Annotated in this window: 96 protein-coding genes, 4 tRNA genes, 1 pseudogene and 1 riboswitch (2 of these 102 only partly in view); of the genes and pseudogenes, 60 read left to right on the forward strand and 41 right to left on the reverse strand. The window is 70.0% G+C overall.

What is annotated here, in order from left to right:
* The 4 genes in view from KME78_RS15470 to KME78_RS15485 are tightly spaced (at most 34 nt apart) and all read left to right on the forward strand, a layout consistent with a single transcriptional unit that may run on beyond the window.
* Positions 1-577 carry the final stretch of a trans-sulfuration enzyme family protein gene (locus tag KME78_RS15470; protein WP_219529585.1) on the forward strand. It extends 587 nt beyond the left edge of the window, so only the last 577 of its 1,164 coding nucleotides appear in the window; the start codon falls outside the window, past its left edge; it ends in the stop codon at positions 575-577.
* A gap of 34 nt (positions 578-611) precedes the next feature.
* Positions 612-1,865, forward strand: a complete 1,254-nt coding sequence (locus KME78_RS15475) for an ABC transporter substrate-binding protein (protein ID WP_219529586.1) — start codon at positions 612-614, stop codon at positions 1,863-1,865.
* Positions 1,862-2,764, forward strand: a complete 903-nt coding sequence (locus tag KME78_RS15480; RefSeq protein WP_219529587.1) for a carbohydrate ABC transporter permease — start codon at positions 1,862-1,864, stop codon at positions 2,762-2,764. The genes KME78_RS15475 and KME78_RS15480 overlap by 4 nt, the downstream gene beginning before the upstream one ends.
* Positions 2,761-3,576: a carbohydrate ABC transporter permease gene (locus tag KME78_RS15485; protein ID WP_219529588.1), complete on the forward strand. Its 816-nt coding sequence runs from the start codon at positions 2,761-2,763 to the stop codon at positions 3,574-3,576. The genes KME78_RS15480 and KME78_RS15485 overlap by 4 nt, the downstream gene beginning before the upstream one ends.
* Here KME78_RS15485 and KME78_RS67165 read toward each other — a convergent pair whose 3' ends face one another.
* On the reverse strand, positions 3,577-4,674 hold the full coding sequence (locus KME78_RS67165; protein ID WP_219529589.1) for a helix-turn-helix transcriptional regulator: 1,098 nt from the start codon (positions 4,672-4,674) through the stop codon (positions 3,577-3,579).
* Positions 4,675-4,943: 269 nt separating this feature from the next.
* Between KME78_RS67165 and KME78_RS15495 the strand changes: the two genes are divergently transcribed.
* On the forward strand, positions 4,944-5,273 hold the full coding sequence (locus tag KME78_RS15495) for a DUF485 domain-containing protein (protein ID WP_219529590.1): 330 nt from the start codon (positions 4,944-4,946) through the stop codon (positions 5,271-5,273).
* On the forward strand, positions 5,270-6,880 hold the full coding sequence (locus tag KME78_RS15500) for a monocarboxylic acid transporter (protein WP_219529591.1): 1,611 nt from the start codon (positions 5,270-5,272) through the stop codon (positions 6,878-6,880). Before KME78_RS15495 ends, KME78_RS15500 begins: the two co-directional genes overlap by 4 nt.
* A gap of 24 nt (positions 6,881-6,904) precedes the next feature.
* Here the strand turns inward: KME78_RS15500 and KME78_RS15505 are convergent, their stop codons facing one another.
* The gene (locus tag KME78_RS15505; protein WP_219529592.1) at positions 6,905-8,404 is read right to left on the reverse strand and encodes an APC family permease; all 1,500 of its coding nucleotides are present in this window, start codon (positions 8,402-8,404) and stop codon (positions 6,905-6,907) included.
* A 105-nt stretch (positions 8,405-8,509) separates the two neighbouring features.
* Positions 8,510-9,439: an aldo/keto reductase gene (locus tag KME78_RS15510; protein WP_219529593.1), complete on the reverse strand. Its 930-nt coding sequence runs from the start codon at positions 9,437-9,439 to the stop codon at positions 8,510-8,512.
* Between the two features lie 37 nt (positions 9,440-9,476).
* On the opposite strand from KME78_RS15510, the gene KME78_RS15515 reads away from it, so the two are divergent.
* A complete protein-coding gene (locus tag KME78_RS15515; protein ID WP_219529594.1) occupies positions 9,477-10,421 on the forward strand; it encodes an alpha/beta hydrolase in 945 nt (314 codons plus the stop codon).
* A gap of 70 nt (positions 10,422-10,491) precedes the next feature.
* The gene (locus KME78_RS15520) at positions 10,492-11,037 is read left to right on the forward strand and encodes a TetR/AcrR family transcriptional regulator (RefSeq protein ID WP_219529595.1); all 546 of its coding nucleotides are present in this window, start codon (positions 10,492-10,494) and stop codon (positions 11,035-11,037) included.
* On the opposite strand, the gene KME78_RS15525 is transcribed toward KME78_RS15520, so the two are convergent.
* Both KME78_RS15525 and KME78_RS15530 read right to left on the reverse strand, forming a co-directional pair.
* Positions 10,975-12,552 (reverse strand): WS/DGAT/MGAT family O-acyltransferase, encoded by a 1,578-nt coding sequence (locus KME78_RS15525; protein WP_219529596.1) that lies wholly within the window; start codon positions 12,550-12,552, stop codon positions 10,975-10,977. The genes KME78_RS15520 and KME78_RS15525 overlap by 63 nt on opposite strands.
* Positions 12,553-12,694: 142 nt before the next feature.
* Entirely contained in the window at positions 12,695-13,741 is a 1,047-nt protein-coding gene (locus KME78_RS15530) for a sulfite oxidase (RefSeq protein WP_219529597.1), read from the reverse strand.
* A gap of 797 nt (positions 13,742-14,538) precedes the next feature.
* Here KME78_RS15530 and KME78_RS15535 point away from each other — a divergent pair.
* The gene (locus KME78_RS15535) at positions 14,539-15,156 is read left to right on the forward strand and encodes a hypothetical protein (RefSeq protein WP_219529598.1); all 618 of its coding nucleotides are present in this window, start codon (positions 14,539-14,541) and stop codon (positions 15,154-15,156) included.
* Between the two features lie 207 nt (positions 15,157-15,363).
* Here KME78_RS15535 and KME78_RS15540 read toward each other — a convergent pair whose 3' ends face one another.
* Positions 15,364-16,116, reverse strand: a complete 753-nt coding sequence (locus KME78_RS15540; RefSeq protein WP_219529599.1) for a hypothetical protein — start codon at positions 16,114-16,116, stop codon at positions 15,364-15,366.
* 342 nt (positions 16,117-16,458) lie between these two features.
* Between KME78_RS15540 and KME78_RS15545 the strand changes: the two genes are divergently transcribed.
* Positions 16,459-17,052 (forward strand): dihydrofolate reductase family protein, encoded by a 594-nt coding sequence (locus KME78_RS15545; protein WP_219529600.1) that lies wholly within the window; start codon positions 16,459-16,461, stop codon positions 17,050-17,052.
* A gap of 55 nt (positions 17,053-17,107) precedes the next feature.
* On the opposite strand, the gene polX is transcribed toward KME78_RS15545, so the two are convergent.
* Positions 17,108-18,790, reverse strand: coding sequence for a DNA polymerase/3'-5' exonuclease PolX (polX, locus tag KME78_RS15550; RefSeq protein WP_219529601.1), 1,683 nt, complete (start codon positions 18,788-18,790; stop codon positions 17,108-17,110).
* Positions 18,791-19,082: 292 nt separating this feature from the next.
* Complete coding sequence (locus KME78_RS15555; RefSeq protein ID WP_219529602.1) at positions 19,083-20,051, reverse strand: aldo/keto reductase; 969 nt, start codon at positions 20,049-20,051, stop codon at positions 19,083-19,085.
* 218 nt (positions 20,052-20,269) lie between these two features.
* Between KME78_RS15555 and KME78_RS15560 the strand changes: the two genes are divergently transcribed.
* The 6 genes from KME78_RS15560 (at position 20,270) to KME78_RS15585 (ending at position 30,013) form a co-directional block, all read left to right on the forward strand.
* Entirely contained in the window at positions 20,270-21,376 is a 1,107-nt protein-coding gene (locus KME78_RS15560; protein ID WP_219529603.1) for a sensor histidine kinase, read from the forward strand.
* Between the two features lie 76 nt (positions 21,377-21,452).
* Positions 21,453-24,011, forward strand: a complete 2,559-nt coding sequence (gene lanKC, locus KME78_RS15565) for a class III lanthionine synthetase LanKC (protein WP_219529604.1) — start codon at positions 21,453-21,455, stop codon at positions 24,009-24,011.
* A gap of 3 nt (positions 24,012-24,014) precedes the next feature.
* Positions 24,015-24,146 (forward strand): SapB/AmfS family lanthipeptide, encoded by a 132-nt coding sequence (locus KME78_RS15570; protein ID WP_214639519.1) that lies wholly within the window; start codon positions 24,015-24,017, stop codon positions 24,144-24,146.
* Between the two features lie 73 nt (positions 24,147-24,219).
* Positions 24,220-26,121: an ATP-binding cassette domain-containing protein gene (locus KME78_RS15575; protein WP_308126967.1), complete on the forward strand. Its 1,902-nt coding sequence runs from the start codon at positions 24,220-24,222 to the stop codon at positions 26,119-26,121.
* Positions 26,118-28,016, forward strand: coding sequence for an ATP-binding cassette domain-containing protein (locus tag KME78_RS15580; protein WP_219529605.1), 1,899 nt, complete (start codon positions 26,118-26,120; stop codon positions 28,014-28,016). The genes KME78_RS15575 and KME78_RS15580 overlap by 4 nt, the downstream gene beginning before the upstream one ends.
* Complete coding sequence (locus KME78_RS15585; protein WP_219529606.1) at positions 28,013-30,013, forward strand: prolyl oligopeptidase family serine peptidase; 2,001 nt, start codon at positions 28,013-28,015, stop codon at positions 30,011-30,013. The genes KME78_RS15580 and KME78_RS15585 overlap by 4 nt, the downstream gene beginning before the upstream one ends.
* Positions 30,014-30,061: 48 nt before the next feature.
* On the opposite strand, the gene KME78_RS15590 is transcribed toward KME78_RS15585, so the two are convergent.
* The 3 genes from KME78_RS15590 to KME78_RS15600 form a co-directional block, all read right to left on the reverse strand.
* The gene (locus KME78_RS15590) at positions 30,062-30,667 is read right to left on the reverse strand and encodes a response regulator transcription factor (protein WP_219529607.1); all 606 of its coding nucleotides are present in this window, start codon (positions 30,665-30,667) and stop codon (positions 30,062-30,064) included.
* A 103-nt stretch (positions 30,668-30,770) separates the two neighbouring features.
* Entirely contained in the window at positions 30,771-31,808 is a 1,038-nt protein-coding gene (locus KME78_RS15595; RefSeq protein ID WP_219529608.1) for a zinc-dependent alcohol dehydrogenase family protein, read from the reverse strand.
* 1 nt (position 31,809) lies between these two features.
* Complete coding sequence (locus KME78_RS15600) at positions 31,810-32,640, reverse strand: helix-turn-helix transcriptional regulator (protein WP_219529609.1); 831 nt, start codon at positions 32,638-32,640, stop codon at positions 31,810-31,812.
* Between the two features lie 112 nt (positions 32,641-32,752).
* Here KME78_RS15600 and KME78_RS15605 point away from each other — a divergent pair, with 112 nt between their 5' ends.
* The 3 genes from KME78_RS15605 to KME78_RS15615 all read left to right on the forward strand — a co-directional run bounded on the left by KME78_RS15605 (position 32,753) and on the right by KME78_RS15615 (position 35,995).
* The gene (locus KME78_RS15605; RefSeq protein WP_219529610.1) at positions 32,753-33,463 is read left to right on the forward strand and encodes an SDR family oxidoreductase; all 711 of its coding nucleotides are present in this window, start codon (positions 32,753-32,755) and stop codon (positions 33,461-33,463) included.
* Positions 33,464-33,498: 35 nt separating this feature from the next.
* On the forward strand, positions 33,499-34,896 hold the full coding sequence (locus tag KME78_RS15610) for a glutamate-cysteine ligase family protein (RefSeq protein WP_246651147.1): 1,398 nt from the start codon (positions 33,499-33,501) through the stop codon (positions 34,894-34,896).
* Between the two features lie 64 nt (positions 34,897-34,960).
* Positions 34,961-35,995 carry a hypothetical protein gene (locus KME78_RS15615; RefSeq protein WP_219529611.1) on the forward strand — a complete coding sequence of 345 codons (1,035 nt, stop codon included), beginning with the start codon at positions 34,961-34,963 and terminating at the stop codon, positions 35,993-35,995.
* A gap of 19 nt (positions 35,996-36,014) precedes the next feature.
* On the opposite strand, the gene KME78_RS15620 is transcribed toward KME78_RS15615, so the two are convergent.
* Entirely contained in the window at positions 36,015-36,731 is a 717-nt protein-coding gene (locus tag KME78_RS15620; RefSeq protein WP_219529612.1) for a PaaX family transcriptional regulator C-terminal domain-containing protein, read from the reverse strand.
* A gap of 30 nt (positions 36,732-36,761) precedes the next feature.
* Here KME78_RS15620 and KME78_RS15625 point away from each other — a divergent pair, with 30 nt between their 5' ends.
* On the forward strand, positions 36,762-38,414 hold the full coding sequence (locus tag KME78_RS15625) for an acyl-CoA dehydrogenase family protein (RefSeq protein WP_219529613.1): 1,653 nt from the start codon (positions 36,762-36,764) through the stop codon (positions 38,412-38,414).
* 55 nt (positions 38,415-38,469) lie between these two features.
* Positions 38,470-39,210, forward strand: a complete 741-nt coding sequence (locus KME78_RS15630) for a crotonase/enoyl-CoA hydratase family protein (RefSeq protein WP_219529614.1) — start codon at positions 38,470-38,472, stop codon at positions 39,208-39,210.
* A gap of 15 nt (positions 39,211-39,225) precedes the next feature.
* Here the strand turns inward: KME78_RS15630 and KME78_RS15635 are convergent, their stop codons facing one another.
* Complete coding sequence (locus KME78_RS15635) at positions 39,226-40,497, reverse strand: FAD-binding oxidoreductase (protein WP_219529615.1); 1,272 nt, start codon at positions 40,495-40,497, stop codon at positions 39,226-39,228.
* A 54-nt stretch (positions 40,498-40,551) separates the two neighbouring features.
* Here KME78_RS15635 and KME78_RS15640 point away from each other — a divergent pair, with 54 nt between their 5' ends.
* Together KME78_RS15640 and ligD are read left to right on the forward strand one after the other, a co-directional pair.
* Positions 40,552-43,833, forward strand: coding sequence for an ATP-binding protein (locus KME78_RS15640; RefSeq protein WP_219529616.1), 3,282 nt, complete (start codon positions 40,552-40,554; stop codon positions 43,831-43,833).
* Between the two features lie 31 nt (positions 43,834-43,864).
* A complete protein-coding gene (gene ligD, locus KME78_RS15645; RefSeq protein ID WP_219529617.1) occupies positions 43,865-45,022 on the forward strand; it encodes a non-homologous end-joining DNA ligase in 1,158 nt (385 codons plus the stop codon).
* A gap of 4 nt (positions 45,023-45,026) precedes the next feature.
* Here ligD and KME78_RS15650 read toward each other — a convergent pair whose 3' ends face one another.
* From KME78_RS15650 to KME78_RS15665, 4 genes are all read right to left on the reverse strand, one after another.
* Positions 45,027-45,923, reverse strand: a complete 897-nt coding sequence (locus tag KME78_RS15650; RefSeq protein ID WP_219529618.1) for an SDR family oxidoreductase — start codon at positions 45,921-45,923, stop codon at positions 45,027-45,029.
* Between the two features lie 92 nt (positions 45,924-46,015).
* On the reverse strand, positions 46,016-46,885 hold the full coding sequence (locus KME78_RS15655; RefSeq protein ID WP_219529619.1) for a DUF6807 domain-containing protein: 870 nt from the start codon (positions 46,883-46,885) through the stop codon (positions 46,016-46,018).
* Positions 46,882-47,964 (reverse strand): Gfo/Idh/MocA family protein, encoded by a 1,083-nt coding sequence (locus KME78_RS15660; RefSeq protein ID WP_219529620.1) that lies wholly within the window; start codon positions 47,962-47,964, stop codon positions 46,882-46,884. The genes KME78_RS15655 and KME78_RS15660 overlap by 4 nt, the downstream gene beginning before the upstream one ends.
* A gap of 66 nt (positions 47,965-48,030) precedes the next feature.
* Positions 48,031-48,786 (reverse strand): IclR family transcriptional regulator, encoded by a 756-nt coding sequence (locus tag KME78_RS15665; protein WP_219529621.1) that lies wholly within the window; start codon positions 48,784-48,786, stop codon positions 48,031-48,033.
* Between the two features lie 79 nt (positions 48,787-48,865).
* Between KME78_RS15665 and KME78_RS15670 the strand changes: the two genes are divergently transcribed.
* From KME78_RS15670 to KME78_RS15705, 8 genes are all read left to right on the forward strand, one after another.
* Positions 48,866-50,020, forward strand: coding sequence for a 4-hydroxybenzoate 3-monooxygenase (locus KME78_RS15670; RefSeq protein WP_219529622.1), 1,155 nt, complete (start codon positions 48,866-48,868; stop codon positions 50,018-50,020).
* 19 nt (positions 50,021-50,039) lie between these two features.
* Entirely contained in the window at positions 50,040-50,708 is a 669-nt protein-coding gene (gene pcaH / locus KME78_RS15675) for a protocatechuate 3,4-dioxygenase subunit beta (RefSeq protein ID WP_219529623.1), read from the forward strand.
* Positions 50,705-51,196 (forward strand): dioxygenase family protein, encoded by a 492-nt coding sequence (locus KME78_RS15680; protein ID WP_219529624.1) that lies wholly within the window; start codon positions 50,705-50,707, stop codon positions 51,194-51,196. Before pcaH ends, KME78_RS15680 begins: the two co-directional genes overlap by 4 nt.
* Positions 51,186-52,589, forward strand: coding sequence for a lyase family protein (locus KME78_RS15685; protein ID WP_246651149.1), 1,404 nt, complete (start codon positions 51,186-51,188; stop codon positions 52,587-52,589). Before KME78_RS15680 ends, KME78_RS15685 begins: the two co-directional genes overlap by 11 nt.
* Positions 52,586-53,767 (forward strand): bifunctional 3-oxoadipate enol-lactonase/4-carboxymuconolactone decarboxylase PcaDC, encoded by a 1,182-nt coding sequence (gene pcaDC / locus KME78_RS15690; RefSeq protein WP_219529626.1) that lies wholly within the window; start codon positions 52,586-52,588, stop codon positions 53,765-53,767. Before KME78_RS15685 ends, pcaDC begins: the two co-directional genes overlap by 4 nt.
* Positions 53,768-53,843: 76 nt before the next feature.
* Positions 53,844-54,092 (forward strand): DUF6229 family protein, encoded by a 249-nt coding sequence (locus KME78_RS15695; protein ID WP_219529627.1) that lies wholly within the window; start codon positions 53,844-53,846, stop codon positions 54,090-54,092.
* Between the two features lie 6 nt (positions 54,093-54,098).
* Positions 54,099-56,996 (forward strand): type 2 lanthipeptide synthetase LanM family protein, encoded by a 2,898-nt coding sequence (locus tag KME78_RS15700; protein ID WP_219529628.1) that lies wholly within the window; start codon positions 54,099-54,101, stop codon positions 56,994-56,996.
* Positions 56,993-58,906 carry an ABC transporter ATP-binding protein gene (locus tag KME78_RS15705; RefSeq protein WP_219529629.1) on the forward strand — a complete coding sequence of 638 codons (1,914 nt, stop codon included), beginning with the start codon at positions 56,993-56,995 and terminating at the stop codon, positions 58,904-58,906. Before KME78_RS15700 ends, KME78_RS15705 begins: the two co-directional genes overlap by 4 nt.
* On the opposite strand, the gene KME78_RS15710 is transcribed toward KME78_RS15705, so the two are convergent.
* The 3 genes from KME78_RS15710 to KME78_RS15720 all read right to left on the reverse strand — a co-directional run bounded on the left by KME78_RS15710 (position 58,866) and on the right by KME78_RS15720 (position 62,226).
* Positions 58,866-60,827: an ATP-binding protein gene (locus KME78_RS15710; protein WP_219529630.1), complete on the reverse strand. Its 1,962-nt coding sequence runs from the start codon at positions 60,825-60,827 to the stop codon at positions 58,866-58,868. The two genes, KME78_RS15705 and KME78_RS15710, sit on opposite strands and share 41 nt — an antisense overlap.
* Positions 60,828-60,891: 64 nt before the next feature.
* Positions 60,892-61,911: a Glu/Leu/Phe/Val dehydrogenase family protein gene (locus KME78_RS15715; protein ID WP_219529631.1), complete on the reverse strand. Its 1,020-nt coding sequence runs from the start codon at positions 61,909-61,911 to the stop codon at positions 60,892-60,894.
* Between the two features lie 66 nt (positions 61,912-61,977).
* Positions 61,978-62,226 (reverse strand): SCO4226 family nickel-binding protein, encoded by a 249-nt coding sequence (locus tag KME78_RS15720; RefSeq protein ID WP_219529632.1) that lies wholly within the window; start codon positions 62,224-62,226, stop codon positions 61,978-61,980.
* A gap of 201 nt (positions 62,227-62,427) precedes the next feature.
* On the opposite strand from KME78_RS15720, the gene KME78_RS15725 reads away from it, so the two are divergent.
* Complete coding sequence (locus KME78_RS15725; protein WP_219529633.1) at positions 62,428-63,231, forward strand: SAM-dependent methyltransferase; 804 nt, start codon at positions 62,428-62,430, stop codon at positions 63,229-63,231.
* Between the two features lie 4 nt (positions 63,232-63,235).
* Here KME78_RS15725 and KME78_RS15730 read toward each other — a convergent pair whose 3' ends face one another.
* Complete coding sequence (locus KME78_RS15730; protein WP_219529634.1) at positions 63,236-64,678, reverse strand: MFS transporter; 1,443 nt, start codon at positions 64,676-64,678, stop codon at positions 63,236-63,238.
* A 112-nt stretch (positions 64,679-64,790) separates the two neighbouring features.
* On the opposite strand from KME78_RS15730, the gene KME78_RS15735 reads away from it, so the two are divergent.
* The 7 genes from KME78_RS15735 to KME78_RS15765 all read left to right on the forward strand — a co-directional run bounded on the left by KME78_RS15735 (position 64,791) and on the right by KME78_RS15765 (position 69,694).
* On the forward strand, positions 64,791-65,252 hold the full coding sequence (locus tag KME78_RS15735) for a MarR family winged helix-turn-helix transcriptional regulator (RefSeq protein WP_219529635.1): 462 nt from the start codon (positions 64,791-64,793) through the stop codon (positions 65,250-65,252).
* A gap of 213 nt (positions 65,253-65,465) precedes the next feature.
* Positions 65,466-65,669: a cold-shock protein gene (locus tag KME78_RS15740; protein WP_086663560.1), complete on the forward strand. Its 204-nt coding sequence runs from the start codon at positions 65,466-65,468 to the stop codon at positions 65,667-65,669.
* Positions 65,670-65,829: 160 nt separating this feature from the next.
* Positions 65,830-66,660, forward strand: coding sequence for an ACT domain-containing protein (locus tag KME78_RS15745; protein WP_219529636.1), 831 nt, complete (start codon positions 65,830-65,832; stop codon positions 66,658-66,660).
* Between the two features lie 92 nt (positions 66,661-66,752).
* Entirely contained in the window at positions 66,753-67,412 is a 660-nt protein-coding gene (locus KME78_RS15750) for a hypothetical protein (RefSeq protein WP_308126968.1), read from the forward strand.
* 5 nt (positions 67,413-67,417) lie between these two features.
* Entirely contained in the window at positions 67,418-68,458 is a 1,041-nt protein-coding gene (locus KME78_RS15755; protein ID WP_246651150.1) for a COG1470 family protein, read from the forward strand.
* Positions 68,459-68,667: 209 nt separating this feature from the next.
* Positions 68,668-69,459 carry a hypothetical protein gene (locus KME78_RS15760; RefSeq protein ID WP_219529637.1) on the forward strand — a complete coding sequence of 264 codons (792 nt, stop codon included), beginning with the start codon at positions 68,668-68,670 and terminating at the stop codon, positions 69,457-69,459.
* A 70-nt stretch (positions 69,460-69,529) separates the two neighbouring features.
* Positions 69,530-69,694, forward strand: a complete 165-nt coding sequence (locus tag KME78_RS15765) for a hypothetical protein (RefSeq protein ID WP_219529638.1) — start codon at positions 69,530-69,532, stop codon at positions 69,692-69,694.
* Positions 69,695-69,851: 157 nt separating this feature from the next.
* On the opposite strand, the gene KME78_RS15770 is transcribed toward KME78_RS15765, so the two are convergent.
* The 7 genes from KME78_RS15770 to KME78_RS15800 form a co-directional block, all read right to left on the reverse strand.
* Complete coding sequence (locus tag KME78_RS15770; RefSeq protein ID WP_219529639.1) at positions 69,852-71,258, reverse strand: DHA2 family efflux MFS transporter permease subunit; 1,407 nt, start codon at positions 71,256-71,258, stop codon at positions 69,852-69,854.
* Position 71,259: 1 nt separating this feature from the next.
* Positions 71,260-72,885 (reverse strand): AMP-binding protein, encoded by a 1,626-nt coding sequence (locus KME78_RS15775; protein ID WP_219529640.1) that lies wholly within the window; start codon positions 72,883-72,885, stop codon positions 71,260-71,262.
* A gap of 83 nt (positions 72,886-72,968) precedes the next feature.
* Entirely contained in the window at positions 72,969-73,844 is an 876-nt protein-coding gene (locus KME78_RS15780) for a family 3 encapsulin nanocompartment shell protein (RefSeq protein ID WP_219529641.1), read from the reverse strand.
* A gap of 12 nt (positions 73,845-73,856) precedes the next feature.
* On the reverse strand, positions 73,857-74,567 hold the full coding sequence (locus tag KME78_RS15785; protein ID WP_219529642.1) for a sulfotransferase-like domain-containing protein: 711 nt from the start codon (positions 74,565-74,567) through the stop codon (positions 73,857-73,859).
* Positions 74,564-75,547 carry an aldo/keto reductase gene (locus tag KME78_RS15790; protein ID WP_219529643.1) on the reverse strand — a complete coding sequence of 328 codons (984 nt, stop codon included), beginning with the start codon at positions 75,545-75,547 and terminating at the stop codon, positions 74,564-74,566. The genes KME78_RS15785 and KME78_RS15790 overlap by 4 nt, the downstream gene beginning before the upstream one ends.
* Positions 75,548-75,571: 24 nt before the next feature.
* Positions 75,572-78,625: a non-ribosomal peptide synthetase gene (locus KME78_RS15795; RefSeq protein ID WP_219529644.1), complete on the reverse strand. Its 3,054-nt coding sequence runs from the start codon at positions 78,623-78,625 to the stop codon at positions 75,572-75,574.
* 82 nt (positions 78,626-78,707) lie between these two features.
* Positions 78,708-79,850 (reverse strand): NAD(P)/FAD-dependent oxidoreductase, encoded by a 1,143-nt coding sequence (locus KME78_RS15800; RefSeq protein WP_219529645.1) that lies wholly within the window; start codon positions 79,848-79,850, stop codon positions 78,708-78,710.
* A gap of 783 nt (positions 79,851-80,633) precedes the next feature.
* On the opposite strand from KME78_RS15800, the gene KME78_RS15805 reads away from it, so the two are divergent.
* On the forward strand, positions 80,634-81,017 hold the full coding sequence (locus KME78_RS15805; RefSeq protein ID WP_219529646.1) for an ATP-binding protein: 384 nt from the start codon (positions 80,634-80,636) through the stop codon (positions 81,015-81,017).
* Positions 81,018-81,249: 232 nt separating this feature from the next.
* Here KME78_RS15805 and KME78_RS15810 read toward each other — a convergent pair whose 3' ends face one another.
* Positions 81,250-83,313: an ATP-binding protein gene (locus tag KME78_RS15810; RefSeq protein WP_219529647.1), complete on the reverse strand. Its 2,064-nt coding sequence runs from the start codon at positions 83,311-83,313 to the stop codon at positions 81,250-81,252.
* A gap of 225 nt (positions 83,314-83,538) precedes the next feature.
* On the opposite strand from KME78_RS15810, the gene KME78_RS15815 reads away from it, so the two are divergent.
* Entirely contained in the window at positions 83,539-85,902 is a 2,364-nt protein-coding gene (locus tag KME78_RS15815) for an ATP-binding protein (RefSeq protein WP_219529648.1), read from the forward strand.
* 113 nt (positions 85,903-86,015) lie between these two features.
* Entirely contained in the window at positions 86,016-86,831 is an 816-nt protein-coding gene (locus tag KME78_RS15820; RefSeq protein ID WP_219529649.1) for an SAM-dependent methyltransferase, read from the forward strand.
* Position 86,832: 1 nt separating this feature from the next.
* On the opposite strand, the gene KME78_RS15825 is transcribed toward KME78_RS15820, so the two are convergent.
* Positions 86,833-88,005, reverse strand: a complete 1,173-nt coding sequence (locus tag KME78_RS15825) for a cytochrome P450 (protein ID WP_219529650.1) — start codon at positions 88,003-88,005, stop codon at positions 86,833-86,835.
* Between the two features lie 146 nt (positions 88,006-88,151).
* Here KME78_RS15825 and KME78_RS15830 point away from each other — a divergent pair, with 146 nt between their 5' ends.
* Together KME78_RS15830 and KME78_RS15835 are read left to right on the forward strand one after the other, a co-directional pair.
* Positions 88,152-88,628 (forward strand): RICIN domain-containing protein, encoded by a 477-nt coding sequence (locus tag KME78_RS15830; protein ID WP_219529651.1) that lies wholly within the window; start codon positions 88,152-88,154, stop codon positions 88,626-88,628.
* Between the two features lie 102 nt (positions 88,629-88,730).
* Positions 88,731-90,131, forward strand: coding sequence for an amino acid permease (locus KME78_RS15835; RefSeq protein WP_219529652.1), 1,401 nt, complete (start codon positions 88,731-88,733; stop codon positions 90,129-90,131).
* A gap of 42 nt (positions 90,132-90,173) precedes the next feature.
* Here KME78_RS15835 and KME78_RS15840 read toward each other — a convergent pair.
* The 6 genes from KME78_RS15840 to KME78_RS15870 form a co-directional block, all read right to left on the reverse strand.
* Positions 90,174-90,248 (reverse strand) — tRNA-Val (locus tag KME78_RS15840).
* 21 nt (positions 90,249-90,269) lie between these two features.
* Positions 90,270-90,341: transfer RNA gene (locus tag KME78_RS15845), tRNA-Gly, on the reverse strand.
* Positions 90,342-90,395: 54 nt separating this feature from the next.
* Positions 90,396-90,466, reverse strand: a tRNA-Cys gene (locus tag KME78_RS15850).
* A 16-nt stretch (positions 90,467-90,482) separates the two neighbouring features.
* Positions 90,483-90,554: transfer RNA gene (locus KME78_RS15855), tRNA-Gly, on the reverse strand.
* A gap of 85 nt (positions 90,555-90,639) precedes the next feature.
* Positions 90,640-92,988 carry an N-acetylmuramoyl-L-alanine amidase gene (locus tag KME78_RS64305; RefSeq protein ID WP_246651152.1) on the reverse strand — a complete coding sequence of 783 codons (2,349 nt, stop codon included), beginning with the start codon at positions 92,986-92,988 and terminating at the stop codon, positions 90,640-90,642.
* Between the two features lie 63 nt (positions 92,989-93,051).
* On the reverse strand, positions 93,052-93,666 hold the full coding sequence (locus KME78_RS15870) for a TetR/AcrR family transcriptional regulator (RefSeq protein WP_219529653.1): 615 nt from the start codon (positions 93,664-93,666) through the stop codon (positions 93,052-93,054).
* 57 nt (positions 93,667-93,723) lie between these two features.
* On the opposite strand from KME78_RS15870, the gene KME78_RS15875 reads away from it, so the two are divergent.
* The 9 genes from KME78_RS15875 to KME78_RS15915 all read left to right on the forward strand — a co-directional run bounded on the left by KME78_RS15875 (position 93,724) and on the right by KME78_RS15915 (position 104,038).
* Positions 93,724-94,530: an ABC transporter ATP-binding protein gene (locus tag KME78_RS15875; RefSeq protein ID WP_219529654.1), complete on the forward strand. Its 807-nt coding sequence runs from the start codon at positions 93,724-93,726 to the stop codon at positions 94,528-94,530.
* Positions 94,520-95,260, forward strand: a complete 741-nt coding sequence (locus tag KME78_RS15880) for an ABC transporter permease (RefSeq protein ID WP_219529655.1) — start codon at positions 94,520-94,522, stop codon at positions 95,258-95,260. Before KME78_RS15875 ends, KME78_RS15880 begins: the two co-directional genes overlap by 11 nt.
* A 68-nt stretch (positions 95,261-95,328) precedes the next feature.
* On the forward strand, positions 95,329-95,604 hold the full coding sequence (locus KME78_RS15885; RefSeq protein WP_443687373.1) for a hypothetical protein: 276 nt from the start codon (positions 95,329-95,331) through the stop codon (positions 95,602-95,604).
* A gap of 73 nt (positions 95,605-95,677) precedes the next feature.
* Positions 95,678-97,498 carry a glutamine--fructose-6-phosphate transaminase (isomerizing) gene (gene glmS / locus KME78_RS15890; RefSeq protein ID WP_219529657.1) on the forward strand — a complete coding sequence of 607 codons (1,821 nt, stop codon included), beginning with the start codon at positions 95,678-95,680 and terminating at the stop codon, positions 97,496-97,498.
* 73 nt (positions 97,499-97,571) lie between these two features.
* On the forward strand, positions 97,572-98,339 hold the full coding sequence (locus KME78_RS15895; protein WP_308126969.1) for an SAM-dependent methyltransferase: 768 nt from the start codon (positions 97,572-97,574) through the stop codon (positions 98,337-98,339).
* A 117-nt stretch (positions 98,340-98,456) separates the two neighbouring features.
* Positions 98,457-99,422 (forward strand): Bug family tripartite tricarboxylate transporter substrate binding protein, encoded by a 966-nt coding sequence (locus KME78_RS15900; RefSeq protein WP_219529659.1) that lies wholly within the window; start codon positions 98,457-98,459, stop codon positions 99,420-99,422.
* Between the two features lie 4 nt (positions 99,423-99,426).
* A riboswitch (cobalamin riboswitch) is annotated at positions 99,427-99,625 on the forward strand.
* Positions 99,626-99,751: 126 nt separating this feature from the next.
* Positions 99,752-101,920: a ribonucleoside-diphosphate reductase subunit alpha gene (locus KME78_RS15905; RefSeq protein WP_219529660.1), complete on the forward strand. Its 2,169-nt coding sequence runs from the start codon at positions 99,752-99,754 to the stop codon at positions 101,918-101,920.
* A gap of 24 nt (positions 101,921-101,944) precedes the next feature.
* Positions 101,945-102,940: a ribonucleotide-diphosphate reductase subunit beta gene (locus tag KME78_RS15910; protein WP_219529661.1), complete on the forward strand. Its 996-nt coding sequence runs from the start codon at positions 101,945-101,947 to the stop codon at positions 102,938-102,940.
* Positions 102,941-102,952: 12 nt separating this feature from the next.
* Positions 102,953-104,038, forward strand: coding sequence for a mechanosensitive ion channel family protein (locus tag KME78_RS15915; RefSeq protein WP_219529662.1), 1,086 nt, complete (start codon positions 102,953-102,955; stop codon positions 104,036-104,038).
* Between the two features lie 3 nt (positions 104,039-104,041).
* Here KME78_RS15915 and KME78_RS15920 read toward each other — a convergent pair whose 3' ends face one another.
* Positions 104,042-104,917, reverse strand: a complete 876-nt coding sequence (locus KME78_RS15920) for a DMT family transporter (protein WP_308126970.1) — start codon at positions 104,915-104,917, stop codon at positions 104,042-104,044.
* Between the two features lie 83 nt (positions 104,918-105,000).
* Here KME78_RS15920 and KME78_RS15925 point away from each other — a divergent pair, with 83 nt between their 5' ends.
* The gene (locus KME78_RS15925) at positions 105,001-105,549 is read left to right on the forward strand and encodes a CGNR zinc finger domain-containing protein (RefSeq protein WP_219529663.1); all 549 of its coding nucleotides are present in this window, start codon (positions 105,001-105,003) and stop codon (positions 105,547-105,549) included.
* 11 nt (positions 105,550-105,560) lie between these two features.
* Here the strand turns inward: KME78_RS15925 and KME78_RS15930 are convergent, their stop codons facing one another.
* Positions 105,561-106,373, reverse strand: a complete 813-nt coding sequence (locus tag KME78_RS15930; protein ID WP_219529664.1) for a cytochrome c biogenesis CcdA family protein — start codon at positions 106,371-106,373, stop codon at positions 105,561-105,563.
* Complete coding sequence (locus KME78_RS15935) at positions 106,370-107,113, reverse strand: DsbA family protein (protein WP_219529665.1); 744 nt, start codon at positions 107,111-107,113, stop codon at positions 106,370-106,372. Before KME78_RS15935 ends, KME78_RS15930 begins: the two co-directional genes overlap by 4 nt.
* 524 nt (positions 107,114-107,637) lie before the next feature.
* Between KME78_RS15935 and KME78_RS15940 the strand changes: the two genes are divergently transcribed.
* The 3 genes and pseudogenes from KME78_RS15940 to KME78_RS67945 form a co-directional block, all read left to right on the forward strand.
* The gene (locus tag KME78_RS15940) at positions 107,638-108,798 is read left to right on the forward strand and encodes an RNA-guided endonuclease InsQ/TnpB family protein (RefSeq protein ID WP_308126971.1); all 1,161 of its coding nucleotides are present in this window, start codon (positions 107,638-107,640) and stop codon (positions 108,796-108,798) included.
* Between the two features lie 326 nt (positions 108,799-109,124).
* Positions 109,125-109,679 (forward strand): SUKH-4 family immunity protein, encoded by a 555-nt coding sequence (locus KME78_RS15945; RefSeq protein WP_219529666.1) that lies wholly within the window; start codon positions 109,125-109,127, stop codon positions 109,677-109,679.
* A 222-nt stretch (positions 109,680-109,901) separates the two neighbouring features.
* Positions 109,902-109,985, forward strand: a pseudogene (locus tag KME78_RS67945) (transposase); the annotation flags it as partial.
* A 14-nt stretch (positions 109,986-109,999) separates the two neighbouring features.
* On the opposite strand, the gene KME78_RS64310 reads toward KME78_RS67945, so the two are convergent.
* On the reverse strand, positions 110,000-110,374 hold the full coding sequence (locus tag KME78_RS64310) for a hypothetical protein (RefSeq protein ID WP_246651153.1): 375 nt from the start codon (positions 110,372-110,374) through the stop codon (positions 110,000-110,002).
* Positions 110,375-110,604: 230 nt separating this feature from the next.
* On the opposite strand from KME78_RS64310, the gene KME78_RS15955 reads away from it, so the two are divergent.
* Both KME78_RS15955 and KME78_RS15960 read left to right on the forward strand, forming a co-directional pair.
* Positions 110,605-111,924, forward strand: a complete 1,320-nt coding sequence (locus KME78_RS15955) for an aspartyl protease family protein (RefSeq protein ID WP_219529668.1) — start codon at positions 110,605-110,607, stop codon at positions 111,922-111,924.
* 241 nt (positions 111,925-112,165) lie between these two features.
* The gene (locus KME78_RS15960) at positions 112,166-113,350 is read left to right on the forward strand and encodes a serine hydrolase domain-containing protein (protein WP_219529669.1); all 1,185 of its coding nucleotides are present in this window, start codon (positions 112,166-112,168) and stop codon (positions 113,348-113,350) included.
* Between the two features lie 331 nt (positions 113,351-113,681).
* On the opposite strand, the gene KME78_RS67170 is transcribed toward KME78_RS15960, so the two are convergent.
* Complete coding sequence (locus KME78_RS67170; protein WP_308126972.1) at positions 113,682-114,584, reverse strand: rhomboid family intramembrane serine protease; 903 nt, start codon at positions 114,582-114,584, stop codon at positions 113,682-113,684.
* A 520-nt stretch (positions 114,585-115,104) separates the two neighbouring features.
* On the opposite strand from KME78_RS67170, the gene KME78_RS15970 reads away from it, so the two are divergent.
* Positions 115,105-115,343, forward strand: partial view of an SDR family NAD(P)-dependent oxidoreductase gene (locus KME78_RS15970; RefSeq protein ID WP_219529671.1) — the 5' portion only. The gene runs 472 nt beyond the window's last position; 239 of the gene's 711 nt are visible here — the first part of the coding sequence; it begins with the start codon at positions 115,105-115,107; its stop codon lies beyond the right edge, outside the window.

A 115,343-nucleotide genomic window follows, 5' to 3' on the forward strand; every position in this document is an offset into this window, starting at 1 on the left:
GCACTCGCTGTCGAAGTACATCGGCGGCCACAGCGATCTGGTCGGCGGCGTGGTGGTCGGGCCGTCGCGGCTCATCAGGCCGCTGGCGCTGACCGAGTACCAGCTCTACGGGGCGGCCATGTCGCCGCACGACGCGGCCAAGGTGATCAAGGGGCTGCGTACGCTGCCGGTGCGGATGGCGGCGCACCAGGAGCGGGGGCTGGCGGTGGCCGGGTTCCTGGCCGAGCATCCGGCGGTGCGGACGGTCAACTATCCGGGGCTGCCCTCGCATCCCGGCCATGCCCAGGCACTGCGCCAGATGTCCGGCTTCTCCAGCCTGTTCAGCCTGGAACTGGACACGGACTCCCGGCCGGCGGTCGCAGCCTTTATCGATTTGTTGCGATATTTCAGGATCGGGGTGTCTTGGGGAGGATTTGAGAGTCTGGTCAACGCACCGGCGCTCTCGACCGAGGAGAGCGTACGAGCGACCATGGGCATCCCGGTCGGGCTGGTCCGCCTGTCGGTCGGGCTGGAGCCCGCCGACACGTTGATCAAGGACCTCGGTCTAGCGCTGGAGGGTGTCGGTCCCCTAGCTTGATTGACAGCGCTGTCTTACCTCTCTGGAGGCTCAGATGAGAACCCCCCTACTTGCGGCCGTCACCGCCGCGACACTGATGCTCGCGGGCTGCGGCTCCGGGTCGTCCTCCGGAGAGGTACGGCTGCGCATGATCGAAAGCCTGACCAGTCCCGAGCGGACGAAGCTGATCAAGACCTTGATCGCGGACTTCGAGAAGGCGAACCCGAAGATCAAGGTCGAGCTGATCTCGCCCCCACTCGACAGCGCCGACCAGAAGATCACCCAGATCCTGCAGACGAAGAAGGGTCTGGACGTGCTGGAGGTCCGTGACCACACGGCCAAGTCCTTCTCCAACAACGGCTGGCTGGCCGAGCTGCCGACCACGGACTGGGCGGGCTGGTCGGACCTGACCGAGCTGGCCCAGAAGAAGGCGGTCGAGGTCGGCGGCAAGCCGTACCTCATCCCGTACGGCTTCTACGAGCGCACGCTGTTCTACCGGACCGACTGGGGCATGGCCCAGCCGCCCACGACCTGGCAGGAGCTCTACGAGGCCGGCAAGAAGATGACCTCGGGCGACAGGTTCGGCTACTCCTTCCGGGGTGGCAAGGGCGGCGCCGACTACGTGGTCCAGATGATCAGCGCCTACAACGGCGAGGCCCTGAACCCCGAGAAGTCCTTCTTCCTCAAGGACAAGCGGACGATCTTCTCGACCCCCGAGGCCGTCCAGGCCGCGGACCTGTTCGTGAAGATCTTCAAGGAGGCCTCGCCGCCCGACTCGGTGTCGTGGGGTTACCCGGAGATGGTCCAGGGCTTCACCTCGGGCGTCACCGGCATGCTCATCCAGGACCCCGAGGTGATCAAGACCGTCGAGGAGAGCTCGGTCAAGGCCTGGTCCACGGCCCCGATCCCCAAGGGCCCGACGGGGTACGCCTTCCAGCCCGTCGGCTACGCGGGCTGGGGCGTGACCTCCTTCAGCGAGCACCCCAAGGAAGCGGTCAAGCTCGTGCAGTTCCTGTCGGAGGCCAAGCAGAGCATCGCCTTCGCCAAGGGCAACTCGCTCATCCCTATCTCCAAGCAGGCCCAGAGCGACCCGCAGTTCTCCCAGGGCGCCTGGAAGGCCTACATCCAGGCGCAGCAGGACCCCAAGCAGGTGATCACGATCCGGCCGGTCGACTACCCGGGCTGGAGCCAGTTCCAGGTCGACTCCGACCGTGACGTGCAGGCGCTGCTCACCGGCAAGAAGACCACGGCCGAGGTGCTCAAGTCGTGGGACGCGTTCTGGACGGACCAGGCGAAGAAGGTCTCGTGAGCGTGGGATCGGCCAGGCCCGCGTTCTCCGCCCGCAAGGCCAGGTTCATCGCGCTGTGCCTGCTGCCCGGTGTGGTCTTCGTGGTGCTCTTCACGTACTACCCGGTGATCCGCGGCGGAGTGATCGCCTTCCAGCGCTACAACCTGTTCGACCTGACCTCGACGCCGTTCGTCGGCCTGGAGAACTTCCGGGCCGTGCTGGCCGAGGACCGGTTCTGGACGGCGCTCCGCAACACCGGCACGTGGGTGGTCGTGTCGCTGTTCTTCCAATTCGTCCTCGGCTTCGGGTTAGCGCTGTTGCTGCGGCGGCACTTCCGCGGCCGGGGGCTCTACCAGGCCTGGGTGTTCTTCCCCTGGGCGATGTCCGGGTTCCTCATCGGGCTGCTGTGGCGGTGGATGTTCAACGGGCAGTTCGGGGTGATCAACGACCTGCTGCTCAGGACCGGGATCATCGAGCACCGCATCGGCTTCCTCGCGACGCCCGGCTGGGCGATGACCTCGGTGATCGTCGCCAACGTCTGGTACGGCGTGACGTTCTTCGCCATCATGATCATGGCGGCCCTGCAGTCGGTGCCCCGTGAGCTCTACGAGGCGGCGGACGTGGACGGCGCGTCACGGCTGCGGCAGTTCTGGCACGTGACGCTGCCGCACATCCGGCCGACGCTGGCGCTGATCGTGCTGCTGCGGATCATCTGGATCCTGAACTTCCCCGACCTGATCTACTCCATGACCGGCGGCGGGCCCGCGGGCAGCACCGACATCATCACCACGTTCCTCATCCAGCAGGTGATCGGCGGCGACTACGGCCGAGGGGGCGCGGTCGGCATGCTCATCCTCGGCCTGCTGCTCGCCTTCACCGTCTTCTACCTGAACGCCACCCGATTCGAGAAGGCCCGATGAGACGCCTGGCCAAAGCGATCGTGCTCGCCGTCTGGCTGCTGATCACGCTCTTCCCCCTCTACTGGATCGTCATCACCTCGCTCAAGCCCAAGGCCGAGATCTTCTCGCTGCCGATCAAGTACTGGCCGGGCAACGTGACGTTCGAGCACTACGCGGACCTGTTCTCCTTCGCCGACTTCGGCGTCTATCTGCTCAACAGCCTGCTCGTCTCGCTGGTGGCCGCCGGGGCGGTGACCATGATCGGCGTGCTCGGCGGCTACACGCTGGCCCGCTTCAGCTTTCCCGGGCGCGGAGCGCTCATGCTGGCGTTCCTGGTCACCCAGATGCTCCCGCTGTTCATCGCGCTCGGCCCGCTCTATCTGCTGATGTCCGACCTCGACCTGCTCAACCGGCTCGCCGGCCTCATGCTCGTGTACGTCGCCATGCTGGTGCCGTTCGCCACGATCATCATGCGCGGCTTCTACGAGCGCATCCCCGTGGCGCTCGAGGAAGCCGCGCAGGTCGACGGCGCCTCCCGGCTGGTCGCCATGGTCCGGGTGGTGATCCCGGTCATGCTGCCGGGCATCGCCGCGACGTTCATCTTCGCCTTCGTGCAGTGCTGGAACGAGCTGTTCCTGGCGATCACGTTCATCGACAGCGAGGACGCCAAGACGATCCCGGTCGCCATGAACTCCTTCATCACCCAGTACGACATCGACTGGGGCTCGATGGCCGCCGCCACCGTGGTCTCGGTGCTGCCGACGCTCGCCCTGTTCGCCGCGATCCGCCGCTACATCGTCGAAGGGCTCACCGCGGGCGCCGTCAAGGGGTGACTAGCCGGTGAGCGCGGCCATGAGCTCGTCGCGGCCGCTCGCGCCGGTCTTGCGGAAGACCGCCTTCAGGTGGTCGTTGACCGTGTGCACCGACAGGTCCAGCCGGCGGGCGATCTGCTTGGGGGCCGCGCCGTCGTGCAGGAGCTCGACGACACTGCGTTCGCGGGGCGTGATGCCGTACCAGTCGCAGAAGGTCGGCAGCAGCAGCGGGCCGGTGGCCGCCTGGATGATGATGGCCACGTCGCCGCTGCCGTCGGGGTCGAGGGGCTGGCCCTCGATCGCCGTCCAGCGGCCGAAGCTGGCCGGGGGCGCGCAGATCAGCGGCCGCCAGGAGCGCGGGTCGCGGGCGTACGTCCGCGTGTCGAGAGACAGCCCGATCGACGACATGTCGGCCAGCCAGTCGGGCAGGGAGGACCGGCCGGGGCTCCAAATCTGCGTCAACCAGGCGCGGGCCTGCGGGGTGACCGCGCGGACGGTGTGGTCGGGGCCCACCACGATCAGCCCCGCGGGCAGCGAAGGGAACGACGGCGTCAGCGGCGCGCAGGTCACGTAGCGGCGCAGCGCGGCCAGCAGCGCCGGGCCGAGCCGTAGCGCCCGGTCCGCGTCCTCGGGGCCGAACGGCCGCCCGCCCTCCGAGCGGATCAGCCCGAGCAGGCCCCACACGCCGTGGGAGTCGCGCAGCAGCAGCCGGAGCTCGCAGCCCGCCCCGTGCGCCAGCAGCACCTCCCGGATCAGCCGGTCGCCGTGCAGGTCGCAGGGCCCGTCGCCGTGCTGCTTGCAGGGGCTGCCGCCGCGTCCCGTGCCGACCAGGCCCACCGGCACCGGCAGCCGGGCGAGCGCGGCCGGGCGGCACGGATCGCCGTCGAGGTAGCGGTGCATCGCGAGCGCGCTGATGAGCGCCGGATCGTAGCGGTGCCAGAAGCTGAAGGACCCGAGTCCCAGCCCGGTCGCCGGGCTGGTGCCGACCAGCCGCAGCGCGTCGTGGCTCACCCACTTGGAGATGGCGCGCGAGATCGCCTCGCCCAGTTCGTTGGGGTTTGCTCCCTGCCCCATCGCTGCGTAGAGCTCGCGGGCCAGCCGATCCTGCGATGGAATCACGCGGATCAGATCAGCATGCTGGAAGGTCTCACGACAATCGCCGCTCAGGGTAGTCATTTGAGCACGTAGAGTAAGGTCAGAATCTCCCGGTTCAGCGCGGGCCGTAACTCTCCCGAACCGTTCATCGCGTGGAAAGGACCTTTCATCGCATCCCCGCCCCAACTAGGCGCTGAGCTGCGGCGGCTCGTCGAACCACATGTTCCTGGGCCTCCTCCCAGGGTAGGTTGCGCTCCTATCTTGTGCGTGATCCGCATCACAGTGGAGGGCTCGTGACGACTAAAGAACATGACGCATCCGTCTATGAAGAAATCCAAGCAAGCGCTGAGTTCCAGGACCTGAAGCGGCGCTTCCGGCGGTGGACGTTCCCGATGACCGCGGCCTTCCTGGTGTGGTACCTGCTCTATGTGGTGCTGTCCGGGTGGGCGCGTGACTTCATGGGGATCAAGCTGTTCGGCAACATCAACGTGGCGCTGGTCTTCGGCCTGCTCCAGTTCGTGTCGACGTTCGCGATCGCGTGGGCCTACTCCAGGCACGCGGAGAAGAAGCTCGACCCGATCGCCGACAAGCTCCGCCACGAGGTCGAGGAGAAGGTCAAGTGAAGTCCGAGACCCTGGCCACCATCCTGTTCCTGTCCTTCGTCGCGCTGACGCTGGTCATCACGTTCTGGGCCAGCAGGCAGACCAAGACGGCCGCCGACTACTACGCGGGCGGCCGGTCGTTCAGCGGCGTGCAGAACGGCCTGGCGATCGGCGGCGACTACATGTCGGCCGCGTCCTTCCTCGGCATCGCCGGCATCATCGCCCTGTCCGGCTACGACGGGTTCCTCTACTCCATCGGCTTCCTGGTGGCGTGGCTGGTCGCGCTGCTGCTGGTCGCCGAGCTGATGCGTAACTCCGGCAAGTTCACCATGGCCGACGTGCTGGCCTTCCGGATGAGCCCGCGCCCGGTCAGGACCGCCGCGGGCGTGTCCACGATCACGGTCAGCATCTTCTACCTGCTGGCGCAGATGGTGGGCGCGGGCGCCCTGGTGGGCCTGCTGCTCGGCATCACCAGCCCCTCGGGCAAGGCGTGGACGATCGTCGGGGTGGGCGCCCTGATGATCGTGTACGTGGTGTTCGGCGGCATGAAGGGCACCACCTGGGTGCAGATCGTCAAGGCCGTGCTGCTCATGACCGGCGCCGCCCTGATCACGATCCTGGTTCTGGCGCACTACGGCTTCAACCTGTCGTCCCTGCTGGGCGACGCGGCGACGCAGAGCGGCAAGAACGGCAGCTTCCTCATCCCCGGCCTCAAGTACGGCACGGCGGCGCAGGGCCTGGCCGGCAAGATCGACCTGATCAGCCTCGGCCTCGCCCTGGTCCTGGGCACGGCGGGCCTGCCGCACATCCTGATCCGCTTCTACACGGTCCCGACCGCCAAGGACGCCCGCAAGTCGGTGCTCTGGGGCATCGGCATCATCGGTGTGTTCTACCTGCTCACCCTGGTCCTCGGCTTCGGCGCGGCGGCCCTGGTCGGCAGCAAGGCGATCGCCGCCTCGGACAAGGCGGGCAACACGGCCGCACCGCTGCTGGCCAAGGCCGTCGGCGAGACGTTCCTCGGCTCGGCGGGCGGCACGATCCTGCTGGCGCTGATCGGCGCGGTGGCCTTCGCCACGATCCTGGCCGTGGTGGCCGGGCTCACGCTGGCCTCCTCCTCCAGCTTCGCGCACGACCTGTACGCGCACGTCTTCCGGCGCGGCAACGCCACCGAGCGCGAAGAGGTGCTGGTGGCCCGGATCTCGGCGTTCGTCATCGGCGCGGTCGCGATCGGCCTCGGCATCCTGGCCCAGGGGCAGAACGTCGCGTTCCTGGTGGCGCTGGCGTTCGCGGTGGCCGCCTCGGGCAACCTGCCGGCGATCCTCTACAGCCTGTTCTGGAAGAGGTTCAACACCGCGGGAGCGGTCAGCGCCATCTATGGTGGCCTGGTCTCCGCGCTCGTGCTGGTCATCTTCTCGCCGGTGGTGTCCGGGTCGGAGACGGCCCTGATCAAGGATGCCGCCTTCAACTGGTTCCCGCTGAGCAACCCGGGCATCATCTCGATCCCGCTGGGCTTCCTGTTCGGTTACCTCGGCACGATCATGAGCAAGGAGTACAACGCGGCCAAGTACGCCGAGATCGAGGTCCGCTCCCTCACCGGTGTCGGCGCCGAGCAGGCGACCAAGCACTGACACGCGCAGGTCGAAGGGTCCGGCTCAGGCCGGGCCCTTTTGCCTGCCACCCGCGCCGAGCAGGTACAACAGGGCGCCCACCAGGAGCGAGGCCAGGGCGATGCCGCCCACCAGCCAGAACCACGTGCCGTAGGCGATCCGCGCCCCGAACAGGACGAAGGAGCCGGCGTCGTTGGAAATCAGCGGCGTCCACGAGCCCGACAGCGTGGCGACCACCCCCACGAGCGAGGCCAGGGCGCCGACGATCGAGGCCACCCAGAAGACCGCGGGCGAGGCCAGCCGCCGCGCCTCGAACTGGGTCCGGTAGCGGCGCACGATGATGAGCACGTCGATGAAGAGCACCACGATCGACAGGCACCAGATGACGGTGACCGCCGCCTGCAGCACGTTGTAGACCTCGGTCTGCGCCTCGGCGGGCGCCGCCGCCGCGAAGGGCACCACGACGAACGCCACCACGGTGAACAGCGCGGCCAGCACCGTCTGGATCCACACCGCCACGTCCGGCACCTTCTGCGCGTTGACGTGCGAGACGGCCTCGGGCAGCCGCCGGTCGAGTCCCGAGACGAAGATCAGGCGGGCGAAGGAGTAGTTGTAGACGACGGTGATGATGAAGAACACCGCCGCCAGCAGCAGCGCCACCAGCTTGCCCGCCCAGTCGCCCAGCCCGATGCCGACCGCGGCGGCCACCGCGGTGATCTGCGCGGACTTGTCCGCCGGGACCGAGACCATCACCCCCCAGGTGGCGGCGAGGTAGGCGACCATCACGGCGAGCGAGCCCCACAGCAGGTAGCGGGTGACCGCGCGGTCCTGCCGGATCTCCACCCCCATGTTCAGCGGCACCTCGACGCCGAGCAGGGCCAGCACCGCCAGGCCGAAGAAGCTCCAGTTGGCGAAGTTGATCCCGTGCTCGGCCGAGGGGCTCCAGGCCGCGAAGTCCCACGGGTTCGTCGCCGCCGCGTTCCCCTTCAGCAGGTGGGCGACTCCGGCTAGAAAGATCAGCAGGATGGCCAGGCCGTACGCGAGGAAGACGACGTTGACCACGTTCTGCGTCAGCCGGAACCGCAGCACGGCCAGCACGGCGGCCAGCACCAGGATCGCCACGATCAGCCCGCCCTGGGCCTGCACCGACAGGCCGCCCACGGCGGGGAACACGAAGCCGAGGAACGAGATCGTCAGCGTGCCCGTGGCCACCATCACCAGCACACCCGGCCACCACGCGCAGAACCCGGCGAAGAACCCCCAGAACGGTCCGAAAGCCTTGCTGGTCCACAGGTAGATCGAGCCTTCGCCGGGGAACATGGCGCCGAGCTGCCCGGTCACGATCGCGCACGGGATGAGGAACAGCGCGAACGCGATGATCCACCAGCCGAACGCGGCCGGACCGGCGCTCTGGATCACCGCGGCGTTCGTGATGAACAGCACGATCGCCACGAAGATGGCGACCATGTCGAACGTGGTGAGCACCTTCGGCAGGATCCCGCCCGCCACCCGCTCGGACAGCAGGTCGTCGCCGGACGTCGTCATGAGCGCCCCCTCAGCAGCGTCTACCTGCCAAGATCCGCCGCGCCCCGATCGGCGTCAAGCAGCCACGTGGGCTCCGCGCGGAGTGTTTCCTTCGCGCTTGGAGTGTCAGGGGCGAGAGGCTTCGTCCAGGAGGTGCAGTTCGTCGGCGGTCAGGGTGAGGGCGGCCGCCGTGAGGAGCGGCTGGAGCTGCTTGACGTCACGGGCGCTGGCGATCGGCGCGGTGATCGTGGGCTGGGCGGCGAGCCAGGCCAGCGCCACCGCCGCCGGTTCGACGCCCCGCTCGGCGGCCACCTTGGTGAGGGCGTCGATCGCCCGCGGCCCGTGCTCCGTCTCCAGGTAGGAGGCCGCCTGTCCCGCCCGCGGGCTGTCGATCGTGGTCCCTGGCGTGTACTTGCCGGTCAGGAAGCCGCGGGCCAGCGAGAAGTACGGTGTGCTGGACAGCCCTTCCCTGACCACCACGTCCCGCAGCTCACCCTCATAACCGCGCTCGACCAGGTTGTACGGCTGCTGGAGCGCGACGTACCTGGGCAGGCCCCCGTCGCCGGCCACCCGCAACGCCTCCGCCAGCCGGTCGGAGGCGTAGTTGGACGCGCCGATGTGGCGGATCTTGCCCTCCTCGATCAGCGCCCCGAACGTGGCCAGCGTGTCCGCGAGCGGGGTGTCGCGGTCGTCGACGTGCGCCCAGTAGAGGTCGATCCGGTCGGTACGCAGCCGGCGCAGAGAGTTCTCGACGGCGGTGCGGATGGTCGCGGGCGCCAGGCCCTCCAGACCCTTCAGCATGCCGACCTTGGTGGCCAGCACGATCGAGTCGCGGCTGCCGCGCTCCGCCAGCCAGTCACCGATGATCATCTCGGAGGTGGACTCGCCCGTGGCCCAGTAGGGATAGACGTCGGCCGTGTCGATGAAGTTGCCACCGCCCTCGACGTACGCGTCGAGCACCGCGAAGGACGCCGCCTTGTCGGCGGTCCAGCCGAAGACGTTGGTGCCCAGACATATCGGGAACACGGTCAGATCCGTGGTGGCGATCGATCTCATCTTCGCTATTATCCGCGCACCGGAAAAGGAGACTGCGGTGGCATCCCGATTACGCGGCTGCCTGATCGGCATGGTCGTCGCCGGCGGCCTTTTCGCCTTGGCCACGACGGCCGTGCTCCTGCTCCATCGTGAGGACGAGCCCGCCACCCAGCCGCTTTCGGCCGAGGTGGTCGCGGAGAAGCGGCTCGACGAGCGCAGGATGGAGCTGACGATCAGGTCGCGGGCGCTGGCCGGCACCACGAAGGTCCGCCTGCTGCTCCCCGCGGACTGGGAGTCGCGCCGTGACTGGCCGGTGCTCTGGCTGCTGCACGGCGGCCTCGACGACTACGCCTCGTGGACCGCCAAGACCGACGTCGACGCGCTCACCCGGGACTCTGGGCTGATGGTGGTGATGCCCGACGGCGGCAGGTGCGGCAGCTACTCCGACTGGTGGAACGGAGGCGACGGTGGCCCGCCGCGCTGGGAGACGTACCACCTCAAAGAGCTGCTGCCGCTGCTCGAATCCCGCTACCGCGCCGGGCGGGAGCGGGCCGTCGCGGGCTATTCGATGGGCGGTCAGGGCGCGATGCTGTACGCCGCCAAGGGCTACTTCAAGGCCGCGGCCTCCTTCAGCGGAGCCGTGCACATCCTCGAACCCGGCGTGCCGCAGGCCGTGATGGCGGGCACCACGATCGGCTGCTTCGGCACCGACTGGAAGCGCGTCTGGGGGGATCCGGCCGAGCAGCGCGCCGTGTGGCGCGCCCACAACCCCTACGACCAGGCCGGGAAGCTCAAGGGGGTCGACCTCTACGTGGCCGCGGGTGCCGGCGACCTGGTCGAGGACCTCGCCAACCGGGCCGCGCGAGCGTTCGCGGGGCGGCTTGAGAGACTGGGGATTCCCGTACGCACGCACTTCTACCGAGGTGGGCACGACCACGCCTCCTGGCAGCGGGAGCTGCATCGGGCCTACCCCATGCTCACCCGGGCCATCGGCGCTCCATGAGGCCCGCGCGTACGAGGCTCTCGCCTTCACGGCATTACCGGGGGGTTATAGGTGCCGCTAGGGTGCGGCTGTGGAGGTCGGCGACGCGCGGACGCGCATCCTGGACGCGGCGGAGGAACTCTTCGCCGGTGGCGGCTACGAAGCCACGCCGACCGCGCTCATCGCCAGGCTGGCCGCGGTGCCCAAAGGGCTCATCTTCCACTACTTCCCACGCAAGATCGACGTCCTGGTCGCGCTGATCGACGAGCGCACCCTGGTCGAAGAGGGGCACGAGGTCGACGCCGTGCCCGGCGACCCGGCGGGCACGCTGTCGCGGCTGGCCCGCAGGCTGCCGCTGCATGCCTCACCGGCGATGCGGCGCATCCTGTTCCGTGAGGCCGACACGCACGGCTCGGTCAAGGAGCGGCTCGGCCGCCTCAACGGCGAGTTGATCAGACGGGCCAGGTTCGCGCTCGAGTTGGCGCTGCCGGGCGCGCGGGGCGGGGCGGCCCGGCTGGAGGTGGCGGCGGCCACGTTCGCGGCCGTACTGCTCTACCAGGAGAACCTCTGCCAGCTAACCGGCCACCAGATCGACCCCGACGCGGTCGCGGAACTCATCGCCCACTCGCTCATCTGACAGCTCGTCGAGGGCCGACTTCAGGTGGGAGAGCAGCCCCCAGACGTCGTCCATCCGCTCAGGGCAGGCCACCACGCCGAAGTCGAGCATGCCGTCGTAGGAGAAGCAGGTGATGTTCACGCCGCCGCTCAGGTCGGTCAGCACCGACAGCGGATAGTACGACAGGATCCGTCCCCCGCACAGATACAGCGGGAACTGCGGCCCGGGCACGTTGCTGATGATCAGGTTGATCGGCGGGAACGTCACCGACGCCAGCCGGAAGATCGCCGGGGTCGCCAGGCTGGTGATGGGCGCGGGCAGCAGCGAGCAGAGCTCGTTCAGCCAGGCGGGCGGCGCCAGCGCGAAGCGCCGCTTGGCCGCGCTCATCGTGGCGCCGACGGTCCGCAGCCGTCGCACCGGATCGGCGATGTGCGTGGGCATCGGGGTGACCATGGCGGAGATCTGGTTGCCCACCACCTCCCCGGCGCCTGCCGTACGGACCGCGACGGGGACCGCGACGATCAGCGGCTCGTCGGGCAGCGCGTCACGCTCCTCCAGCCACGACCGCAGCGCCGACGTGCACAGCGCCATGACGATGTCGTTGACGCTCATCCCGTTGGCCTTGGCCACGTTCTTGACGTCCTTGAGCGAGACCGAACCGAACGACAGATGCCGGCGTCCGCTGATCGGCCCGTTGAACGGCGTGCGCGGGGCGGCGAGATCGGGGAGTTCGGGGCGGCGTTTTCCGTCGCGGGCGACGAACCTGGCCGCCTTGGCGATCAGCCGCGAGCCGGGGATGGTGGCGGCCAGGGGGATCGCGTCGAGGTCGCCGGCTGCCTTGACGGCTGAGCGGAGGGCGCGGATGGGGTGGGTCGCGGTCTGGACGGCGGCGCCTGACAGCATGCTTATCAGGGTGGGGGTCTGGTCTTCCGTGGTTTGGCGAGTCGCGTCCGGTGCCTTGTCCACGACCTTGCCTGTCAGGTCCGTTCGGTCCTTTCGCCCTCGCTCCTTCTTGATTGGCGTCTGACCCGGCTTGCAGGTGAGCGGGAGTGCGTGGCGGGCGTTGGGGGAGAGGTCAAGCAGTGTGGCGAGCGTTTCCGCGCCTGAGACGCCGTCGATGGCCGCGTGATGCACCTTGGTGTAGACACCGACCAGACCGTCGGCCAACCCGTTGATCAGGTGCATCTCCCACAGCGGATGAGCCCGGTCGAGCCGGCGGGCGTGGATGGCGGCCACCGCCTCGGCCAACTGCCGCTCACCGCCGGGCGCGGGCAGCGTCATCTCGAACAGGTGGTTGCCGATCTCGAAATCGGGGTCGGGCACCCAGTAAGGCCGGTCGAGCCCGAGCGGCACCTCCGCCAGTCGCAGGCTGAGCGCGGGCGACAGGTGCAGCCGCTCCAGCAGCAGGGCCGCGAGGTTGTCGCGGGTCACGTGGCCGTCGGCCGGATCAAGAATCGCCAGGCCCGCCACGTGAGCTGCGGTGGTCGCGGACTCGACATTGAGGAACTGGGCGTCGAGGGCGGTGAGCTGGCGCATCTGCTCTCCCTTTCTCGGAATGTGGCTACCATCACACGCGAGGATTGCCGCGACGTTTCCGCGAGAGTCTTTCAGATGAATTCGGGTAGGCCGTACGACCCTTTAGTCAATGCCCAGCTCACACCGGATCGGTGACAATTCTCTATCCGTGGACAACGGAAATAGGGTGTCGTACGACGGCCCCGAAGTGATATCCGAACGGGTGGTGCGGCGTGGTCAAAGGCTGCGTCACGCCCGTCTCGTCGGTCGCCCGAGCCATCAGCTCGTACGCCCCCGCCGGCTTGGGCGCCCATTCGATGTGCCATGGCAACCAGGCGCTGACCAGGTGCCGGCCGTGGTGTTCGGCCTGATGCCAGCTCCGCCCGCCGTCGATGCTGACCTCGACCCGGACGATCCGCCCCTGTCCCGACCACGACCTGCCGTGCAGGATGTACGGCCGGCCAGCCATGAGCCGCGCATTCCACGCGAGCTCGAAAGCGCTCTTCACCGGCTGGGTCGTCACGTCGCGGTAAAACACGGTGTTCCACGGCGAAGTGAGCTCGCGGGTCGCCACTTCGATGTCACCCAGCCATTTGATGGACGCTATTCCCACCCATCCCGGCACCACCAGGCGTACCGGAAATCCATGATCGGGCGGGAGCGGCTGGCCGTTCATCTCGTAGGCGACCAGCACGTCGTCCATGGCCTTGCCGACCGGGAGCGGCCTGCGTACATGCCCGTGGTCCTCGAACGGCGCGTCGAGGCCGCTCGGCAGCAGATCCACGGCATCCCGCCGCAGGCCCGCGTGCTGGAGCAGGTACCTGAGCGGCACCCCGCGCCACCGCGCCACCCCGATCCCGCCCAGCCCCCACTGCGTGCCCGGGGCCGGATTGTGCTGCTGCGTCCCGTACAGCCGACGCCCGTTTCCGGCGCACTCGATCGCGGCGTCGATGGTCCGTGACGGCATGGCCCGAAGCTGGTCGTAGGTGTACTCGCCAGGACATCGCAGCCCGGGACCGTGGAGCCGGAGCCGCCAGGTCGTGGGGTCGATGTTGGGGGTGTACGTATGGTTCCGCACGAAAAATCGGTCTATTGGGGTGTGGTATCCCTGCCCGGCCATGGCTTCCCACCGCATCTCGGCGCTGCCGTCGTGGACCCTGAACAGGTGGGCGGGCAACGGTTTGACGATCGTCGCGAGAGCTTGCTCCATGGGGCGTCACCTCCATAGTCCGTATTTCCTACTGGGAAACCATTTAATCGCGACTCGGGGGTTCTCTCCAGCTGGTCCGCATGAGAACATGCCCGCGATTTGAGCGGGCGGCACATGGCGACGAGGCCATGAAGGCATGCCAGCGAGGCCTCCTGAGGCGACCGGCAGCCGGTTGGCGACGGGGCTACAGGGGCATGCTGGCGAGGCCGCAGGAGGTGACCGGCTGACTGGCGACTCCTGAACGGCGACTTCTGAGCGGTCGATGGGAGCGGCTTCTGAGCGGTGGGGATGGCGGCCCATGGTGGCGGGCCATGGACGCATGCCAGTGCAAGTGGTGACCGGCAGCTGGCTGGCGAGGGGCTATGGAGGCGTGCTGGTGAGGCCGTGAGAGGTGACCGTTCGGTGGGCGGCTCCTGGACGGTGGGGATGGCGGCCCATGGTGGCGGGGCCATGGACGCATGCGAGTGAGGCCGCAAGTGGGCCGCTGGCTGGCGAGGGGCTATGGAGGCGTGCTGGCGAGGCCGTGAGCGGCGACTCTTCGGTGGGAGCGGCTTCTGGGGGGTTGGGGGTGGCGGTACATGGTGGCGGGGTTATGGAGGTGTGCTGGTGGGGCCGTGAGAGGTGGCCGTTCGGTGGGCGGGTTCCTGAACGGTCGGTTGGAGGGGACGGCGGATGGTGTTTGGTCGCCATGGTCAAGGAGCGACAGCAAGTTTTGGACATGGCATGGGGCCCTGACATCTCGACCTTCACGGGCCGGCTCCTAGCGTGGTTGTGAGGTACACAGCGAGGGGGCCGCGATGTTCATCCAGATCATTCAGGGACAGATCACGGACATCGGCGAGATGCGGACGTCGTTGGACCGATGGCATGCCGAGCTCGCGCCGGGAGCGGACGGCTGGCTCGGCACGACCGCCGGCGTGACGGACGACGGCATGTTCGTGAACACGGCGCGATTCGAGTCACGGGAGGTGGCACGGCGCAACAGCGAGCGGCCCGAGCAGGGTCAGTGGTGGGCCGAGACCGCCAAGCTCTTCAGCGGTGAGGTGGCCTTCCATGACTGCAACGAGGTGTTCACGTACCTGAAGGGCGGGTCAGATGCGGCGGGGTTCGTCCAGGTGATGCAGGGACGGATCCGGGACCCGCAGCGGATGCGCGAGGTCATCGCCCAGGGCGAGCGGAGCCTGGCCGAGTTCCGGCCTGACCTCATCGGTGGGTTCGCCGCTCTCCACGGGGACGGCGGATATACCGAGGTCGCGTACTTCACCTCCGAGCAGGCGGCCAGAGAGGGCGAGGGCAAGCCGCTCCCGGCCGAGACGCGGGAGCTCTTCGAGGAGTGGAAGGGACTGTTCGAGGGCGAGCCCACCTACTTCGACCTGCGCGATCCGTGGCTGTACTCGCCTCCTCGGACCGCCTGAGGTTTCCGCAGAGCAGGACTTACGGAGGCTGACTGGGCTTCTTGCGCGGGTCACGTTCGTTCGGTGTGAAGAGCGTGGTTGATGGCGTGCTCGCGTAGGTCGCGTTCGCTGCGACCCTCTTATAGAGGATCACCCTGCTCCACGTCCGCCGTTCGGGGGCGAGCCGAGGGGCGAGACCGAGCTGCGGGTGGATGAGCGGGTGGGTGGTCAGTTGGGGACGAGTGAGTCGAAGGGCTTGCCGGCGTTGAGGTGCTGGATGAGGGAATCCAGGCCTTGCCGGTCCCCGTTGGCCCGGAGCCAGCGGTCTACTTGGCAGGCGGCCTTGGCATACGTGTTCGGCTCCTTGCTGGCTGTGCTCAGCCACTCGTCCAAGGTGACCGGTAGTGGCGCGGTCGGTGGGACCAGGCAGCGGTCGGCGGTCGTTCGTGGGGCGAGGTAGCGGGGGTCTTCGGAGACGACTACGGCGAGGCCCTCGTCGAACCACTGCGGGACCTCTGCCCCAGAGGTCAGGCGGGTGTGGAGTTCGACGTGGGACATCTCGTGGGAAGCGATGACCGTGTCGAGGCCGCGGGGTGACAGCATCACCGAGCGGTCCAGGACGGCGATGCCGCGCTCCTGGTGGCCGCCGATGTGCTGGTAGCACTCCTCGGTGGTGCAGATGAGCAGGCTGGGTGAGCTCTTTCTGCCGCCGTAGAAGGTGTCGACTCTCTTCACGGCGGCGTCGACCGTCTGGCTGACTTGTGATCGTTGCTGGGGTGACAGGTCGTGCTCGATGTAGACGCCTGGGCGGAGCTCTGTCAGGCCGTAGCAGCCGGGGCAGGTCGTGGCGGCCACGGACGGGTAGGCCACCGCCACGCCGGCGACGGCGGTGACGAGCAGGACAGCCAGCGCTGCGAGAGTCCGGGTCCAGATCTTGCGGGCTCGCGGCAGGGCTCTCGATCGTTTGGGCGCTGGTGGCATGATCGCCGTCCCTTCGTGGGGTGGTGGTGGGGACTACTTTCTCGTGTTCCGCTGGGGGCCACATCAACCTGTGGGTGGTCATCCTCGGGGATGACCCGCGGGCGGGTCGGGCCGTGGTGGCATGTCGTTCGTGGCGATCGCCTTCGGGGACCGCCTTCGTGGGGATCGCCCTCGTAGGGCGGCTTCGGGGGAGCGGTTTCGTGGGGATCGCTTTCGGGAGACCGGCTTCGTCGGGAACGTCTTCGTGGGGTGGCCGGATGGGCCGTCGTGTGATGGGTTTTGAGGCGCCGGGCCGTCTCTTCATGGAGACAGAACGCGACCACGAGTGGTTGGAGGGGCTACATGGGAAAGGTCATCTTCTCGATTTCGATGTCGCTTGACGGTTTCATCGCCGCCCCGAACGACGAGCCTGGGCGGGGGCTCGGGGAGGGTGGGGAGGTTCTGCACGAATGGGTGCATGGTGGCGAGTGGGGCAGTTTCGCGGCGAAGGGGATCGACGCGGAGGTCCTGGGCGAGCTGGTCGGTGAGGTGGGGGCGATCATCGTGGGGCGGAGGATGTTCGACATTTCGGGGGCCTGGGGTGGTCATTCGCCGGGTGGGTTGCCCTGTTTCGTGATGACTCATCGGCCGCCGGAGGAGTGGGTCAGGGAGGGCTCGCCGTTCACGTTCGTCACCGACGGTGTTGAGAGCGCGTTGGCGCGGGCTCGGGCGGTGGCGGGGGATCGGGGCGTCGCGATCGGTGGCGGGGCCGATGTGGGACGGCAGTTTCTCCGCGCCGGGCTCGTCGACGACCTGCAGATCCATCTGGCGCCCGTGCTGCTGGGGGCGGGGATCAGGTTGTTCGAGATCGGGAGTGAGCAGGTCCGGTTGCGCCGGACCCGGGTGCTGGAGTCTCCGTTCGCCACGCACCTGAGGTTTGAGGTGGCGAAGGACTGACGGGCAGAATCCCGGGGATTCTGCCCGTTCGAAGTCCGCGAAGCGATGACCGCGTCTACCGGCCGAGGAAGGCCAGCAGGCGCTCCAACGGCCAGGTGTTGATGACGTCCTCCGTGGTCAGCCACGCGCGCTGGGCGATCCCGATGCCGAACCGCTGGTTCGTCAGGTGGGGAATGGCATGGGAGTCGCTGTCGATCGAGAACTTCACCCCATGGTGCTTCGCCAGCCGCACCAGGTCGGCGGGCAGGTCGGATCTGTCCGGGAACGAGTCGATCTCCATGGCCGTGCCGGTGCGGCCGGCCGCGCGGAAGACGGCTTCCCAGTCGGCGTCCACCTGCGGGCGTTTGCCGATCTTGCGGGTGGTCGGATGGCCGATGATGTCGACGTAGGGGTTTTCGCAGGCGGCGATGAAGCGGCGGGTCATCTCGTCCCGGGACATGCTGAAGTGCGAATGGACCGAGGCCACGCACACGTCGAACTCGCGCAGGACCTCGCCGGGCCAGTCGACGGAGCCGTCGGGGGCGATGTTGAGCTCGGTGCCGTGCAGGAGTCGCATGTCGGGATATTTCTGTTGCAGGTCCGCCACCTGCCGCCGCTGCTCCAGCGCCTTGTCCAGGGTCATCCGCTGCATCGCCAGGTCAGGGGCGTGGTCGGTGACCGCGTAGTAGACGTAGCCGCGGGCGTGGCCGGCCGCCACCATGTCCTCCAGCGAGGCGATGCCGTCCGTCAGGTTGGTGTGCGTGTGCAGGTCGCCCTTGAGATCGGCGAGTTGGACGAGGGCCGGCAGCTCGCCGCGGAGCGCCGCCTTCACCTCGCCGCCGTCCTCGCGCATGGGCGGAGGTACGAACTGCATGCCGAGCGCGGCGTAGATGTCCTCCTCCGACTCCGAGGCGATCACCCTTTCACCCTCGAACAGCCCGTATTCCGAGAGCTTCCACCCCTTCTTCACCGCCATCTCCCGGATGGCGACGTTGTGCTCCTTGGAGCCGGTGAAGTATTGCATCGCCGCGCCCCACGACTCGGCGGGCACCACGCGCAGGTCCACCTGGAGGCCGGACGTGGTGCGTATCGACGTCTTCTTGTCGCCCGCCGCGATGACCTCCGCGACATAGGGCTGGGCGCGGAACTCCGTCATGATGGACTCGGGTGCCACGGCCAGGATGTCGATGTCGCCGATCGTGTCCTTCATCCGCCGCAGCGACCCGGCGTAGGCGATGCGCTCGGCCTTCAGCGACGTCATCACCTGCTCGGCCAGCGACATGGCGACGCCGATGTGCACCCTGCGGCCCGACTGTTCGAGCTGCTCGATGCCCTTGAGCAGGTTGGCGAGGGTCTTCGGGCCGAGCCCCTTGACGCCGTCGAGCCGCCCGGAGGTGATCGCCTCGCCGAGTGCCACGGGGGAGTCGATGCCGTAGTCCTCGAACAGCATGATCGCCGTCTTCGGCCCCAGGGTCGGCACGCGGGTCAGCCGCCGCACCCCTTCGGGCACCCGGCCGCGCAGGTCGTCGAGCTGGCGGAAGCTCCCGCGCTGCAGGAACTCCTCCATTTTCTTGGCGATCGCCTCGCCCACGCCCGGCACGCCGCGTACGTCGGCCACCGAGATGTCCTCGGGGAACCCGGCGATCGCCTTGGCGGCCTTCTGATAGCTCCGCACCCGGAACGCGTCGCCGCCGGTCAACGCGAACAGCTCCGCGTATTCGGTGAGCGCCGCCGCCGCATCATCGTTAGCCCTAGCCATGGAGCCAGCTTAGGGATCCACTCCGACAAACGGCGAGCACGGGGCCAGGCGCCGACGGAGCCGACGTGAGGTCCGACAGACCCTATTAGAGGCGATACGCGACAGTGACCGGTCGGACGCGTACAGTGTCGAGGGAAGAACCGACCGTCCAGGCGGCCGCGGAACGACCACCCAGACGGTCAAGAACACGCACGTAACGGCGCCCGACCACCTCCACCGGAGGAGCGTTCCCCTGGAGAGACCCCAGCACCGTAGGGCGGGTGGGTCCTCCCGTGCCGGCCGTAAAAACTACTTACATGCGCACATCACGGGGCCGGTACGGGTCGGCGAGGGACGCCAGGTTCTTGTCGGACAGCGACACCGACAGCGCGGCGAGCGCGTCGTCCACGTGGCCCGGCTTGGTGGCCCCGACGATCGGCGCGGTGACGGTCGGCTGGTGCAGCACCCAGGCCAGCGCGATCTGGGCCGCCGGCAGCCCGTGCTCACGCGCGACCTCCGCCACCCGGTCCAGGATGAGCCGGTCGTTCGCGGGATCGTAGAGGGCATCGATCCGCGCGTCGGATCCGGCCCTGGTCGTCGATTCGGACGCGCCCGCGCGGGCCAGTACGCCGCGCGCCAGCGGGCTCCACGGGATCACGCCCACGCCCTGGTCGGCGCAGAGCGGGAGCATTTCCCGCTCCTCCTCCCGGTAGAGCAGGTTGTAGTGGTTCTGCATGGACACGAACCTGGTCCACCTGTTGTCCTGCGCCACGTGCTGCGCCTTGGCGAACTGCCACGCCCACATGGTCGAGGCGCCGATGTAGCGGACCTTGCCCGACCTGACCACGTCGTGCAGCGCCTCCATGGTCTCCTCGATGGGCGTCTCGTCGTCCCACCGGTGGATCTGGTAAAGGTCCACATAGTCGGTGCCCAGCCGGCGCAGCGAGGCGTCGATCGAGTTGAGGATGTGCTTGCGCGACAGGCCCCGGTCGTTGGCCCCCTTGCCCATCGGGAAATAGACCTTGGTGGCCAGCACATAGTCCTCGCGCCGGGGGAAGATCTTGCGCAGGACGTTGCCCGTCACGACCTCGCTCGCGCCGGCGCTGTAGACGTCGGCCGTGTCGAAGAACGTGACACCGCCGTCGGCGGCCCGGCGGACGAGCGGCTCGGCCTCGTCCTCGGGCAGCGCCCATTCCTGCCTGGCCGGATCTCCGTAGCTCATCATGCCCAGGCAGATGCGCGAGACCCGCAGGCCGGTGTCACCAAGTCGTCTGTAATCCATACCGGCAACCCTAGGACCACGTCGCGCGGCGTAAGTCAGGCGGGGGCGGGCAGGGAGTGGTGCTCGAAGTAGCCAAGAAGCTTTCCAGAATCCACGTGGGAACAGGGAAGATGGTCGGTTCGGTGCTCGCGACGCAGCGTATCGGGGGACGAGTGAATGCATTAGGAAGCCAGCCGGTTCCCCGGCTGCGCTTGCTCGGAGTGGTTCCGTCGTCCCCGATGAACATGGCCTGGCTGGCCTTCACGGCCGGGCTCCTCGCCCTGACGGTTCCGGTGCAGTGGGGGTTGGCCGGCTCCGGATTCTCGCTGACGGCCTCGGTGACGTTGCTCGTCCTGCTGGCCGTCCACGCCCAGTTCGTGCTGGGGACTCTGGCGCGCGGGTCGGCGGCGTGGTGGCTGGTCGGTGTGCAGGCGTGGCTGACGTACCTGCCGCTGGCGCTGTTCGGCGCGGCGTGGACGCCGATGTGCGGGCTGCTGGCCGGGGCGCTGCTGCTGGTGGCCGAGCGGATCCGGTCGACGGCGCTGGTGGCGCTCGCCGTGTGCTGCGGGCCCGTCCTGCTCGCGGCTCCCCGCGAGACGCTCACGGACCGCGGGTGGGCGCTGGCCGGTCCGGTGCTCGGCCTGATGGAGTTCGCGCTGGTGAGCCTGGCCGCGCGGGCGCAGCAACTGGCCGCCGCCAGGACCGACGCCATCCGTACGACCGTGGCGCTCGAACGGCGCCGCTTCAGCAGGGACCTGCACGACCTGGTGGGCCACCGGCTCACCGCCCTGGTGCTGAAGACGCAGCTCATCGAGCGGCTGGTCGAGGAGGGCAACGACAAGGCGAGGCTGGAGGTGTGCGAGACGCTGGAACTCCTGCGCACCCTGGCCGGGGACGTGCGGGCCGTCGCCCACGGCGAGCGGCGCTCCTCGCTGGAAAGGGAGATGAGCTCGGCCCGGGCCCTGCTGGAGTCGGTCGGGGTGCGCTGCCAGATCCGGGTGAGCTGCCGGGAGCTGCCCGGGGACGTCGCCGACGCGCTCACCCACGCCCTGCGCGAAGGCGTGACCAACGTGCTGCGTCACGCGGAGGCGCGGCACTGCGCCATCCAGTTGCTCGAAGGCGACCAGCTGGTCCGGCTGTCGATCAAGAACGACGGCGTCCGTCCGGTACGCAGGGCGGGAGAGCCCGGCCAAGGCCTGATGAACCTCACCGAACGGGTGTCCGGACTGGGCGGCTGGCTGGAGATCACCGCGGTCCGCAGCGGCCAATTCACCTTTTCGGTTTATGTCCCTCAGATAAACAAACGTGTAAAACTCACAAATGCCTATGAGATAAGCACACCTTAGTAATGTCGTGTGTTACTAGACGCCTTCTTCGCGAGTTGTCATTCTCTAATTGACAACGCACGGGAGGTCGCGTCAGATGGACCAGTACGAGCTGTACTGCCTCGCGGATGGTCGTTTCTACGACACCCTCGAGCACAGCACCGCCGAGGATGCTGATTTCCCCATCGTGCGCCGGCCGGTTCCCGAAGGATGGCTGCACGAGGCGACCGAGACCTGGTGCTATTACGCGCCGGGCGGAGTGGCGCCCCTGCCTTCCCAGGGCTGGAAGATTCACGTGTCGGCCCGTGTGGACGACGCCGAAAGGGCCGTGGAAACCGTCTGGGACTATTGCATGTCCCGCGGGATCGCGTTCAAGTTCCTGCGCGGTGTCCCGGTCCACGTCATGCTCAACTCCAAGGCGGCCTCGCGGGCGTCGAGCGGCAAACTGATCACGATCTATCCCCGCGACGAGGGCCAGCTCGAACTCGTCCTCAAAGAGCTGGACGAACTCCTGCGCGACGTGCGCGGCCCGTACATCCTGAGCGACCTGCGCTATGGCGAGGGACCGCTGTTCGTCCGCTACGGCGGCTTCGCCGAGCGGCACTGCCTGTCCGGCGGCGGCGAGCGGGTGCTGGCCATCGAGGACGGCGGCGGGCAACTCGTGCCCGACGTGCGGGGCGCCACGTTCTCGGTGCCCCCGTGGACGACACTGCCCGAGTTCCTCGAACCCCATCTCGCCGCGCGCAACGCCGTGACCACGACCGGCCTGCCGTACGCGATCGAGAAGGTGCTGCACTTCTCCAACGGCGGCGGCGTCTACCTCGGCCGTGACCAGCGGACCGGCGACCGGGTCGTGCTGAAGGAGGCCAGGCCGCATGCCGGACTCGACACGGCGGGACGCGACGCGGTGGCGCGGCTGACGCACGAGCGCGACATCCTGCAGCGCCTGGCCGGGCTGCCCGCGGCGCCGGACCTGCTCGGCTACTTCACCCTTGGCGAGCATCACTTCCTGGTGCAGGAGTTCGTCGACGGGACCACGCTGCAACGGCGCCTGGTGCACAGGTACCCGCTGACCCGGGCGACCTGCACCCCGGACGACATCGCCGGCTACACGGACTGGGCCCTCGACACCCTGGACCGGGTGGAGCGGGCGCTCGGATCGCTGCACGAGCGCGGCGTGGTCTTCGGCGACCTGCACCCCGACAACATCCTGCTGACCGAGAGCGGCCGCGTCGTGCTCATCGACTACGAGGTCGCCACGCTGGCCGAGGAGGGCAGTCGCGCCGCGCTGGCCCACCCCGCGTACGTGGCGCCGGCCGACCGGCAGGGTGTCGACGTCGACAGGTACGCGATGGCCTGCTTACGGCTCGGGCTGTTCGCCCCGCAGTGCACCATCATGCTGCCGTTGCACCGGGCCAAGATCCGGCACCTCGGCGAGATCGTGGGCGACACGTTCACCCCCGAGATCGCGCCGGCCGTGTCCACGATCGCGGGCGACGAGCGCGACGACGGCGAGCTGCGCGCCCTGCCGATGCCCGGGAGCGCCCCCTGGCCCGACCTGCGCGCCGCCATGTGGCGGGCCATCCGGGCCGCCGCGACACCCGAACGCGACGACCGGCTCTTCCCCGGCGACGTGGCCCAGTTCCAGCCGGGCGGCGGACTGAACCTCGCGTACGGCGCCGCCGGCGTCCTGTACGCCCTGGAGGCGACCGGAGCCGGACGCTTCCCCGAGTACGAGAACTGGCTGCTCTCGCGGGCCAAGCGTCCGGCACCGGGCTCCGGCCTCGGCTTCTACGACGGCCTGCACGGCATCGCCCACGTACTCGACCTGCTCGGCCACCGGCAGGACGCGCTCGACGTGATCGAGATCAGCCTGCGCGAGAAGTGGGACCGCCTGGAATCGGCGCTCTTCTCCGGCCTGTCCGGCATCGGACTGAACCTCTTCCACATGGACGACCCCGAACTCGAACGGAGCGCGCTCCGGGCCGTCGACATCTGCGCGGACCGGCTCGGCGGCGCCGACGACGTCCCCGAGCTCAGCGGCGGCACGAATCCACGGGCCGGGCTCATGTACGGCTCTTCCGGACCCGCCCTGCTGTTCCTGCACGCCTACGAACGCACCGGTGACACGGCGCTGCTCGACCTGGCCGCCGTCGCGCTCCGGCAGGACCTGCGCCGCTGCCGCGCGGCCGAGGACGGCTCGCTCCAGGTGAACCAGGGCTGGCGGCTGCTGCCGTACCTGGACGAGGGGTCCGTCGGGATCGGCGTGGTGCTCGCCCGCTATCTCGCGCACCGGGAGGACGAGACGTTCGCGGCCGCGTTACGCGATCTGCGGCTGGTCGCGCGTTCCGGGTTCTTCGTCCAGCCGGGGCTGTTCACCGGGCGCGCGGGCATCGTCGCCGCCCTCGGCTGCGGGCTCGGCGGGCCGGCCGACGCCCAGGTCAAGGGTATGCGCTGGCACGCGTTGCCGTACGGCGGCGGACTGGCCTTCCCCGGCGACCAACTGCTGCGCTTCTCCATGGATTTCGCGACCGGAACGGCAGGCGTCCTGTTCGCCCTCGGCACAGTGATGGGCGAACAGCCGCGACGCCTGCCCTTCCTCGAGGCCGCCGCCCAACGGCGGCCTGTCTCCAACCAGTCCCAGAAGGAGGTGTAGAACATGGTACTTCTCGACCTGCAGGGTCTCGAGACCCCGGCCAGCAGCGACGTCGCCAGCGGCGGCAGCACCCTGACCGCTCTGACGTGTCAGTCAGGCCACCCGAGCAACCTCAGTGTCGCACTTTGTCACTGATAAATAGGCGCCGATCCCCGCGCCGCTCATTGCGGCGCGGGGATCGCTCTCTTTTACGTGGAGGGAGACAGTCGTGCGGGCCGGAGACCGGCTGGTAATGGACGCGGTACGCCGAAGCGGCCCGTGGCCCGCCGTTCTGGCGGTCACGGCCATTGTGGGAGCGGCCGGAGAACTGGCACTGCCCTACGCGGCCGGCCGGACCGTCGACGGCTTCGTGTCCGCCCGGCCCGAGGCCACCTCCTGGCTGGCGGCCTGCGCGGTGATCGTCGCCGGGATCATCCTCTGCGAGAGCGCCGGGGTCTGGGCGCGCGGTGCGAGCAGCGCGTACGCGGCCGCCCGGCTGCGTCTGTCCGTCCTGCGGCACGTGCTGGGCGTCGGCCCCGCCGTGACCCGCCGCTTCGCCGAAGGCGAGCTGGTCACCCGTGCCGGCCTGAACACCGAGGAAGCCGGCCGAGCCCCCGAGTCCGTGACCGGCGCGCTGGCGCTGCTCGTCCCCACGGCGGGCGCGCTGGTGGCGCTCACGCTCATCGACCCCGCGCTGACCGCGACGCTGGTCGCCGGGATCGCGCTCATCCTGCTCGTCCTGCGGGCCTTCCTGCGTGCCACGACCACGATCGCCGGCGGCTACCAGGAGGTTCAGGGCGAGATCGCCGCCCGGCTGGTGGACGCGCTCGGCGGCGCCCGTACGATCGCCGCCGCCGGGACCGCCGATCGCGAGACGCGCCGGGTCCTGGGACCTCTGGACCGGTTGCGGGCTCACGGCATGGAGCTGTGGCGGGCGAACGCCTCCGCCGGCATCCAGGCGGGCCTCATCGTGCCGCTGGTGGAGGTGGCCGTACTCGCCGTGGGCGGGCTCCGGCTGGCCGCGGGCGACCTCACGATCGGCGAACTGTACGCGGCGGCGAGGTACGCGGTACTGGGCGCGGCGCTGAGCACCTCGCTCGGCCACATCGGCGGCCTGGCCCGGGCACGCGCGGCAGCCGGCCGCGTCGCCGAACTCCTCGCCCTACCCACCACCCGCTACGGCACCCGCCGCCTCCCGGCCCTTCACGTGGCCCCCGCCTCTCACGTGGCCCCCGCCTCTCACGTGGCCCCCGCCTCTCACGTGGCCCCCGCCTCTCACGTGGCCCCCGCCTCTCACGTGGCCCCCGCCTCTCACGTGGCCCCCGCCTCTCACGCGGCCTCGGCCCTTGAGGCGGCCTCGGCCCTGCAGGTGGCTCCGGCCCCTCATGTGTCCTCGGCCCCCCACGCAGCCTCAGCCGTCGACGTGGGGCCCGGCGGGCTCGGTGTTGTGGAGTTTCGGGGGGTCACCGCAGCCGGTCTGGCCGTGGACGAGCTGGTGATCGCCGGTGGCTCCGTCACCGCCGTGGTGGGGCGATCCGCCTCCGGCAAGTCGCTGCTCGCCGCCCTCGCGGCGCGGCTGGCCGACCCCGCCGGCGGAACGGTGCTGCTGGACGGCGTACCGCTGCCGGAGCTGGACCGCACCGAGCTGCGGCGGGCCATCGGGTACGCCTTCGAACGGCCGGTCCTGGTCGGCGACACGGTCGGCGAGGCCATCGGACTCGGCACGGACGACCACGGGGCCGTGCCCGCGGCGGCGACGGCGGCGTGCGCGGACGGGTTCATCCGCCGCCTGCCCGACGGATACGCGACCTCTATGGCGGACACCCCGCTTTCGGGCGGCGAACGGCAGCGGATCGGCCTGGCCAGGGCGTTCGCGCAAGGAGAACGCCTCCTGGTGCTCGACGACGCCACCTCCAGCCTCGACACCGTCACCGAACGCCAGGTCGGCAACGCCCTCACCGCCGAGTCCCGGGGACGTACCCGGCTCATCGTGGCCCACCGGCTCACCACGGCGTCCCGCGCCGACCGGGTCGTCTGGCTGGCGGACGGCACGGTGCTCGGCCACGCGCCGCATCACGAACTGTGGCAGGACCCGCGCTACCGGGCCGTGTTCCAGGGAGACGTCTCATGAGGACGCTGCTGTGGCGGGCGTTGCGGCGCCGGCCGTACGCGCTGGTGCGCATCTGTCTGTGGTCGGTGCTGGAGGCGGGGCCCGCGTTCCTCATCGGGTACGCCGTCGCCCGCGCCATCGAGGACGGCTTCGCGGTGGCCCGCCCCTCCGTGGGGCTGGCCTGGCTGGCGGCGCTCGGCTGCACGTGGCTGGTCGCCGCGGTCGCCGCCCGCCAGGTCATCCTCGCGGTGGCGGCGGTCGCCGAGCCGTTCCGGGACGATCTGCTCACCCACGTCGTCGGCGGGGCCATGCGCCGCGCCGCCCACTCGATCTCCGCCTGCCCGGACACCGCCGCCGTCACCCGGGCCGGGCTCCAGGTCGAGCTGGCCAGGGACGCCTTCGCGGCGGTGATCACGACCGTGCGCGGGTTCGCGTTCACTGTGGTGAGCGTGGTGCTGGGGCTGCTCACGCTGGCTCCGGCCGCGGCGCTGCTGGTGTTGCCGCCGTTCGCCGCCGGGCTGGGGTTGTTCCTGGTGTCGCTGCCCGCTCTGGCGCGGCGGCAGCGGGCCTTCCTGATGGCCGACGAGCGGCTCGCCGAGTCGATGACGGGTATGGCCGGCGGGCTGCGTGACATCGTGGCCTGCGGCGCCGAGGACCGCGTGGGCGCCGCGCTGGCCGACCGGGTCGAGGCACAGGCGTCGGCGGCGCGCGGTCTGGCCCGCGTGACCGCCGTGCGCACGATCGCGCTCGCCGTCGGCGCCTGGCTGCCCGTGGTGCTGGTCCTGGGCGGCACGCCCTGGCTGCTCAGCGGCGGCGCCGGCGCCGGGGTCGTGGTGGGCGCCCTGGCCTACGTCACGCAGTCCCTGGCCCCCGCCCTGAACGGTCTCGTCCAGGGCCTCGGCGTCAGCGGCGTCAGCCTGGTGGCCACCCTCCGCCGCATCGCCACCTCCGGCCCCTTGGTCCCGTCCGCGGCCCCGGGGTCAGCGGGCTCAGAGCTCTCGCCCGAGGCACTGACGGCGGGCCTGGAAGCGGTCCCCTCGGCAGGCGTGGGGTGCTCGCCTGAGGTCCAGGCCCGGGCGGCGGGAGCGGGGCAGGGGACCACAGCCCCCATAGCGGGCCCGGGGGAGGCGCCCTCAGCCCCCATGGCGGGCACAAGGCAGGCGCCTGCGGTCCTGACGGAGGCCACCGTGGCCTTGACGGCGGGTTCGGAGCGGTCGTCGGTGGGTGGTGTGCGGTTGAGGGGGGTGACGTTCGCCTATGGGCCGCACTCCGAGGCGGTGATCGACGGGCTCGATCTGGACATTCCCGAGGGTGATCATCTGGCGGTGGTCGGGCCGAGCGGTGCTGGTAAGTCCACCCTGGCGGCCCTGGTCAGCGGTCTGATCCAGCCGGACACCGGTGACGTCCGGATCGGCGGGGTCCCCTCCGTCGACGTGTCTCCCGCCGCGCGGGTGCTGATCCCCCAGGAGGCGTACGTCTTCCGCGGCTCGCTGCACGAGAACCTCACGTACCTGAGCGACGCGCCACCCCACCAGGTCGAGGCCGCCATCGCCGCGCTCGGCGCCACCGGCCTGACGGCGGGCCCGGCGGAGCTCGACCCCGGCGCCCTGTCCGCCGGGCAGCGGCAGCTGATCGCCCTCGTACGCGCCTATCTCGCCCCGGCGAGCCTGGTCATCCTGGACGAGGCCACCTGTCATCTCGACCCGGCGGCCGAGGCGCGGGTGGAGGACGCGTTCGCGCGGCGGGGCGGCACGCTGATCGTCGTCGCCCACCGCCTCACCTCGGCCACGCGCGCCCGCCGCATCCTGCTCATGGACGCCGGCCAGGCCGTGGTCGGCACGCACGACCAGCTCGTACGCCGCTCACCCACGTACGCCGACCTGTCCGGCTACTGGCAACCGGAGCCCGTGTCATGAAATATCCGGACGCAGCACGCCTGTCGTTCGTCGAGGAGCTGCACGGCCACCTCGTCACCGACCCCTACCGCTGGCTGGAGGACGCCGCCGATCCCGCCACCCGTACCTGGCTGGCCGAACAGGACCGGCTCTGGCAGCACCACGCCACCCGCCTCCCCCTCCGCGAACACTTCCAGAAGCGCCTGGCCGAGCTCAGCGTCACCGGAATGACCACCCCACCGGTATGGCGCGGCGACCGGCGCTTCCACCTGTCCCAGTCCGCGGGGCAGGAGCACCCGGTGCTGTACTGCGACGACCGGCCCCTGCTCGACCCCATGGAGCTCGACGCCACCGGCCTCACCACGCTGGACGACTGGCAGCCCGACTGGGAGGGGCGGCTGCTGGCGTACCAGCTGTCGAGGAGCGGGGACGAGCGGGCGGACCTGTACGTCATGGACGTCGCCACCCGCGAGATCGTCGACGGCCCGATCGGCGGCTGCCGCTACTCGCCGGTCGCCTGGCTGCCCGGTGGCAGGGAGTTCTTCTACGTCCGCTTCCACCAAGGCGTACACCTGCGCAGGGCCGGCGGAGACATCCAGGTCTTCACCCGTGGAGCGGTCTCGTACGGCCTGCAGATCAGCGCGGACGGGCGCTGGCTGGTGATCTCGGCGGGCACCCCCGCCCGGAACGACCTCTACCTCGCCGACCTCTCCGCCGGCCCGCCCGAGCACCTCGCCCAGAAGGTGATCCAGGAAGGCGTGGCGGCGCGCAGCGCGGCGGCGGTGGGCCCGGACGACCGCCTGTACATCGTCACCGACCACGAGGCGCCCCGGCGCCGGCTCTGCGTCGCCGACCCGGCGACCCCCGCCGCGTGGGAGGAGCTCGTCCCGGAGGATCCCGAGGCCGTGCTCGGGGCGTTCACGCTGCTCGACGGGGGGCGGCTGCTCGTCGCCAGGACCCGCCACGCGGTCGGCGAGATCGCGCTGCACGATGTCGCCACCGGCGAACGCCTGGGCACGGTCCCGCTGCCCGGCAGCGGCTCCATCGCCTCGCTGACCTCCCGCCCCGGCGGCGGCCACGAGGCGTGGTTCGCCTACACGGACGCGGCCACCCCGGTGGAGGTCTGGCGCTACGACGCCCACGAGGGAACGACCACCCTCTGGTCATCGACCGCCCCCAGCGCGGCGCCGGCCGTGAGCGGGGCGGCGCGGAAGGGCGCTCGGGTGGAGAGTCACCAGCTCGAGTACGACTCCACCGACGGGACCCGGGTCCGCATGGTGGTCGTCGCCCGCCCGCACTCCGGCGGCCCCCGGCCCACGATCCTGACCGGTTACGGCGGGTTCGGGATGTCGCTCACCCCCGGGTACGCGGCCGACTCCCTCGCCTGGGTCGAGTCCGGCGGCGTGCTGGCCGTGGCCAACCTGCGCGGCGGCGGGGAGGAAGGCGAGGCGTGGCACCGCGACGGCATGCTGGACCGCAAGCAGAACGTCTTCCAGGACTTCATCGCCGCCGCCGAGAAGCTGATCGCCGACGGATGGACGACGCCCGGCCGGCTGGCCGTCTGGGGCGAGTCGAACGGCGGGCTGCTTGTGGGAGCCGCCATGACGCAGCGGCCCGGGCTGTTCGCCGCCGTCGTGTGCTCCGCGGGGCTGCTGGACATGGTGCGGTACGAGAGGTCCGGGCTCGGGGCGACCTGGGCCGGTGAGTACGGTTCCGCGGACCATCCCGGGGAGCTGGGCTGGCTGCTCGGCTACTCGCCCTATCACCACGTCGGCCAGGGGGTCGACTACCCGGCGACACTGTTCACCGTCTCCGGCGCCGACTCGCGGGTGGATCCGATGCACGCCCGCAAGATGTGCGCGGCCCTGCAGTGGGCGACGGCGGGAGAACGGCCGATCCTGCTGCGCCACGAGCGCGACGTCGGCCACGGCGCGCGGGCGGTCAGCAGGTCGATCAGCCTGGCCGCCGACGTGCTCGCCTTCGCCGCCGCCCACACGGGCCTAAAACCAACGCCGTAATCGGCCCTGAAACCAACGCCGTAATCGGCCCTGAAACGAAACGGGCGGTCAGATCCAGCCGGACTCGCGGGCGATGCGGATCGCGTCGATCCGGCTGCGCGCCCCCAGCTTCGCCGTACTGCGGTAGAGGTAGTTTCGGACCGTTCCTTCCGCGAGGAACAGCGAGGCGGCGATCTCGGACACCGTGGCCCCCTCGGCCGCGGCGCCGATCACGTCCAGCTCGCGCTCCGTCAGCGGCGCCTCCGGCGGGCTCATCGCGGCGATCGCCAGCTCGGAGTCGATGACCCGCTCCCCGTCGGCCACTCTCCTGATGGCGTCGGCGAGCTGGCCGGGCGGCGCGTCCTTGGCCATGAACCCCCGCACGTGCACGTCCAGGGCCCGCTTCAGCAGCCCGGGAGTGCCGACGCCGGTGAGGATGAGCACGCCGCACTCCGGCAGATTGTCGTGCAGCTCGCCGGCGGCCTCCAGCCCGTCCTTGCCGGGCAGCGCGATGTCGAGCACCGCCACGTCGGGCCGGACCGTCTTGGCGGCGAGGAGGATGCGATCACCGCGGTCGACCTCCGCGACGATCTCGATATCCTCCTCATAGGCCAGCAATGCCACGATCGCTCCTCGCACCAGATGCATGTCTTCAGCGAGCAAGGTTCGGATCACTGTTGTCCTCACGGTCAGCCAGCAAGCCTGTGAGTCCCAAGTCTGACCTATCCGGCACCCGCTGCAAAGCGGGTGGCGACGTACCAAGCGGCCGGTCGGACGCCTATAGAGGAAAGCGCGGGGTGATCATCGTCACGCCGGGCACGCTGCCGATCGAGGCCAGGGCCTTGCCCGCGTCGGCGAGCCCGATGGTCCTGGTGACGAGCTGGTCGGGGTGCAGGATCCCGGCCCTGATCATCTCCATCATCGGGGCGTAGGCGTGCGCGGCCATGCCGTGGCTGCCGAGCAGCCGCAACTCGTGGCCGATCACCCGGTCCATCGGCACCGGCGTCGCCCCGCCGGGCAGCAGCCCGACCTGTACGTGCCGGCCGCGGCGGCGCAGGCTCTCGACGGAGGCCACGCAGGTCTGGGCGCTGCCCAGCGCGTCGAGCGACAGGTGCGCCCCGCCCCTGGTCAGCTCCCTGACCTGGGCGCCCGCGTCACCGGCCGAGCCGTTGACGAAGTGCGTGGCGCCCGCCTGCTCGGCGAGCTGGAGCGCGTCGGTGCTGATGTCGACGGCCACCACGCGCGCCCCGGCCGCGGTGGCGATCATGATGGCGGACAGGCCGACCCCGCCGCAGCCGTGTACGGCCACCCATTCGCCCGGGCGCACCGCGCCCACCTGCGCGATGGCGCGGAAGGCGGTGGCGAAGCGGCAGCCGAGACCGGCCGCGGTGACGTAGGCCATCTCCTCGGGGACCGGGATCAGGTTCACGTCGGCGTGGTCGATCGCCACGTATTCGGCGTAGGAGCCCCAGTGGGTGAAGCCGGGCTGGGTCTGCCGCTCGCATACCTGCTGCTCGCCGGCGGCGCAGGACGTACAGGATCCGCAGGCGCAGACGAACGGGACGGTGATCCTGGCGCCGGGCAGCCAGTCGCGCACGTCGGCGCCGACCGCCTCCACGACGCCCGCCAGCTCGTGCCCGGGAACGTGGGGCAGGACGCGGATGTCGGGGTCGTGGCCCTGCCAGCCGTGCCAGTCGCTGCGGCACAGGCCCGTTGCCTCGACCCTGATCACCGCCCCGTGCGGCGCCGGCGACGGGTCGGGCAGCTCGCGCAGGTCGAGCTCCCCACCGAACAGGTCAAACGCAACGGCTCGCATCTCATGAGCTTAGGGTGAACTGCCGCAACTCGCGCAAGGCCTGGTGGGCGGCGGAACCAGGTTCGGTCGTGTAGAGGATGAGCCGCAGGTCCTCACGGTCGGGGATGGACAGGACCTGGCAGGTCGTCTCGATGACGCCGACCGCGGGATGGGAGATGCGCTTGCGGTGTTCCCTGCGGAGCTGCACCTCGTGCCTGGCCCACAGTTCGGCGAACTCGGGGCTCAGCGCCAGCATCTCCGCGACCAGCGCCTGGATGCCCGGGTCGTCCGGGTAGCGGCCCGCCGCGGCGCGCAGGTCGGCCACGGAGCCGCGGGCGAAGCGGCCCCTCTCCTCGTCGATGATGCGCTCGGCGATGTCGGGGTCGCGGAACAGCCAGCGGATGACGTTGAGGTCGTCGCGCGAGCGCGAGTCGAGGTCGCCCAGGAGCAGGCCCGCGAGCGGGTTCCAGACCAGGATCTCGTATTTGACGTCGACCACATAGGCGGGCAGCTCCTCCAGGAAGGCGATCAGGTGCCGGACGCCGGCGGGCACGTCGCCCCTCATTCGCGGTGTCTCCAGCGCCTGGCCCGCCAGGTTGAACAGGTGGACGCGCTCGTCGTGGCCGAGCATGAGCGCCCTGGCCAGCGCGTTCAGCACCTGACGCGACGGGTGCGGGCCGCGGCCCTGCTCCAGCCGGATGTAGTAGTCGATCGACATGCCCGCGAGCTGCGCGACCTCCTGCCTGCGCAGGCCGGGCGTGCGGCGCTGACCGCCGCTCGGCAGCGCGACGTCCTGCGGCGTGACGCGGGCGCGCCTGCTGCGGAGGAATTCGGCGAGTTCGGTGCGGTTCATACGTTCATCTTCCGTCAGGTTCCCGCCTGCTCGGGGAGCCGTGGGTGGTACCGCCGATCCCAGGTTGGGGAGGTCTCTCACGTTCCGGCCCGGCCCGCGTGAGGGTTGAGGCATGACGACAACAGCCCTCATCACTGGTGCGAACAAGGGAATCGGCTTCGAGATCGCGCGGCTGCTCGGCGAGCGCGGCGTCACCGCCATCGTGGGGGCGCGCGACGAGGAGCGCGGCAAGGCCGCCGCCGAGCGGCTCGGCCAGCCGTACGTGCGGATCGACGTGACCGACGCCGACAGCGTGCAGGCCGCGGCCAAGTGGATCGAGCAGGAGTACGGCAAGCTCGACATCCTGGTCAACAACGCGGGGATCGTGATCTGGCAGGAGGACGGGCGCCCCAGCGCCACCGGGGCGGAGACGCTCAGGGAGGTGTACGAGACCAACGTGTTCGGTGTGGTCACCGTGACCAACGCGATGCTGCCCCTGCTGCGCCGGGCCGAGGCGGCCAGGATCGTGAACATGTCGAGCGAGCTCGGCTCCCTGTCCATGGCGATGGACCCGGACGGCCCCATGTGGCCGCACAACTACATGCACTACAACTCCTCCAAGAGCGCGCTCAACATGGTCACCGTCTCCTACGCCAAGGAGCTCTGGGACACGCCCATCAAGGTGAACGCCGCCAACCCCGGCTACTGCGCCACCGACCTCAACGGCCACTCCGGCCACCGTACGGCCGAGCAGGGCGCGGCGATCGCCGTCCAGCTGGCCACCCTCGACGCCGACGGCCCGACCGGCGCGTACATGGACGATGGAGGCCCGCTGAGCTGGTGAGGTGTGGACGGCATGTCTCCGGACAGTAGGGAGGCATGGGACAAGATCTGGACAAAGAGCGATTCTCCGAGGCGGAGTACACCCGCTTCGGGGAGCGTCTCCATGAGCAGCTCGGCGTGCTGCGCGAGCTGCTCGCTAGACCGGGCTTCGGTGAGGGGCCGACGACGATCGGCGCGGAGCTGGAGCTGTTCCTCGTCGACGAGGCGGGCCGTCCGCTGCCGCGCAACGCGGAGACGCGTCAGGCGCTCGGCGACCCCCGCGTGGTGCTGGAGCTCGGCCGCTTCAACCTGGAGGTCAACCTGACCCCGCTGCCGCTGGAGGGGCGCCCGTTCGAGCGGCTGGCGGCGGAGGTGCAGGAGACCCTGACCAGCGTGGACCGGGCGGTCGAGGGCGGCGGGGCGGTGCCCATCGGCATCCTGCCCACGCTGAGCCCCGAGGACTTCACCAAAGAGGCCATCAGCGACCAGAACCGCTACCGGGCGATGAGCCGGGGGCTCCGGCGGCTGCGGCTGGAGCCGTTCCTGGTCAAGATCGACGACCTGGAGCTGGCGGTCGAGGACGTCATCCTGGAGAGCGCCAACACCTCCTGGCAGGTGCACATCCGCACGCCGCCGGACCGGTTCGCCCGGTTGTTCAACGCGGCGCAGCTGGCCATCGGGCCCGTGCTGGCGGCCTGCGGCAACTCGCCGTTCTTCTTCGGCAGGCAGCTGCGGGAGGAGACCAGGATCGCGTTGATGGAGGAGGCGGCCGACGACCGGGACGTGGAGCGGCGCTATCGGAAGGACGGCCGGGTCACCTTCGGATCGGACTGGGTGCGCGAGGGGGCCTACGAGCTGTTCGAGCGGTACGTACGGGACTACGACCCGGTCCTGCCCGAGCTGACGGACGACCCCAAACCGCTCGACGTGCCCGAGCTGCGGCTGCACCAGGGCACGGTCTGGCACTGGAACCGGCCCGTCTACGACCCGTCCGGCGGCGGCCACCTGCGGATCGAGATGCGTGCCCTGCCGGCCGGCCCGTCGTGCGCGGACATGGCGGCCAACACGGCGTTCCTCATCGGGCTGACGCTGGCGCAGTCGGAGCGGGATCTCACCGAATACCGGTTCGCCGAGGCGTACCAGAACTTCTACCGCGCCGCCATGAGCGGGCTCGACGCCAAGCTGTCCTGGCCGGGCAGGGACGGCGAGTTCCCCGCCGCCGACCTGGTGCTCGAGCTGCTGCCCGAGGCCAGGGAGGCGCTGCTGGCGGCCGGGGTGACGCCGTCCGACGCCGACAACGCGCTCGACATCATCCGGCAGCGAACCCGGCTGCGCCGTACCGGAGCGGCCTGGCAACGTGAAACGCTGGCCACGTTCGGCGGAGATAGGGAGCGACTCGTACGGCGCTACCGCGAGCTCGCCCTATCGGGGCAACCCGTGCATACCTGGAGTTAGCCGAACTTTCTCGCCCCCCTGTCCGTCGAACACACCACGTGTTGGACGGAGAAGCGAGGAAGGCATGGCTGCAGCGGGGATGGTTCCGATCGACAAGACGCCCTTCACCTTGCGCAGGGCGACGGGCACCTTAGCCGAGGGGGCGGCCAAGCTGGCCAGTGGCATCGGCGCCGTCTCCGTGGCGGCGGTGCTGGCCCAGGCCAACAGGACCGGGGTGCACAAGGGGGCGTCGGGAGCGCTGGGCTCGATGAACCCCAAGCCGGTCGACTGGTACGCCTTCGACGCCAAGGACCAGGACACGACCGACTGGTATCCGCAGGGCCTGACCTGCGGCGAGGACTCCGGCTCGGTGGAGGTGCCGGTCTTCGTGGCCACCTGGTACTTCAAGCCGGCGCCGCCCACGGTCGAACGCGGGATCAGGGTGAGCTTCTTCAGCCCGCGGACGCTCAAGTACCAACACGCGCTGCTCGTCGAGGCCAAGCCGGACGGGTCCTACGGGGCGATCAACATCCACGCGGGCGGCGTGGCCTGGCACGGCGACCTGCTCTACGTGGCCGACACCACCAAGGGCCTGCGGGTCTTCGACCTCAAGCACCTGCTCGACCTGCGCACCGCCCAGAAAGATCTAGGTGATCCGACGCGGATCGGCCGCCAGGGCGGCAAGTACCACGCGTTCGGCTACCGCTACGTCATCCCGCAGAGCGACTCGTGGCGCGTCGTCACGGAGGGCGCCCTCTTCTCGTTCGTCTCCGTCGACCGGAGCACCACCCCGCACACCCTCATCTCCGGCGAATACCAGGAGAACAGCTCCAACGGCCGGGTCGCCAGATGGGACCTGGAGCTCAGCGGCGGCGTGCCCAAGGACGCCTATGTCATGGGCCTGCCGAAGATCCAGGGCGCGGTCTCGGTCGGCGACAAGTGGTACCTGAGCCAGGCGGCCGACGGCAACACCAACGGCAAGCTGCACGTCAGCACCCCGGGAACGCTCGTCACCCGGCCCTATCCCATCGGGCCGGAGGACCTGACCATCCAGGGCGGCAGGCTGTGGAGCGTCACCGAGTTCAGGAACAAGCGGGTGATCTTCGCCGTCAACCTGTGAGCCGTCAACCTGTGAGCCGTCAGTCTGTGAGGTGCTGGTAGAGCAGCTCGCGGTAGAGGCGGTCGAAGTCGTCGTACCGGGTACGGAGCCGGCCCCCCGGCCAGTCGCCGGGCAGCAGCTCCTCGGGCAGCAGCGGGTCGGCCAGCAGGTGGCGCACGACCGCCGCCGACAGCAGGAACCCCTCTCTCAGGTCCCCGGCCCGGTCGAGCGCGCTCTCCAGCCGGCGTGCCTCGGCCGCCCAGTCGGCGAGGTCCCACAGCAGCGGCGTAGGGTCGCCGTGCGGGCGGCCGTCGATCAGCGTGCACTGCGCGGTGACGCTCTCCGGCCACTCCCGCAGCAGGTTGGCCGGGCGCAGCCAGGTGCCCTCGCGGAGCTCGGCCAGGCGCAGCGCGGTCATCGTGTGCCGGAACGCGGCCCGGTCGGCGGGCGCGCGGCGCTCGGTGGTGACGATGGCGATCTCCCAGGTGCCGTCCCACGGCCTGGTGTGCGGGTCGCGGCTCTCGTCCTGCCTGCCCTGGCGCTCGATGAGGCGCTGGGACAGCGTGTATCGGCCGCGGGACTGGACCAGGTCGCCCGCCGCCACCATGCGCGACAGCGCCACCCGTACGGTGCCCTCGGCGATGCCGAACAGCGCGCCGATGCGCACCAGATGGCGGGCGGCCAGCTGCGGCGGATGGCTGCCGAGCAGCGCGCTCAGCACGGCCGACCGAGCACTGAGGTTGTTACGCTCTTCCATCGCGTGTCGAGTATATGTAATGTCCGACGTATGGGGCGCTATCTCATCGAATCGTTCGACAGCAGCGACCGTTACGCGACCGAGCGCTATCAGGGCGCCGCGGGGCGTAACTGGTGGAGCTGTGATCCGACGCTGCACCTGCTCATGCGGCGCCACCTGGGCGACGGCTTCGCCTGGGCCACGCCGTACCTGGAGAAGCTGGGCGCGCTGATGGGCGGCATGGTGGCCGAATGCGCGGAGGCGACCGACCGGAACCCGCCGCGGCTGGAGAAGTACGACAAGTGGGGCAGGGACGTCAGCGAGGTCGTCATGCCGCCCTCCTTCCACACGGCCCGGAACGCGCTCATGGCCAACAACTTCACCTCCCCGGCCTTCGCCGACGAAGCCCGGGCGAACGGCGCGGACCCCGCCGCCCTCGCCGCGGCCTGGACGTACCTGCTCGACCAGGCCGACATCGGGATGGGCTGCGCGCTCGGCACCGGCGGCGACATGGTGGTCTCCCTGGCCGAGCGGCACGCGCCCGAGGACGTGCGGGAACGGGTGCGGGCGATCTTCGCCGACGGGTTCTACTCCGGCGAGGCCGCGCAGATGTTCACCGAGCGGACCGGCGGCTCCGACCTGGCCGCGCTGGAGGCGACGGCCGTGCCCGACGGCGAGTCCTGGCTGGTGTCCGGGTTCAAGTGGTTCGCCTCGAACGCCAACGGCTCCGCCTTCGTGGTGCTCGCCCGGCTCCCCGACGGCGCCGTCGCGCCGTTCCTGGTCCTGTGGGAGCGCCGGGACGGCTCACGCAACGGGGTGCGGATCAGGCGGCTGAAGGACAAGCTGGGCACCCGTTCCGTCGCGTCGGCCGAGGTGGAGTTCGCCGACGCGGAGGCGTTCCTGCTGGCCGGGAGCGGCTCCGGCTCGGGGCTCGGCACGATGATGAAGCTCACCAACGCCTCCCGGCTCGGCGTGGCGATGATGGGCGTCGGCGTGGCCAGGCGCGCGCTGGTCGAGTCGCTCTGCTACGCCAGGGCCCGCGAGGCGTTCGGGCGGCCGCTCATCGAGCAGCCGCTGATGCGCCGCAAGCTGGCCGAGCTCATCGTCGAGGTGGAGGCGGCGCAGGCACTCGTCTTCGACGGCCTCGTCGGGCCGCGCCTGCGCCTCGCGCCCGCGCTGATCAAGCTACGGGCGGCCCGGATCGGCGTCACGGCGGCCAGCGACGCGATCGAGGTGCACGGCGGCAACGGCTACATCGAGCAGTGGCCGGTGGCCAGGCTGCTGCGCGACGCCCAGGTCAACCCGATCTGGGAGGGCGGCGACAACATCCTCTGCCTCGATGTACGGCGGGCCATGCTGAAGGAGCAGGCTCACCTGCCCTTCCTCGACCGGCTCCGCGAGCTGGCCACGTCGGACCTCGTCGCGCGCGGCATCGACGACCTGGAGAAGGCCCTGGCCGCCTGGCAGGCGCTCGACCGGGAGACCGCGGAGGCGCGACTGTATCCGCTGGCCCAGTTCATGGCCGACGTCTACGCCGCGGCGCTGCTGGAGGAGCAGGCGTCGTGGGGGCTGGACGACGGACGCAAGTCGCTCGTCGCCCGTCTGTACGCCGAAGCGCACCTGGCCGACCGCGGGCCGCTGCGCGGGATCGACGCCGCTCCGGATGACCACTTCGACACGCTGCTGGCAGGCACGCTGGCGTGACCCTCGCTGCCGCCGTACGCTCGCGATGCGCCGACCCCGCATCACGGAGGCAGACATGACCGTACGCATCGAGCGAGCAGGCCAGGTCACGACCGTAGTGCTGAGCAGGCCGGAGGTCCGCAACGCGGTCGACCGCAAGAGCGCCGACGCGCTGGTCGACGCGTTCAGGGCTTTCGAGGAGTCCGATGCCGCGGTGGCGGTGCTCTGGGGCGAGGGCGGGACGTTCTGCTCGGGCGCCGACCTCAAGACGCTCGACAACCACGTCGGCGAGGACGGCGACGGGCCGATGGGCCCGACCCGGCTGCGCCTGTCCAAGCCGGTCATCGCCGCCGTCGCCGGGCACGCCGTCGCGGGCGGGCTGGAGCTGGCGCTCTGGTGCGATCTGCGGGTGGCCGAGGAGGACGCGGTGTTCGGCGTGTTCTGCCGGCGCTGGGGCGTGCCGCTCATCGACGGCGGCACCGTGCGGCTGCCGCGGCTCATCGGGGCCTCCCGGGCGATGGACATGATCCTCACCGGGCGTCCGGTCGGCGCCCGCGAGGCGTACGAGATGGGCCTGGCCAACCGCGTCGTCCCGGCCGGTACGGCCAGGCGGCAGGCCGAGGAGCTGGCCCGCGACATCGCCCGCTTCCCGCAGACCTGCCTGCGCGGCGACCGGCTGTCGGCGCTGGAGCAGGACGGGCTGCCGGAGCGGGAGGCGATCAGGAACGAGCTGCGCCACGGCCTGGTGTCGCTGCCCGACGCCGTCGGCGGCGCCGCCCGCTTCGCGGAGGGCGCGGGCCGGCACGGCGAGTTCTAGCGGCACCAGGGGTGCTCACGCCAGCACGGGGAAGTTCGCGCGGATCACGCCGTGCGGGTTGCGGGTCCGCTTGAGGTCGCGCAGCCGGGCCAGCGTGCTCGCGGGGAATGCCGACGCGGCCTGCTCGCCCTGGGCCAGCATGGTGTACGGCTTGCACCCGCTCGTGTACGGCACCAGCTCCTTCGTCAGGCCCGCGATGCGCTCGGCCGTCTCCCGCGAGGGCCGCCCGAACATGTAGACGGAGTACGGCTCGGCCAGGGACCCCGCGGCCCCGCCACCTTCGGCGGGCCGGGCCAGCGCCCCGCCCAGGTGCCTGACCTGGACGCTGATCAGCGGGTCGATCGGCGCGCCGAGCAGCACATCCGCCACCCCCTCCAGCCCCGTGAGCAGCTCGAACCGCCCCGTCCCCGCACTGGGATCGGTGGGCTCGGCGCAGATCGACCCCAGCTCGGCCACCGGCATCGGCCGCCGGGTGTCGCTGATCGTCCCGCCGATCCGGTCGAAGCGGCGCAGCAGATCGCCGGGGTGCTCGCCGAGGAAGGTGGAGTCGACGGCGACGAACCCCGGCCCGCCGGGGAACTTCAGCAGATCGAACCAGACCGTCAACTCCTCCGGCGCCTCGGCGGTGGTCTCCACGAAGGCCTCGAACACCTCCTGAGCCCGCTCGACCGGCCACATCATCCGCCCGCCATACAGAAAAGGGGCCGGACGCAGGTCGAACTCCACCGAGGTGACCAGGGCGAAGTCGCCGCCACCGCCCCGCAGCCCCCAGAACAGCTCCGGATCCGACTCCGCCGTCACCCTGACGCGGTCACCGGTGGCGTCGACCGCCTCGAAGGCCCGCACACTGTCGGCCGCGAAGCCGTACTTACGCCCGAACCAGCTCAAACCGCCACCGAGCGTGTAGCCGGTCACCCCCACCACCGGCGAACTGCCCGCCAGGCCGGTGAGGCCGAGCGGGCTCGCGGCGGCCAGAACCTCGCCCCACTTCACGCCCGCGCCGGCCCTCGCGATCCCGTCCTCAATGGTCAGGCTGTTCATTCGTGCGGTCTTGAGGAGGATCGTCCCGTCGGTGTCGCCGGAGGCGCCGTGGCCGGTCGGCTGGGCGGTGACCGCCAGCCCGTTGAGCCGGGCGTAGCTCACCGCGGCGGCCACGTCGTCGGCGTCGGCGGCCTCGATCACCGCTCGTACCGGCTGGTCCACGGCCAGGTTCCAGGGCTTGCGGGCCTCGTCGAAGCCCGCGTCGCCGGGGAGCAGGACCGTGCCGTTGATGTTCATGGTGTTCATGGGTCAAGTGTGCGTTTTCCCATTTGAGGGGGACTTGGGGTTGACTTGGGGTTTGTGGATGTACGTCTGTTCGGCCCGCTTGAGGTTGACTCCGGTGATGGCGTTCGGCTCGATCTCGGCACGCGCAAGCAGCGGGCCGTGTTCGCCGTGCTGTCCCTGTCGCCGGGGCGCGTGGTACCGCTCGACCGGCTGATCGAGGAGCTGTGGGCCGGGGAGGCGCCGGCCAAGGCGACGGCGACCCTCCAGGCGTACGTCTCCCACCTGCGCCGGGTGCTGGAACCCGGCAGGAAGCCGCGCACCCCGCCCCGGCTGCTGCTGACCCGCGAGCCCGGTTATCTGCTCGACATCGTGCCCGGACAGGTCGACGCGGGCCGCTTCGCCGCGTTGGCCGAGGACGGGCGGCGCGTGCTGAGGGGCGGCAGGTACGCCGAGGCGCTGGAGGTGCTCGACCGGGGACTCGGGCTGTGGCGGGGGACGCTGCTGGGGGAGTTCGCCGACCTGGACTTCGCGCGGCGGGCCGTACACCGGCTGGAGGAGCTGCGGCTGGGCGCGGCCGAGGACCGGTTCGAGGCGCGGCTGGCGCTCGGCGAGGCCGGGCTGCCGGACCTGGAGGCGCTGGTCGAGGCGCATCCCTACCGGGAGCGGGCGTGGGGGCTGCTGGTGCTGGCGCTCTACCGCGCGGGCCGGCAGGCGGACGCGCTCGGGGCGCTGCGCCGGGTGCGGTCGCTGCTGGCCGGCGAGTTAGGGATCGAGCCGGGGCCGGAGCTGAAGCGGCTGGAGCAGGCGGTGTTCGACCAGTCGCCCGACCTGATGACCCTCACCGCACCCGGCCTCACCGCCCCGACCGCCTTCACCACCCCGGCACCCGACTCATGGGGCGCCGCCCCTCGAACCGGTACATCGGCGGACGGGCCGTTCACCGGCGACGGAACAAAGGCGGCCGGTGAGTCGCTCGTCGCGCGGGACGATCAGCTGCGGCTGGTCGAGGAGCTGCTGGCCGACGCCCGCCGGGGGAGGGGCGGCCTGTTGCTGGTGACCGGCGAGGCGGGCATCGGCAAGACCAGCCTGGCGCGGGCCGCCGCCGAGGTGGCCGGCGCGCGGGGCTTCCAGACGGCCTGGGGACGCTGCCTGGACGGCGAGACGGCCCCGTCCTTCTGGCCCTGGACCCAGGCGGGGCTGATCCCCGCGCAACCGCAGGCCGAGCTGTTCGACCTGTACGACGGCGTGGTGTCGCGGCTGCGCGGCGGCCCGCTCCTGCTGGTGCTGGAGGACGTGCACTGGGCCGACGTCTCGTCGCTGAAGCTGCTCGGCCACGTCGCCGGTGAGCTCGCCCGTACGTCCGCGCTCGTCGTCGTCACGCTCCGGCCCGAGCCGGGCGAACACCCCGAGCAACTGCGCGAGACCCTGGGCGCGCTGGCGCGGGAGAGCCACCGGGTGCCGCTGGCCCCGTTCGACGCCGGCGAGGTGCTCGACTACCTGCGCCTGCGCCAGGTGAACGCGGATCCGGTCGCGATGCTCGACCGGTCGGGCGGTAACCCGTTCTACCTGACGGAGCTGCTCCGCCTGCCGGAGAACGAGCGCGACCTGGTCCCGGCCGGCGCCCGCGACGTCATCGACCGGCGGCTCGCCCGGCTGCCCGCCGCCACGCAGGACCTGCTCAGAGCCGCCGCGGTGGCAGGCCGGGAGGTGACGCTCGACCTGCTGGCCGCGCTGACCGAACGGCCGGTAGAGGACGTCATGGCCCTGGCCGAGCCGGCCTTGGCCGTCGGCCTGCTCACCGAAACGACCGCGCCCGCCGCTCTGGCCGCCGGCGAACGGACCGGAACCGCTCAGGACGCTGCCGACTACCGCTTCCCGCACGCCCTGGTACGGCAGGCGCTCGACGCCGGACTCACCCAGCTGGCCAGGGCCCGCCTGCACCTGCGGGCCGGCACGTACCTGGAGACCGTCCCCGGCACCGACCACGCGCTGCTCGCCCGCCACTTCGCCGCGGCCGCGAAGCTGGGCGGCGCGGACCGGGCGGTGGCCTACGCCGTCGCCGCGGCCCGGGAGGCGGTCGCCCGTCACGGCTACACCGAGTCGGTCGCGTTCTGGGAGCTGGCGGTCGCGCACCTGCCGCCCGGCGACTCGGCCGACCGCTGCCACCTGCTGACCGAGCTCGGCCAGGCCCGACGTACCGTGGGCGACGCCGACGGCGCCCTGCACTACCTGACGGAGGCGATCGCGGCGGCCAAGCGGCTCGGTCATCGCGACGCGCTGGTGACGGCGGTCTCGGCGTTCGGCGGCCTGTCGGTATGGAACTGGCGGCCGTACGGCGTGGTGGATGAGCAGATGGTGTCGGTCCTGGAGGACCTGCTGGCGGGCCCGCTCGACGATCACGCCCGGGCCACGCTGCTGGGTACGCTCGGCGTCGAGCTCCACTACGGCCCCCGCCGCGCCGAGGGCGAGCTGCTCGCCGCGGACGCCGTGGAGCTGGCCCGCGCGCTGGGCGACCCGGCGCTGCTGGCCAGGACGCTGAACAACTACCTGATCGCCGGGTTCGTCATGGGCAACAACCCCGCCCGGCTGCGCGCCGCCGACGAGATGCTGGCCATTCCGGGGCTGACCAGGGAGGCCCGGCTGGTAGCCGGCGGCCTGCGGATGGCCTGCCTGCTCCGCGCGGGAGACCTGGCCGAGTGGGAGCGCGAGCTCGCCCGCTGCGAGCGGGTCCTCGAGGAGGCGCGCCGCCCCGAGCTGGAAGCCATGGTCCGGGTCGCACAGACGGGCGGACACACCCTGCACGGTCGCTGGGCCGAGGCGGAGGCGCTGGTCGCCGCCTTCCCCGACCTCAAGTACGCCGCCAGCCCATGGGGCGCGGAGGCCCGCAGACTGACCACCCTCTACACCTGCCGGCGCGGCCAGGGCCGGGTGGCCGAGATCGTCGACGACCTCATCGCCGCGAGCGACCTGCCGCAGATGGTCCCGATGCGGCCGCTCGCCGTTCTGGCCGCCCTCGACGTGGGCAAGGAGGAACTGGCCAGGGCGCTGATCGCGCGGTGGGGCACGGAGCCGCGCGACGACTGGTCGGGGGACTTCCTGTTCCCGATCTGGGGCCTCATCGCCGCCCGGCTCGGCACGCCGGACCCGGAAGAGCTGTACGAGCGGCTGCTGCCGGTGGCCGACCAGCTCATCGTCATGGGCATGGGCAGCGGCGCCTGGGGCTCGATCCGCGACGTCCTCGCGGCGCTGGCCGCACGGCTGGGCCGTACCGGGGAGGCGGAGGAGCACCGGCGGGTGGCGATCGCCACGTACCGGCGGCTCGGCCTGGCCTTCTGGGAGGCCGGGAGCCTGACCTGATCTTGTCGGTGGCGCCACGTATCGTGAGGCCATGCCTGACATCGAGGTCGCCGGGCGCGACGTGCGCATCACCAGCCCCGACAAGGTCGTGTTCCCCGGCAGCGGGCACACCAAGCTCGACCTGATCCGCTATTACCAGGCGGTCGGCGAGGGCGCGCTGCGCGGCGTTCAGGGGCGGCCGATGGTGCTCAAGCGGTTCGTGCACGGCATCGAGGAGGAGGCGTTCTTCCAGAAGCGCGCCCCGGCCAAGCGGCCCGACTGGGTCGAGGTGGCCGAGCTGCGCTACCGCTCCGGGCGCAGCGCCGAGGAGGTCGTCGCGACCGAGCTGGCGCACGTCGTGTGGGCGGTCAACCTGGGGTGCGTCGACCTCAACCCGCACCCGGTGCGGGCCGCCGACCTGGCCCACCCCGACGAGCTGCGCATCGACCTCGATCCGGTGCCGGGCGTGCGGTGGGGCGACGTGCTGCGCACGGCGCAGGTCTCCCGCGAGGTGCTGGCCGACCACGGCCTGACCGCCTGGCCGAAGACGTCGGGATCGCGGGGCTTCCATGTCTACGCCCGCATCGAGCCGCGCTGGACGTTCGCCGAGGTGCGCCGGGCGGCCGAGGCGGTGGCCCGCGAGGTCGAGCGGCGTGCCCCAGAGGTGGCCACCAGCCGGTGGTGGAAGGAGCAGCGGCACGGCGTGTTCGTCGACTACAACCAGAACGCCTACGACCGCACGGTCGCCTCCGCCTACTCGGTCAGGCCGGTCGCCGACGCCCGCGTCTCCACGCCGCTGACCTGGGACGAGGTGCCGGGCTGCCGGCCGGGCGACCACACGATCGACACGGTGCCCAAGCGGTTCGCCGAGCTCGGTGACCCGTGGGCGGACATGGACCTGCACGTGGGCGGCCTGGAGTCGCTGCTGGAGCTGGCCGAGTCGCAGGGGCCCGTCCCCGAGCGCGAAGACCTGCCCGTCGTCGAGATCGCCAGGGCGCAGCACAAGGAGGAGGCGCAGGCGGGGTTCGAGCGGTGGAAGGCCCGGCATCCCGAGGTGGCCGCCTGTCTCGAGCCTGCTGACGTGCTGGTCGACGGCATGCGCGGGCGCAGCAGTGTGTGGTACCGCATCCGGGTCAACCTCCAGCACGTCCCGGAGGCCCAGCGGCCCGGTCAGGAGCCGCTGGAGGTCGACTACGACCCCTGGACCTAGCCGATCAGAGGCGGGTCGGGCGTTCGTAGCCCTCGTCGCCGCCGTAGACGTGCGAGTTCGGGTCGAGGTCCGGCTGGGTGGCCGGGCTGGTCGGCGAGGCGGTGTGCTCGATGGCGAAGTCGTCCGACGGCTCGGGCGGCTCGGGGAAGAGGTGCTCGCGCCAGCTGATCCGCCCCAGCGGCGTGGCGTCCGTGACGTGCCAGCCGGCCCGCTGGGCTGCCCACCTGCCGCCCGGATAGCGCATCGGCAGCAGCAGGCGGTGCAGGTGCCTGGCGCGCAGCCAGGTCCTGATCACCTCCTCCATACCGATGATCTCGGGCCCCCCATACTCGATCACGCCCCGCTCGGGACCCGCGGCGACCAGGTCGATCAGGCACGCGGCGACCTCGGAGGTGCAGACCGGCTGCCACGGGATCGAGCGGTCCAGCGGGATCGCGGGGTAGGCGGCCAGCTCCTGGAGCAGCACCTCCAGGTGCTGGTGGAACGTCGTGGAGCGGAGGATCGTCCAGCCGATCCCGCTCTCCCTGACCAGCCGCTCGGCTTCGAGCTTGTCCTCCAGGTAGCCGGTCGCGGCCTGGTCGGCGCCGACGATCGAGACGTACACCAGGTGGGGCACGCCGGCCTCCCCGGCCGCGTCGAGCAGCCACCTGGTGCCCGCGAGATCCACCGAATCGGGCCGGTGGCCCTTGCGGGCGAGGGTGGCGAGGTGGATGATCGCATCGACGCCCCGCACGGCGCCGTGCACGCCTTTACCCCAGGCCAGGTCACCCCACACCCATTCGACGTCCTGGCCTGGGTGCGATGCGCGGCTGAACGCCCGCACCTCATGCCCTGTTCTGACGAATGCGGGCACCACGGCTCTGCCCAGCGTGCCGGTTGCCCCCGTGACCAGAATGTGCATTCCCCGCCCATACCCTCAGCCTGCGAATTCTCCCGAATTGACAACGAAATTCATCGCATGCTTAGTCAAAGGGTTTGTATCCGCCGCCTTGTTCAAAGACCGGATTCTGCGGCTCGGCGACCGGCCAGGTGCTCCTCGATGCGCTCGGTGCCCCACCAGCCGTTCGCCAGCACGATCCGATAGCGGCGGGCGATCGTCTCGCCGCGCGCCAGCTCGAACTCCCGGTGGAACGCCCACGACGGGTTGACGGCGGCGAACGGGCCGCTGCGCACGAACCAGTGCGACTCCGGCCCCGGCTCCGGCACGAACACCAGCGTGGACGACCGGTCCACCTCGTCGTGCCGCCCCTGGAAGGCCAGCCAGCGGGCCCGCTGGCCCATCATCTCCTCGCCGCCGAGCCCGTCGGGGCCGAGGATCTCGCCGCCGGTGAACGCGCGCGGGCCGCGCCAGAACAGGCCGCTGTAGCCGGCGAGGGGCCGGCCGTGCGTGGTGGGGCTGCCGAAGCGCAGCGGCTCGTCGCGCAGGCCGGTGATCGTCGTGTGCCAGACCAGCTCCCAGGAGCCGTTCGCCGGATCGACCGCCTCGATGGTGAGCTCGCGCCGCTCCTCCACCCAGGGCTCGCCCCGCGAGCTGCGCCAGGTCAGCTGCCCCGACAGGCCGTCCTGGCGGACGTCCAGGGTGTCGTGGCGCATCGTGCCGTTGTTGTCCAGGTCGATGTAGCGCTGCTCTTCGCGGACGTACGTGCCGCCGCCCCAGAAGTTCTGGCCGGAGACGTGGGACGCGGTCAGTTGCAGGCCCTTGTGCCAGCGGTGGTCGTGCGGCCGGTAGGAGGTCACCACGTCACCGGCCAGCGTACGGAGCGGGTGGATGTACGGCTTGGGCGCCTCGAACGGCTGCGGGTCGGGCTCGTGGACGTAGCGCATCAGCTCAACGCCGTGCGCCTCGAAGGTGATCGCGGTCATGAGGGGCTCCAGCCGGGGGTGTCGCCGTGCAGGCTGCGGTAGAAGGGATCGCCGGGGCCCACCTCGCCCGCGCGTACGGTGCCGCCGGTCAGCGCCGCCTTGTACATGGCGGTGATCAGCTCCAGCGACCGGCGCCCGTCCCGCCCGCTGGCCCGGGGCCGCCGGCCGGCCCGCCGGTCCGCGACCAGGTCGCGTAGCTGCTTCAGGTGAGAGGTGGGCACGTCCTCGGCGGGGGGCCAGTCGATCTCGCCGGCGTGCTCGGCCGGGGTGCAGGTCCAGTCGTCGTTGGCGTAGCCGTACAGGTGGGTCAGCTCCAGCGTGGCGTCGGCGAGGTCGATGCGCAGGTGGCTGACCTGCCGCGGCGACAGGACGCTGTTGACCACCGTGGCCAGGGCGCCCGACTCGAAGCGGACCAGCGCGGTCGTGACGTCGTCGGTCTCGACGTCCCGCGCCAGCCTGGCCGCCATGGCGCGTACCTCGCTCCACTCGCCGAGCAGCTCCAGCAGCAGGTCGATCTGGTGGATGCCGTGGCCCATGGCGGGTCCGCCGCCCTCGGTCTCCCAGCGCCCGCGCCAGGGCACGGCGTAGTAGGCGTCGTCGCGGAACCAGGTGGTCTGGCAGTGCGCGACGTACGGGGCGCCGAGCGCGCCTTTGGCGATCAGCTGCCGCAGGTGCTGCGCGCCGGAGCCGAACCGCTGCTGGAACACGATCGCCGCGTACGGCCCGCCCTCCTGCTCGGCCGCGGTCATGGCGTCGTACTCGGCCAGCGACAGGCACGGCGGCTTCTCGCACCACACCCACGCGCCCGCGCGCAGCGCGGCCGCCACCTGGGCGGCGTGCAGCGAGGGCGGGCTGCAGACGGCGACCAGGTCGGGGCGTACCTCGGCGAGCATGCCTTCGAGATCGTCCGAGGCGTACGCCAGGCCGAACCGGTCGGCGAACGCCTGGGCCAGCTCGGCGGTCGCGTCCACGACGGCGACCACCTCGATCTCGTCAGGCAGCGCCTGGAACGCGGGCATATGTGCGAAGCTCGCGATCGCGCCACCGCCGACGACGGCGACGCGGAGGGGGGACGGCACGGACTGCCTCCTTTGGAAAGCGCTTACCGAAGCACGGTATGGTGCCGGGGCACGCTGGGGCAAGTGCTACGCCGCCGCCGCGCAGGCCCTGCCGATCCCGTTCGCGGCGTTCAGCAGGGGCTCGACAAGCCGGGGGAGCTCGCGGGCGCGCCTGGCGGCCAGCACGATGCCGAGCGCCGCGATGGGCCGGCCGCCGACCAGGATCGGGGCCGCGGCCGAGCAGGAGCCGAGCGTCATCTCCTCGTACGTCAGCGCATACCCCTGAGCGCGTACGGTGGCCAGCTCGCGGGCCAGCCGTCCCGGCTCGGTGATCGTGTGCGGGGTCGGCCGTTCGAGCACGCGGTCCAGGTAGGAGCGGACGAACCAGTCGGGCTCGAAGGCGAGCAGGGCCTTGCCGACGCCCGTCGGATGCATGGGCAGCCGCCCGCCCGTCCTGGACACGATCGGCACGGCCCGCCGGCCGGCCACCTTGTCCACGTACAGGACCTCCAGACCGTCGCGGACGGCCAGGTGCACGTTCTCGCCGGTGCTCGCGAACAGCTCCTGCAACCAGGGATGGGCCAGGTCCTGGAGCTTGGCGGGCGCGAGCTGGCCGAGCTCCCACAGCCGCAGCCCGATGCGGAGCCGCCCGTCGGGCGCGCGGCTCAGCGCCTGCCACTCCTCCAGCTCGCCGACCAGCCGGTGCACCGTGCTCAGGGGCACGCCGCTGCGCCTGGCCAGGTCGGTCAGCGTGAGCTGTGGGTGTCCGGCGTCGAACGCGCCCAGGATGGCGAGCACCTTGGACGTCACCGTGCGCCCCGCCTCGCGGGATCCGCCTGCCATGCCGCAATCCTGCACAATTCTTCCGCTGAGTGGAAGGGGTAGCTCGGATAATCGGCCGCCTAAGCGGGATGCTTCCGTCATGCGTACTCAGGTAGGGATCATCGGGGCGGGCCCCGCCGGCTTGCTCCTGTCCCATCTGCTCCACCTGCGCGGCATCTCCTCGGTGGTGCTGGAGCGACGCAGCCGCGATTACGTGGAGCGCCGCGTACGCGCCGGCGTGCTGGAGCAGGGGACGGTCGACACGCTGGTCGAGGCCGGCGTAGGTGCGCGGCTGCTGCGCGAGGGCCTGCCGCACCAGGGCATCGAGCTCAGGTACGGCGGGCAGAGCCACCGCGTCGCCTTCGAGAAGCTGGTGCCCGGCCGGTCCATCACCGTGTACGGCCAGCAGGAAGTAGTCAAGGACCTGATCGCCGCCAGGCTGGCGGCGGGCGGCGACGTGCGGTTCGAGATCGAGGACGTGGCCGCGCACTCGCTGGAGGCCGCGCCGTACCTGACGTTCGGCGGCGAACGGCTCGACTGCGACGTGATCGCCGGTTGCGACGGCTTCCACGGCGTGTCCAGGCCGTCGATCCCGCCGGGCGTTCTGCAGGTGTTCGAACGGGACTATCCCTTCGCCTGGCTCGGCATCCTGGCCAGGGTGGCGCCCTCGTCCGAGGAGCTCATCTACGCCAGGACCGAACGCGGCTTCGCGCTGCACAGCATGCGCTCGCCCACGGTCAGCCGCTTCTACCTCCAGGTCCCGCCCGACGCCGACGTGGACGAGTGGCCCGACGAGCGGATCTGGGCCGAACTGAAGGCACGGCTGGAGACCGTCCCCGGCTTCACGCTGGAGACCGGCGAGATCTTCGAGAAGGGCGTCACGCCGATGCGCGCCTTCGTCGCCGAGCCCATGCAGTACGGCCGGCTCTACCTCGCCGGCGACGCCGCCCACATCGTCCCGCCCACCGGAGCCAAGGGCCTGAACCTGGCCGTGGCCGACGTGCGGGTCCTGACCGAGGCGCTGGACCGGTTCTTCGCCACCGGCTCGGCCGATCTGCTCGACTCCTACTCCGAGTCCTGTCTGAAGCGGGTCTGGCGGGCTCAGCACTTCTCCTGGTGGATGACGACCCTGCTGCACACGTTCGACTCCGACGACGCTTACGGCAGGCGGCTGCAGCTGTCCTACCTGGACTACGTGACCTCCTCCGAGGCGGCCGCGACGACGCTGGCGGAGAACTACGTGGGACTGCCATGATCAACTTCGAAGGACGGCCATGACCCATCCTCCCTACCTGAGCCCCGGTTACCGCAGCACGGTCCTTCGGGCGCCCGCGCAGCCGCCGGTGGCCTTCAAGGACGATCCCGACGCGATCGAGCTGACCGGCCCGGTCTTCGGCCACCACGAGGTCGGCGCGCTCGACGCCGACCTGACCAGGCAGCACGCCGGGGAGCCGCTCGGCGAGCGCATCTCCGTCACGGGCCGCATACTGGACTCCGCCGGCCGGCCGATCCGCGGCACGCTGGTGGAGCTCTGGCAGGCCAACGCCGCCGGCCGCTACGCCCACGAACGCGACCAGCACCCCGCCCCCCTCGACCCGAACTTCACCGGCGCCGGCCGCTGCCTCACCGACGAGGACGGCCGCTACCGGTTCGTCACGATCAAGCCAGGCGCCTACCCCTGGCGCAACCACCACAACGCGTGGCGGCCGGCGCACCTGCATTTCTCCGTGTTCGGGCGGGCGTTCACCGAACGGCTCGTCACCCAGATGTACTTCCCCGGCGACCCGCTGATGCCCTTCGACCCGATCCTCCAGTCGGTCCCCGACGAGGCGGCCCGGCAACGGCTCGTCTCGGCCTTCTCCATGGAGCTGACCGAGCCCGAATGGGCGCTGGGCTACTCCTTCGACATCGTGCTGGGCAGCACCCCGATGGAGTCCTCATGAAGCTCACCCCTTCGCAGACCGTGGGGCCGTTCTTCAGCCACGCGCTGCCGTACGAGCATGACTGGGAACTGGTTCCTCCCGGGCACCCGGGCGCGATCACGCTGACCGGGCGCGTCCTGGACGGCGCCGGCGAGCCGGTGCCGGACGCGTTGCTGGAGCTCTGGCTGGGGCGGGCCGGCGATCGTGGCGCGCTGCTGCGGGGTGATGGGGAGGTGTCCGGGTTCGGGCGCTGCGCCACGGCTCCGGATGGTTCGTTTAGGTTTCGTACGGTGCGGCCTGAGGGGGCTTACCTGTCGTTGCAGGTGTTCGCCCGGGGGTTGCTGAGGTCGTTGCTGACCCGTGTGTACCTGGAGGATCGGCCTGATCCGCTGCTGGACGGCTTGGCGCCGGAACGACGGGGGACATTGATCGCGACCGGGTCGGGGGAGCGGTACGAGTTCGACGTGCGGCTCCAGGGGGATGGGGAGACGGTGTTCCTTGACTTCTGACGGGTCTGCTCACGGGCCTTCCGCCGGGGCCGGTGGTGGGTCTGTCGACAGTGGGCTGCTGGCGCCGGTGCGGGCGGGCACCCGTGTGGAGGCGGCGACCTCGGACGCCGCCTGGCTGCGGGCCATGCTGGACGCCGAGGCGGCGCTGGCCCGCGCCCAGGGCCGTGCTGGGCTGATCCCCGGCGCGGCGGCCTCGCTGATCGACCGGGTGGCCTCGGGGTTCACCGCCGACCTGCCGGACCTGGCTCAGCGCGCCCGGCAGGCCGCCAACCCCGTCGTCCCGCTGGTCGCCGACCTGCGAAAAGCTGTTGGCGACAAAGGTGTGGCCGAATTCGTCCATCGGGGGGCTACCAGCCAGGACATCTTCGACACGGCGGCCATGCTGGTCGCCGCGCGTGCCGTCGGCCTGATCACGGCCGATCTGGACACGGTCATGGGCGTGCTCGCCGGGCTGGCGGAACGGCACCGCGACACGCTGATGGCGGCTCGCACGCTGGGCCAGCAGGCGGTGCCGACGACGTTCGGGCTGAAGGCGGCCGGCTGGCTGTCCGGCCTCCTGCGCGCCCGCGACCGTCTGCGCGACCTGCGCCTCCCCGCCCAACTCGGCGGCGCGGCCGGCACCCTCGCCGCCCTCGTCGAAACCGCCCGCTCCACCGACGCCAAGCCTGCCGGTTCTCCCGGTGGTGGTGCCGGGTCCGTCGGATCGGCCGCCCGCGAGACGGCTCGGGCCGTCGAAGGGGAGAGCGCGCAGGCGCGGGTGCTCCGGCTCGTCGAGTTGTACGCCGAGGAGCTCGGGCTGGCCGCCCCGCTCGCGCCGTGGCATGCCGAGCGGTCCGTGGTCGCCGAGTTGGGTGCGGCCCTGGCCGGTACGGCGGGGGCGCTGGGCAAGGTGGCGACCGACGTGATCCTCATGGCTCAGACCGAGGTCGGCGAGGTCGCCGAGTCGTCCCGAGGCAACTCCTCGGCCATGCCGCAGAAGCGTAACCCCGCCCTGTCGGTGCTGATCCGGTCGGCGGCGCTCCAGGTGCCCGCGTACGCCCAGCTCCTGGGAGCGGCGGGGGAGCATGAGCGGGCGGCGGGCGCCTGGCAGGCGGAGTGGCTGCCGCTGCGCGAATGCCTGCGGCTGACCGGTGGCGCGGCGGAGACGGCGGCCGAGCTGGTCGCCGGGCTCCAGGTGTTCCCCGAACGGATGCGTGACAACGCCTGCCTGACCGGCGGGCGCATCGTGTCGGAACGGCTCGCGGTCCACCTCGGCCGCGACGCCCTCGACGAGGCGCTGAGCCGTCCGGGACCGCTGGAGGGGCCGGACGAGCTGCTCGACCCCGAGGGTTATCTGGGCGCCGCGCCGGAACTCGTCGACCGCATCCTCGCCGACTACCGGAAGCGAGCATGAGCATGAAGCTGCATCACCGCGTCGACGGTCCCGCCGGAGCGCCGTTGCTGGTGCTCGGGCCGTCGCTCGGCACCACGCTCGACATCTGGGAGCCGCAGCTGAGCGCGCTCACCGAGACGTGGCGCGTGCTGCGGTACGACCTGCCGGGCCATGGTGGCTCGGCGCCCGCCGCCTCCGGGCTGACGATCGACGACCTGGCGCGGGCCGTACTCGATCTGGTGGACGACGAGCTGGCGGACGACGACGAGTTCGCGGTCGGCGGGATCTCGCTCGGCGGCGCCATCGCCACCGCGATCGCCGCAGGAGAGCAGGCAGGGGAGCAGCCAAAGCAGCAGGCAACCCGGCGGACAGGCGAGCGGGCGTCAGGACCACGACGCCGGGTGCGGAGTCTGGTGCTGTGCTGTACGTCGGCCCGGTTCGGTGAGCCGGGGCCGTGGCTGGAGCGGGCGGCGCTGGTGCGTGCCTCCGGTGTGGCCCAGCTCGCGCCGGCCCTGGCGGCCCGCTGGTTCACCGCCGGCTACGACGGCCGCTGGGTGACGGACATGCTGGACGGCGTGGACGCCGAGTCGTACGCCGCCTGCTGCGAGGCCCTCGCGTCCTGCGACCTGATCGGACGCCTGCCCGCCATCACCGCCCCCACCCTGATCGTCGCCGGGGCCGACGACCCGGCCACCCCGCTCGGCCAGGCTCTCACGCTGGCCCAGGGCATCCCGGGGGCGCTGCTGCGCGTGGTGCCCGGTGCGGCGCACCTGGCCAGTGTGGAGCGGGCCGACGCCGTCACGCCCGCGATCGTCCAGCACCTGGGCGGCGATTCGAGTCACGCGGCGGGGATGCGTACCCGGCGTGAGGTGCTCGGCGATGCCCACGTCGACCGCGCCGTCGCCGCCACCACCGGCTTCACCCGCGACTTCCAGCACCTCATCACCCGCTACGCCTGGGACGAGATCTGGAACCGCCCCGGCCTCGACCGCCGTACCCGCAGCTGCGTCACCCTCACCGCGCTGGTCGCCCGCGGCCACCTGGACGAGCTGGCCATGCACGTGCGCGCGGCTCTGCGCAACGGCCTGACGCCCGACGAGATCGGCGAGGTGCTGCTGCAGACGGCGATCTACTGCGGGGTCCCGGCCGCCAACGCCGCCTTCGCCGTCGCCCAGCGCGTCCTGACCGAAGAAGCCTGAAGGCTGCAACGGATTTGCAATGCCGCTTGGCAGCATCTTGAGCGAAATTGTCCGGCTCAAGAAAAGGATCGATCTCATGCCCAAACTGACCCAGGAGCAGGCCGACCGGATCGTGGCCGGCTGGCGAAGCGGCACCGAGCTCGTCGAAGGCTGGGAGAACCCGGCCGGCCCGCTGTTCGCCAGCGGTGAGTACGCGGAAGCGGACATCACCCTCGAATCCATCCTCGCCGCGTCGGGCTGCAACCCGCCGCCTCCGCCCCCCGACCAGACCGTGGGCGGCTGCGGCACGGCGTGTACGGCCTCCGCCGGACGCTTGTGCTGCTGACCTGACATGGGGGAGTACACCGTAAGCGACACCGTGCTGGACCGCCTGCTCGAACCATCACTGGAGCGGCTGGCGGCCCGGCTCGGGTCCGTCGCGGGCCTGGCGGAGACGGAACGCCGGGCCGTGCACGCGGGCGCCGCCAAGGCGCTGCTGGACACCGTGCGCCTGAGGACCAACCGAGTGCTGCTCCTGGAGCTGAACGCGGCCAGGATCACCGGCAGGCTCACGGGCGACGACCCGGAGGCCAGGTGGCGGGACTGGGAGTCCCAGGCGGCGAACCAGGAGTTCTGGGAGTCACTGGGCGCCCACTACCCGACCCTGATCCCGCGCCTGCGCCGGCTGATCGGCAACAGGTGCGCGGCGGCGATGAGCCTGGCCCGCCGCTTCGCCGCGGACCGGCCCTTGGTCACCACGCTGCTCCGGCCGTTCGAGGGGGATGAGCCGGGGGAGCTGGTGAGCGTCGAGTTCGGCGCTGGGGACAGCCATCGCGGCGGGCAGAGTGTGGCGATCCTGAGCTGCGCCGCGGGCAAGGTCGTCTACAAGCCGCGATCCGTCGCCGTGGATCTCGCCGTGACGCGGCTGCTGAGCCGGCTGCTCGACGACGAGCCCGCCGACACGCGGATCAGGGTCCCCGACGTGGTGAACGGCGACGGTTACGGCTGGGCAGAGCACGTCGCCCACCGCTACTGCGCCGACGAAGAGGAACTGCGCTGCTTCTACCGCAACCTCGGGCACTGGCTGGCCGTGATGCGGCTGGTCGGCGGCACCGACCTGCACGCCGAGAACCTGATCGCCGCGGGCCCGATCCCGACCGTCGTGGACTGCGAGACGCTGTTCACGCCCCAGTCGCCGGCCCGCGAGTCCGGGTACGGGCTCGCGGCGGACCGGGCGGGCAGGCTGATCGGCGGCTCGGTGCTGGGCACCGGGCTGCTGCCGGGCCGGGGACTGGCGCTCGGCTGGCGCGGCGTCGACATGTCGGCCATCGGCTCGCTGCCCGGCCAGCAACCGGTCACGGAGCTGCCCGTCATCCTCGGCGTCGGGACCGACGAGGCGCGGATCGGCCTCGCGCCCGTACGCGTCCCGCTCTCGCTCAACCACCCGAGCCCGGAACCCGTGCTCATCAAGCACTGGGACCTGGTGGTGGACGGGTTCGCGCGGCTCACCAGGCGGCTCAGGAAGATCGACGAGGGCGGCGAGCTGCAGGGGTGGCTTGAGGAGTTCGCCGACCTGCCGATCCGGGTGGTGCTCAGGTCCACCGAGAGCTACGCCGAGCTGCAGCGGATGCTCTGGCACCCGCAGGCGCTGCACGACGAGCCCACCGCCCGGCGGCGCGCGGCGGACCTGCTCGCCAAGCAGGCGGCCAACGCGCCCGGCCGGCCGGACGACCCCGTGGTGATCGAGGCGGAGGTCGAGGAGCTGCTGGACGGCGACGTGCCGTTCTTCGCCACCACGCCGCGCCGCGGCCGGCTCGCCGGGCCGCGTGGCACCTTGTGGGGTCCTGCCCAGGACCTGATCGCCGGAACACTGAGCCGGTGGCGGTCGGCCGACCTCGCTCTGGAGCGGCAGGTGATCCAGTCCGCCCTGGTCAGCGCGTACCTGAACGAGGGCGGCGTGCCCACCCAGCGGCGCCTGCTCCCGGCTCGCCTGGACACCGACCGCCTGGACCGCAGGCGGCGGGCGCTGGCGGCCGGCATCATGCGGTCGCTGTCCGACGCCGCTGTGCGCGCCGAGGACGGCACGGTCACGTGGATCGCGCCGGTGCTCAACCCGACCGGATGGGCGGTGATGCCGCTCGGCCTCGACATGTACGGCGGGGCGGCGGGCATCGCCGCGCTGCTGGCCGGCTACCTGCGCGAGATGGAGGCGGGCCGGGCCGACCCGGTGCCGGACGTGGGGCCACTGCTGGACGACGTGCTGCGTACCGTGCGGATGGCGGAGGAGCAGTGGGCGAAGAAACGGGGCGAGATAAAGGTCCGACGGCCCGCGCCCGCCGGCGGCTACCTCGGCCTCGCGTCGCGGATCTGGGGGTGGCTGCTGCTGGTCCGGCTCGGGGTGATCGAGCCGGCCGAGGCGTTCTCGCGATCGGCGGACGTCGTACGCGAGCTGCCCGCGGCCCTGGACTCCGAGCCGTCACTCGACCTGGTGAGCGGCATGGCGGGAGCGGTGGTGCCGCTGCTGCGGCTCCACGAGAGCGCGGGCGACGCCGACGCGGGGAAGCTGGCCGGGGAGATCGGCCGCAAGCTGGTGTCGGCGGCCCGCGTACGCGGCGACACCGCGTGCTGGACGATCGACGGCTTCCCGGACGGGATCGGCGGCCTGGCGCACGGGGCGACCGGCATCGGCTGGGCGCTGGACCGGCTGGCGGCGGCCACCGGCGACACCGATTGCGCCACCCTCGCCGAGGCCGCCTTCGCCTACGAGGAGACCCTGTACGTCCCGGAGACCGGAAGCTGGCGCGACCTGCGCGGGCCGGACCAGATCGGGGCGGCGTGGTGCCACGGCTCCGTCGGGATCGCGGCCGTCGCGGCCGACCGGCTCATGTCCGGCCGCGGCGACCCGGAACGGCTGCGTGACCTGCTGCGGCGCGCGGCGCAGGCCAGCCAGGCCGACGGCATCGGCTGGAACCACACCCTGTGCCACGGCGACTTCGGCGCCTGGGAGGTGCTGGACCTCGCCGTCACCGCCGGGCTCGGCGCGGGCGGGCTGGACCGGTCCCGGCTGGAGGCCCACCTGATCGGCAGCGTCGAGGAGCACGGGCCGGTCAGCGGGTTCGCGCGGGACGCCTTCGTCCCGGGGCTGATGCCGGGCCTCGGCGGGGTCGCGTACCAGTTGCTCCGCATGCATCCCGAATGCACGCTGCCGTCGGTGCTGCTGCCCGATCCCGGGCCGGTGCAGGCGTCTTGAGCGCATCCGCCGACGCTCAGATGGTGTCGCCGTACTGGCAGCTCGACGACGCCGGGGACCTGGGCTTTTGGCGGATGTGCCGGCGGCTGCCGGCCACCAGCCGGGTGGTGCTCACGATCGTGGCGCGGGCGGCGCCCCGGCAGGCCGTCACGGTCGTGCTGCTCCAGCTCGTGTCGGGCGCCGCCACGGCCTTCGGCCTGCTCGCCACCACGGGGGCGCTGGAACGGCTGCTCGCCGCCGGCCCCACCGTGGAGGTGGTGGCGGCCGCGCTGCCCATGATCGTGCTCGTCGCGGGGGCGTACGTGCTGCGGGGCGCGGTCGAGACGGCCATCGCGGCCGCGTACGCCCGGCTGACGCCCGCGGTGCGCCGGATGGCGGAGGGTGAGCTGTTCGCGGCCGGGCTCCGCGTGGAGCTGGCCGCCTACGACGACGCCGGTTTCTACGACCGGATGCAGCGGGCGCGCGACCGCGGCCTGTTCCACCTCGCGCGGGCCGTGGACAACCTGGTCGACCTCATCGGCGCGGTGCTGTCGTTCGCAGCCGCGGTCACCGGCCTGGCCGTCCTGCACGCCGCGCTGCTGCCGGTGCTGGTGCTGGGCGTGTTCCCGGCGGCCTGGACGGTGCAGCGCTCGGCCCGGCTGGCGTACGCGCACATGACCCGCACGGTCACCCTGAACCGCCGGGTCCAGATGATCACCGAGCTGGGCACGCAGCGCGAGCCGGCCCCGGAGATCCGCGCCTGCCAGGCCCAGGACTTCCTGCTGCGGGAGTACGCCGAGGTGGCCGACCCCCTGCGCGACCAGGAGGTACGCGTACAGACCAGCCACGTGCGCGTGGGCACCGTCGGCCGGGCGCTCACCGGGCTCATGGCCGGCATCACGTTCACCGTGCTCGGCCTGCTGCTCCAGGCGGGCTGGATCCCGCTGGCGGTGGCCGGCGGGGCGGTGATAGCCGTGCGGACCGCGAACGCCGCGCTCAGCCGGCTGGTCCACTCGGCGCACCAGCTGCTGGAGCAGGGCATGTACGTGGCCGACTACCAGGAGTTCGTCGACGACGCCGCCTCCAGGAGCCCCGCGGCGGCCACCCGGCCGGCGCCCGCCGCGCCGCAGGTGATCACGCTGAGCGGCGTCGAGTTCGGCTACCCGGGCGGCACCGGCGACGCGCTGCGCGGCATCGACCTCACCGTCCGCGCGGGCCAGACCATCGCCCTGGTCGGTGAGAACGGCTCCGGCAAGACCACGCTCGCCAAGATCATGGCGGGCCTCTACGAGCCCACGGGCGGGCAGGTGAACTGGGACGGCGTGGACATCCGCGAGCTGGACCCGCACAGCGTCGGTGACCGGATCATGATGGTGCTCCAGGACCCGATCCGATGGCCGCACACCGCCCGCGCCAACGTCAGAGCCGGTCGCCACGACCGCGACGACCCCGGCGACCTGGCGCTGCGTGCCGCCGCCGAGCTGGCGGGCGCCGACACCGTGGTCGCGGACCTGCCCCACGGCTGGGAGACGCTGCTGTCGAAGTACTTCCGCGGCGGCCGGGAACTGTCGGGCGGGCAGTGGCAGCGGCTGGCCGTCGCCCGCGGCGTCTTCCGCGACGCGCCCGTGCTGATCTGGGACGAGCCGACCGCGCCGCTGGACGCCAAGGCCGAGTTCGCGGTGTACGAGTCGCTGCGCCGCCTGGCCACCGGCCGGATCGTCATCCTGATCACGCACCGGCTGGCCAGCGTACGCAACTCCGACCGGATCTACCTCCTGCACGAGGGCGAGCTGGTCGAGCAGGGGACGCACGACGAGCTGCTCGCCCGATCCGGCCGGTATGCGGAGCTGTACGAGCTGCAGGCCCGCATGTACGCCGACGAACTCCCCCTCAACGGCGGCCGGGCTCGGGGCAGCGGCTCCGGCCGTTGACCGACGGCCGAGCGCGGGGACCGAGCAACTCGGCGGCCCGGCGGCGGTAGACCAGCCGGGTCGGGGCGGGTGTGGCGGAGTACAGGGCCTCCCGCGTCAGGTCGTTGGCGAACTCGTACCTGCTGCCCACCACCACGAGCAGCCCCACCCGCAGCGCGCGCTCGCACTGCTCGGCGGCCACCTGCGGCGCGAGGCCGAGCAGCTCGCCCAGCAGCGCCGGATCGAAGGGGCGGCGGAGCACGGAGGCGGCCCGCAGCAGCCGCGCCACCAGCGGGCCCATCCGGCGGACCCGCGCGAGCACCGCCGCGCGCAGCGCCTCCGGAACCCCGCGCTCACCCGCCGCCAGGCCGCGCAGCAGCTCGACGACGAACAGCGGATGTCCGCGCGTCCGGTGGAGCACCTCGTCGGCCCAACTGCCCAGCCCGGCCTCCGCGGCCAGCCGCGCGACCGCCTGCGCGGGCAGCGGCCCCAGCTCCAGCCGGACGGCCGCGCGCCCAAGCGCCTCCATCGCCGCCGCGCCCTCCATCGCGCCCTCCGCCGCGTCCTCTGCCGGGCGTGCCGTCGCGACGACCAGCAAGCGGGCGCCGGAGACCCGGCGGGCCAGGTAGTGCACGAGCTCGACGGTCGCCGTCCCGGCGAGATGCAGGTCCTCCAGCACCAGCAGGACCGGCTTCCGGGCCGCCAGGCCCCGCAGGACCGCGACCACCGCCTCGTACGCGGACCTGCGCCCGGCCTCCCCGCCCGGCCCGTCGCGCCCCTGCCGCAGCGCCGGCGCCGCCTCCGGGATCAGCCCGGCCAGCGCCTGCGCCCCATTCCCCACCAGGCCGTGGAGCACCGGCCCGGCCAGCCGGGTGACCTGCGGCGCCAACGCGTCGGCGAACGGCTGAAGGAAGAGCGAACGCTCGATCTCGTGACACTGCGCCCGCAGGACGATCCCGCCGGTGGCCCGCGCGACCCGTACCGCCTCATCGGCCAGCCGGGACTTGCCGATGCCCGCCTCGCCGACGATCAGCAGCACGCCGGTCCGCCCCGCCACGGCCGCCGCCCAGGACCGCGAGATCCCGGCCACCTCCACCGCCCGCCCCGGCAGCGTGGCGCCCCTTTCCCTCGCGACCCCAGTCAGGGGAGCCCTCGCGGCCCCGGCCAGAGGAGCGGTCGGCCGCTCGCGCAGGATCGCCAGGTGCACGGCCCGCGTCTCGGCCGCCGGGTCCGTGCCCAGCTCGGCCGCCAGGATGTCGCGCAGCCGTTCGTAGGCCAGCAACGCCCGCGCGGGCTCGCCCGCCGCGGCGTGCGCCCGCATCAGCAGGCGCTGCGCGGCCTCGTCGAACGGGTCCGCGGCCACCGCCGCCTCGGCCGCCCGCCGCGCCCGCCCCGGCTCGGCGATCCGGAGCGCCGCCGCGGCCGCCACGTGGCGCGCCTGCCGGAGCAGCCCGGCCGCCTCGCCCCGCGCCGCCGCCGCCCAGGTCGCGTCGGATTCCCCATCCAGTACGCCGCCGCCGTCGAGCAGCTCGATCGCCCGCGTCGCCGCGGCGACGGCCACGGCCGCCTCGTCCACCGCCAGCCGGCCCTCCGCCTCCGCGATCAGCGCGGTCGCCTCGTCGAGGTCCACGCTCACCGCCGGCGGCTCGCCCAGCCGGTAGCACCGCCTGCCGCCCGTCACGGCCTGCGGGCCGAGCGTCCTGCGCAGCCTGCTCACCAGCGTGGCGACGTTCTCCACCGGCCGCTTCGGCGGGCGGTCGCCCCACAGCGCCTCCACGACGCGGTCGGTGGGCACGGCGTGGCCGCGCTCGACCGCGAGCAGTTTCAGCAGCGTCCTGGCCCGGCCGCCGACCGTCCCGCGCAGGCCGTCCCGCTCGACCGTGAACGACCCCACCAGCCGGATCAGCACTCTGCTCTCGCGTCCGCATGCCCCATCGATCATGGTGTTCCCGCCGCCTCCCGTCTCCCCACCTAGGAGGCGTGACAGGATGTTCCACGGCGTGAGCTCAGCTACCGGGGCTGTGTGCCGCCAGTCTCGCGTGCGCGATCGCGGTGGCGGCTTCGACCGTGGTGATGTGCTCGCGGCCCGCCCGCTCGAAGACGCCGGCGACGATCCCTCCCACGCGCTCGACCCGCGCGGTCGAGCGGGCGTCGTCGTGGCCGAGGAGCCGGCCCTCCAGATACACCAGCCCTCCGGCGTTGGCGAGGAAGTCCGGCGCGTACAGGATGCCCCTTCGGGCGAGCTCGTCGGCGAGGCCGGGTTCGGCGAGCACGTTGTTCGCGCCCCCGGCGATGACGCGGCACCGCAACCGGGGCAGCGTCTCCTCCGTCACCACCTCGCCAAGGGCACAGGGCGCGAACACGTCGCAGGGGGCCGAGACGATGTCCTGCGGTGACATCAGCCGCGCGCCGTACCGTTCGGCCACGTCACGAGCGCGTTCGCCGACGAGGTCGGCGATTACCACGTCGGCGGACTCCGCGCGCAGGAGACGGGTCAGGTGGGAGCCGACGTTGCCGGCTCCCTGAACGGCCACGGTCGCTCCGGCGAGCTCGCCGGAGCCCCGGGCGGCACGCAGCCCGGCCCGGATCGATTCGAGAACCCCCAGCGCCGTGTACGGAGAGGGGTCGCCGTTGTCGCAGACGGGCGCGGTCTCGCGGCCGATGACCTCGATGTCCGCCTGCCCGGTTCCGACGTCGTTGACCGGGATGAACCGGCCGCCGAGCGTGGCGATGAACCGGCCGTGGGCGCGCAGCAGGGCTTCGGACTTGTCGCGTGCCGGATCGCCGATGACGATAGCGGCGCCGCCGCCTAGGCCGAGCCCCGCGGCCGCGGCCTTCAGCGTCATGGCCCGCGCCAGGCGCAGGCCGTCGGCGAGCGCCTCCGCTTCGCCCGCGTACGGCCACATCCGCACCCCGCCCAGGGCAGGCCCGAGCGTGGTGTCGTGGATGATGATGATCGAGCGCAGCCCGGTGGCCGGGTCGCTCCCGAACACGACCTGTTCCGCCTCGTCCGTTGTCTTCGGCATACGGCGACTCTAGGAGGCTTCGGCGGCCCTGCCCGCCGGAACAGTCGCTGAGCTGGGACGCGGCGGTCAGAGCGCCAGCGGCACAGGGTGAATCTCGTCGGCGGGGTGGCCCGACCGCTGGTGGATCCGCTGTACGGCCTCCGCGCTCGGCGCCTCGGACAGGCAGTAGATGAGACCTTCGTCGGGATCCGCCCAGGCCTGCACGAAGGACACTCCCTCGTCCCCCTGGATCGCGAGGTCGGCCTCGTGCGCTTCACGGAACTGCTCGTCGGTGATGCCCATCATGTTGTGGTGGACGTCCATGAACCTCGTCATGGGTTCCTCCTGCTGGAGACAGTTGGCGAAATCCCTCCCAGCCTAAATCCGACATACGCCATTAATCATCCCAACATTCATCAAATGGCACGTCAGAGACGCGGTCGCTTACCCGCTCGCTTATCGCTTCAAAACCGCGTCTCCCTCATCTTTCCGGCATATGATCATTAAGACGGTTTCCGACCTCGCGAGGAGTCCACCGTGACCGACAAGTCGGACTTGTGGGCAAATGGCATCGACACCACGCGGCCCAGCATCGCCCGGGCCTATGACGTCGTGCTCAACGGCAAGGACAACTTCGAGGTCGACCGCGCGTTCGTCGCCGAGATCGTGAAGGTCGTCCCCGAGATCTACGATGTGGCCACGTACAACAGGCAGATTCTCGGCCGGGGCGTGCGCCTGCTCGCCGAGCGGGGCATCACGCAGTTCATCGATCTCGGCTCCGGCCTGCCGACGGTGGAGAACACGCATCACGTCGCGCAGCGGGCCAACCCGGACTCGCACGTGGTCTACGTCGACAACGACCCGATGGTGCTGGCCCACGGCCGGGCGATCCTGGCCGAGAACGACCGGACCGGGGTGGTCACGTCCGACCTGCGTGACCCGGCGGCGATTCTGAGCGACGAGACGGTCAAGCGGCTCATCGACCTGGACCGGCCGGTGGGCCTGATGCTGGTCGGCATCCTGCACCACCTGCACGACAGCGAGGACCCGAAGGGCATCGTCGACGCCTACATGGCGGCGATCCCCTCAGGCAGTTACCTGTTCATCACCCATTTCTGCTCCGCCACCCAGGACGCGCGCGACGCGGAGAAGAAGTTCCTCGCGCTGCTCGGCACCGGCCGCTTCCGGACCCCCGAGGAGATCACCGGGTTCTTCGACGGGTTCGAACTGCTCGAGCCGGGGGTCGTCCCGCTGCCCCTGTGGCGTCCCGACGACACCGTCCCCGAGGTGCTCAGTGTGGGTCAGCGCCTCATGTACGGCGGCATCGCCAGGAAGCCCTGACCCGCTAACGCTCGGAGCCGCGCGGGCCGGTGATGAGGAAGACCCCGAGCGCGGCCAGGCAGAGGAACCCGGCGGCGCCGAGACTCGCCACGTTGAAGCCGTGAACGGCCGCTCGGGCGGCCGCCGCGGGATGCGCGTGGAGATAGCCGGCGGCGGCCGTCCCGGCGATCGTGCTGAGCAGCGCCGTGCCGAGCGAGGCGCCGATCTGCTGCGAGGTCATGACCATGGCCCCGGCCACGGCGGTGTCGGCCCCCGCGCCGAGGGTCGCGGTGCTGTTGGCGGCGACCAGCACCCACCCGGTGCCGAGACCGACCAGCGCGAACACCGGGAGCACGTGCGGCCAGTAGCCGCTGTCGACCTGGAGGAGACCGAGGAGCGCGAGCCCGGCGGCGATCGTCAGCAGCCCAGGGCACAGCAGTGACCGTACCGGCGCGCGCATGAGGAGCGGGCTCACCAGGCGTACGCCCAGCATGAGCCCGGCGGTGAGGGGCAGGAAGGCCAGACCCGCCCGGACCGGCGAATAGCCGAGCACGTTCTGCAGATAGAAGGTGAGGAAGAACAGCGCGGCGAACATGCCCACCGCCAGGCTGAGCACCGCCAGATAGGACCCGCTACGACGCCGGTCGAGGACCACCCGCAGCGGCAGCAGCGGCCCGGCGACCCTGCTCTGCACCCAGACGAATGCCGCGAGCGCCAGGACGCCGACGGTCAGCGCCCCGAGGGTGCTCGCCCCGCCCCAGCCGTCCGGTTCGGCTCGGGCGAAGCCCAGGACCAGGGCCATCAGGCCGATGGTGGCCGGCAGCGCCCCGGCGACGTCGACCCGTACCCCCACCGCGCGGGGCGCGGGACGGACCGCGTAGAGCACACCGGCTCCGGCGGCGACGGCGATCGGCAGGTTCACGTACATGCACCAGCGCCAGTCGAGGTAGTCGGTGAGGACCCCGCCGAGCACGACGCCCACGCCGGAGGAACTGCCCATGACGGTGCCGTAGATCCCGAACGCCTTACCGCGCTCCGCGGGCGTGGGAAAGGTGGCGGCGAGGGTCGCCAGCACGGACGGAGTCACCAGCGCCCCGAAGACACCCTGCAGGGCCCGCGAGGTGAGCAGCATCGCCGGGCCGACCGCCGCACCGCCGATCGCGGAGGCCAGGGCGAACCCGATCAACCCGATCATCAGACTGCGCCTGCGGCCGAGGAGATCCGACAGCCGGCCGCCCACCAGCAGTAACCCCCCGTACCCCAGAGCGAAGATCGTGATCACCCACTGCCGGTCCGGATCCGACAGATCCAGTGACCTCTGTACGGACGGCAGCGCGATGTTCATGATCGTCAGGTCCAGTCCGATCATCAGCTGGGCTGTCGCGACCGCGGTCAGCGCCCACCAGCGCCGGGGGACCGGGGCGGCGGGGCCGGAAGGAAGCCGGGGGGAGCCGACTGCTGTGGACATGACACACCTCACGAGATTGATTGGCTTAGCCAATGTTTGCTGATCAAATGTTGGCCAGGCCAACGGTAACAGGGATCGTGGGTAACGCCAACGGATTGGCTAGACTCTGCGCATGGAGACAGCCCCCAGCCGCCTGCGCGGGAAAGCCAGCTGGCTGATCAACAAGACCTCGCTGCACGCGCACAGGCTGATCACCGAGGGGCTGAGCCCGATCGACGCCCGGGGCTACCACTTCGCGATACTCGCCGCGCTGGAGGAGTACGGCCCCGCCAGCCAGGCGAGCCTCAGCCAGCGCTGCGGGATCGACCGCAGCGACACCGTCGCCATGGTCAACGAACTCGCCGAGCAGAAGCTGGTCGTACGTGCTCCCGATCCGGACGACCGGCGGCGCAACGTCATCACCATGACCCCGGAGGGCCGCCGGCGGCTCGACCAGCTCGACGCCGTGCTGGGCGAGGTCCAGCGCGACCTGCTCGCCCCGCTGTCACCCGCGGACCGCGAGCGGCTGGTCGACCTGCTGGGCCGCGTCCTCGACCACCACACCCGCTCGACGGACCGCCGCGACGGCGGCTGACGTGGTGGTGCGTGTCGGCCCATCGGCAGGGGGTGCGTGCTAGTCTGAACTCTGTTGCAGTTCTGGTACCCAATGAACTTTGTGTGCGCCTGACGGGACGTAGCCCCTCAGGCGCATTTTGTTTGCCGGTCATTTCCGGATGGGTCATTTCGGCGACGTGGGGCCCGTGACGTGCGGGTCCTGACTACTGCGCCTATCCAAGAGGAGATCGACATGGCGACTGGCACTGTGAAGTGGTTCAACTCCGAAAAGGGCTTCGGCTTCATCGAGCAGGACGGCGGCGGCGCCGACGTCTTCGCCCACTACTCCAACATCGCTGCCCAGGGCTTCCGCGAGCTGCAGGAAGGCCAGAAGGTCAGCTTCGACATCACCCAGGGCCAGAAGGGCCCGCAGGCCGAGAACATCGTTCCCGCCTGACGTAACGCACAACGAGCCGGGGTTCGCACCTGAAGAGGTGCGGGCCCCGGCTCGTCGCGTTGCGGGCCCGAGTCGCGGGGCGCGGCGCCCTCCTGAGCGTTAATGTCGGCGAAACCGCACGTCACGTGGCCGCGAAACAGCCGGCTGCCATCCTGCCCCCATGAGCGATGCGAAAGATGTAGATCGGGCGCACACTCCTGAGCAGGCCACCGCCTCGTGGAAGCGTGAGGTCGTAGAGCTGGCGGTGCTGTTCGTCGCGGTCGGTCTGGCCCACCTGTTCGCCACTCTTATGGGGCACTCCGCCCCGGGCCCCGCGGTGCTGATCGCACTCGGTGCGGGGCTGATCGTCTGCGCCTTCGTCCACAAACGGCTCGGCACGCGGCGCGGAACCCGGCGTCACACCGCCGAGGTGATCGATATCGAGGGAGGCCGGCCCATGAAGCTGTGGCGTATCCGCACCCGGGTGGTCGACCGACCGGGCCGTCTGGCGGAACTGGCCGCGGCGTTCGCCAGGCTCGACTGCAACGTCCTGGCCCTGCACATCGCCGCGACGGGCAGCAGCGCGATCTCTCCGTCCGGCTGCGACGCGCTGGACGAGTTCGTGGTCGAGACGCCCGCCCAGCTGAGTGAGAAGGACCTGCGGTCGGCGGTCGGCAAGGCCGGCGGGCTCGACATCGTCATCGTCCGCGCGTACGTCAAAGACCTGGTCGATCCCGGGGTCCAGGCCCTCGTCCTGGGCCACGCCGTCAGCGAGGATCCGGAGCAGTTGCCCCACGCGATGGCGGAGCTCCTGCGCGCCACGGACGTCCAATGGCGGCTTCCCGGAGACACCGTCGCCGGCGGCGGCGATTCCGGCACCACCATGGTGATCTCCGTCCATCCCGAACGGGCGCTCCTGGTCAGCCGCCCCGCCTTGCCGTTCACGCCGACAGAGGCGGCCCGGGCCGCCGCGCTGGCCGCCAGCGTGAGACAGCGGCGCTACTCCGACTGAACGCCGGCTCCCGACCGCCCGACCATGACTACATATAGTCATCATATGATCACAAAGAGTTGATAGATGCTCGCTCGGGCCGTTTCAGGCGGGTGATCGCAGAGCAGGAAGAGATCACCCGGGAGCGCATCCAGACAGGACGCCGGGTTCTACGGAAGGAATCGGCAATGTTCAAGAGCTGTCTGCGCATCCCGCTGGTCGGTGCCGCCGGCGTGCTGGCCGCCACGCTGGTGGCCCTTCCCTCGCAGGCCGAGGATGTGGAATGCCCGGAGTCGACCACCTGTCCCACCACGGTGACCTTCACCGTGACCGCCGAGGACGGCCTGAAGATCAGCGTGCCGGATGCCAAGCTCATCGGAGATGGCGCGGGAGGCCAGCAGATCACTGCAGTTCTCGGCCCGGTCGAGGTGACCGACGAGCGGGCCGCGCTCGTCGCTACGTGGGTGTCGTCGGTGGACGCCTCGGCGGGTGGCTTCACGACGGGTGGTGGCACCCCCGCGGAGACGATTCCCAACACGGATGTTCTGTACTGGTCCGGCCCCGCGACCGCCACCACAGGTACCGGCACCTTTGTCCCCGGCCAGATCAACGCGGCGGCCGCGCAATCGCTGAACGTATCGCGCACCGCCTACAGCAAGGTCACCGGCTCCGGCGACAACTCCTGCACCTGGAACCCGTGGATCGTCGTCAACCTCCCCGCCCAAGCGGTGGCAGGCACCTATACCGGCACGGTGAACCACTCCGTCGCCTAGCTCATATGCCTACCTCGCTGTTGCGCAGGCCCGTCTACACGACGCTGATGGCGCTCCTGCTGCACGTGGTGATCAGCGCTCCCGCGGTCGCGGACTCGGAGAGCCGGGACGGGACGAGTTCGAGCGGCAGGGGCGGCATCGGCATCAAGCTGCTGGAAGTCCCTGCCAACCGGATGGACGACCCGCGTTCGCGCGTCTTCATCGTCGACCATGTCAATCCCGGCACCACCTTCACCCGGAGCCTTGAGGTCTACAGCACCTCGCGCGAGCCTCAGCACGTGGAGCTGTACGCGGCCGCCGCCGGTATCAGGGGCGGACGCTTCACCTTCGCGCCGGACCGCACCTCCAACGAGCTGAGCGAGTGGGTCAGGCTCAACCGTTCGTCCGTCGACCTGCCGGCGAACGGCAGGACGCGGGTGAAGGCCACCGTCGCCGTGCCGCAATGGGCCAGTAAAGGAGAGCGGTACGCCGTCGTATGGGCACAGGTCTCCTCGGACAAGCCTGGAGCGAAGGGGAACGTGAAGCTCGTCCATCGCGTCGGGATCCGCTCCTATCTCGACGTGGGTTCGGGCGGGGAGCCGCCCTCGGACTTCGAGATCGGCGAGGTGGTGCCGGGGCGGGCCGAGGACGGGCAGCTGAAGATCGTGGTGGACGTCTCCAACACCGGCGAACGCGCGCTCGACTTCGACGGAGAGCTGTCGCTGTCGGACGGGCCGAGCTTTCTGCGCGCCGGCCCCTTCCCGGTCAATCGCGACACCACCCTGGCGCCCGGCGACCAGGGAAACGTCATCGCACTGATGGGTAATGACCTGCCCGCCGGGCCGTGGAGGTTCCACCTCACCCTGCGCAGCGGCCGGGTCAGCCATACGGCGACCGGAACGCTCACCTTTCCCGAAAAGCCCGGAACGTGGGGCCTGCCGGGGTCATTGGACTCCCCGTGGACGCTGGCCCTCGCGGGCGCCGGGCTGACCGCCCTCATCGCCGGGGTGGTCCTCCTCGTCGCGTTCCGTCGCTTCCGCACGCGTCAGCCGAGTTCCGGTAATTGATGAGTGCCATTGTTTGTTTTTATTTGCCGTGGTGTCGAGCCCGACTAATCACTTAGGCGGCTTATAGGAGAGATGTCCGATCATCGTGGTGTCGGATTGGTGATGATCCTCTGTCTATGAACATTCTTGTGGCTACCACGCCTGGCTCACGTTATCTTGTCACGGCGGATACTTCTGGTAGCTCAAGATCGGCAGAGGACAATCGGCTGATGAAAAGCAAGCGCACCTGGCAGGTCGTGCGAAATGTCGCGGACAAGGCGCTCCTCAACCTCCCCGTTACGGCCCTTCTTGGAATGGCGGTCCCGGGGCTTGGAGTCGCGGTCACACTTGTCGATGATCAGGCTCATGATGCCGTTGTCCTGGCTTTATTGATTTGCGCGGCGCTCGGCGGACTTTCGATATGGCTGAGGCACACGAGCGACGGCGGTTACAAAGAGGTCGCCGCGCGATTGGCTCGGACTCTCTCCGGCGGAGGTCTTCCGGTCATCGTCGCTCTCGGCCGTTTGTGCAGTAAGAACGATGCGATCCAGGCGCAGGCCGCGGCCGATATCCTCATCCACCAGATCGTCGCCGCGGCCAGGCGTACCTGCAGTCATGCCAAGCAGCCGAGCTTGACCCGGGCCGCTTACTATAAGTTCGGGCAGGACGGGTATCTACAACTGGTAAGCGCGCTTTGGGGAGTCGGCTCGCCGCGGAGCAGGTTAGGTGTCGATGGTGATCACGACAGAGATCTCCTGCAATTCGCATCGAACCATCTGAGGGTGAAGCGCGTAGATGATATTAGCCGGGAAGATTGCTTCCTCGACGTCCTGGAGATGGGGAAGCCCCGGTATAAGAGCTGTATCGCCAGCTCGGTCGGCGTCAAGGAGGCCGGGCTCAAAGAAGGGCTGCTCGTCGTGGTCTCGCCCGAGGCGAAAGCGTTCGAAGATTCGGATGTAGAAGCGCTCAGACTGCTCGGCGGAGCGCTGGCCGCAGGTCTGGCGCATGTTCGTGCTCTGTGAGACTTTGATGGCAGCGCATCGACGGGGCGGCAAATGCAGGGAGGGAGCCTAAATGGAAAACGGACCTACTGTGAGTGACGAAGTCATCGAAAGGGCCGAGCAGGTCGCGGACGAGCGGCTCGATGTCGACGAGTATTACACCGACGTCGAACGACGCGCTGTCCTGCTGGTGGAGAAGGAAGTCAAGAGGCGCCGCGCGAGACTCGGACTTCGCTGGCGGGCGACCGGAGCTTGATCGCTGGAAGCCCTCCGAGCGGCGGCGCCTCCGTGGATTCAACGGGTCTGACTACGCAGCGCAGCCAGTTGCGGACCGTACGTTTGAGGTTGGCTCACCTTGAGCCCGGTCAGCCGACTCAGCCGGACCGCTCGACGGCGGATGCGGGGCGCGACGGTCACGGCGGCTCCGCGCCGGATTCGCGCTGACCGGCGTCCGCCGTGGCGGGTGCCTCTGGGCCGTGTAAGCCCGCGGCGGCGAGGGCGATGAAGGCGCAGATCCCGAGCATGGTCGCCCAGACGCCGTGATAGGCGCCGAGCACGCCGAGGCGGTGCCCCGACAGGACCAGCACGAGCGCCGACACGCCGATGACCGCGCCGCAGGCCCGCGAGGTGACGGACAAGGCGGTGCCGGTGGCGAGCCGCGCGGGCGGGATCTCGGCGACGGCGGCGCCGCTGAGCGACGTGACCAGCACGGCGATGCCGACCCCGGTGACGACGACCGCGGGGAAGACCACCGTGAGGTAGGCCTGGCCGCCTCCGGTCGCGACCGCCAGGCAGGCCGTGGCGAGCGACAGCAGCACGACACCGCACAGCGCCAGTCGGCGATGCCCGGTTCTGGCCGCCAGCCGTCCGGCGATCGGTGCGGTGAGGACCTGCGCGACCGCTCCCGGAGTGACGGCGAGCCCCGCCTGGGTCTCGGAATATCCCCAGATCCTGGTCAGGAACAGGATGTTGGCCAGCGGCAGGGCGAACATCACCAGGCCGAGCAGGAACATCGCGAGGTTGGCCCGCTGCGTGCTCCGGGCCCGGAGGATCTTCAGGTCCACGATGGGAGCGGGGTGCGAGCGCGCCCGCCGGACGAACAGCACGCCGAAGACGACGCCCGCGACCAGGGCGGTGATCGTACCCGGGCTGCCCGGCCCCCACGCGTCACTCTGCACGATGGCCAGTGAGGGAAGGCCGATGGCCGCCACCAGCAGGATCAGGCCGACGATGTCCGGCAGCCGGGACGGGGTGGACGGGGGTGTGCGGGCCAGGGTTCGCCACGCGCCGGCCAGCACGACGAGCCCGACCGGCAGGTGCAGGAAGAACACCGTACGCCAGTCCCAGACGCCGACCAGCAGACCGCCGAGCGAGGGCCCGGAGGCGGTCGCCACCGACTGCGTCGCGCTCCACAGCCCGATCGCCGTGCCACGCCGTTCCGGCGGGTAGTACGGCAGGATCAGGGCGAGGGTCAGCGGGGTGATCACGCCGCCGCCCACGCCTTGGACCACCCTGGCGGCGATCAGGATGCCGGCCGAGGGGGCGATCGCGCACAGCGCGGCGCCGATCACGAACACCGTCAGCCCGGCGAGGAAGACCCGGCGATAACCGAACCGGTCGGCCAGGCCGCCCGCCGGCAGCAGCGCCGCCGTGAACGTGATCGCGTAGCCGTTGAACACCCACGACAGTTCGGGCAGGCCGCTGCTCGGAAAGCTCCGGAGCATGTCGGGGAACGCGATGTTCGCCAGCTGTACGTCGATCGCACCGAGGAAGGCGCTCCCGCACAGCACCGCCAGCGGGAGCGCGCGGGATCCGCGCACCTCAGCTCGACGCCGCGCCGAACCGCTCCCGGAGCTCGACCTTTCGGATCTTGCCGGTGAGGGTCCGTGGCATCGCCTCGACGAGTTCGAGGCGCTCGGGCCAGAACCAGCTGTTCACGCCGGCGTCCTCCAGGTGGGTCCGCAGGTCCTCCAGCGTGGGTGGCTCACCCGCCGGCGTCACCACGGCGCACACCAGCTCGACCAGCTTCGGGTCCGGGATGCCGATGAGCGCGATGTCACGGACGGCGGGGTGCCGGCCGAGCAGTGCCTCGATGTCGCTGACCGGCAGCTTGAGACACATGTTCGCGATGATGACGTCCTTGGTCCGGCCGGAGATGCGCACGCCGCCGTAGCCGTCGTCGCGGGCCAGGTCGCCGGTGTCGAACCAGCCGTCCGGCGTGACCGATTTGGCGTAGATCTCGTCGCGCCGGTAGTAGCCGAGGCATTGGGCCGCGCCGCGTACCTGCAAGGCGCCGATCTCGCCGGCCGGGACCGGCTGGTTCTCCTCGTCGACGATGCGCGCCTCCATGCCGGCCACGACGGTGCCGTCGCTCTCTCCGGCCCGCTCCGGCGGGTCCTCGGGCCGGGTCATGGTGACGCCGCCGTTCTCGGTCATGCCCCACAGCGCGTACACCCGTACTCCGAGGATCTCGCTCACCTGCTCCACCAGGTGCGGCGGGACGGGCGCCGAGCCGGACACGAAGATCCGCAGACTGGGGATCTTCCGCGGGTTGGCCTTCTGCTCCTCGCTGATCTCCCGGGCGAAGGGCGGCGTGCCGTAATACATCGTGACGGCGTGCTCGGCCATGAGGTCGAGGTAGACGCCGGGGTTCCAGAGGTCGGCCGTGACCGCGGTGCCGCCCAGCATCAACGCCTGCAGGTACGTCATCACCAGGCCCACATAGTGCATGGAGGTCTGCGCCGTCATGATGACCAGGCTGTCGTCCAGGCCGTACGCGTCCCCGTAGCCGCGGATGGCGGCATGCAGGGTGTTCTGGCTGTGCAGCGCGCCCTTGGGCTCTCCGGTCGTCCCCGAGGTGAACAGGATGAGGAACGGATCGTCCGGACCCAGCGCGCGTCCGGCCAGCTCCGCGGGGTCACCGGGTTCGGGGTCGAGGAGGTGCTCCTCGAATCCGATGGACCCGGCCGGGCCGTCGCCGCCGAGGACGACGACGTGCTCCAGGGTCGGGATCTCGCTCGCGAGCGTCATCGCGGTCTCCGCGGTCGGCAGGTCACCGAGCTGGTTCACGGTGATGAAGACCCGCGCCTCGGTCAGCCGGATCATGAAGTCGAGCTCGCGATGCCGGTAGATGGGGAACTGCGGCGCGATACGCGCGCCGACTTTGATGCAGGCCAGCGTCAGCGGCAGCATCTCCCGGCGATTGGGTAATTGGATGGCGACATAATCCCCGGGCCGTACGCCCAGCCGGATCAGGCCGTGGGCGATTCGGTCGGTCAACTGGTCCAGTTCCGCGTAGGTGACGACGTCGGTACGGCCGTCGGCGACCCGTCGGCTGATCAGCGCGGGTTTGCCGGGAAATGCCGCCACGTTATGCCGAAGGTCATCCAGGAAGGTCGCGCTCCGCCACCAGCCGTTGCGCCGATATTCCTCGTGTGTGTCCGTCACGCTCGCCCGCCTTTCGTCAGGCGCCTCGCAGACGCCCTTGGCTGCTGATCTGCACGAAATTCAAAATACGGCATATAGGGCTTTTATTCGCCTGCTGTGTTATCCGGCTTTCTCCGCCGGGTGACGAGGAAGAACAGCGTCGGGAGATGGACCGCGACTCCCTCCCACACCTCCGCGCAGACGGCGACGCCCGGCCGGGCGAACGTGCCGGGCGGAGGTTCGGCCACGCGGATCACCGAGCGACGCCCGTCGAGGAGCCTGGCCGCCACGGAGATGTCACCGACGAGGGCGGACCCCGGGCTGATCCACCGGTTGCGGCAGATCTTCATGCCGTTGCCCGTCGCCAGGTCCGCCAGCAGGCCGTTGCGGCCGACGAGCCAGTGGTAGTAGTCGTTCGGGTTGATGATCATCGCGTGCGGCGTGGCCCCTGACTGCTCGACCTCGTCACAGGCCGCCAGGACCCCGGCGACGTAGTCGGTCTCGTAGGGGAGCCGGGCGATCTCCGGGTGGTCGAGCAGGTGGTTGGTCAGCGCGAGGTTCTCCGCCGTGGCGAGCCGGACCAGGAGCCGGTAGTCGAGGAAGGTGGCCAGCGCGGCCGGGTCGTCGGCCAGCCCGTCGGGGATCTGCACCCACGCCCGGATCGGGTGCACCCCGGCCTCGGCCATGCCGAACCTGAACGCGGCCTCGCGGCGGACGTCGGAGTCGCGTACCGCCTTCCGCTCCTCCTCGCTGGGCCGGGACTCGGTCCAGAAGCGGGCGACGTCGTCGGCGGGGCGGACCTTGAGCAGGTTGCGCACGGTCAGCCGGGGCCGGTCCTTGGTGGGTTCGTGCGCCTCGGTGATGGTGTAGTCGAAGGTCACCTCCGCGTGGCGGGGATCGGCCGCGAACGCCCGCGCGAATGCCTCGCCCGGGGACTGCTTCACGGTCGGCGCGCCGGCTGGGGCTGTGTCCGTTGACATGGGTGCTCCCGGTCAGAAGTCGTGCTGGATGAGCCGCTGGTAGAAGGGCAGATGGTGGTCGTAGAAGGCCTTGAGCGCGGGGTGGTTGTCGACGGTGTCCGGGTAGGTGTTGAGGCGGTCCTCGAAGCCGGCGCTGCTGCTCGCGTCGAGATGCCATCGGCGGGTCCGCCGCCACTCGGGCCGATCCCCCGAGTCCCAGGTGAGAGCCCGGGGGAGGAACGGCAGGCCGGCGTACTCGCAGAAGACCTCGGCCACCTTCGCCGGCTCCCGCACCAGCCGCTCCGTGCGGAGGACGAGCGGCCTGCGCCCGGTGGCCGACCAGACCAGCTCGAACAGCCGGTGCAGGCGTTCGTAGCCGATCTCCGCGCGGGTCACCGCCGGTTTGATCGCGTAGTGCGAGCTGATGGTCGGCCTGGGGTCGCGGACGATGAAGGTGTGGACGATCCCGGTGAGCTCGCCGGGGTGATCGAAGAGGTAGGCGTACTCGTAGTCGAGGACCTCCTTGACGAACACCGGCCGTACGCGGGCCAGCTCCTTGAGGCCGGCGAGGAGTTCCTTCTCCGAGCGCGCCGTCGTCTGACCGCCGAGCGGGACCGCTCCCTCCTCGGTCAGGGCGAGGAACGGCTCGTGCAGGACGGTCACGTCGCCGCGCTCGATCATCATGCGCAGGAACGCCGTCGAGGCGGAGCGGGAGTGCGCCCACATGATGATCAGCGGGTTCACCCCGACCACCAGGCCGGGACGCGGTCCCAGCGGTGCCGGCGGAGCTCCTGGAGCAGCGCGTCGTCGAGCGGCCGGCCGTCGCTGACCGCCAGGTTCGCCCGTACGTGTGGGGGCCGGCGCATGCCCGGGATGACCGTGCTGACCGCCGGATGGTGGAGGATGAACCGGAGGGCGAGTTCGGGGAGCGACCTGCCCTCGGGGACGGTCGCCTTGAGGCGCTCGGCCCGCTCGACGCTCGGCTGGAGGTTCTCCGCGCAGAAGTAGGTGCTGCGCCAGTCCTCCTCCGGCCAGGTGCTGGCGGCGGTCAGCGCGCCGGTGAGCGTGCCCTCGTCGAACGGGACGCGGGCGATGATCCCGACGCCGTCGCGCAGCGCGCGGTCGAACAGCTCGTCCTCGGGCGCCTGGTCGAAGATGTTGTAGATCACCTGGATGACGTCGATGAGACCGGTGTCGAGGGCGGCGAAGCAGTTGGCCGGCTCCCACCGGTTGACGCTGATGCCGACCGCGTCGATGACCCCCTCACGCTTGAGGTCGGTGACGGCCTCCTGCCAGCGCTCGTCGCCCGCCCACCGGTCCTCCCAGGTGTGGAACTGCATCAGGTCGATGCGCGGCACTCCGAGGTTCTCCAGGCTTCTGTACGTGTACTCCCTGATGTGGTCGGCGGGGTAGGCGTCATCGAGGGTGTCGTCCGGTCCCGGCGGCCATTCGCGGTTCTTCGGGGGGATCTTCGTGGCGACGTACAGTTTCCGGTCGGGATGGCGGCGGAGCAGCGCGCCGAGCAGCTGTTCGCTGATCCCCCGGCCGTACACCCAGGCCGTGTCGAAGAAGGTGCAGCCCAGCTCGACGGCCTCGTCGAGGCAGTGCGGGGCGACGTCGTAGTCCCAGCCGGTGAAGTTGCCGGGGCCGCCGCCGATACCCCACATGCCGTATCCGACCTCGCTGACTTCCCAGCCGAGGTTTCCCATCTTGCGGTGTCGCATCCCTTGAACCCTCTGTCTTCGTGATCAGCCGGTTGGCACCTGTCGATGTCCTTTCACCGCGCGGCCGCTCGCCAGCCGGGCGTGGTACGCGGTGATCGAGCCGTCCAGGCTGCCGTCGTCGAGCTGCCACCGCTGCTCGAGCCGGCGGCACTCGTCCTTGCGGAACAGCGCGGGATTGTCGGTCAGCAGGTCGGCGAACGCCTGCTTCAGTCCGTCCTCGTCCGTGCCCCGCGGGGTGGGCAGGAGTGAGGCGAGCGTGGTCAGCTCACGGTCAGCGGTCGTCCGGCCCGCCTCGCGGACCAGCGTCACGAAGTCCCCGCACGGGATCGGGGCGATGGCCACGCCGGCGCGCAGCAGGACGTCGTCGAAGCAGACGCTCTCCGCGCGGAAGACGTGCAGGGTACGGCCCCAGGCGGCGCGGTCGCACACCGCCGCCGCCACGCGGGCCGCCACATAGTCGACCGGGGTGTAGTCGGACCGCGTGGCGACATCCGGCCGGACGCCCAGCCGCAGGAACGCCGACAGCAGCAGATGCGTGAACGCCACCGGGTTCGGATATCCGTTGTCCGCGCTCGGCATCACCTCGCCGAGCCTGAGCACGGTGACCAACGCGCCCCGGCGCCGGGCCTCGGCGAGGTAACGTTCGGCGATCCACTTGGACCGGCTGTACCCGCCGGCGGGCGTCCTGGCGAGGGACGGTTCGTAGTCCTCGGGCAGCCGGTCGTCGTGCCGGAGCGCCTCATCCTGGAGCGCCGCGAGCGTCGACACATAGTGCACCGGTACGGGCCGGTAGGCCATCGCGAGCCGGACCAGCTCGATGGTGCCCCGGACGTTGACCTGACGATGGGCGCGGTAGTCGAACAGGAAGTTGACCAGGGCGCCGTTGTGGAGCACCAGGTCGCAGGTGCGTGCCAGGTGTTCCCAGGTACGGGCGGCCAGCCCGAGGCCCGGTAACGCCAGGTCGCCCGCGAACCCCTCGAGCCGGTCGGCGAACCGCGGCTCCCAGAGGCCCCGCTCGATGAGCGCGCCGACGACCCTCGCGGTCGCGCCGGCGTCGTCGGCGGCCCGGGCGAGGCAGCGTACCCGCAGGTCGGTGCGGGCCAGCAGCTCATGGACCAGGCGGCTGCCGACGAAGCCGGTCGCCCCGGTGACCAGGACGGTCCGCAGCTGCCCCGACCGGTCGGCGGGCCGGACGGGCTCGCCCTCGGGCACCGTCGCGTCGCGGGCCATGAGCACGGACTCGTCCTCGATGGCCACGCCGTCGCGCCGCCGCCGTTCGATCAGCGGCGTCAGCTCGTCGGCGGTGGGGTGGTCGTACAGATCCTTGACGTCGACCCGCACGCCGCACTCCGCGGTGATCATGTGCACCACGGACAGGGCCTGGATGGAGTCGCCGCCCGCCTCCGCGAAGTGCGTGTCGGCGGTGAGGCCGGGCCGGCCGAGCGCCGACCGCAGCGTCCGCAGGACCTGGTCGGCCAGGGTCGCCGTCGGCGCGCTCTCGGCCAGCCGGGCAGTGTCCTCGGCGAGCCGGCCGTCGAGGACCGTCTGGAGCCGCCCGCGGTCGACCTTGCCGTTGTCGTTCAGCGGCATCTCCGGCAGCAGGAAGAAGTAGCGGGGCATGCTGGTCCTGGGCAGGGTGCGGCGCAGGTGCTCGCGGAGCCCGGTCTCGGTCAGGCCGCCACCGGAGGCGAACAACGCGAGCGCCTTCGTCCCTGCCTGCTCGGCCACCAGGACCTCGGCCTGCCGGACGCCGGGGCACCTCTCGGCCGCCACCTCGATCTCGCCCAGCTCGATCCGGACCCCGTGGATCTTGACCTGGAAGTCCTTGCGCCCGGAGAAGAACAACCGGCCCTCGTCGTCCAGATGACCGAGATCGCCGGTGAGATAGAGCCGGTCTCCGGGGATGCGCTCCGGAAACGGATTGCGGACGAACGCCTTGGCGGTGGCGGCGGGGTCACCTAGATACCCCTCGCCGAGGCAGTCGCCACCGATGGCGATCTCCCCGGTGGCACCCGGTGGCACCGGACGCAGGTCGTCGTCGACCACCACGGCATAGCAGTTGTCGATCGGGCGGCCCAGCGGAATCGTGTCCCCATCGGCCCCGGACACGCGGTGGAAGACCATCCCGATGGACGCCTCCGTCGGCCCGTAGCCATTGGTCACCTCAAGGCCCGGCAGCAGCGCCATCAGCCGGTGCACCGCGTGCGAGTTGACCGCCTCGCTGCCGACGATGAGCCGCCGGAGCGACGAGAGCTTCCGCAGCGCCTGCTCGTCGCTGTCCACGATGGCCACCAGCGCGTTGAAGACGCTCGAGACGAAGTCCGCGGTCGTGATGCCGTACTCGGCGATCAGGTCGATGGTGTGCTGCAGGTTGAGGAACTCACCCTGTACGGGCAGGACGGTGTGGCCGCCCGTGGTCAGCGGCCAGAACAACTGCCAGAGCGAGGAGTCGGAGGTGTGCCTGCTGTTCTGCAGGACCACGTCGTCACCGGTCGCGGCGAAGTACCGCGTCATGAAGCGAAACCGGTTGGTCAGCCCCGCGTGCCGGTTCATCGCGCACTTCGGCGTGCCCGTGGTGCCCGAGGTGAAGTAGCCGTAGATCAGGTCGTCGGGGCCCACCGGCGCCGCCGCGCGCCGGGGCGCCGGGTCGATCCGGCCGACCTCGACGGTGACCGCGCGATGCCGTAACTCCCGCGGCAGCGCATCGGCGGTGGCGCACAGGATCGGCCCGGCCGGCAGCACCCCGAAGGTGTCGCGGATCCGGTCCTCCGGCCACGAGGGGTCGAGCGGTACGAAGGCCGCGCCCAGCTTCATCAGCGCCAGGTAGGTGATAGGCAGTTCCAGGGAGTTGACCAGCAGGACCGCGACCACGTCGCCCTTGCCCACGCCATGCTCGGCCAGCGTGGCCGCCAGGCCGTTCACCAGCCCGTCCAGCTGCCGATAGGTGAGCATCCGGCCGTCGAACGTCACCGCCGGGCGCTCGGGATGGCGGTCGACCTGCTCCTCGATCAGCGCCCAGATCGGCTGGAACGCCCCGAAGTCAACTGCTTGGCCGGCGAAGCTCTGGAGTCCGGTCATCTCCACCTCTCCCCAAGGAATGCCCCCGTGCCGGCCGGGCCCCTGCTGAACCTGGGCCGGTGCCACGCCCATGCCGCCCTACTCATAGGCGTTCCATGTCGTTCCATGTACGCAGGTCAAGCAGCGGGCGTTCCGGTGAGAGGTGGGCGTACGCGGCATCCGCCGGCGTGCGCCGTGCCGCCGCGGCGGCGATCTGGCCGACGGCGGGTGCGGTCTGAACCCCGTAACCACTGAGCGCGGCCAGCCAGACGAAGCCCGGCGCGTCCGGTGTCTCGCCGACCACCGGCGTGTCGTCCGCCACCGCGCTACGCAGGCCGGCCCACGCGTGCCGGACACTGCGGATCTCCAACGTGGTGGCCTTGTGTAATCGCTCCACGGCGATCGCGACGTCAAGGTCGTCCGGACGGACGTCCCCGGGTGGCATCGGTGTCGCGTCGGCCGGTGAGATGAGCAGCCGTCCCGACTCGGGCTTGAAGTAGAAGGTGTCCGCCACGTCGGTGACCATCGGCCAGCGGGTCGCGTCGACTCCGCCGGGCAGATCGGCGAGGAAGGCGGTGCGGCGCAGCGGCCGCAGGCCGACGGGCCGCACCCCCGCGAGCCCGGCCACCTCGTCGGCCCACGCGCCGGCCGCGTTGACCACGGTCGGCGCGGCGAACTCGCCCGCGTCGGTGACCGCCCGCCAGAGCCCGCCGCGCCGGAACAGACCCCGCACCCGCGCCGAGGTGATCACCTGGCCGCCGCGCGCCCGGATGCCGCGGAGAAAGCCCTGGTGGAGCGCGTCCACGTCGATGTCCATCGCCGCGGGTTTCAGCATGGCGCGGCTGTACCACCCGGACCGCACGATCGGGCACCGCCGACGCACCTCGTCGGGGTCGATTTCACGGACCGGGGTGGGCGCCGACAGCCCGTCGGCCAGCATCTCGGCGAACCGCTCCGCCGCGTCCACCGCGCCGGCCGGGCACAGCGTGAGCACGCCACGCGGGGTCAGCAGCGGAGCGTCCGTGAATCCGGGTGGTGGTGTGGTGAGAAACGGGCGGCTCGCGGCGGTGAGCGCTCGTACGGCCTGGTTGCCGAAATACTCGGAGAAGAGCGCGGCGGACCGTCCGGTCGAGTGGTAGCCGGGGGCCCGCTCCATCTCGAGCAGCGTCACACCGCCGGACTCAGCGAGGAAGTATCCAGCGCTGGCACCGGCCACCCCGCCGCCCACGATGAGAAAGTCTCTCACGGTGGTAATCGATCATACTTCCGGCTGGACTCGCAAATATTTTCTACATTCCTGACTATTCGTCGATTGTCAGGAGGAATCTGGGTGGCGCGGCCGGGGCGCTGTAAGCGCAGGTCACGGGTATGGTGCATGACGTTAGGCGATGGACGATCTTCCGAAACTGATTCTGGTCAAATTAGATAAAAGGCGTGATAGGTCGCTAACTTTCCGTTTTCAGGATATGGACGTCTTTTAGGCTGGTTTAGCGATTGCTGAATATTCTGGCGTTATGGAGCGTTCCTGATAATCGCCTATCTAGCCGGTGTCGGGGTCAATGGGCTCTTTAAGACCGAAACCTCCGCGGGCGTGACCGCGGAGGTTTCGGCTGTGCGGAGGGTGGCTTGTGGCCGGGTTCGGCGTCCCGGAGGTCCTCTGCACCGATGCCCCGGCAGCGAAACTACATAACGTAACCATTTGACTACAGAATGCTGCCATACGTAGATACCTACGTACCCCGAAATAGGTAGTCATATGGGGATTTATCACATCTCGCCGTTGCGGGCTGTGAGGGAGGCTGGTGGCCAAAGCACCAGTTCAGCCCGGAAGTGAGGATCGAGGCTCCGCGCCATGTATAAGCATCAGCCCCCCGAATCCGCCCCCCTACGTTCCCGAACGCGAGGCGCCACGCTTCGCCGCCTACTGCTTGGAGCAGGGATGGGGTCTGCGCTGTCTGGGGATGGTGTGCATGGCCGGCACAGGTTCAGGTCCACGGCTGAGGATGACCGCCTCGCCGGAGCGCGACGGGTGGCCTCATGGAGGCTCCCGCACAAGCCCGGCTCCGTACCCAAGGCGCGTCACCTGACCCGTGAGCTGCTGATCGACTGGGGTTACCCCGGCCAGGGCGATGTCGCGGAGCTGCTCGTCAGCGAGCTGGTCACCAACGCGCTGAAATACGTGAAGGGGACCGTCGACCTCAGCTTCTCCGCTGAGGACGGGCTGCTGCGCATCGAGGTCGAGGACACCAATCCCGAACTGCCGCAGGTGGGTGCGGCACCCCGCCCGGACGACGAGCGAGGCCACGGGCTCCGCTTGGTCGAGATGCTGTCGTGCTGCTGGGGCAGCGTACGCACCGGCCGGGGAAAGGTCGTCTGGTTCGAACTGCCCGCCTGTGCCATCGCCGAAGGCTGAGCCCGCGAGTCCGCACTCCTGAAAGGCTACGAGAGAGCTTCCATGCGTCAGATCCGTGTTCACAAACGCCCCATCCGCACGACCGACAATCGGCCAGATCTGCGGACGCCGTCAGGACGGCGGTTGCCGTACTGACCCATGAGCCACTGTGGACCCCCTCAGAAAGGGACGCCGGCACCGATCGGATCACCACCGAGATCGGGCCGGCGTTCCTTCTGATCTGGAGCAATGGTCATTCTGTGTCGGACTGCTCGATCGCGTAGGTGATCGCCCGTTCCACCCCGAGCCGCGACCCTTGGCGGAAGACCGCCGAGAACGCCCGTCCACCCAGTTCGGCACGGGCCCGCGCCATGCACTGCTCGTGCCCGCGTACGTGCGGGAACAGCCGGGTCGGCGAGGCGCCCATCGCCCGCCACAGCGGGTGGGCGGTGCCGAGTATCCGGGCCGCGCGCTCATAGCGGCCCTGCGCGCAGGCGGTCCAGGCCAGGACCTCCAGGCATTGCGTGAGGCCCCACCGGTCGTTGATCAAGCTCCGGAACTCGGCCGCCTCCCTCATCAGGGACTCGGTCCTGCGCCAGTCGCCCTGGTTCCACGCGGCGATGCCCAGAGCGAACAGCGCGTACCCGCGTGACACCTGGGCGTGCCGCGCCTCGGACAGCGCGAGGAACCGCTCGCTCAGGCTGATGCCGAGCTCCGGGACCTCGGCCGAGCCATAGGCGGCGGCGTAGAAGAGATTGATGCTGGCGGCATCGACGTCTCCACCGGCCAGGTGTTCGGCACGCGCCTTCTCCAGGAGCTCGAGGCCCTGCTTGGGGTCGCCTGCCGAGAACGCGGCGATGCCCGATACCTGGGTGGCGAACGCGATGGCCGACCTGTCGCCCAGCCGCCGGGCCAAGGCATGACATTCCGCCAGCCGCGGCATGGCCGCCTTCAGGTCGCCCTGATGGAGGGCCAGCAGGCCGTCGGCCCACAGGGCCTTGGCCCGCGTGGAGTTCGCCTCCGGCAGGAGTTGCAGGCCACGCTCCAGCCAGTGCCGGCCTTCGGTGATGGAACCGGCGATGATCCAGAAGACCCACAGCGCCGAGGCGATCTCCAGCCCCACAGCGGCCCGGGCCGCCCGGCCGAAGCACAGGTCGAGCGCGACGCGCAGGTTGGGACTGTCCAACTGCAGGGTCCGAAAGCCCTCGAGCTGATGGGGAGAGAGCCGCTCCAGCCGGTGCCGCTCGACCACGTGCCGGTAGTAATCGACATATCGGCTGCCCAGCTTCGTCGTCTCGGCGAAGGTCAGTCGCTCACGGCCGTACGCGCGGATGCTGTCGAGCATGTGGTAGCGCACCCCGACCTCTCGCTGCTGCGCGATGACCACGGATTTGTCCACCAATCCGGCGATCAGATCGATGACCTCCGGCTGGTCGATCTCCGTTCCCGCGCAGATCGCCTCCGCCGCCTCAAGTTCGACGCCGCCGGCGAAGATCGACAGCCGGCTCCACAACCGCTGCTCGGCCTGGCAACACAGCCCGAAACTCCAGTCCAGGGTCCCGCGCAGCGACTGGTGCCGGGGCAGCGCGGAGCCGGCGTGCTCGGCCGGCACCTCGAAGTGCTGGTCCAGTTCCCGCATCAGCTGCTCCACCGGCGTCGTACGCAGCCGTGCCGCGGCCAGCTCGATCGCCAGCGGGATGCCCTCAAGGCGCTGGGCCAGCCGGGCCACCGTCCCGGCGTTGGCCGCGTCGACGGCGAACTCGGGTTGTACCTGCGCCGCTCGCTCCACGAACAGGCGGACCGCGCCGTGCCGGAGGACGTCGCGTACCGTGGTGCCGGAATCAGGCACCGACAGGGGCGGCACGTTCAGCACCTGCTCGCCGTACACACCGAGCGCCTGCCGGCTGGTCGCCAGGATCCGCAGCCGCGGGGCGCCGCGCAGCAGGCCGCTCGTCAGGTGGGCGCACGCCTCCAGCAGGTGCTCGCAGTTGTCCAGCACCAGCAGCATCCGTCTGTCGGCCAGGTAGTTCACCAGCGTGGTCATGGAGGAGGGGGCTACCTCCCGCAAGCCGAGCGCGGCGGCGACGGTCGGCTCCAGCAGGTCGCTGTCCTCGAGAGAGGCCAGCTCGACCAGCTCCACCCCGTGCGGGAACGTCCGCCGCAGGGCCATGGCCGCCTGCACGGCCAGCCGGGTCTTGCCGACTCCGCCGGTGCCCGTCAAGGTCAGCAACCGGGTGCCGGCCAGCATGCGGCGGATGGCCGACAGCTCGTGCCTACGCCCGATGAGGCCGGGTACGGCTACCGATGGACTCGACATGGCCGGTTCTTGGTGCCTGTCACCACCACATTCACCCCACGTGGTAGGCGGGTCACCTCATGCTTCGGTAACCGCGCCATCACCACCAGGTTATGTCCACGCGTCCAGATGCACCACCGCGCTCCCGGCTCTGTGCGCCGGAATCGGCCTGGGCATAACCTGGATGGTGAGAGGCCCGGATATCGCGCTTTGGTGACCTGCTGACGGGCCGACAAGAGGGCGTCGATGGCAACGGTGGTGGCAGGCAACACCCGGCGGCAGCAGATCGGCTGGCTGCCGGCCGAGGTGACGAGTTTCGTCGGACGTCGGCACGAGGTGGTCGAGGTCAAACAGCTCCTGTCCACCTCCCGCGCGGTGACCCTGCTCGGCGTGGGCGGGGTGGGCAAGACCCGGCTGGCCCTGCGCGTGGGGATCGAGGTGCGGCGGGCCTTCCGCGACGGCGTGTGGCTGGTCGAACTCGCCGCGCTGACGGATCCGGAGCTGCTCGCCCAGGTCGTGGCCGAGACCCTGGAGATTCGCGACCATACCGTCTGTTCGCCCATGCAGGTGCTCATCAGCCACCTGCGTGACAAGCAGGCGCTGGTGATCCTCGACAACTGCGAGCACCTGGTCTACGAGTGCGCCGTGATGGCCGAGACGCTCCTGCGTGCCGCCCCTGAGCTGCGGATCCTGGCCACCAGCCGGCAGGCGTTGGGGATCACCGGCGAGCAGACGCTGCCCGTGCCGACGCTTCCGCTGCCGCTCTCCGACAATCCGGGGATGCCCATCGAGGCGCTCATGCAGTGCGACGCGCTGCAGCTGTTCACGGAGCGGGCCCGGGCGATCCTGCCGGCGTTCGCCATCACCGAGGACAACCAGGACGCGGTGCTGCGGATCTGCCGCCGGTTGGACGGCCTGCCGCTCGCCATCGAGCTGGCGGCCGTCCGGCTGCGGGCGCTGTCGGTCGGGCAGTTGCTCGAACGGCTGGACGACCGGTTCCGGCTGCTCACCGCGGGGTCGCGGGCGACGCTGCCCCGCCACCAGACGCTCCGCGCGATGATCGACTGGAGCTTCAGCCTGTGTTCGGAGCGGGAGCGGCTGCTGTGGGAGCGCGCGTCGGTGTTCGCCGGCAGCCTGGACCTGGAGGCGGCGGAGGCGGTCTGCGTCGGCGAGGGCATCAGCCGCGAGGAGGTCATCGACCTGGTGATCGGCCTGGTCGACAAGTCCGTCTTCCTCCGGGAGGAGCAGCGTCCCGGCGTGAGATACCGGCTCCTGGACACGATCCGCGAGTACGGCCGCGAACGGCTCATCGCCTCGGGCCAGGAGGTGACGCTGCAACAGCGACACCGCGCCTATTACCGGGCACTGGCGGCGCGGGCGCGGGCGGAGTTGTTCGGGCCGTCGCAGGTGACCTGGTTCGCCCGGCTGCAGCTCGAACACGCCAACCTGCGTACCGCGATCGAAAGCTACTACGCCGATCCGGCGGAGGTCAGGGCCGGCCTGGGCATGGCCGCCGACCTGCTCTATCACTGGATCACCAGTTACTACCTCGCCGAGGGCCGGCGTTGGCTGGACCGGGGGCTGGCCCTGGACACCGAATCGAGCGAGGTACGCGCCAGGGCGCTGTGGTCCAACAGCTGGCTGGCCATCATCCAGGCCGATATCACCTCGGCCACGACCATGCTGGACGAGAGCCGGGTCCTGGGGGAGCAACTGGGGGACGAGCTGGTCCGCGGCTACGTCGCGCTCTACTCGGGCATGATCGCCATGTACCGCGGCGACACCGAAGCGGCGATCAGCCTCTACGAGGAGGCGGTGACGCGGCACGGCACCACCAAGGACCCCGTCGGTCGGGCCCTGGCCCTGATCCGGCTGTCCCTCGCGCACTCGTACCTGGGCGACTCGGCGCAGGCCATCTCCCTGGGCGACGAGTGCCTGGCCGTGTGCGACGCCTACGGGGAGGGCTGGCACAAGGCGTACACGATGATGGCGCTCGGCGTGGAGGTGTGGCGGCAGGGAGACCTGCACCGGGCGACCGGACTCGAGAAGCAGAGCCTGACCTTCAACCGCTCGCTCGACGATCCGCTGGGTGTCGGGGTCAATCTCGAGGTGCTGGCCTGGATCGCCGCGACGGAGAAGCACTACCAGCGGGCCGCCCGGCTGCTGGGGATCCTGGAGACCGTCTGGCGGTCGATCGGCGCGCCGCTGTCTGGGTTCGGGCACCTGGTGCGCTATCACGACGAATGCGAGACGCGTACGCGCAACGCTCTCGGAGACTCGGCCTTCGACGCCGCGGTCAAGCGAGGTGCCCGGCTCTCCTACGACGAGGCGCTCGGCTACGCGCTCCAGGAGGACGCTCCCCCCGACGAGAAGGCACCGGAGGTGCCGGCGCGGCTCACCCGCCGGGAGAAGGAGATCGCCGCGCTGGTCGCCCAGGGGATGACCAACAAGCAGATCGCCGCGGCACTGGTGATCGCCCAGCGCACCGCGGAGGCGCACATCGAGCACATCCTCAACAAGCTCGGCTTCAACTCACGCGCCCAGATCGCCGTGTGGTTCGGGGAACAGGTCCGCGCCGCGGACGAAGAGTCCGGGGACGCACGCGACTGACCGAATCTGGTGGTTGATCGGCCTTTGGGGGTTTTCGGGCCACCGGTATGCGGCGTAGCTTACTGTCGTTGGGCATAACCAAGGAGCTATTCGATCGGCGGGGGATGCAACGCATGAGTGACGAGGCTCGGTGGTCCGCGGGTATCGACTCCAGCACACCAAACCTCGCCCGGATGCATGATTACTTCATCGGTGGCAAGGACAACTTCGCCGTCGACCGAGAGGCGGCGGAGGCGGTGCTGGCCACCGCGCCGGAAGTGCGCGTCATGGCGCAGGAGCATCAGGCGTTCCACGTACGCGTGATCCGGTTCCTCGTGGAGCAGGGCATCACCCAGTTCATCAACCTGGGCTCGGGGCTCCCCAGCGACCTCAACACGCACGAACTGGCCCGATCCCTCACCCCCGACGCCCGGGTGGTCTACGTCGACACCGACCCGGTGGTGCTCACTCATGGCAGGGCGATCCTCGCCAAGGGGCCCAGGACCGCCGTCGTCAAGGGCGGCATCACGCATCCCGCCGAACTGCTCGCCGACCCCGACCTGCGGGAGGTGATCGACCTCGACCAGCCGGTGGCGGTGCTGTTGTTCGGCGTCCTGCAGTACATCCCGGACAGTAGCCACCCTTTCCAGCGCGTGGCCGAGCTGCGGGACGCGTTGCCGGCCGGCAGCCACATCGTCATCACGCATGTCGTCTTCGACTCCCGCCCGGAGGCCGCGGAGCCGATCGTCAACGTCTACCGCAAGATGCTGGGCCACGACGAAGGCGGCGCCCGTACGCGCGAGACGGTGCTGCCCTTCTTCGACGGACTCGACCTGGTCGAGCCCGGTCTGGTGTACGTCCGTGAGTGGCGGCCCGACAGCCCCTTCCTGTCCGAGAGGCCGGAAATGGCGTGGGTGATCGTCGGCGTCGGCCGCAAGGCCGGGCCTTAGTTCAGCGCCGGTCGAAGGTCAGGTGCAGCTTGGCCGGGCTGCCGAAGGGCACGCCGGCCTGACGCGGGATGTCGGCGCCTTCCTCGAGCCGGAAGTTCGTCGCCTGCTTGAGCAGCTCCTCGAAGGCGATCATCAGTTGGATCCGGGCGAAGTGCTGGCCGAGGCAGCGATGCACGCCTGCCCCGAACGCCAGGTGCGGATTGAGGTGCCGGTCGAAGACCAGTTCGTCGGGGCGGTCGAAGCGCGCGGCATCGCGATTGCCCGAGTAGAACTGCACGACGACCCGATCTCCCGGTTTCAACGGGGTTCCGGCGAGTTCGGTGTCCTGGGTCACCGTACGGGCCATGAACGCCACGGTCGTCTCGAAGCGCAGGAACTCATCCAGCGGCCCGCGCCACCAATCCGGGGTCCGCAGGATCGGCTCGACATCCTCGCGGGTGGCCAGATGGTAGGCGATGTTGACGATCGCGCCGCGCGTCGTGTCCAGGCCGCCGAGCAGCAGCGTGGTGACGATCGCCACCTGTTCCCCAGCGGTCAGGGGGCGCCCGTCGATGCTCGCCCCGGCCAGGGCGCCAAGGACATTTCGGTCATCCGCCGACCGGTCGCCTGCCTCGGTGACCGCCTCCACCGCGAGCAGGGCGACCGCTTCGAACGTCTCGGGCGTGCTCTCCAACGCACACCGCTTGACCGCCGCCACGCCCCGTCTCATCAGCTCCATGTTGTCGGTGGCGAACACGACCCGGGCCAGTGACCCGGCGATGAAGGGCACCGCGTAGTCGCGCGCCATCTCCACCCGGCCGTCGCCGATGAACCCCGCCATGGCGTCCCGGGCGATCTCGCGCAGCTGCTCCTCATAGCGGAGCAGGAACGAGCGCGAGAAGTACCGGTCGAGGAACCTGCGGTACTGACGGTGATCCGGCGGGTCGACATCCAGCGGGATCAGGCGGACCGGTACGCCGCGCAGCCCCGGCTGCGCCGAACTGAAGATCGCCGGTCGCAGGCAGACCGTGCGGACATCCTCGTAACGGGTGACCAGGTAGTAACCACCGTCGCTGTGCGTGTGCACGACCGGGCATTCCTTGCGCGCGACGGCGAGCGCGTCGAGGAGATGCTCGCGCTGGTCATCGGCGAAAAGATCGATGTTCGCCAGGACGTCCGCTGCCGATGCGGTCATCTTTCCTCCACAAGGCGCCGGCTCACACACCGTCATTAGACCGCGTGGCGACCATTTGACCAAGTGTGTGAATCGACAACCATGGACGGCCCGGCGGCATCTAACGCTTCGGACGATCTACTTAAACCCCAGCGAAAGGCTGCAACGTGCGTATTCTTTCCAGAACTCTCGCCGCCGGAGCGCTCGTCACCGCAATGGCCGCCGCCGCGATGCCCGCGTCCGCTGCCGCCGCTCCCTCCCGCCAGCTCAAGAACGCCGCGACCGGACTGTGCCTGGCCGTCGGCAAGAGCGAGGTGAAGAAGGGGAAGCGGGTCATCCAGTGGTCGTGCAACGGGCTCAAGGACCAGCAGTGGATCTACTCGCACCACAAACTCGTGAACGCCAAGACGGGCATGTGCCTCGCGATCGCCCACGGTGACCGGCGGAAGGGCAAGTACGTGATCCAGTGGCCGTGCACCGACGGCGGGATCGAGCAGGAATGGGCGTACGACGACTACCAGCGGTTCCAGAACAGGGCCACCGGACTGTGCCTGGCCATCGGCAAGAGCGAGGCAAGGAAGGGCAAGTGGGCGATCCAATGGACCTGCAAGACCATCGCCGACCAGGCCTGGTACATGCGGTAGCTTGACCGGCCGCCGGGGGGATGCCCGGTTGTGGTGGGCTTAGGGACGCCCTAGGGGGGAAGACCGGACGCACGGGGCCCGACAACAGTCAGTGGGGGCGTCATGGTCATTTCGCGAAGCGTCTTCAGACGCAAACCGGTGGAACAGATCGCCACCGAACACGAGGGCGAACTGTCCAGGTCACTCGGCCTGTGGCAGCTCACCGCCATCGGGATCGGCGGCATCATCGGGGCGGGGATCTTCGCTCTGGCGGGCGCGGTCGCCAATCAGACCGCCGGACCGGCCGTGCTCGTGTCGTTCCTCATCGCCGGGGTCGCCAGCGCCGCCGCGGCGCTCTCGTACGCCGAGTTCGCGGGAATGATCCCGAAGGCGGGGTCCGCCTACACCTACGGGTACGCGGTCCTGGGGGAGATCGTCGGCTGGTTCATCGGCTGGGACCTGCTGCTGGAGTACACCGCGATCGTCGCGGTCGTGGCCATCGGCATCTCCGGCTACTTCGGCTTCCTCGTCCAGCAGTTCGGGTTCCAGCTGCCCGCGTGGATGCTCGGTGCGCCCGGCACCGGTCAGGGGCATGTGGTGGACCTGTTCGCGGTGCTCTTGTGCCTGCTCATCGCCTTCCTGCTGAACCTCGGCATCAAAGCCGCGGCCAGGTTCGAGACGTTCGTGGTGGGCATCAAGATCGCTGTCGTGCTGCTGGTGATCGTGGTCGGGGCCCTCCACATCAACCCCTTGAACTACCACCCCTTCTTCCCGTTCGGGGTCAGCGGGGCGATCACCGGGGCCGCCACCGTGTTCTTCGCGGTGTTCGGCTACGACGCGATGAGCACCGCGGCCGAGGAATCGCGGGACGCCCGGCGGCACATGCCGAAGGCGATCGTCTACTCGCTGATCATCTCCATGGTGCTGTACGTGCTGGCCACCCTCGTGCTCACCGGCATGCAGAACTACCGGGACATCGACCCGGAGAGCGGCTTCTCCTCGGCGTTCGCCTCGGTCGGGCTGTCCGGGCTGGCGTCCCTGATCGCGGTGGGGGCGATCATCGGCATCCTCACGGTCATGTTCACCTTCATGCTCGGCGTCACCCGGGTCTGGTTCTCGATGAGCCGGGACGGGCTGCTGCCGCAGTGGTTCGCCAAGCTGCACCCGGTGCGGCGGGTGCCGTCGCGGGTCACCTGGATCGTGGGCGTCGCCTCGGCGGCGATCGCCGGGTTCCTGCCCATCCGGGAGGCGGCCGAGCTGACGAACATCGGGATCCTGCTGGCGTTCGTGGTCGTCTGCGTGGCGGTGATCGTGCTCCGCTATCGGCAGCCCGACCTGCCCCGCGCGTTCAGGACGCCGGGAATGCCGGTGACACCGGCCGTCGGGGTGATCTTCAGCATCTGGCTGATCACCTTCCTGGAGCCGGTCACGTGGCTGCGGTTCCTCGTCTGGTTCGTGATCGGGCTGATCGTGTACTTCGCTTACGGCCGCCGGCACTCTGCGCTGGAGTCGCAATCGGTATGAGAAACAGCCCCGGACTCAGGTGAGTCCGAGGCTGTGCGAGCGTGGTGGACGATACTGGGATTGAACCAGTGACCTCTTCCGTGTCAGGGAAGCGCTCTCCCGCTGAGCTAATCGTCCATATCGAGTTAGAAAACTCCGAGCGGAAGACGGGATTCGAACCCGCGACCCTCACCTTGGCAAGGTGATGCTCTACCACTGAGCCACTTCCGCGTGGCGCCACACTTAACTTTAGCGGATCCGGGAGGGTCCGCCGTCCGGCGACCGAGGTGGAGACGGGATTTGAACCCGTGTAGACGGCTTTGCAGGCCGCTGCCTCGCCTCTCGGCCACTCCACCAGGAGATTGCACTCCGAGCGGAAGACGGGATTCGAACCCGCGACCCTCACCTTGGCAAGGTGATGCTCTACCACTGAGCCACTTCCGCGTGTTTCCGGCGATGACCGGCCACGGGAAAACCATATCGCCTTCGGAGAGTGCACGTGCGCGGTGAGCGGGCTCGCGGGTGAGATTCAGTGGATCACGCGGACATCCTTGGCCATGACGTACATGACCCGGTGGCCGAACTGGATCTGGTGATAGCGGGCCTTGCCCTTGACCATGACGTGCCCGGCCGGGTTGAAGGATTTCGCCGCCTGATAGGAGCCGTGCAGCGTGAGGCCGAGCGAGTAGTACTGGCCGGGCTGGATGACGTAGTTGAGCGGGGTCGCGGCCTGATAGGTGACGCCTTTGCGGCGATAGGCGGGCTGTCCGGGGTAGGCGAGACCGTACACCTTGACGTGCTTCCTGAGGGGAGTGACCAGCGGGCCTCTCGCCCGGATGGCGTTGGGGGCGGAGCCGGGGTTGTAGAACCAGGCCTTGGTGCCCAGGTACCAGATGGCCGTCCAGTCGCCCGATCGGCCGGCCACGGCGTATCGCTGGCCGGTCGAGGCGCGGGCGCTGTGGTCGTAGACGCTGTACGTGCTGGGCTTGCCGACGCGTTTGCCGATGTCGTCGACGAGCGGGGCGTCTTCGCGGGGCTCGGTGCGCAGCCATACCGAGGAGGCGCCGTGCGGGGGACAGGGCTTGCCGGCCTTGGCGGGCTTGGTGAAGCAGCCGGTGAACTGCGGCTGGTTGGCGTCGTAGTTGGGGCGGATGATGACTGACGTGCCCTTCTTGGCTGGTTTGAGGGGGCTGCCCAGCAGGTCGAAGTAGTGTGCCCAGTCCCAGTACGGGCCCGGGTCCTCGTGCATGGACGCGAGTGTTGTCGGGTTCGAGCCCGGTACGTTGTCGTGGCCGAGGATGTGTGCGCGGTCGAGCGGAATGTCGTGTTTGGCAGCCAGATATTTCACGAGTTTGGCCGACGCGATGTACATGGCCTCGGTGTACCAGGTGCCGCCTTTGGCCAGGTAGCCCTCGTGTTCGATGCCGATGGAGCGGGCGTTGACGTCCCAGTTGCCGGAGTGCCAGGCGATGTCCTTCGTGCGTACGTGCTGGGCGACATGTCCGTCGCTGGAGCGGATCGTGTAGTGCCAGCTCACGTACTTGGGGTCGTGCACCATCGACGGGACGCCCGCGTAGGTGCCCTCGGTGTCGTGGATCACGATGTAGTCGATGCGTCTGGGGTGGTTCAGGGTGTCGTGGTTGCCGTAGCCGCCTGTGTCGGTGCGTTTGTAGGCGGCGGGCATCCACTCGCAGGCCAGTGAGGCGGGGCATTCGATGTTCGGGTTTCTGGGTGGGGCAGGGGAACTGGCGCGGCCCTCGCCTGCCGCCGGTTCGTCCGTGTCCGTTTCGGGGGGCGGTGGTGGGTCTCCCTGGGACGCGACCTGCGTCAGGCCGGCGGGCCGCCCCGGGCCGGCCGGGGGCCGTGTTTCGTCGGTCGTGGTTCGCCCTGGACCGGCCGTGGGCCGGGTCTGGTCGGTGGTGGATCGCCCTGGGCCGGCCGCGAGTTGCGGCTGGTCGCTTGTGGGCCGCGCCGGGTCGGCTGTTTGGCCGGGAACGGGCTGCGCTGGGTCGTGCGCGTCGGGTTCGGGTGAGGCTGAGGGGTCTCTATCGGTTTCAGGTGACGTTGAAGGGGCTCGGTCCGCTACGCGGTGGGCTGCCGAGCGGCTCGTGACTGGGCCGAGAGGGCTGGGGCTGAGAGGGCCGGGGTCGAGAAGGCTGGGACCGAGGGGGTGGGGGTGGAGTGGGTTGGGGCGAGCGGGTGGGAAGAGGGCGGGGATGGCCGTCAGTCGTACCGGCTGCCCGTCGTCCGTGCGGCGGGCGGCTCCGGCGCGGATCACTGCGAACACCTCGTCGGCGAAGGCGCGAGCCGCCTGCGGGCCGGGCGCGCCCGCATAGCGGGCGACCGCGTCGTACCAGTCGGCGGGATTGGTGCTGGGCCGTCGCTGGTAGGAGGCGAGCACGGCGGCGCCGCCCCGGATGTTCGCGGCGGGATCGGTACGCAGTCGCGCGGCCGGCAGCCCGGTGAGCCGCTGCGCGAGCCGCAGCGGCGCGTCCACGAGATGCATCGGCCCGTAACCTCCGGCCACGCTGGGCGTCCCGGCGTTGGCGTCCCACCGGGACTCCAGGTAAGACAGGCCCAGCAGCACACTCTCCGGCACCCCGAAGTCCCGCGCCGCCGCCGCGAAGTCACCCTGACGTCTCGCGTTGGCCCAGTGCCCTGCGTTGGCCTGATGTCTTGCGTCGGCCTGGCGTCTCGCATCGACCTGACGTCTCGCGTCGCCTCGATGCCCCGCGTCGGCCTGGCGTCCCAAGTCGGTCTGGCGTCTCGCGTCGGCCCGATGTCCCACGTCGGTCTCAAGCCCCCGGCCGCCCTGGCTCGGCAGTCCAGGAACGGCGACGGTGGACGCGGTGAGACCGACGACGACCCACAGCAACATGGCGACCCCCACGGAACGGCACAGCGACGCTACTCACCGTAACCATTCCCTGTTAAGGGTGTGTCAGACGGGGCGGATGATACGGACGAGGTCGGCGAGGTCGGCGGCGAATTCGGCGTCCAGATCGGCCGGCGAGTCGAGATGGGCCATCAATCGCTGATGCGCGGGAAAGTCACCCCGGGCTCGGCGCGACCGGATGCCGTCGCCGGACGCCGAGAACCGCCCATTGGCCTCGGACGTCGCGAAACCGAGCACGAACGTGGTGATCAGGCGCTCGATCCTCGGCACCTCGGCGTCGGGCACACCCGCGTCGATCAGCGCCTGGTAGATCAGGTCCACCACCGCGACCGCGTCCGGCGTGACCGACGGCCGGGCGAACAGCAGCGGGAAGACGCCGGGATGCTCGCGGGCCAGCCGCCGGGTCGCCCAGGCGAACGCGCTGAGCCGCTGGTCCCACGACTCGCCCGGCAGGCCCTGCGGGAGGCTCGTCAGCAGTCGCCCGACGAGCCCGTCCAGCAACTCATTCTTGTTGCGGAAATATCCGTAAATGGCCATGGGGGTCACGCCGATGCGCTCGGCGACCGCTCGCATGGTCAGGGCATCGATCCCGTGCTCGTCGGCGATCGCGAGGGCGGCGTCGAGAATTTCCGGTTGCCGTTCGGTCTTGAGTTTCCGCACCGCGTCAGTCTACGTTGTAGAGCAGTCTACAACGTAGACCAGGAAGGGCGGGGGAACATGCTCAAGGCGACAGGACTCGTCAAACGCTTCCATGAGGTGACCGCGCTGGACGGCTTCTGCCTGGATGTCGCGCCGGGGGAGATCGCGGGCCTGGTCGGCCACAACGGCGCGGGCAAGACGACCTTCTTCGAGATCGCCTCGGGCCTCCTCAGCCCCGAGTCCGGAAATATCGCGGTCAAGGGTCAGGTGGGGGTGGCGCCGCAGCAGCTCGCGCTCTACCCGAGCGTCACCGTCCGCGAGACGCTGCGCTTCTTCGGCGGCCTGGCCGGGCTGCGCCGCGCGGCGCTCAAGCAGGCCATCGACCGGGTCGCCGAGGAGTTGCTGCTGACGGGCGAGCTCGACCGGCGGGTGGGCATCCTGTCCGGCGGCCAGCAGCGCCGTACCCAGGCCGCCACCGCGCTGGTCGCCGACCCCGCCGTCCTGCTGCTGGACGAGCCGACGGTCGGCGCGGACCCCGAGACGCGAGCCGCTCTTCTGGCGGCCGTCCGGCGCCGGGCGAAGAACGGCGCCACGGTCGTCTACGCCACCCACTACCTGCCCGAACTGGCCGAGCTCGGCGCCACGATCGCGGTCGCCAAGAACGGCCGGGTGATCGCCAGAGGCACCGGCGAAGAGCTGCTCAAGGGCCTGCCGGGCGAGGTGCGGGTGACTCTCGACGGCGACGAGGAGCTCGCCGTCACCACGGCCGACCCCACGGCCACGCTCGCCGAGCTGCTGCGCGGCCTCGACCGACCGGTACGCGCCATCGACATCCGCCAGCCGTCGCTCGACGACCTCTACAAGGAGCTGTCCCATGTCGCGTGACTCGCTCCACCGCATCGCGGTGCTGGTCAGGCACAACGTGCTGCTCCGCAGGCGCGACCCGGCCCACCTGGTCAGCTATCTGGTGATGCCGATGGTGCTCATGCTGGTCTTCAAGTCGATGCTCGGCCGGCCCGCGCAGGTGGTCACCGGGATGCTGGTGATGTTCTCGGTGCTGTCGATGGCCGACGTGGCGACAGCGGTGCTGACCGAGCGCGTCTGGCACACCTGGGACCGGATCAGGGCGACCAGGGCGCGCGTGCCCGAGCTGATCATCGGCAAGACCCTGCCGGTCTTCGCCATCCTGGCCGTCCAGCAGATCGTCCTGCTCGGCTACGGGATCCTCGCGGTGGGCATGCGCCCCGCCGGGCCGCTGTGGCCGCTCGGGCTGGCCGTCGCCGCGTGGTGCTTCGCCCTGCTCGGCGTGGGTACCGCACTCGCCGCCGTGGTCCGCAGCCAGGGCGAGCTCAGCACCCTCTGCAACGTCGGCGCGTTGTCGGTCAGCGCGCTGGGCGGGGCGCTGGTGCCGTTCGCGCTGATGCCGTCATGGGCGCGGGCCATCGCGCCGTTCTCGCCGGGCTACTGGGCGACCACCATGCTGCAGGCCGCCGTACGCGGTGACGTGTCCGGCACGGCGGGCCCCGCGGCCGTCCTCATCGCCCTCGGCGCGGCGGCCGGAGCCTTCGCCTGGCGGCGCCTGAGCCGAGGGTGGGGCCGTTCGAGCGTGCGGTAGCGCGTATCCTGCCCGATTTCGGGCAGGATATTGGCATGTCCTATCCCGGCTGCGTAGTGTCCTCGTCTGTGTCCCCGGCACGTCACCCCTACGAAGACCTCGTCGCCCATCTCGTCAGGACCAGCGGTCTCGGTCCCGGTGAGGCGGCGCGCGTGGTCGCCGACGTGCTGTCGTACTTCTCCGAGCCGGTGGAGGAGTTCGTCCGGCGGCGCCACGGCGAGCTTAAGTCCCGCGGCCTCACCAACGACGAGATCTTCCCCCGGGTCGCCGCGGAGCTGCGCGGGCGCCGGGTGGCACCGCCGGAGCTGTCGCTCCGGCAACTGCGCCGGATCGTGTACGGATAAAGGCACGTAAATTAGCTCAAAAGCTAATAAAAGCGCATTAAAGCGAACAAGAACGGACAGAGGAGAGCGTCGGATGTGCGGAATCGTGGCCTATGTCGGTTCGAAGGACGCGGCGCCTATCCTGCTGGAGGGCCTGCAACGGCTGGAATACCGAGGCTACGACTCGGCCGGCGTCGTCGTGTCCAACAAGGGGCTCAAGGTACGCAAGGTCAAGGGCAGGGTCGCCGACCTGGCGAAGGTCGTACCTCCGAGGTTCAAGGGCGGTCTCGGCATCGGCCACACGCGGTGGGCCACCCACGGCGTGCCCAGTGACGTCAACGCGCACCCGCACCTGTCGTCCGACGAGCGGATCGCGGTCGTGCACAACGGCATCATCGAGAACGCCAACGAGCTGCGCGCCAAGCTGACCGCCGACGGGGCGGTGTTCGTCTCCGAGACCGACACCGAGGTGCTCGCGCACCTGATCGCCCGTACCGCCGAGGAGACCGACACGCTGGAGGAGGCCGTCAGGAAGGCGCTCAAGAGCATCGTCGGCACGTACGGCATCGCGGTGGTCGACAGCGAGCGGCCCGGCGAGGTGGTGGTGGCCCGCAACGGCAGCCCGATCGTGCTCGGCATCGGCGAGAAGGAGATGTTCGCCGCCTCCGACGTGGCCGCGCTCGTCCGCTACACCCGCCAGGTCGTACACCTGGAGGACGGCGAGCTGGCCGTGCTCAAGGCCGACGGGTTCCACACCTTCTCCAGTGACGCGCGCGAGACCGCCAAGGAGCCGCTGACCGTCGACTGGGACGCCGGGCACTACGACACCGGCGGCTACGAGCACTACCTGCTCAAGGAGATCTCCGAGCAGCCCGACACGGTCTCGCGCACCATGAGCGGCCGTCTCGACGAGCGCTTCCACATCGCCCACCTGGGCGGCCTGAACATGGACGCCCGCGAGACCCGCTCGTTCCGCCGCGTGAAGATCATCGGCTGCGGCTCCGCGTACTACTCCGGCCAGATCGGCGCGCAGCTCATCGAGGAACTGGCCCGCATCCCGGCCGACGCCGAGCCCGCCAGCGAGTTCCGCTACCGCAACCCGGTCGTCGACCCCGACACGCTCTATGTCGCGATCAGCCAGTCGGGCGAGACGTACGACACGCTCGCGGCCGTGCAGGAGCTCAAGCGCAAGGGCGGCCGGGTCATCGGCATCGTCAACGCCGTCGGCAGCGCCATCGCCCGCGAGGTCGACGGCGGTGTCTACCTGCACGCCGGGCCCGAGGTCTCGGTCGCCTCGACCAAGGCGTTCACCTCGACGTCACTGGCGTTCGCACTGCTCGCGCTGCACTTCGGCCGGGTGCACGACCTCTCGCCCGCCGACGGCCGCCGCGTCTGCGAGGGCCTGCGCAGGCTGCCCGGCCAGATCGAGGAGATCCTGGCGCAGGGCGACAAGATCGCCGAGCTCGCGCAGAAGTACGCGAACTATCCGAGCATGATGTTCGTCGGCCGGGTCCGCGGTTATCCCGTGGCCCGCGAAGGCGCGCAGAAACTCAAGGAGATCTCGTACGTGCACGCCGAGGCCTATCCCGCCAGCGAGCTCAAGCACGGGCCGCTCGCCCTCATCGGGCCGGAGATGCCGACGGTGGCGATCGTCCCCGACGACGAACTGCTCGACAAGAACCTCACCACGCTCGGCGAGATCCGCGCCCGCGGCGGCAAGGTGCTCATGGTGGGCCACCGCGAACCCGACGCCAAGCTGGCCGACGACGTCATCGTGGTGCCGAAGAACGAGATCGAGCTCGACCCGATCCTGCTCACGATCCCGCTGCAGCTGCTGGCCTATCACGCCGCCGTGGCCCTCGGCCGCGATGTGGATAAGCCGCGCAATTTGGCTAAGAGCGTCACAGTCGAGTAACTGCTACGACACGGCGGCAACAATAGGCACATAGCCCGTGATAAGTGGACCGGCAGGACTTAAGATCGAAACTGTGCCTGAGTTCCATGCTCACACGCCAAATCTCGCACGAATGTACGATTACATGCTCGGTGGCACGGACAACTACGCCATCGACCGTGAGGCGATCGACCGGCTTGCGGCGCTGATCCCGCAAGCCGTCCCGCTCGCGCGGGCCAATCGGGCCTTCCTCCAGCGCGCGGTCCGCTACCTGGTGGACGCGGGCATCCGCCAGTTCCTCGACCTGGGCAGCGGGCTGCCGACCCAGGGCAACGTGCACGAGGTCGCGCCGGAGGCCAAAGTCGTCTACGTCGACCGTGACCCGGTCGTCGCCACGCACGCCAGAGCGCTGCTGGAGGAGGCGGGCCGGGCCGTCTTCGTCCAGGCCGACCTGCTCGACCCCGACGAGGTGCTGGCTCAGGCCGCCCGCTTCCTCGACATGAACGAGCCGGTGGGCGTGCTGCTGGTCTCGATCCTGCACTTCCTCCCGGACGCCCGCGACCCGGGCAAGATGGTGACCAGGCTGCGTGAGGCGGTGGCGCCCGGCAGCCATCTGGTGCTCACCCACGCGACCTCGCGGGGGCGGTTCGAGGAGGGCGCGGCGGCGCTCTACCGGCCCGCGTCGGCCGGGGCCGGCACCGACCGGACCCCACGGGAGATCCGGGCGTTCTTCGGGGACTTCGACCTGGTCGAGCCAGGCCTGGTGCACGCCCCCGACTGGCGTCCCGACCGGCCCAGGCTGGTCAGCGAGCCCTCGCTGCCCTCGTACCTGCTCGTCGGCGTCGGCCAGAAGCACTCCTAGAAGTTCTCCGAGCTTTTCGTGACTTTTCGTGATCTCCGGTAGTGAGTGCCCGATGTGTGACGATGAGTTAAGTGTCGGTGACGTGGGGTAGTTACTGGGGTGCGAGGGGAGGGACCCATGCGCCGACGGGGGTTCTTCGCGCTCGGCCTCGGGATGATGGCCTGCGCGACAGGGTGTGGCACAGAGAGCAACCTCGGAAGCAGCGCCGTCAACGCGGCCCGCATGTTGGGCCGGTTCGCGATCGTTCCCGGCGGCGGACGCTGGGCCCGCGTCGCCCGGGCGCTCGTCGAGGCCGCCCGCGGGGAGGGTTTCCCGGTCTCCGGCACCCCGCCCGCCACCAGGATCACCGTCACCGGGCTGCCCGCGCTGGCCGCGACCGAGCTCAACAACGGGCTGTCGCTGCTCGACACCGCCACGCCGCTGGCCAGGCTCACCGGCCAGATCGAGGTCGTGGTGGTGCCCGCCAACTCCAAGTTCGCCACCTTCGACCAGTTCGGCGCGCACCTGCTCGCCCACCCCGACCGGACACCGCTGACGGGCGGGCCGCAGGGCGAGCCCGACCACCTGCTGTTCGGGCTGATCGCCAAGGGGCTCGGCGCCGACACCCGGCAGGTCGACTACACCGGCTTCCCCGGCAGCGCGGAGGCCACGTCGGCGCTCCTCGGCGGCAAGGCCGCGGCGGCGACCGGCACCCTCGCGGACTGGCGCAAGGCCATCGACAAGGGCTGGGTCCGGGTGCTCGCCGTCTCCAGCGCGCGCCGGGTGGACGGCGTCGAGGCGCCGAGCCTGCTGGAGTGCGGGGTGCGGCTCGACTTCGCCGACTGGTGCGCGGCGGTCGGCCCTGAGGGGATGACCGACGACAGGAAGGACTTCGCCATCCGGCTCTGCGACGAGGTCACGGAGTCCGCCGCCTGGCGGGCGGCCTGCCGCGTGGAGGGATGGACCTCGATCCCGCTCAGCGGCGACGACTTCGAACAGTGGCTCGCCTCGGAGATCGGCAGGACCAGGGCCGTGCTCCGCGATCTCGGCATGCTCGATACGGCTGACACAACATGCTGGGGTAGTTGCGAGAAGGGCCACTAGATGTAGGATCCTGGTCGTCGCTGGTTCGCCCCTCGGGGCGGAGCAAAAGGGAACCCGGTGCGATTCCGGGGCTGCCCCGCAGCGGTGAGCGGGAACGACCGCCGTCACGAGCACTGGAGAGATCCGGGAAGCGACGGCCAGTAGGAGGCCCAGTAGGGACCACGCCCGCGAGCCCGAAGACCTGCCGGTGACGTTGGGGGAGCCACCCGGCTCCGCCCATCGAAGTGTCCAGGGCCTCGAGGGAGGGCCGGGGGCGTCGCGGCCGGGAACCCCAGCGCCGCCGTGCTCTCGCGCGCCCTCACGAGGATGAGCTCGCGAGGAGAGAGCACGTGACGCAGATCATTGTCGATCCGCAGCCCGCCATTGCTGACCGGCGGCTGGCCATCGAGGAGGCCGCCGCCCGGGTGATCACCGACCCGGCGAACTCCCGGGTCGCCGCCCGGCTCCTGGCCGAGGAGATCGCCGACGAGGCGGCCGGGCACGGCGTGCGGACCTTCTCCGAGTCCATCGCCGCCACCCACGCCGCCGGGCTGATCCAGGACTCACTCGCCGCCTTCGTCGGCGCCCACGCCGCCGAGCTCGACGCGCTCGTCTCCGGCGAGGCGGACGAGCGCTTCGAGTACTTCGGCCTGCGTACGGTCTACGACCGCTACCTGCTGCGTCACCCGGAGTCGCGGGCGGTGCTCGAACGGCCCCAGCACTTCCTGCTGCGCGTGGCCTGCGGGCTGTCTGAGACGGTCGCCGAGGCCGCCGAGCTCTATGCCCTCATGTCCACGCTGTCGTACCTGCCGAGCTCGCCGACGCTGTTCAACTCGGGTTCGCGCCGGCCGCAGCTGTCGTCGTGCTTCCTGCTCGACTCGCCGCGCGACGAGCTGGAGTCGATCTACGACCGCTACGGGCAGGTGGCCAGGCTGTCGAAGTACGCCGGAGGCATCGGCATCGCGTGGACCCGGGTGCGCTCGCGCGGATCCCTCATCAGGGGCACCAACGGCCATTCCAACGGCATCGTGCCCTGGCTGCGCACGCTCGACTCCTCCGTCGCCGCGGTCAACCAGGGCGGCCGTCGCAAGGGCGCGGCCTGCGTCTACCTGGAGACCTGGCACGCCGACGTCGAGGAGTTCCTGGAGCTACGCGACAACACGGGCGAGGACGCCCGCCGTACGCACAACCTGAACCTGGCCAACTGGGTGCCGGACGAGTTCATGCGCCGGGTGGAGGCCGACGAGGTCTGGTCGCTGTTCGACCCCAAGGAGGTCCCCGACCTCACCGACCTGTACGGCGAGGCGTTCACCCGCGCCTACCGCGCCTACGAGGCCGAGGGCCGCTACACCCGGCAACTGCCCGCCCGGACCCTCTACGGCCGGATGATGCGTACCCTCGCCCAGACCGGCAACGGCTGGATGACGTTCAAGGACGCCGCCAACCGCACCTCCAACCAGACGGCCAGGCCCGAGAACGTCATCCACCTGTCCAACCTGTGCACCGAGATCCTCGAGGTCACCAGCGACGGCGAGACGGCGGTGTGCAACCTCGGCTCGATCAACCTCGCCGCCCACCTGATCGACGGCGGCGTCGACTGGGACCGGCTGCGCCAGACCGTCCGTACGGCCGTGCGCTTCCTGGACCGGACCATCGACCTGGGCTTCTACCCGACGCCCGAGGCCGAGGCGGCCAACAAGCGCTGGCGGCCGATCGGGCTCGGCGTGATGGGCCTGGCCGACGTGTTCTTCGCGCTCAGGCTGCCGTTCGACTCGCCCGAGGCGCTGGGTCTGTCCACGCGCGTCGCCGAGGAGATCGCCCTGGCCGCCTACGACACCTCCGCCGACCTGGCCGTCGAGCGCGGCCGGCACCCGTCGTACGCCGACACCAGGGCGGCGGACGGCGTCCTGCACCCCGACCACTACGACGCCGCCGGGTCGCCGCGCTGGGACGCGCTGCGCGCGAAGATCGCCACCACCGGGCTGCGGAACTCGCTGATGGTCGCCATCGCGCCGACCGCGACGATCGCCTCCATCGCCGGTTGCTACGAGTGCATCGAGCCGCAGGTGTCCAACGTGTTCAAGCGCGAGACGCTGTCGGGCGAGTTCCTCCAGGTCAACCGCTATCTGGTCGCCGATCTGCAGGCTCGCGGGCTGTGGACGCAGCGGATGCGCGACGACCTCAAGCGGGCGGACGGCTCGATCCAGGACATCCCCGGCATCCCCGGTGACCTCAAGGTTCTGTACCGCACGGCCTGGGAACTGCCGCAGAAGGCGCTCATCGACCTGGCCGCGGCCCGGCAGCCGTACATCGACCAGTCGCAGTCGCTCAACCTGTTCATGGCCAGCCCGACGATCGGGAAGCTCTCCTCGATGTACGCCTATGCCTGGAAGCAGGGCCTGAAGACCACCTACTACCTGCGCTCGCGCCCGGCCACCCGGATCGCCCAGACGACGGTCGCGGCCAGCGCCGTCGCCTGCTCCTTGGAGAACCCGGAAACCTGCGAAGCCTGCCAGTAGCCCCCTCGAACGGAGACCCCCGCAATGCTGCTCGACCCCGGCATGGACCTGACCCTGCGTCCCATGCGCTACCCGGACTTCTATGAGCGCTACCGCGCCGCCATCCGCAACACGTGGACCGTCGAGGAGGTGGACCTGCACACCGACCTCGCCGACCTGGCCAAGATGACGCCGCAGGAGCGCCACCTGATCCACCGGCTGGTCGCCTTCTTCGCCACCGGCGACTCCATCGTGGCCAACAACCTCGTGCTCAACCTCTACCAGCACGTCAACGCTCCCGAAGCCCGCCTGTATCTCAGCAGGCAGCTGTTCGAGGAGGCCGTGCACGTGCAGTTCTACCTGACGCTGCTCGACACGTACCTGCCCGATCCGGAGGAGCGGGTCAAGGCGTTCGCCGCCGTCGAGCACATCCCGTCCATCAGGGACAAGGCGGAGTTCTGTTTTCAGTGGATCGACTCGATCAACGGGCTCCAGCGGCTGGAGACCGCGGACGAGCGGCGGCAGTTCCTGCTCAACCTGATCTGCTTCGCCGCCTGCATCGAGGGGCTCTTCTTTTACGGCGCGTTCGCCTACGTATACTGGTTCCGCTCGCGAGGCCTGCTCGGCGGGCTGGCCACCGGCACCAACTGGGTGTTCCGCGACGAGTCCATGCATATGGAGTTCGCCTTCAGCGTGGTCGACACCGTGCGGGCCGAGGAGCCCGAGCTCTTTGATGACAAGCTGGGGGAGCAGGTCATCCGCATGATAGAAGAGGCGGTCGCCGCCGAATTGGCCTTCGCCCGCGACCTGTGCGGCGACGGCATGCCCGGCATGAGCGTCGAGCAGATGCGCGACTACCTCCAATACGTCGCCGACCAGCGGCTGGCCCGGCTCGGGCTGCCCCAGAGATACGGCACGGCCAACCCGTTCGCTTTCATGGAACTCCAGGACGTGCAGGAGCTGGCCAACTTCTTCGAACGCCGGGTGTCCGCATACCAAGTGGCTGTTGAGGGCAATGTGACCTTTGATGAGCCTTTTTAAGACATTGGGGGTATGAACGTGCAGTCGCCGACCGACTGGCTCATCCTCGCCATTTCGATGGCGGGCGCCATTCTCGTGGTGGAGGTGGTCAGGCGGCTCCTGGTCAGGGCGGGCCGGAAATGGCGGCTCGCCCGGCACCTGGTGGAGCACTGCACCTGGCCGGCGTACGCGGTGGGGCTCGTGGTGGCGGCCAACCTGGTGTTCTCGCCGGGGATGCTCGGCGAGACCGTCCGCCTGCGCGAGCTCGGCGGCACGATCGACCGGGTGCTCGGCCTGGTCACGATCGCCTGCGTCACCTGGCTGATCATCCAGGCCAACTACGCCCTCACCGACGTCATCCTGGACCGGCTGGTCCTCGTCCAAGGGGAGCGCAACCGCCGGGCACGGCGGATCATGACCCAGATCGGGCTGGTCCGCCGCGTCGCCGCGGTGACCATCTTCGTGCTGGCGGTCGGCGCCATGCTCTTCTCCTTCCCGCAGGTCCGGGCGCTGGGCGCAGGGCTGCTCGCCTCGGCGGGCATCGCGGGCGCCATCGTCGGTATCGCCGCCCAGCCGACCATCGGCAACATGCTGGCCGGACTCCAGCTCGCCTTCAGCGACGCGCTCCGTCTCGACGACGTGGTCGTGGTCAACGAGGAGTGGGGCAGGATCGAGGAGCTCACGCTCACCTACGTCGTGGTGCGCCTGTGGGACGAGCGCCGCATGGTCCTGCCCGTCTCCTACTTCACCCAGAACCCGTTCGAGAACTGGACCAGGCACGGCAGCCGGGTCCTCGCCGTGGTGTTCCTGCGCGTCGACTGGTCGGTGCCGGTCGACAAGCTGCGCGAGGAGCTCTACCGCTACATCCAGGAAAACCCGCTGTGGGACCAGAAGGACTGGACGCTCCAGGTCACCGACGTGCTGCCGAACGGGCTGGTCGAGCTGCGGGCGCTGATGAGCGCCGCCGACTCGCCCTCCGCCTGGGACCTCAAGTGCGACGTACGCGAACATCTCGTGTCGTACGTCAGGGAGAACTTCCCCGAGTCCCTGCCCCGCTTCCGCATCGAGACGCCGGAGACCCGCGCCGGGGTGCCGTGGACCGGCGCCAGGCCGTTCTGAGGTTCAGCGGCGGTTCGCCAGCAGCACACCGGCGCCGCCGACCACCAGGCCCGCGACGGCCAGCGGGTGCAGCGACTGCCCGACGAACAGCCACGCCATCACCGCGGTGACCGCCGGGGTGAGGAAGAACATCGTGCTCACCCGGCTCGCGGGCGCGTTCTTCAGCATGGTGTTGAGCAGCAGGAACGCGCCGATCGAGTTGACCAGCACCAGCCAGCCCACGGCGCCGGAGAACGCGCCCCAGTCCGTCACCCGCGGCGTCTCGAACACCAGCGAGGCCAGCCCCACCAGCGGCGCGCTGACGAGGAACTGCGTCGCCGTGCCCGTCCGCACGTCCATGTCCCCGGCGAACCGCTTCTGGTAGACCGTGCCCAGGCTCAACGCCAGCAGCCCGACCACACAGAGCGCCACCCCGGCCGGCGAGAAGCTCAACCGATCCGCCACCGCCAGCCCCACCCCGGTCGCGCCGAGCCCGAAGCCCAGCCACTGGCGCGGGCTCACCCGCTCGCCCAGCAGCCGCCCCGCCAGCAGCGCGATCAGCACCGGGTTCAGGCCCTGCACCAGCGCCAGCACCGCGGCGGGCACGTGCAGGCCGATCGCCGAGTAGAACGCGCCGAACTGCACCGCCTGAACCAGGATCCCGGACCCCGCCACGTGCACCAGCTTCCGCCCACGCGGCCACGGCGCCCGTACGGCCAGCGCGAACCCGCCCAGCAACAGCCCCGCCAGCGCGAACCTGGCGAACGTCAGCAGCAGCGGCGGCGCCGACCCGACGCCGATCACCCCCGCGATGAAGGCACTGCTCCACATCACCACGAACAGGGGCGGCAGCACCGCCGACGACGTCTTGTTCCTGGTCTCCATCACGCTGACCGCCACGGCGAAGCCTCCATAACCCCTTAAGATGGTTATTTCACTGTTCCGTGCTTTGTATAACCTGTCAACATGGTTACTATGAGGGTGTGACGGGTTTCACCTTCATCAGTGGCAATCTGGGCCTCGACCTGGCGGGCACCGTACAGCACCGCCGGTCTGACCGGACCGACCTGCTGCGCGATCCGGCGGAGCTGGCGCGATGGACGGTCGAGGCGGGCATCCTCGACGAGCCGCCCGCGGCCGGCGACGCCGAACTCGCGGCGGGGAAGACGTTGCGCGAGGCCATCTACCGGCTGGCCGTCGGGGTGGTTGCCTTGCCGTCGTCGTCGGGGGAGGATCGCCGACTGGTCAATCAGGTCGCCGCCGGGCCGCCCGCGTCCGTGCGGTTGAACGGTGCCGGCCGGGTCGAGCGTGAGGGGGATCTCGACGCCGCCCTCTCGACGGTGGCCAGGGAGGCGGTCCAGCTGCTTGGCGGGCCGCAGGCCGTACAGATCAAGGAATGCGGGGGAGAGGTGTGCACCCGCCTGTACGTCGACGCCTCGCGCGGGTCGTCGCGGCGCTGGTGCGACATGCACGAGTGCGGCAACCGCGCCAAGGCGGCCGGCTTCCGCGCCCGGCAGCGCACGCCGCTTTAGGGTCCGGTCCGTCAGCGGCGTCTGAGGCGCCACGCGGTGACGGCGGCCACCGTCAGGGCGGCGATCCCGACGACGAGCAGGTCGGGCAGTACGTCCTGGACGGACGCCGCGACTTCCTCCAGCCGGGCTTCCCAGGAATCGGGGATCGGCAGAGCCAGCCCGCGCGTGCCGTCGGAGAGCAGGAACAGCACCCCGAGCCCGCCGAAGACCAGCCCGGACAGCAGCGAAGTGGTGTGCAGCCGCAGCGGCCCCAGCCGTAACCCGCGACCGCGCAGCCAGCGCCGGCCACCCAGGTCGTAACGCTGCCACAGGCCCGCGAGCAGCAGCAGCGGGGCCGCCATCCCCGCCGCGTAGACGGCCAGCAGCACGGCCCCGCGCAGACCGTCACCGGAAGCCGCCGCGACCGTGAGCACCGCGCCGAGCACCGGCCCCGCGCAGAACCCCGCCAGCCCGGACACCGCCCCCAGAACCAGTACGGCCCCCGCCGAATCCCCCCGAACATGCCCCTTCAGCCGCTCCAGCGGCCCGATCGTCCAGCCCTGACCGGCCACCTGCAGCACGCCCAGCCCGATCAGCGCCCAGCCCGCGACCGTGACCAGCAGCTCCTGCCGGCCGTAGAACAGGCGGCTGACCTGCGCCGACCCCATCCCCAACGGCACCAGCACCGCGCACAACCCCACGTAGAACAGCAGCGTCCGGCCGAACAGCCGGCGGCGGCCCGGGAAGGCGTAGGCGAAGAACGCCGGGACCAGCAGCGCCCCACACGGGCTGACCAGCGAGAACAGGCCGCCCAGGAACGCGGCGGCATAACCGATGCCGTTCATCCGCCGTGGCGGGCCTTCTCGATCGCCTTCTCGAACGCGGCCACCGGCTGGGCGCCGAACAGCAGCTCACCGTTGATCAGGAACGCGGGCGTGCCGGGCAGGCCGAGTTCCAGCGCGAACTCGAGATCGCCGTCCACGAGCCGCCGTACGGACTCGTCGCGGCGGTCGGCGTCGAACCGGCCCAGGTCGAGCCCGATCCGGGCGGCCACGGCGCGCAGGTTCGCGTCGGTGAGGCGCGGCTGCTCGCCGGCGTAGAGGGCGTCGTGGAACTCCCAGAACCGGCCCTGCCGGGACGCGGCCCGGGCGGCCATGGCGGCCCGTACGGAGTCGCGGCCCCTGATCGGGTAGTCGCGCCAGAACACCCGCACGATGCCGGTGTCGAGGTAGCGGCTCTTCAGCTCGGGCTCTATCCGCTGGGCGAAGCGGCGGCAGTTGGGACACTTGAAGTCGCCGAACTCGACGATCGTGACCGGCGCCCGCGCAGAGCCCTTCGACAGGTTCGCGTCGACGGGCGGCGCGGGCGGCCCCTCCCAGACCTTCACCGAACTCGTCGGCGTGGGCGACGCGGCCGGAGCCGTGGGAGTGGGGTCGGCCGAGCCGGTTGCGGCGGCTGGTTTAGAGGTGTTCTTGGGAGGTTCGCCCTGATTCAGCGCGGCGACCGCCAGCACGGCCACCACCGCGGCCCCGGCCAGCGAGCTGAGCAGCACCCGGCGCCGCGCCACCGGAGATTCCTTGGTCACCTTCGGCATCATCCCAGCCCGCCGCCGCCCACGCGGAAAATACGTGGCACTCGCCGCGATCATCCGGCTAACGTTTAGCACGTCCACCACGACAGGAAGGCAGTGCAGTGACCTACGCGAAGTCCCTCGAACTGCTTCCTGAGTTCCTCGGACTGGATTCCGGGTGATCCCTCGTAAAGAGACGACGCCGCCCGGAAACCTGCCGAGGCGGCTTTTTTCATCTCACGGACGACGGCCCATGAAACAAGGGGCCGCGGGCCTCGGTCTGGCCGACGGGAATGGCGCCCCCCGGCTGGATACAGCCCCAGCCCCGGGCACGGCCCACGCCAGCCGAGCCCGGGGCTAACGAGCCGCTCTGGCCCAACTGGCAGAGGCGCCGCCCTCAGGAGGCGGCGAAGTGCGAGGGTGACCAGAAGTGGGTGTGAGGACCACGTGCGTGTGGAGGGTGGGGACGACCGTAGGGCCCCTGGCTAATGTTGGGGTTCGCGGCGTGGTGACGGAGAGTAAACGCTACGATCTTCCCTGTGAAGATCGTCGTGCAGGTGAAGCTGATGCCGCAGGCCGATCAGGCCGCCGCGCTGTCGGCGACGCTGCGGGCGGTCAACGATGCCGCGAACTGGGTGTCGGTCGTGGCGTTCGAGCATGGTGTGCCGCGTGAGTATGAGTTGCGCACGTTCACCTACGCCGAGTTGAAGGGGCGGGGGCTGGGGGCGCAGGCCGCTCAGCACACCATCAAGAAGGTCCGCGATGCCTACACCACGTTGCAGGCGAACCTGCGTGCCGGCAACCTCGGCAAGAAGGGCTCCAAGCGCCGGACCACAGCCGAGTCCAAGCCGGTCAGCTTCCGCCCCGAGGCGGCGCACCCGTTTGACGACCGGTGTCTGAGCTGGCAGTACGACGCTCAGACGGTCAGCATCTGGACCACCGCCGGGCGTATCAAGAACGTCCGCTTCGCCTGTTCCGCCGACGCGCTCAAGACGCTGCGCGAACACCGCCGGGGCGAGTCCGATCTGGTCGAACGCGACGGCGTGTTCTACCTGATCGCCGTGTGCGAGGTGCCCGAAGCGCCGCTCAACGAACAGCCCGGCGGCTGGCTCGGCGTGGATCTGGGCATCGTCAACATCGCCACCGTGGACGGCATGACCCGGTTCAATGGACGCGGCCTGAACCGGCACCGCAAGCGGCAGCTCGACCTTCGCCGAAAACTCCAGGCCAAGGCCACCAAGTCCGCCAGACGACGGCTCAGGCACCGCCGACGCAAAGAGTCGCGGCACGCCACGAACATCAACCACATCATCTCGAAGAAGATCGTGACCGAGGCTGCACGCACCTGTTCCGGGATCGCCCTGGAAGACCTGGGCGGAATTCGGGAGAGGGTACGGCTCCGTAAGCCCCAACGGGTCACGCTCCATTCCTGGGCTTTCCACCAGCTCGGGACCTTCCTCGCTTACAAGGCGCGGCGGGCGGGTGTCCCGCTGGTGTACGTCGATCCGGCCTACACCAGCCAGCAATGCGCTGACTGCCGCCACATCGACAAGAACAACCGGGTCGACCAGGCCCTGTTCATCTGCCGGAACTGCGGGGTCGTTGCCCACGCCGACCGGAATGCCTCCCGCAACATCGCCGCACGCGGCGAGGCTGCGTGGATCGCGGGGCGTGAGTCACGCGTCCCGGCCACCCCGTAGGTGGTCTGGACGGAGGAGGCCACACCACAGCCAGTGGTGCCCTACCTCCAAACCCGGTCCTTCAGGGCCGGGTCAAGTTGACGGTTCGACTCCCTGCAGAAGACCGCTGAACTTTCAGCGGACGTTGCGCGAGTTGATGCCCGCGATATCGTGATGTGATCGGGCGGATTTGTGGCGTTACCACTCGTCGGTAGGCGCACGTGGGTCACGTCCGTGGACGTGACCCTGTACTCATCATCGGTAAGCAGCTCATCTGCGAGACGATCAGGATTCGCGGCCAGAAGTCCATACCTGGTCACCGTTCCATCCTGAGGAGTCGTTTCCCGATGCTCGACCGCGGAAGGCTCGTGTCCACGTTCGATGTGCTGGGGCTGGAGGTGACCACATCGCCGCTCAGCACGCTCGCCGGGCGCGTGACGGACGAAACAGCCAGGCGGGTGATCGCCGCGATCGGGATACCCGAGCGGATCGGTGGTTACCTCACCTTCGCCGATTTCAGTGACGGTCCGCATCTCTTCTCCGAGGAGGTGCGGAACCCCGATTCCAACCTGCAACGGGAAGCCAAAGACCTCATCCTCTTGGGCGTGGGTGCCGGAATTCTTGTCCTGAACGGGCAGAGCGGAGAGGTGGCGAGTTGGAAAGACGGCACGCTCCGCACGATAAGTTCAGCTCTCGATAAGTTCGTCGAGTTCGTGGTTCTCATCCAGGAGAAGCTGAACATCGCGGACGAAGAGTCGTGGCCGACCGGGGGAGCAGAGACCCGGCAGGCGTCGAACGACCTCATGCGCCGGTTTCGTGAAATCGACAGCGAGGTCATGAAACCGGCCGGAGCATTCTGGCGGGGTGTAGTGACAGGGTCGTTCCGATCCATGGGTTTCTGAGAGGCGTTGCCTGAGTTTGATGCCCGCGATGTCGTAGTGTGATCGGGTGGATTTGTAGCGTTACCACCTGTCGGTAGGCGCACGTGCGCTGAGATGACCGGGTGAGCCGGGCAAGCTGTACCCGAGCGACTTATCCGACGAGCAGTGGGTGTCGATCGAGCCGGTGATCATGGCGTGGAAGGCCGCGCACCGGTCCGTTAGCGCCCCCAGGGCAACTACGAGATGCGCGAGATCGTCAACGCGCTCATCTATCAAGGTCGTACCGGCTGCCAGTGGGACTACCTGCCTCACGATCTGCCAACCGGAAGTGCGACCTACTACTACTTCGCCGAGTGGCGTGATGACGGCACCGTCCAGAAGATCCATTCTGATCCCGGGTTCAGGTGCCGCGCCATGTGGGGGGTGTTCTCTCCAGTCAGGCGGCTGGCCATGAGGTCGATCATGGCAATGTGGATCCCGGCTTCGGAACGTGTGGGCAGGGCTTTGTTGTCACGGACAAAGCGGCGGCGGAGCATCAGCCGGCCGAGGGCGCGCTCGGCCACCCAGCGGTCTGGCAGTGGGGTCAAGTCCCTGGTGGTGGGGTCGCGGGTGACGACTTCGACGTCGATGCCCGCCTCAGCGGCGTTGTCGATGACGGTGGTGCGGTAGGCGCTGTCGGCCCCGGCCTTGTTGATCGGGGCCTGGGATGCGGCCACTTGGGACAGGGGGCCGGTCGGCGGTGCTGTCGAACACGTCGATGCCGATGCACAGGCCGAGGGGGCTCCTGCGCGTTCGATGCAGGCCAAGGCGGACGGTAACGCAGAGGAAACAGCGGCGCTGATTTCATCTGCCCAGACTCCCGCGCCGCAACCGGCCGGGCAGATCATCACTGAAATCGCCAAGACCCCAGGAGCCGGCTGTGCACGAAGGAGAGACTTTCTCGGGATTGGATCGACGGCAATTCCTGCGACGCGCAGGACTGGCCGCCGGAGCGGGCGCGGCGCTGCCGCTGCTGGGTGTGGGGAGCGCGAGCACCATGGCCGCCGCCTGGTCGTCCGCCGACGACCCCGACCAGCTGTTCAAGGACGGCCGTTTCAAGCACGCCGAGCAGAGCTACCGTCGTCGGCTCAAGGAGAACGCCGACAACGCGCACGCCGCCGCGCAGATCGGCTACATCGCTCTGCTGTCCAACCGGTTCGCCGACGCCGAGAAATTCCTCAAACGCGCCGTCAGCCTGAAGCCCGACGACGAATTCTCCCTCTACCAGCTCGCGGACTGCTACGTCCGCCAGGACAGGTTGTCGGAAGCCGTACCCTGGCTGCGCAAACGCGGCGAGCTGACCGGCTCGCTGACCGACCTCGCCTCCGCCAAGCTGTACGAGACGATCCGGGGCACCCCCTGGCAGGTGCACGGCCCGCAGGCCACCCAGATCCCCTTCCTCGGGCTCGAACCCCTGCCCCACATGATGATCTCCATCAACGGGACGCAGCCGAGGATCTTCCAGCTCGACACGGGAGCGACGACGGCCGGCCTCAGCATGCAGCTGGCGAAGGAGGCCGGTCTGGAGGTGATCTCCGAGAGCAAGGGAAGCGCCGACGGGCAGCAGTTCACGATGTATTACGGCATCGCCAAGTCGGTGCGCATCGGCGACCTCGAGATCCGCAACGCGCCCGTCCACTGGAACGAGGCCGACCGGCCGGACCTGCCCGACGGCACCGAGGCCCAGGGCACCATCGGCACGGTGCACTTCTACCATTTCCTGACCACCATGGACTACGGCCACAAGCAGTTCGTCCTACGCCGCAAAAACGAGGCCAACCTGCGTAGATTCCGCGTCGAGGCGGCACGGCTCAAGGGCGACGTCCTGCCGCTGTGGCTGGCGAAAGACCACTTCCCCTGCACGCTCGGCTCGCTCAACGACTTCGGGCCTCGCGTCGTCACCTTCGACACCGGTGGCCCAGGCCGGGGCATCGGTACCTCCCTCGACTTCGCCAAACGCGCCGGGATCGAACTCGGCGACCCCGAGCAAGGCAGGGGCGGGGTGCGCTACCCCATCGCGCCCGAGCAGATCAGTCTCGGCAAGGCGACGCGGCGGCGGGTCAAGGGATGGGCGGAGGAGAAGCCCAAGGTCGGCGCGGGGATGAAGTTCGACACGATCGCCAACTTCACCCACGACTACTTCAAGCCGTTCGCCATCACCTTCGACTACGCCCACATGAACCTGTACATCACCGGCGACTCCATGGATCCGGACGCGGGCCGGTAGGGAGAGACAGCCGATCTCACCGCGAGATCGGCAAAGAACTGAGACGCGTACCAGGCGGCGGTACTTGTCATGGTCATGAGCACAATCGGCCAGGACGACGTCGGGGCGCTCGCACCTGGGACAGCCCGCTCGACTGGCGAGAACGCCCCGACTCTACCCACGAGTACTTCACACTATTGGACATCATCATGGACGTCGCGAACATCAACCTCTACCTCATCGGTCCGCTTAAGGGGACATCATGACCCCCACCAGGCGCACCGTGCTCACCAGCGCGCTGGCGGGCGGCGCGGCGCTGGCAGCGAGCAGCACGGTGTCCGCCCACGCGGAACGAGCCGCGCCGGTCCCGCCGGAGCTGCGGCCCGGCGGTGAGTTCGACGCGTATGTGGCCCAGCTGGCCAAGGACGATCAGTTCTCCGGAACGGTGCTGCTGGCCCACCGTTCACGCCCGGTACTGTCCCGCTCGCACGGCATGGCGGACGCATCGCGCTCCATCCCGAACGGCCCGAACACGATCTTCAAGCTGGCATCGGTCACCAAATGCTTCACCGCAGTGGCCCTGGGCCAGCTCGTCCAGGACGACAAGGCCGACCTGCATGCGCCCCTGGGCGAATACCTGGACGGCTTCTCGGCCGAAACCGCCAAAGTGACCCTCCACCAACTGCTGACCCACACCGCGGGCCTGGGCGAATACGCGCAATCCCCCGAGTTCCGTCAAGGGCTCAAGGAATGGTCCACCGAGTCCGAGATGATGGAGGGCGTCCTGGCCCTCATCAGGAAGCTGGAGACCGCTCCTGCCTTCACCCCGGGCACCCGGCACGTCTACAGCAACAGCGGCTTCTTCGTGCTCGGCGCGATCGTCGCAGCGGCCTCGAACCAGCCCTACCACGGCTACATGCGCGAGCACGTGCTCGCCGAGGCGGGCATGAAGCGTTCGAATCTCTACACCCGGCCGCAGGTCCTCGCCGGCCGCGACATCGCCCACCCGTACTGGACGCAGCAGTCCGGGGAACGCGCGGACTTCACCACAAGCGAATACTTCGGCTTCGTCGGCGGGCCCGCTGACGGCGTGTACGCCTCTGCGCCCGACCTGCTCTCCTTCGTCGGGGCCCTGACCAAGGGCACGCTCCTGTCTGCGGCGTACACCTCGGCCTTCACCAACGGCAAGGCCCTGCTGTCGCCCACCGACAAGCCCGTGGTCGCGGCCGACGCCCGCTTCTACGGGTACGGATTCCGCGACACCATCACCTCAGGCCACCGCGTCTGGGGACACTCCGGCAGCGCCGTGGGCGTGGCGACCAACCTCGACGTCTTCCCCGATCTCGGCTGGATCGCGGTCGTCCTGAGCAACTACGACATCCCGATCACCCCGATCGTCCTCAAGGCACGCGAGCTGATCACTCGATCGGCACCGGGCATCTCCTGAGCGTCTGCGAGAGCGTCGCTGCCTGCGAAGCATGGCTCGGCAGCGTCACTGATCGAGTCCTCTGTCCTGCCAAGCCGACAATGATCACAGAAGGCAGCCGGCCTGCGCGGGGATCCACGGAATTGCGCCGGTTAATGTCGGTGTAGTCGACGCGGTCGGTTGTCTCTGCGAGGCGCCAACAAGGCATCCAAGCCGTCTTGGATTCAGATGATCAACGCAACACTGCTGGTGGATGGGTGGATCGTGGCTCGAATGGGTCGGCCGGGAGCGGCGGAGCGACCAGCAAGGCCGCCACGATCCAAACGACGGCAAAGGGCGCGGCGGCCAGTGTCTAGATCAGGAACAAGCCGAGGTCGTGAGTCTTCACCGCCACCAGAACGACGAGCAGAACGAGCATCGCACCCATCGCGGGAAGATGGTATTTGCGCGGCAGATACGCCAGAGCGAGCGCAATCGCGCCACCCACGATGAGTCCGCCGAGATGTCCCTCCCAGGAGCTGAACCCGGCCGAGACCACCAGCCAGATCAGGAAGAACATCATGAGGCGGCCACCCCCGAGCGGGTCGTGGCGCAGTCGCCGGCTGAAGACGAAGTACGCCGCTCCCAACCCGAAGATCGCTCCTGAAGCACCGACGGCGGCCGTGTCGGGGGAGATGAGGTACTCGAAGACCGAGCTGCCCACGGCCGCCAGCAGGTAGAGCCCGACGAAGCGCAGCCTGCCCAGCATCTCCTCGACCGCCCGGCCCAGGGTCCACAGCCAGTACAGGTTGAAGACGATGTGCAGGATGCCGAAACCGCCCTCAGTGGGCCGCAGGTGCAGGAAATTGGCCGTGAGGAGCCGGTACCACTCGCCGGCGGCCACACCGACGAGCTCCATGCCGGTGTCGCCCTCGTACACGTAGTACTGTCCGTCTGTGTCCAGCAGTCCGATGCCCAGGCCGTCCAGCCGGTCCACGATCGAGGGCATGGCGATCTCCCCGGCGTAGGCCAGGACGATGATGGCAATCAGAGCATAGGTGACCACTGGAACGGCGGACACTTTGCCGCCGAAGACGGTCCTGGCCTGCCGTACTGACTTGTTGCCCTCACGTACGCATTCGACGCATTGATGGCCCACGGCCGCGTCCCGCATGCAGTCGGGGCAAATGTAGCGGTCGCAGCGGGTGCAGCGGACGTAGGTTTCGCTCTTGGGGTGCCTGTAGCAGGTCGGCACCTCGGCAATCTGCTCTTCCACGTCACTCCACACCTTCGGGGGTTCCAGCGGAGAGCAAGAATAGCGAATTGCCAGCATGCGGGAGCTTTTGTGATCAAACCGATTTGATCCGCCATATACCGTGTGGTTTGTAGGAGATTGTTATTTATCCTCAAGATTGTTGGCCTGTCGTGCAATGCGGCGCGGATTTCGGCGTCGGCGGACAGTATCGATGGAGACGCCGGCGTTGATGAGTTTGGTGGCGTGGGCGTGGCGTAGCTGGTGGATGTCGATCTCGACGCGTGCGGCGGCGCAGTAGGTCTGTCAGCGGTGGTGGGCGGCGTCGTAGGACAGCGGCCCGGTGGTGCGGCCGGCGCGAGCCGTTCGGGGTCTTCGTTCGTGTGGAGGACGGAGACGACGGCTTCGAGGGTCTCGTGCAGAACATTCGCCGAGGAGGCGCCCTAAGGAGTCTCGAGCCGTCAGCCTTCGTCCGCAGCGACCGGGCAACGTATTGAACGGACGTCGTTGACTTCGAGCACGCTCTAAATCGTAGCGTTGAGGCATGACAGCAACGCTGATCACTGGAGCTAACAAGGGTCTCGGCTTCGAGACCGCCCGCCGGCTCATTGCCGCGGGCCACACCGTCTACATCGGCTCCCGGGACGCCGAACGCGGGCGCCGGGCCGCCGACCAACTGGGCGGGCGGGCAGTCCAGCTCGATGTCACCGACGACGCGTCCGTGCGGGCCGCGGTGAAGGCCGTCGAGGCAGGCGGAGGGCTGGACGTGCTGATCAACAACGC

The organism is Nonomuraea guangzhouensis, from assembly GCF_019396345.1.
Classification (GTDB): domain Bacteria; phylum Actinomycetota; class Actinomycetes; order Streptosporangiales; family Streptosporangiaceae; genus Nonomuraea; species Nonomuraea guangzhouensis.

Coding starts and splice junctions, on each gene's coding strand:
- KME78_RS15475 (WP_219529586.1), top strand. CDS start 612: ATGAGAACCCCCCTACTTGCGGCCGTCACCGCCGCGACACTGATGCTC.
- KME78_RS15485 (WP_219529588.1), top strand. CDS start 2,761: ATGAGACGCCTGGCCAAAGCGATCGTGCTCGCCGTCTGGCTGCTGATC.
- KME78_RS15505 (WP_219529592.1), bottom strand. CDS start 8,404: ATGACGACGTCCGGCGACGACCTGCTGTCCGAGCGGGTGGCGGGCGGG.
- KME78_RS15510 (WP_219529593.1), bottom strand. CDS start 9,439: ATGAGATCGATCGCCACCACGGATCTGACCGTGTTCCCGATATGTCTG.
- KME78_RS15525 (WP_219529596.1), bottom strand. CDS start 12,552: ATGCGCCAGCTCACCGCCCTCGACGCCCAGTTCCTCAATGTCGAGTCC.
- KME78_RS15530 (WP_219529597.1), bottom strand. CDS start 13,741: ATGGAGCAAGCTCTCGCGACGATCGTCAAACCGTTGCCCGCCCACCTG.
- KME78_RS15535 (WP_219529598.1), top strand. CDS start 14,539: ATGTTCATCCAGATCATTCAGGGACAGATCACGGACATCGGCGAGATG.
- KME78_RS15540 (WP_219529599.1), bottom strand. CDS start 16,116: ATGCCACCAGCGCCCAAACGATCGAGAGCCCTGCCGCGAGCCCGCAAG.
- KME78_RS15545 (WP_219529600.1), top strand. CDS start 16,459: ATGGGAAAGGTCATCTTCTCGATTTCGATGTCGCTTGACGGTTTCATC.
- polX (WP_219529601.1), bottom strand. CDS start 18,790: ATGGCTAGGGCTAACGATGATGCGGCGGCGGCGCTCACCGAATACGCG.
- KME78_RS15555 (WP_219529602.1), bottom strand. CDS start 20,051: ATGGATTACAGACGACTTGGTGACACCGGCCTGCGGGTCTCGCGCATC.
- KME78_RS15560 (WP_219529603.1), top strand. CDS start 20,270: ATGAACATGGCCTGGCTGGCCTTCACGGCCGGGCTCCTCGCCCTGACG.
- lanKC (WP_219529604.1), top strand. CDS start 21,453: ATGGACCAGTACGAGCTGTACTGCCTCGCGGATGGTCGTTTCTACGAC.
- KME78_RS15570 (WP_214639519.1), top strand. CDS start 24,015: ATGGTACTTCTCGACCTGCAGGGTCTCGAGACCCCGGCCAGCAGCGAC.
- KME78_RS15580 (WP_219529605.1), top strand. CDS start 26,118: ATGAGGACGCTGCTGTGGCGGGCGTTGCGGCGCCGGCCGTACGCGCTG.
- KME78_RS15585 (WP_219529606.1), top strand. CDS start 28,013: ATGAAATATCCGGACGCAGCACGCCTGTCGTTCGTCGAGGAGCTGCAC.
- KME78_RS15595 (WP_219529608.1), bottom strand. CDS start 31,808: ATGCGAGCCGTTGCGTTTGACCTGTTCGGTGGGGAGCTCGACCTGCGC.
- KME78_RS15600 (WP_219529609.1), bottom strand. CDS start 32,640: ATGAACCGCACCGAACTCGCCGAATTCCTCCGCAGCAGGCGCGCCCGC.
- KME78_RS15605 (WP_219529610.1), top strand. CDS start 32,753: ATGACGACAACAGCCCTCATCACTGGTGCGAACAAGGGAATCGGCTTC.
- KME78_RS15610 (WP_246651147.1), top strand. CDS start 33,499: ATGGGACAAGATCTGGACAAAGAGCGATTCTCCGAGGCGGAGTACACC.
- KME78_RS15615 (WP_219529611.1), top strand. CDS start 34,961: ATGGCTGCAGCGGGGATGGTTCCGATCGACAAGACGCCCTTCACCTTG.
- KME78_RS15620 (WP_219529612.1), bottom strand. CDS start 36,731: ATGGAAGAGCGTAACAACCTCAGTGCTCGGTCGGCCGTGCTGAGCGCG.
- KME78_RS15625 (WP_219529613.1), top strand. CDS start 36,762: ATGGGGCGCTATCTCATCGAATCGTTCGACAGCAGCGACCGTTACGCG.
- KME78_RS15630 (WP_219529614.1), top strand. CDS start 38,470: ATGACCGTACGCATCGAGCGAGCAGGCCAGGTCACGACCGTAGTGCTG.
- KME78_RS15635 (WP_219529615.1), bottom strand. CDS start 40,497: ATGAACACCATGAACATCAACGGCACGGTCCTGCTCCCCGGCGACGCG.
- ligD (WP_219529617.1), top strand. CDS start 43,865: ATGCCTGACATCGAGGTCGCCGGGCGCGACGTGCGCATCACCAGCCCC.
- KME78_RS15650 (WP_219529618.1), bottom strand. CDS start 45,923: ATGCACATTCTGGTCACGGGGGCAACCGGCACGCTGGGCAGAGCCGTG.
- KME78_RS15655 (WP_219529619.1), bottom strand. CDS start 46,885: ATGACCGCGATCACCTTCGAGGCGCACGGCGTTGAGCTGATGCGCTAC.
- KME78_RS15665 (WP_219529621.1), bottom strand. CDS start 48,786: ATGGCAGGCGGATCCCGCGAGGCGGGGCGCACGGTGACGTCCAAGGTG.
- KME78_RS15670 (WP_219529622.1), top strand. CDS start 48,866: ATGCGTACTCAGGTAGGGATCATCGGGGCGGGCCCCGCCGGCTTGCTC.
- pcaH (WP_219529623.1), top strand. CDS start 50,040: ATGACCCATCCTCCCTACCTGAGCCCCGGTTACCGCAGCACGGTCCTT.
- KME78_RS15680 (WP_219529624.1), top strand. CDS start 50,705: ATGAAGCTCACCCCTTCGCAGACCGTGGGGCCGTTCTTCAGCCACGCG.
- pcaDC (WP_219529626.1), top strand. CDS start 52,586: ATGAGCATGAAGCTGCATCACCGCGTCGACGGTCCCGCCGGAGCGCCG.
- KME78_RS15695 (WP_219529627.1), top strand. CDS start 53,844: ATGCCCAAACTGACCCAGGAGCAGGCCGACCGGATCGTGGCCGGCTGG.
- KME78_RS15700 (WP_219529628.1), top strand. CDS start 54,099: ATGGGGGAGTACACCGTAAGCGACACCGTGCTGGACCGCCTGCTCGAA.
- KME78_RS15710 (WP_219529630.1), bottom strand. CDS start 60,827: ATGATCGATGGGGCATGCGGACGCGAGAGCAGAGTGCTGATCCGGCTG.
- KME78_RS15715 (WP_219529631.1), bottom strand. CDS start 61,911: ATGCCGAAGACAACGGACGAGGCGGAACAGGTCGTGTTCGGGAGCGAC.
- KME78_RS15720 (WP_219529632.1), bottom strand. CDS start 62,226: ATGACGAGGTTCATGGACGTCCACCACAACATGATGGGCATCACCGAC.
- KME78_RS15730 (WP_219529634.1), bottom strand. CDS start 64,678: ATGTCCACAGCAGTCGGCTCCCCCCGGCTTCCTTCCGGCCCCGCCGCC.
- KME78_RS15735 (WP_219529635.1), top strand. CDS start 64,791: ATGGAGACAGCCCCCAGCCGCCTGCGCGGGAAAGCCAGCTGGCTGATC.
- KME78_RS15740 (WP_086663560.1), top strand. CDS start 65,466: ATGGCGACTGGCACTGTGAAGTGGTTCAACTCCGAAAAGGGCTTCGGC.
- KME78_RS15745 (WP_219529636.1), top strand. CDS start 65,830: ATGAGCGATGCGAAAGATGTAGATCGGGCGCACACTCCTGAGCAGGCC.
- KME78_RS15755 (WP_246651150.1), top strand. CDS start 67,418: ATGCCTACCTCGCTGTTGCGCAGGCCCGTCTACACGACGCTGATGGCG.
- KME78_RS15760 (WP_219529637.1), top strand. CDS start 68,668: ATGAAAAGCAAGCGCACCTGGCAGGTCGTGCGAAATGTCGCGGACAAG.
- KME78_RS15780 (WP_219529641.1), bottom strand. CDS start 73,844: ATGTCAACGGACACAGCCCCAGCCGGCGCGCCGACCGTGAAGCAGTCC.
- KME78_RS15790 (WP_219529643.1), bottom strand. CDS start 75,547: ATGCGACACCGCAAGATGGGAAACCTCGGCTGGGAAGTCAGCGAGGTC.
- KME78_RS15795 (WP_219529644.1), bottom strand. CDS start 78,625: ATGACCGGACTCCAGAGCTTCGCCGGCCAAGCAGTTGACTTCGGGGCG.
- KME78_RS15810 (WP_219529647.1), bottom strand. CDS start 83,313: ATGTCGAGTCCATCGGTAGCCGTACCCGGCCTCATCGGGCGTAGGCAC.
- KME78_RS15815 (WP_219529648.1), top strand. CDS start 83,539: ATGGCAACGGTGGTGGCAGGCAACACCCGGCGGCAGCAGATCGGCTGG.
- KME78_RS15820 (WP_219529649.1), top strand. CDS start 86,016: ATGAGTGACGAGGCTCGGTGGTCCGCGGGTATCGACTCCAGCACACCA.
- KME78_RS15825 (WP_219529650.1), bottom strand. CDS start 88,005: ATGACCGCATCGGCAGCGGACGTCCTGGCGAACATCGATCTTTTCGCC.
- KME78_RS15835 (WP_219529652.1), top strand. CDS start 88,731: ATGGTCATTTCGCGAAGCGTCTTCAGACGCAAACCGGTGGAACAGATC.
- KME78_RS64305 (WP_246651152.1), bottom strand. CDS start 92,988: ATGTTGCTGTGGGTCGTCGTCGGTCTCACCGCGTCCACCGTCGCCGTT.
- KME78_RS15875 (WP_219529654.1), top strand. CDS start 93,724: ATGCTCAAGGCGACAGGACTCGTCAAACGCTTCCATGAGGTGACCGCG.
- KME78_RS15880 (WP_219529655.1), top strand. CDS start 94,520: ATGTCGCGTGACTCGCTCCACCGCATCGCGGTGCTGGTCAGGCACAAC.
- glmS (WP_219529657.1), top strand. CDS start 95,678: ATGTGCGGAATCGTGGCCTATGTCGGTTCGAAGGACGCGGCGCCTATC.
- KME78_RS15900 (WP_219529659.1), top strand. CDS start 98,457: ATGCGCCGACGGGGGTTCTTCGCGCTCGGCCTCGGGATGATGGCCTGC.
- KME78_RS15910 (WP_219529661.1), top strand. CDS start 101,945: ATGCTGCTCGACCCCGGCATGGACCTGACCCTGCGTCCCATGCGCTAC.
- KME78_RS15915 (WP_219529662.1), top strand. CDS start 102,953: ATGAACGTGCAGTCGCCGACCGACTGGCTCATCCTCGCCATTTCGATG.
- KME78_RS15930 (WP_219529664.1), bottom strand. CDS start 106,373: ATGAACGGCATCGGTTATGCCGCCGCGTTCCTGGGCGGCCTGTTCTCG.
- KME78_RS15945 (WP_219529666.1), top strand. CDS start 109,125: ATGCTCGACCGCGGAAGGCTCGTGTCCACGTTCGATGTGCTGGGGCTG.
- KME78_RS15960 (WP_219529669.1), top strand. CDS start 112,166: ATGACCCCCACCAGGCGCACCGTGCTCACCAGCGCGCTGGCGGGCGGC.